107 protein-coding genes and 1 tRNA gene (2 of these 108 only partly in view) are annotated in these 115,343 nt (G+C 27.8%); 37 read left to right on the top strand and 71 right to left on the bottom strand.

The genetic code is table 11. The features are described 5' to 3' along the window. Nucleotides 1–641: the beginning of a SpiroCoCo family coiled-coil protein gene (locus BINT_RS07085; protein ID WP_014487880.1), read on the bottom strand. 22,960 nt of this gene lie to the left of the window's left edge; 641 of the gene's 23,601 nt are visible here — the first part of the coding sequence; it begins with the start codon at nucleotides 639–641; the stop codon falls past the left edge of the window. Nucleotides 642–1,192: 551 nt separating this feature from the next. On the opposite strand from BINT_RS07085, the gene BINT_RS07080 reads away from it, so the two are divergent. The 3 genes from BINT_RS07080 to mltG all read left to right on the top strand — a co-directional run bounded on the left by BINT_RS07080 (nucleotide 1,193) and on the right by mltG (nucleotide 5,637). Further along, a complete protein-coding gene (locus BINT_RS07080; RefSeq protein WP_014487879.1) occupies nucleotides 1,193–3,268 on the top strand; it encodes a hypothetical protein in 2,076 nt (691 codons plus the stop codon). A gap of 26 nt (nucleotides 3,269–3,294) precedes the next feature. Beyond that, nucleotides 3,295–4,545 carry a histidine--tRNA ligase gene (gene hisS / locus BINT_RS07075; protein WP_014487878.1) on the top strand — a complete coding sequence of 417 codons (1,251 nt, stop codon included), beginning with the start codon at nucleotides 3,295–3,297 and terminating at the stop codon, nucleotides 4,543–4,545. An 84-nt stretch (nucleotides 4,546–4,629) separates the two neighbouring features. Next, on the top strand, nucleotides 4,630–5,637 hold the full coding sequence (gene mltG / locus BINT_RS07070; RefSeq protein ID WP_014487877.1) for an endolytic transglycosylase MltG: 1,008 nt from the start codon (nucleotides 4,630–4,632) through the stop codon (nucleotides 5,635–5,637). A gap of 79 nt (nucleotides 5,638–5,716) precedes the next feature. On the opposite strand, the gene trpS is transcribed toward mltG, so the two are convergent. Then, nucleotides 5,717–6,730: a tryptophan--tRNA ligase gene (gene trpS / locus BINT_RS07065; protein WP_041177324.1), complete on the bottom strand. Its 1,014-nt coding sequence runs from the start codon at nucleotides 6,728–6,730 to the stop codon at nucleotides 5,717–5,719. A 123-nt stretch (nucleotides 6,731–6,853) separates the two neighbouring features. Continuing rightward, nucleotides 6,854–7,837 carry a PSP1 domain-containing protein gene (locus BINT_RS07060; protein WP_014487875.1) on the bottom strand — a complete coding sequence of 328 codons (984 nt, stop codon included), beginning with the start codon at nucleotides 7,835–7,837 and terminating at the stop codon, nucleotides 6,854–6,856. Between the two features lie 194 nt (nucleotides 7,838–8,031). Here BINT_RS07060 and BINT_RS07055 point away from each other — a divergent pair, with 194 nt between their 5' ends. From BINT_RS07055 to mnmH, 3 genes are all read left to right on the top strand, one after another. Beyond that, complete coding sequence (locus BINT_RS07055; protein ID WP_014487874.1) at nucleotides 8,032–8,640, top strand: hypothetical protein; 609 nt, start codon at nucleotides 8,032–8,034, stop codon at nucleotides 8,638–8,640. Nucleotides 8,641–8,779: 139 nt separating this feature from the next. Continuing rightward, the gene (trhA, locus tag BINT_RS07050) at nucleotides 8,780–9,454 is read left to right on the top strand and encodes a PAQR family membrane homeostasis protein TrhA (protein WP_014487873.1); all 675 of its coding nucleotides are present in this window, start codon (nucleotides 8,780–8,782) and stop codon (nucleotides 9,452–9,454) included. Nucleotides 9,455–9,513: 59 nt separating this feature from the next. Continuing rightward, nucleotides 9,514–10,542 (top strand): tRNA 2-selenouridine(34) synthase MnmH, encoded by a 1,029-nt coding sequence (gene mnmH / locus BINT_RS07045; protein ID WP_014487872.1) that lies wholly within the window; start codon nucleotides 9,514–9,516, stop codon nucleotides 10,540–10,542. Nucleotides 10,543–10,611: 69 nt separating this feature from the next. Here mnmH and BINT_RS07040 read toward each other — a convergent pair whose 3' ends face one another. The 3 genes from BINT_RS07040 to BINT_RS07030 form a co-directional block, all read right to left on the bottom strand. Then, nucleotides 10,612–12,738 carry a methyl-accepting chemotaxis protein gene (locus BINT_RS07040; RefSeq protein WP_041177323.1) on the bottom strand — a complete coding sequence of 709 codons (2,127 nt, stop codon included), beginning with the start codon at nucleotides 12,736–12,738 and terminating at the stop codon, nucleotides 10,612–10,614. A 144-nt stretch (nucleotides 12,739–12,882) separates the two neighbouring features. Beyond that, on the bottom strand, nucleotides 12,883–13,584 hold the full coding sequence (tsaB, locus tag BINT_RS07035) for a tRNA (adenosine(37)-N6)-threonylcarbamoyltransferase complex dimerization subunit type 1 TsaB (RefSeq protein WP_014487870.1): 702 nt from the start codon (nucleotides 13,582–13,584) through the stop codon (nucleotides 12,883–12,885). Further along, a complete protein-coding gene (locus tag BINT_RS07030) occupies nucleotides 13,581–14,036 on the bottom strand; it encodes a YaaR family protein (RefSeq protein WP_012669990.1) in 456 nt (151 codons plus the stop codon). Before BINT_RS07030 ends, tsaB begins: the two co-directional genes overlap by 4 nt. A gap of 194 nt (nucleotides 14,037–14,230) precedes the next feature. Between BINT_RS07030 and BINT_RS07025 the strand changes: the two genes are divergently transcribed. After that, the gene (locus BINT_RS07025) at nucleotides 14,231–14,926 is read left to right on the top strand and encodes a YggS family pyridoxal phosphate-dependent enzyme (RefSeq protein WP_041177322.1); all 696 of its coding nucleotides are present in this window, start codon (nucleotides 14,231–14,233) and stop codon (nucleotides 14,924–14,926) included. A 272-nt stretch (nucleotides 14,927–15,198) separates the two neighbouring features. Here BINT_RS07025 and BINT_RS07020 read toward each other — a convergent pair whose 3' ends face one another. The 3 genes from BINT_RS07020 to BINT_RS15285 form a co-directional block, all read right to left on the bottom strand. Further along, nucleotides 15,199–15,729: a hypothetical protein gene (locus BINT_RS07020; RefSeq protein ID WP_014487867.1), complete on the bottom strand. Its 531-nt coding sequence runs from the start codon at nucleotides 15,727–15,729 to the stop codon at nucleotides 15,199–15,201. A 760-nt stretch (nucleotides 15,730–16,489) separates the two neighbouring features. Then, entirely contained in the window at nucleotides 16,490–16,552 is a 63-nt protein-coding gene (locus tag BINT_RS15365; protein WP_321162740.1) for a hypothetical protein, read from the bottom strand. A gap of 45 nt (nucleotides 16,553–16,597) precedes the next feature. After that, nucleotides 16,598–16,726: a hypothetical protein gene (locus tag BINT_RS15285; protein ID WP_014487866.1), complete on the bottom strand. Its 129-nt coding sequence runs from the start codon at nucleotides 16,724–16,726 to the stop codon at nucleotides 16,598–16,600. 306 nt (nucleotides 16,727–17,032) lie between these two features. Here BINT_RS15285 and BINT_RS07015 point away from each other — a divergent pair, with 306 nt between their 5' ends. Beyond that, nucleotides 17,033–18,067, top strand: coding sequence for a LacI family DNA-binding transcriptional regulator (locus BINT_RS07015; RefSeq protein ID WP_014487865.1), 1,035 nt, complete (start codon nucleotides 17,033–17,035; stop codon nucleotides 18,065–18,067). Between the two features lie 62 nt (nucleotides 18,068–18,129). Here the strand turns inward: BINT_RS07015 and BINT_RS07010 are convergent, their stop codons facing one another. The 17 genes from BINT_RS07010 to BINT_RS06945 all read right to left on the bottom strand — a co-directional run bounded on the left by BINT_RS07010 (nucleotide 18,130) and on the right by BINT_RS06945 (nucleotide 35,020). Next, nucleotides 18,130–18,882: an ABC transporter ATP-binding protein gene (locus tag BINT_RS07010; protein WP_014487864.1), complete on the bottom strand. Its 753-nt coding sequence runs from the start codon at nucleotides 18,880–18,882 to the stop codon at nucleotides 18,130–18,132. A gap of 18 nt (nucleotides 18,883–18,900) precedes the next feature. After that, entirely contained in the window at nucleotides 18,901–19,659 is a 759-nt protein-coding gene (locus tag BINT_RS07005) for an ABC transporter ATP-binding protein (RefSeq protein ID WP_014487863.1), read from the bottom strand. 21 nt (nucleotides 19,660–19,680) lie between these two features. Next, nucleotides 19,681–20,481: an ABC transporter permease gene (locus BINT_RS07000; protein WP_014487862.1), complete on the bottom strand. Its 801-nt coding sequence runs from the start codon at nucleotides 20,479–20,481 to the stop codon at nucleotides 19,681–19,683. 13 nt (nucleotides 20,482–20,494) lie between these two features. Then, the gene (locus BINT_RS06995) at nucleotides 20,495–21,325 is read right to left on the bottom strand and encodes an ABC transporter permease (RefSeq protein WP_014487861.1); all 831 of its coding nucleotides are present in this window, start codon (nucleotides 21,323–21,325) and stop codon (nucleotides 20,495–20,497) included. A 37-nt stretch (nucleotides 21,326–21,362) separates the two neighbouring features. Beyond that, nucleotides 21,363–22,403 (bottom strand): ABC transporter substrate-binding protein, encoded by a 1,041-nt coding sequence (locus BINT_RS06990; protein WP_041177321.1) that lies wholly within the window; start codon nucleotides 22,401–22,403, stop codon nucleotides 21,363–21,365. A 41-nt stretch (nucleotides 22,404–22,444) separates the two neighbouring features. After that, nucleotides 22,445–23,869 carry a sulfatase family protein gene (locus BINT_RS06985; protein ID WP_014487859.1) on the bottom strand — a complete coding sequence of 475 codons (1,425 nt, stop codon included), beginning with the start codon at nucleotides 23,867–23,869 and terminating at the stop codon, nucleotides 22,445–22,447. A 236-nt stretch (nucleotides 23,870–24,105) separates the two neighbouring features. Continuing rightward, nucleotides 24,106–24,933, bottom strand: coding sequence for a carbohydrate ABC transporter permease (locus BINT_RS06980; protein ID WP_014487858.1), 828 nt, complete (start codon nucleotides 24,931–24,933; stop codon nucleotides 24,106–24,108). Next, nucleotides 24,933–25,553, bottom strand: a complete 621-nt coding sequence (locus tag BINT_RS06975) for a carbohydrate ABC transporter permease (protein WP_014487857.1) — start codon at nucleotides 25,551–25,553, stop codon at nucleotides 24,933–24,935. The genes BINT_RS06980 and BINT_RS06975 overlap by 1 nt, the downstream gene beginning before the upstream one ends. A gap of 38 nt (nucleotides 25,554–25,591) precedes the next feature. Beyond that, entirely contained in the window at nucleotides 25,592–25,786 is a 195-nt protein-coding gene (locus BINT_RS15115) for a hypothetical protein (RefSeq protein WP_083818244.1), read from the bottom strand. Nucleotides 25,787–26,138: 352 nt separating this feature from the next. Further along, nucleotides 26,139–27,458 carry an extracellular solute-binding protein gene (locus BINT_RS06970; protein WP_014487856.1) on the bottom strand — a complete coding sequence of 440 codons (1,320 nt, stop codon included), beginning with the start codon at nucleotides 27,456–27,458 and terminating at the stop codon, nucleotides 26,139–26,141. A gap of 72 nt (nucleotides 27,459–27,530) precedes the next feature. After that, complete coding sequence (locus BINT_RS06965) at nucleotides 27,531–28,817, bottom strand: ABC transporter substrate-binding protein (protein ID WP_014487855.1); 1,287 nt, start codon at nucleotides 28,815–28,817, stop codon at nucleotides 27,531–27,533. A 202-nt stretch (nucleotides 28,818–29,019) separates the two neighbouring features. Then, nucleotides 29,020–30,363, bottom strand: a complete 1,344-nt coding sequence (locus tag BINT_RS06960; RefSeq protein ID WP_014487854.1) for a sulfatase-like hydrolase/transferase — start codon at nucleotides 30,361–30,363, stop codon at nucleotides 29,020–29,022. Nucleotides 30,364–30,582: 219 nt separating this feature from the next. After that, nucleotides 30,583–31,062 carry a hypothetical protein gene (locus BINT_RS15110; protein WP_014487853.1) on the bottom strand — a complete coding sequence of 160 codons (480 nt, stop codon included), beginning with the start codon at nucleotides 31,060–31,062 and terminating at the stop codon, nucleotides 30,583–30,585. A 75-nt stretch (nucleotides 31,063–31,137) separates the two neighbouring features. Further along, nucleotides 31,138–31,689: a hypothetical protein gene (locus BINT_RS15105; protein WP_014487852.1), complete on the bottom strand. Its 552-nt coding sequence runs from the start codon at nucleotides 31,687–31,689 to the stop codon at nucleotides 31,138–31,140. A 46-nt stretch (nucleotides 31,690–31,735) separates the two neighbouring features. Beyond that, on the bottom strand, nucleotides 31,736–31,945 hold the full coding sequence (locus BINT_RS15100) for a hypothetical protein (RefSeq protein WP_014487851.1): 210 nt from the start codon (nucleotides 31,943–31,945) through the stop codon (nucleotides 31,736–31,738). 313 nt (nucleotides 31,946–32,258) lie between these two features. Beyond that, nucleotides 32,259–33,494 carry a hypothetical protein gene (locus BINT_RS06950; protein WP_014487850.1) on the bottom strand — a complete coding sequence of 412 codons (1,236 nt, stop codon included), beginning with the start codon at nucleotides 33,492–33,494 and terminating at the stop codon, nucleotides 32,259–32,261. 314 nt (nucleotides 33,495–33,808) lie between these two features. Continuing rightward, a complete protein-coding gene (locus tag BINT_RS06945) occupies nucleotides 33,809–35,020 on the bottom strand; it encodes a hypothetical protein (RefSeq protein ID WP_014487849.1) in 1,212 nt (403 codons plus the stop codon). Nucleotides 35,021–35,283: 263 nt separating this feature from the next. Between BINT_RS06945 and BINT_RS06940 the strand changes: the two genes are divergently transcribed. The 5 genes from BINT_RS06940 to BINT_RS06920 all read left to right on the top strand — a co-directional run bounded on the left by BINT_RS06940 (nucleotide 35,284) and on the right by BINT_RS06920 (nucleotide 41,758). Next, nucleotides 35,284–37,431: an ATP-grasp domain-containing protein gene (locus tag BINT_RS06940; protein WP_014487848.1), complete on the top strand. Its 2,148-nt coding sequence runs from the start codon at nucleotides 35,284–35,286 to the stop codon at nucleotides 37,429–37,431. Nucleotides 37,432–37,455: 24 nt separating this feature from the next. Then, nucleotides 37,456–38,496, top strand: coding sequence for a hypothetical protein (locus tag BINT_RS06935; protein ID WP_014487847.1), 1,041 nt, complete (start codon nucleotides 37,456–37,458; stop codon nucleotides 38,494–38,496). Between the two features lie 14 nt (nucleotides 38,497–38,510). Then, entirely contained in the window at nucleotides 38,511–39,872 is a 1,362-nt protein-coding gene (locus tag BINT_RS06930; protein ID WP_014487846.1) for a tetratricopeptide repeat protein, read from the top strand. A 437-nt stretch (nucleotides 39,873–40,309) separates the two neighbouring features. Further along, nucleotides 40,310–41,182: a hypothetical protein gene (locus BINT_RS06925; protein WP_041177319.1), complete on the top strand. Its 873-nt coding sequence runs from the start codon at nucleotides 40,310–40,312 to the stop codon at nucleotides 41,180–41,182. 9 nt (nucleotides 41,183–41,191) lie between these two features. Beyond that, nucleotides 41,192–41,758: a hypothetical protein gene (locus BINT_RS06920; protein WP_014487844.1), complete on the top strand. Its 567-nt coding sequence runs from the start codon at nucleotides 41,192–41,194 to the stop codon at nucleotides 41,756–41,758. A 97-nt stretch (nucleotides 41,759–41,855) separates the two neighbouring features. On the opposite strand, the gene tsf is transcribed toward BINT_RS06920, so the two are convergent. The 8 genes from tsf to BINT_RS06880 form a co-directional block, all read right to left on the bottom strand. Beyond that, a complete protein-coding gene (gene tsf / locus BINT_RS06915; RefSeq protein WP_014487843.1) occupies nucleotides 41,856–42,710 on the bottom strand; it encodes a translation elongation factor Ts in 855 nt (284 codons plus the stop codon). A 46-nt stretch (nucleotides 42,711–42,756) separates the two neighbouring features. Next, nucleotides 42,757–43,572 carry a 30S ribosomal protein S2 gene (gene rpsB, locus BINT_RS06910; protein ID WP_041177318.1) on the bottom strand — a complete coding sequence of 272 codons (816 nt, stop codon included), beginning with the start codon at nucleotides 43,570–43,572 and terminating at the stop codon, nucleotides 42,757–42,759. 236 nt (nucleotides 43,573–43,808) lie between these two features. Beyond that, complete coding sequence (locus BINT_RS06905) at nucleotides 43,809–44,765, bottom strand: ROK family protein (protein WP_014487841.1); 957 nt, start codon at nucleotides 44,763–44,765, stop codon at nucleotides 43,809–43,811. 85 nt (nucleotides 44,766–44,850) lie between these two features. Continuing rightward, nucleotides 44,851–45,873: a sugar kinase gene (locus BINT_RS06900; RefSeq protein ID WP_014487840.1), complete on the bottom strand. Its 1,023-nt coding sequence runs from the start codon at nucleotides 45,871–45,873 to the stop codon at nucleotides 44,851–44,853. A 454-nt stretch (nucleotides 45,874–46,327) separates the two neighbouring features. Further along, complete coding sequence (gene epsC / locus BINT_RS06895) at nucleotides 46,328–47,056, bottom strand: serine O-acetyltransferase EpsC (RefSeq protein ID WP_041177597.1); 729 nt, start codon at nucleotides 47,054–47,056, stop codon at nucleotides 46,328–46,330. 11 nt (nucleotides 47,057–47,067) lie between these two features. Next, entirely contained in the window at nucleotides 47,068–47,982 is a 915-nt protein-coding gene (locus BINT_RS06890) for a PLP-dependent cysteine synthase family protein (protein WP_014487838.1), read from the bottom strand. A gap of 92 nt (nucleotides 47,983–48,074) precedes the next feature. Then, nucleotides 48,075–49,514 carry an aminoacyl-histidine dipeptidase gene (locus BINT_RS06885; RefSeq protein WP_014487837.1) on the bottom strand — a complete coding sequence of 480 codons (1,440 nt, stop codon included), beginning with the start codon at nucleotides 49,512–49,514 and terminating at the stop codon, nucleotides 48,075–48,077. Nucleotides 49,515–49,645: 131 nt separating this feature from the next. Then, nucleotides 49,646–51,268, bottom strand: a complete 1,623-nt coding sequence (locus BINT_RS06880; RefSeq protein WP_041177317.1) for a peptide ABC transporter substrate-binding protein — start codon at nucleotides 51,266–51,268, stop codon at nucleotides 49,646–49,648. Between the two features lie 227 nt (nucleotides 51,269–51,495). Between BINT_RS06880 and BINT_RS06875 the strand changes: the two genes are divergently transcribed. Continuing rightward, entirely contained in the window at nucleotides 51,496–53,328 is a 1,833-nt protein-coding gene (locus BINT_RS06875; protein ID WP_014487835.1) for a methyl-accepting chemotaxis protein, read from the top strand. A 166-nt stretch (nucleotides 53,329–53,494) separates the two neighbouring features. Beyond that, complete coding sequence (locus tag BINT_RS06870; RefSeq protein ID WP_014487834.1) at nucleotides 53,495–54,181, top strand: hypothetical protein; 687 nt, start codon at nucleotides 53,495–53,497, stop codon at nucleotides 54,179–54,181. 78 nt (nucleotides 54,182–54,259) lie between these two features. Here BINT_RS06870 and moaC read toward each other — a convergent pair whose 3' ends face one another. The 4 genes from moaC to BINT_RS06850 form a co-directional block, all read right to left on the bottom strand. Beyond that, a complete protein-coding gene (moaC, locus tag BINT_RS06865) occupies nucleotides 54,260–54,709 on the bottom strand; it encodes a cyclic pyranopterin monophosphate synthase MoaC (RefSeq protein WP_014487833.1) in 450 nt (149 codons plus the stop codon). Nucleotides 54,710–54,734: 25 nt separating this feature from the next. Beyond that, entirely contained in the window at nucleotides 54,735–55,532 is a 798-nt protein-coding gene (locus BINT_RS06860) for a GTP 3',8-cyclase MoaA (protein WP_014487832.1), read from the bottom strand. Further along, nucleotides 55,516–56,736, bottom strand: a complete 1,221-nt coding sequence (locus BINT_RS06855) for a molybdopterin molybdotransferase MoeA (protein WP_014487831.1) — start codon at nucleotides 56,734–56,736, stop codon at nucleotides 55,516–55,518. Before BINT_RS06855 ends, BINT_RS06860 begins: the two co-directional genes overlap by 17 nt. A 347-nt stretch (nucleotides 56,737–57,083) precedes the next feature. Beyond that, the gene (locus BINT_RS06850) at nucleotides 57,084–57,953 is read right to left on the bottom strand and encodes an XdhC family protein (protein WP_014487830.1); all 870 of its coding nucleotides are present in this window, start codon (nucleotides 57,951–57,953) and stop codon (nucleotides 57,084–57,086) included. A gap of 161 nt (nucleotides 57,954–58,114) precedes the next feature. On the opposite strand from BINT_RS06850, the gene BINT_RS06845 reads away from it, so the two are divergent. Genes BINT_RS06845 through BINT_RS06825 form a run of 5 tightly spaced genes read left to right on the top strand, consistent with a single transcriptional unit; the run spans nucleotide 58,115 to nucleotide 61,599 of the window. Further along, entirely contained in the window at nucleotides 58,115–58,564 is a 450-nt protein-coding gene (locus tag BINT_RS06845) for an MOSC domain-containing protein (RefSeq protein WP_014487829.1), read from the top strand. Then, nucleotides 58,536–59,012: a MogA/MoaB family molybdenum cofactor biosynthesis protein gene (locus BINT_RS06840; protein ID WP_014487828.1), complete on the top strand. Its 477-nt coding sequence runs from the start codon at nucleotides 58,536–58,538 to the stop codon at nucleotides 59,010–59,012. The genes BINT_RS06845 and BINT_RS06840 overlap by 29 nt, the downstream gene beginning before the upstream one ends. Before the next feature lie 51 nt (nucleotides 59,013–59,063). Then, nucleotides 59,064–59,855 (top strand): molybdate ABC transporter substrate-binding protein, encoded by a 792-nt coding sequence (modA, locus tag BINT_RS06835; RefSeq protein ID WP_014487827.1) that lies wholly within the window; start codon nucleotides 59,064–59,066, stop codon nucleotides 59,853–59,855. 4 nt (nucleotides 59,856–59,859) lie between these two features. Beyond that, a complete protein-coding gene (gene modB, locus BINT_RS06830) occupies nucleotides 59,860–60,528 on the top strand; it encodes a molybdate ABC transporter permease subunit (protein WP_014487826.1) in 669 nt (222 codons plus the stop codon). Nucleotides 60,529–60,546: 18 nt separating this feature from the next. Then, nucleotides 60,547–61,599 carry a sulfate/molybdate ABC transporter ATP-binding protein gene (locus BINT_RS06825; RefSeq protein ID WP_014487825.1) on the top strand — a complete coding sequence of 351 codons (1,053 nt, stop codon included), beginning with the start codon at nucleotides 60,547–60,549 and terminating at the stop codon, nucleotides 61,597–61,599. 66 nt (nucleotides 61,600–61,665) lie between these two features. On the opposite strand, the gene BINT_RS06820 is transcribed toward BINT_RS06825, so the two are convergent. The 3 genes from BINT_RS06820 to BINT_RS06810 form a co-directional block, all read right to left on the bottom strand. After that, nucleotides 61,666–62,094 carry a PepSY-like domain-containing protein gene (locus tag BINT_RS06820; protein WP_014487824.1) on the bottom strand — a complete coding sequence of 143 codons (429 nt, stop codon included), beginning with the start codon at nucleotides 62,092–62,094 and terminating at the stop codon, nucleotides 61,666–61,668. Between the two features lie 95 nt (nucleotides 62,095–62,189). Next, nucleotides 62,190–63,230: an RluA family pseudouridine synthase gene (locus BINT_RS06815; protein WP_041177316.1), complete on the bottom strand. Its 1,041-nt coding sequence runs from the start codon at nucleotides 63,228–63,230 to the stop codon at nucleotides 62,190–62,192. A 77-nt stretch (nucleotides 63,231–63,307) separates the two neighbouring features. Next, nucleotides 63,308–63,646, bottom strand: coding sequence for a winged helix-turn-helix transcriptional regulator (locus BINT_RS06810; RefSeq protein ID WP_014487822.1), 339 nt, complete (start codon nucleotides 63,644–63,646; stop codon nucleotides 63,308–63,310). A 131-nt stretch (nucleotides 63,647–63,777) separates the two neighbouring features. Between BINT_RS06810 and BINT_RS06805 the strand changes: the two genes are divergently transcribed. Both BINT_RS06805 and BINT_RS06800 read left to right on the top strand, forming a co-directional pair. After that, on the top strand, nucleotides 63,778–64,335 hold the full coding sequence (locus BINT_RS06805; RefSeq protein ID WP_014487821.1) for a flavodoxin family protein: 558 nt from the start codon (nucleotides 63,778–63,780) through the stop codon (nucleotides 64,333–64,335). A gap of 71 nt (nucleotides 64,336–64,406) precedes the next feature. After that, entirely contained in the window at nucleotides 64,407–65,369 is a 963-nt protein-coding gene (locus BINT_RS06800) for a DUF2156 domain-containing protein (RefSeq protein WP_014487820.1), read from the top strand. Between the two features lie 163 nt (nucleotides 65,370–65,532). Here the strand turns inward: BINT_RS06800 and BINT_RS06795 are convergent, their stop codons facing one another. The 5 genes from BINT_RS06795 to BINT_RS06775 form a co-directional block, all read right to left on the bottom strand. After that, nucleotides 65,533–66,966 (bottom strand): glycosyltransferase family 39 protein, encoded by a 1,434-nt coding sequence (locus BINT_RS06795; RefSeq protein ID WP_014487819.1) that lies wholly within the window; start codon nucleotides 66,964–66,966, stop codon nucleotides 65,533–65,535. Beyond that, complete coding sequence (locus tag BINT_RS06790; protein ID WP_014487818.1) at nucleotides 66,956–67,894, bottom strand: glycosyltransferase family 2 protein; 939 nt, start codon at nucleotides 67,892–67,894, stop codon at nucleotides 66,956–66,958. Before BINT_RS06790 ends, BINT_RS06795 begins: the two co-directional genes overlap by 11 nt. Before the next feature lie 315 nt (nucleotides 67,895–68,209). Further along, complete coding sequence (locus tag BINT_RS06785) at nucleotides 68,210–69,586, bottom strand: sodium ion-translocating decarboxylase subunit beta (RefSeq protein WP_014487817.1); 1,377 nt, start codon at nucleotides 69,584–69,586, stop codon at nucleotides 68,210–68,212. A 33-nt stretch (nucleotides 69,587–69,619) separates the two neighbouring features. After that, nucleotides 69,620–71,422 carry a biotin/lipoyl-containing protein gene (locus BINT_RS06780; RefSeq protein WP_014487816.1) on the bottom strand — a complete coding sequence of 601 codons (1,803 nt, stop codon included), beginning with the start codon at nucleotides 71,420–71,422 and terminating at the stop codon, nucleotides 69,620–69,622. A 39-nt stretch (nucleotides 71,423–71,461) separates the two neighbouring features. After that, complete coding sequence (locus BINT_RS06775) at nucleotides 71,462–71,707, bottom strand: OadG family protein (RefSeq protein ID WP_020063515.1); 246 nt, start codon at nucleotides 71,705–71,707, stop codon at nucleotides 71,462–71,464. Nucleotides 71,708–71,877: 170 nt separating this feature from the next. On the opposite strand from BINT_RS06775, the gene murI reads away from it, so the two are divergent. Next, nucleotides 71,878–72,705 (top strand): glutamate racemase, encoded by an 828-nt coding sequence (murI, locus tag BINT_RS06770; RefSeq protein ID WP_014487814.1) that lies wholly within the window; start codon nucleotides 71,878–71,880, stop codon nucleotides 72,703–72,705. 1 nt (nucleotide 72,706) lies between these two features. On the opposite strand, the gene BINT_RS06765 is transcribed toward murI, so the two are convergent. Together BINT_RS06765 and BINT_RS06760 are read right to left on the bottom strand one after the other, a co-directional pair. Next, on the bottom strand, nucleotides 72,707–74,104 hold the full coding sequence (locus BINT_RS06765; RefSeq protein WP_014487813.1) for a VWA domain-containing protein: 1,398 nt from the start codon (nucleotides 74,102–74,104) through the stop codon (nucleotides 72,707–72,709). Then, nucleotides 74,091–75,677 (bottom strand): AAA family ATPase, encoded by a 1,587-nt coding sequence (locus tag BINT_RS06760; protein WP_014487812.1) that lies wholly within the window; start codon nucleotides 75,675–75,677, stop codon nucleotides 74,091–74,093. The genes BINT_RS06765 and BINT_RS06760 overlap by 14 nt, the downstream gene beginning before the upstream one ends. 138 nt (nucleotides 75,678–75,815) lie before the next feature. On the opposite strand from BINT_RS06760, the gene BINT_RS06755 reads away from it, so the two are divergent. Beyond that, nucleotides 75,816–76,430, top strand: a complete 615-nt coding sequence (locus tag BINT_RS06755) for an HAD family hydrolase (RefSeq protein ID WP_014487811.1) — start codon at nucleotides 75,816–75,818, stop codon at nucleotides 76,428–76,430. 53 nt (nucleotides 76,431–76,483) lie between these two features. On the opposite strand, the gene BINT_RS06750 is transcribed toward BINT_RS06755, so the two are convergent. Further along, nucleotides 76,484–77,434 (bottom strand): alpha/beta hydrolase, encoded by a 951-nt coding sequence (locus BINT_RS06750; RefSeq protein WP_014487810.1) that lies wholly within the window; start codon nucleotides 77,432–77,434, stop codon nucleotides 76,484–76,486. A gap of 163 nt (nucleotides 77,435–77,597) precedes the next feature. Between BINT_RS06750 and BINT_RS06745 the strand changes: the two genes are divergently transcribed. From BINT_RS06745 to uvrB, 8 genes are all read left to right on the top strand, one after another. Next, nucleotides 77,598–79,091, top strand: coding sequence for a tetratricopeptide repeat protein (locus BINT_RS06745; protein WP_014487809.1), 1,494 nt, complete (start codon nucleotides 77,598–77,600; stop codon nucleotides 79,089–79,091). A 21-nt stretch (nucleotides 79,092–79,112) separates the two neighbouring features. Next, entirely contained in the window at nucleotides 79,113–80,009 is an 897-nt protein-coding gene (locus tag BINT_RS06740) for a patatin-like phospholipase family protein (RefSeq protein ID WP_014487808.1), read from the top strand. A 319-nt stretch (nucleotides 80,010–80,328) separates the two neighbouring features. Beyond that, nucleotides 80,329–80,829 (top strand): imm68 putative immunity domain-containing protein, encoded by a 501-nt coding sequence (locus BINT_RS06735; protein ID WP_014487807.1) that lies wholly within the window; start codon nucleotides 80,329–80,331, stop codon nucleotides 80,827–80,829. 122 nt (nucleotides 80,830–80,951) lie between these two features. Beyond that, a complete protein-coding gene (locus tag BINT_RS06730) occupies nucleotides 80,952–81,641 on the top strand; it encodes a tetratricopeptide repeat protein (RefSeq protein WP_014487806.1) in 690 nt (229 codons plus the stop codon). A gap of 48 nt (nucleotides 81,642–81,689) precedes the next feature. Further along, the gene (locus BINT_RS06725; protein WP_014487805.1) at nucleotides 81,690–82,871 is read left to right on the top strand and encodes a M23 family metallopeptidase; all 1,182 of its coding nucleotides are present in this window, start codon (nucleotides 81,690–81,692) and stop codon (nucleotides 82,869–82,871) included. Between the two features lie 36 nt (nucleotides 82,872–82,907). Continuing rightward, complete coding sequence (locus tag BINT_RS06720) at nucleotides 82,908–84,083, top strand: hypothetical protein (protein WP_014487804.1); 1,176 nt, start codon at nucleotides 82,908–82,910, stop codon at nucleotides 84,081–84,083. Next, a complete protein-coding gene (locus tag BINT_RS06715) occupies nucleotides 84,080–84,934 on the top strand; it encodes a M23 family metallopeptidase (protein WP_014487803.1) in 855 nt (284 codons plus the stop codon). Before BINT_RS06720 ends, BINT_RS06715 begins: the two co-directional genes overlap by 4 nt. 2 nt (nucleotides 84,935–84,936) lie before the next feature. Then, on the top strand, nucleotides 84,937–86,985 hold the full coding sequence (gene uvrB / locus BINT_RS06710) for an excinuclease ABC subunit UvrB (protein WP_014487802.1): 2,049 nt from the start codon (nucleotides 84,937–84,939) through the stop codon (nucleotides 86,983–86,985). 171 nt (nucleotides 86,986–87,156) lie between these two features. Here uvrB and BINT_RS06705 read toward each other — a convergent pair whose 3' ends face one another. From BINT_RS06705 to BINT_RS06685, 6 genes are all read right to left on the bottom strand, one after another. Continuing rightward, entirely contained in the window at nucleotides 87,157–88,761 is a 1,605-nt protein-coding gene (locus tag BINT_RS06705) for a tetratricopeptide repeat protein (RefSeq protein WP_014487801.1), read from the bottom strand. 34 nt (nucleotides 88,762–88,795) lie between these two features. Next, complete coding sequence (locus BINT_RS06700; protein WP_014487800.1) at nucleotides 88,796–89,152, bottom strand: tRNA-binding protein; 357 nt, start codon at nucleotides 89,150–89,152, stop codon at nucleotides 88,796–88,798. Nucleotides 89,153–89,251: 99 nt separating this feature from the next. Further along, entirely contained in the window at nucleotides 89,252–91,054 is a 1,803-nt protein-coding gene (gene selB, locus BINT_RS06695; protein ID WP_014487799.1) for a selenocysteine-specific translation elongation factor, read from the bottom strand. Nucleotides 91,055–91,092: 38 nt separating this feature from the next. Beyond that, complete coding sequence (gene selA, locus BINT_RS06690) at nucleotides 91,093–92,439, bottom strand: L-seryl-tRNA(Sec) selenium transferase (RefSeq protein ID WP_014487798.1); 1,347 nt, start codon at nucleotides 92,437–92,439, stop codon at nucleotides 91,093–91,095. 28 nt (nucleotides 92,440–92,467) lie between these two features. Beyond that, nucleotides 92,468–92,557, bottom strand: a tRNA-Sec gene (locus tag BINT_RS14675). Nucleotides 92,558–93,072: 515 nt separating this feature from the next. Then, on the bottom strand, nucleotides 93,073–94,326 hold the full coding sequence (locus BINT_RS06685) for a homoserine dehydrogenase (protein ID WP_014487797.1): 1,254 nt from the start codon (nucleotides 94,324–94,326) through the stop codon (nucleotides 93,073–93,075). Nucleotides 94,327–94,630: 304 nt separating this feature from the next. On the opposite strand from BINT_RS06685, the gene BINT_RS06680 reads away from it, so the two are divergent. Together BINT_RS06680 and recO are read left to right on the top strand one after the other, a co-directional pair. Further along, complete coding sequence (locus BINT_RS06680; RefSeq protein WP_014487796.1) at nucleotides 94,631–94,798, top strand: DUF362 domain-containing protein; 168 nt, start codon at nucleotides 94,631–94,633, stop codon at nucleotides 94,796–94,798. Nucleotides 94,799–94,875: 77 nt separating this feature from the next. Further along, entirely contained in the window at nucleotides 94,876–95,658 is a 783-nt protein-coding gene (gene recO / locus BINT_RS06675; protein WP_041177315.1) for a DNA repair protein RecO, read from the top strand. On the opposite strand, the gene BINT_RS06670 is transcribed toward recO, so the two are convergent. The 16 genes from BINT_RS06670 to BINT_RS06600 all read right to left on the bottom strand — a co-directional run bounded on the left by BINT_RS06670 (nucleotide 95,647) and on the right by BINT_RS06600 (nucleotide 110,635). Next, on the bottom strand, nucleotides 95,647–96,312 hold the full coding sequence (locus BINT_RS06670) for an HAD-IA family hydrolase (protein WP_014487793.1): 666 nt from the start codon (nucleotides 96,310–96,312) through the stop codon (nucleotides 95,647–95,649). The two genes, recO and BINT_RS06670, sit on opposite strands and share 12 nt — an antisense overlap. Nucleotides 96,313–96,346: 34 nt before the next feature. Beyond that, nucleotides 96,347–97,312 (bottom strand): hypothetical protein, encoded by a 966-nt coding sequence (locus BINT_RS06665; protein ID WP_014487792.1) that lies wholly within the window; start codon nucleotides 97,310–97,312, stop codon nucleotides 96,347–96,349. A gap of 8 nt (nucleotides 97,313–97,320) precedes the next feature. Further along, nucleotides 97,321–99,306 (bottom strand): FapA family protein, encoded by a 1,986-nt coding sequence (locus tag BINT_RS06660; protein WP_014487791.1) that lies wholly within the window; start codon nucleotides 99,304–99,306, stop codon nucleotides 97,321–97,323. Nucleotides 99,307–99,353: 47 nt separating this feature from the next. Continuing rightward, the gene (locus BINT_RS06655; protein ID WP_014487790.1) at nucleotides 99,354–99,539 is read right to left on the bottom strand and encodes a sigma-70 family RNA polymerase sigma factor; all 186 of its coding nucleotides are present in this window, start codon (nucleotides 99,537–99,539) and stop codon (nucleotides 99,354–99,356) included. 15 nt (nucleotides 99,540–99,554) lie between these two features. Next, nucleotides 99,555–100,373, bottom strand: coding sequence for an RNA polymerase sigma factor WhiG (whiG, locus tag BINT_RS06650; RefSeq protein ID WP_041177314.1), 819 nt, complete (start codon nucleotides 100,371–100,373; stop codon nucleotides 99,555–99,557). A 56-nt stretch (nucleotides 100,374–100,429) separates the two neighbouring features. Then, nucleotides 100,430–100,753 (bottom strand): sigma factor, encoded by a 324-nt coding sequence (locus BINT_RS06645; protein ID WP_014487788.1) that lies wholly within the window; start codon nucleotides 100,751–100,753, stop codon nucleotides 100,430–100,432. Between the two features lie 36 nt (nucleotides 100,754–100,789). Next, nucleotides 100,790–101,422, bottom strand: coding sequence for a hypothetical protein (locus BINT_RS06640; RefSeq protein ID WP_014487787.1), 633 nt, complete (start codon nucleotides 101,420–101,422; stop codon nucleotides 100,790–100,792). Nucleotides 101,423–101,444: 22 nt separating this feature from the next. Further along, entirely contained in the window at nucleotides 101,445–102,308 is an 864-nt protein-coding gene (locus tag BINT_RS06635; RefSeq protein ID WP_014487786.1) for a MinD/ParA family protein, read from the bottom strand. A 52-nt stretch (nucleotides 102,309–102,360) separates the two neighbouring features. Beyond that, on the bottom strand, nucleotides 102,361–104,358 hold the full coding sequence (locus BINT_RS06630) for a flagellar biosynthesis regulator FlhF (RefSeq protein ID WP_014487785.1): 1,998 nt from the start codon (nucleotides 104,356–104,358) through the stop codon (nucleotides 102,361–102,363). Nucleotides 104,359–104,393: 35 nt separating this feature from the next. Next, the gene (locus BINT_RS14865) at nucleotides 104,394–104,567 is read right to left on the bottom strand and encodes a hypothetical protein (RefSeq protein WP_008725115.1); all 174 of its coding nucleotides are present in this window, start codon (nucleotides 104,565–104,567) and stop codon (nucleotides 104,394–104,396) included. A gap of 63 nt (nucleotides 104,568–104,630) precedes the next feature. After that, nucleotides 104,631–106,742, bottom strand: coding sequence for a flagellar biosynthesis protein FlhA (locus tag BINT_RS06625; RefSeq protein ID WP_014487784.1), 2,112 nt, complete (start codon nucleotides 106,740–106,742; stop codon nucleotides 104,631–104,633). A gap of 21 nt (nucleotides 106,743–106,763) precedes the next feature. After that, complete coding sequence (gene flhB / locus BINT_RS06620) at nucleotides 106,764–107,966, bottom strand: flagellar biosynthesis protein FlhB (RefSeq protein WP_014487783.1); 1,203 nt, start codon at nucleotides 107,964–107,966, stop codon at nucleotides 106,764–106,766. After that, a complete protein-coding gene (fliR, locus tag BINT_RS06615; RefSeq protein WP_041177313.1) occupies nucleotides 107,963–108,766 on the bottom strand; it encodes a flagellar biosynthetic protein FliR in 804 nt (267 codons plus the stop codon). The genes flhB and fliR overlap by 4 nt, the downstream gene beginning before the upstream one ends. Nucleotides 108,767–108,814: 48 nt before the next feature. Then, nucleotides 108,815–109,084, bottom strand: a complete 270-nt coding sequence (gene fliQ / locus BINT_RS06610) for a flagellar biosynthesis protein FliQ (RefSeq protein WP_012669897.1) — start codon at nucleotides 109,082–109,084, stop codon at nucleotides 108,815–108,817. Nucleotides 109,085–109,140: 56 nt separating this feature from the next. Beyond that, complete coding sequence (fliP, locus tag BINT_RS06605; protein WP_041177312.1) at nucleotides 109,141–109,929, bottom strand: flagellar type III secretion system pore protein FliP; 789 nt, start codon at nucleotides 109,927–109,929, stop codon at nucleotides 109,141–109,143. Between the two features lie 205 nt (nucleotides 109,930–110,134). Then, the gene (locus BINT_RS06600) at nucleotides 110,135–110,635 is read right to left on the bottom strand and encodes a GNAT family N-acetyltransferase (RefSeq protein WP_014487779.1); all 501 of its coding nucleotides are present in this window, start codon (nucleotides 110,633–110,635) and stop codon (nucleotides 110,135–110,137) included. 408 nt (nucleotides 110,636–111,043) lie between these two features. On the opposite strand from BINT_RS06600, the gene BINT_RS06595 reads away from it, so the two are divergent. From BINT_RS06595 to BINT_RS06585, 3 genes are all read left to right on the top strand, one after another. Beyond that, complete coding sequence (locus BINT_RS06595; RefSeq protein WP_014487778.1) at nucleotides 111,044–112,423, top strand: META domain-containing protein; 1,380 nt, start codon at nucleotides 111,044–111,046, stop codon at nucleotides 112,421–112,423. A 338-nt stretch (nucleotides 112,424–112,761) separates the two neighbouring features. Next, nucleotides 112,762–115,041, top strand: a complete 2,280-nt coding sequence (locus tag BINT_RS06590; RefSeq protein WP_014487777.1) for a penicillin-binding protein 1A — start codon at nucleotides 112,762–112,764, stop codon at nucleotides 115,039–115,041. Nucleotides 115,042–115,051: 10 nt separating this feature from the next. Further along, nucleotides 115,052–115,343, top strand: partial view of a TraB/GumN family protein gene (locus BINT_RS06585; RefSeq protein WP_014487776.1) — the 5' portion only. The gene runs 1,607 nt beyond the window's last position; only the first 292 of its 1,899 coding nucleotides appear in the window; the start codon lies at nucleotides 115,052–115,054; the stop codon falls past the right edge of the window.

Genomic DNA, 115,343 nt, shown 5'->3' with positions numbered 1-115,343 from the left:
ATAAGTTCATCTCTGCCTTTCTCAAATAATTCAGCTAATTGTTCTATATTATGACGGGCTGTTCTTTCAGCAAGCTGAGTAAGCTGATTAGTAAATAATTCTTCTTTTTTAGCAACATGAAGTTTGAATTCCTCTGTAAGAGCTGATATTTTCTCTTTCTCCTGTTCTGCCATAGTGCTGTAATGAGCATCACGAGCTAAAAGATTAGTTGTAAGAGCATCAAATCTCTTATAAAGTTCACTTTCAAACTCATTTAATTTAGAATTATAAGATTCTATCAATTTATCCTGTATAGATCCGACATTCTTTTCTAATTCTGTCATTTTAGCCTTAACATCGGATATTCTTTTATAAGTCTTTTCTATAGTATTACGTTCTTTTAATACAGTATCTACTTTATTCAATATCTCCAAATAAGCTTCTTCAAGAGAATCAACCTGCTCCTGATATTGGGATACTGCAGCTTTATAGTCTTTATATGACTCAATCCTTTTATTTAATTTAGCTAGATCCTCTTCCATAGATTTGCTTATAAAACCAGCTTTTTTAACTGCTATTTCCAGATCTATAGCATTATCTCTAACTTCAGATATTTTTTCTTCTACAATACCTTCCAAAACAGCTTTTTCTTCAGCAAACATTTCATTAAAATCATTATTGCCGTAATTTTTTTTCTATTGATTATGCTGTATATACCGATAAATAATAGAGGAACGACGAATGTTAGTATTAATTGAAGAACAGGGGTCATAATAAAAAAACTCCGTAAATATAGTATATTAACATAATTCTATATTATGTTAATGTATATGTCAATAGTATTTAAATGTTTTAGTTTCTTATGATGGTAAAATTCGCTTAAAATTCCGATTTTTTCTATATTATCATAATATTTTCTTATGTAAACTATAAATTTTACTATTATATATAAAAAAATATTTAACATGTTATTATCCTATAAATCTAAACAATATATTGCAAATTATACTATAAAACATTAAAATATATAATATATTATTATAATACTAAAATCACAAGTTTATATTTTACTACACAAATTAATATTTAGTTTAATTATACACAAAAATATTTTATCATACTTGATATTATATTTTTTTATAGTAAAATAACTTAAGTTTTTTAACAGATGTCGATATTTTAAAGAATAGTTAAAAAATATTCGGAGATAACAATGAAAAAAGTTATTGCATTTATATTGCTACTATATTTCCCATTATTTTCTCAAAATAGCATAACATTTCCAGATTATATAGAAGATTTACAAACTAAATCTCCTAAAAAATCTATAGATTGGTTTAAGAAAAATTCATATTCCGATCAATATGGTGTAAATGAATATGTATTTGACTTTTACAGAGGTGTAAGCAGATATTTATCATTTGTGAAATTTGGAAGTGCTAGAACAGAAGTTAATAGGGCAGCTAGTGATTTTAGAAAGGCTTTGGAACTGCCTAACGACCCTGTATATTCTTACAATGATAGGGCTTTCCTATATTTAGGCGGAATACTTACAATACTACCCGGAGATAAAGAATTACCTGCTAGGATATTTAAATACTATGCTGATAATTGCAAAACTTCTAATCCTCACTATCCTACAGCAATATATTGGAGTATGTATTTAAGCTATATTACTCCTATGGTTTATGAAAGTTATTATGAAACTTTGAATATACTGTCAAAAAATCCTAATAATAAAATATATGATTATTTTTCAGGTGAGAATAAACCTATAAGTGAAATGATGAAAAAATTAAAATCTCCTCAAGACATGACTCAGAAGGTTTATGAATGGACTACTTCCAATATGGACGTTTATACATTAATAAAGAATTCTATTCCTATACTTCCAGAAGAAGAAGGACTTTCTGTATTTACAGCACAAAAATTTGATACTTTTGAAAGATATTCTCCTTCTAAAGATATTGATGAAATAGAGAAAGAAATAGAAGAAAATGAAGCGTCTGAAGAAGATTTAGTAAAAACAGAAATAGCACCAGAAGAAAAAGAAGAACTAGATGAACTTCAGGATATAGCTAAAAAAGAAAAAACTCCTGAAAATGCTTCCAATAGAAAAATACCTTCTATAGAAAAAGAAATAGTTGATGAAATAGTTATAGATGACCCTAAAACTATTGAATATAAAACAAATATACTAAGAGGTACAAAAGAACAAAAAGATGTTCCTGAACCTACAAATATAGAAACAGAAATTGAAGATAAACCTTTATATCCATTAACTATATTGATAGATAAAAGCCCTAATAATGGTCCTATAGGTGTTGATATAGAAGATTATTCATTCAATACAGAAGTTTCTACAAACTTTGTTATAGAGGTTTCTGAAGGAATGTATGAGGCTTATATATCTTTCGGAGATAAACTGTATACTAATGCAGTAAAAGTTGAAAAAGATAAATATAATCTATTCTCTATAATAATAAAAGATCATACTAGCACTGCTACAAATGATATAGATAGCCTAAAAGAAGAGATAAAAGAAGAATTAATTGATGTAGATGGAGAAGAAGAAAAAGAAGAAGTAGTAGAAGAAAAGAAAGAAGATGTTTCAGTAACAGTAGGAAAAGAAAATACACCTGTTAATAGATATGATGGAAATGCTGAAAATACTAGAAATATAATAAGAGAGGTATTATCAAGACCTGCAAAAGTAGCAACAGAATGGTTTAATACCAACCCTTATAATGAATATATGGGAATATCCGTAGAGGAATATACATATTACAGAGGAGTTGCCTACTATTCAAGATTCTTAAATGAAGGAAGAAGATCTGCAGAATTCGCTGCTCAGGCTAAATCAGATTTGACATTTGCTTACAATAAGAAAGATAATTCTAATCTTTTGATGAGAACAAGACTTTATTTAGGTGCTGTTAACTTATTCGCTTATAATGATTTATATGAAGCTGATAAGATGTTTGCAGAAGTTGGTTCTTCTTTATCTGAAGATCATAGATATTATCCTACTGTTCTTTATTGGAGAAGCAAAATAGGTGTTGCAGATGCTGCTAAATTGGAAGAGTTTTCAAAAATACTTTCATCTAAACCTAAAAATACACAAATATTAGATTATTCTTCTACAATGTTTAAAGATTTATCATCTATGCCTTCTTATGAAGAGAAAATAACAGGCATTAGAGCTGTTGGAAACTCAAAACCTATATATGAGCCTCCAAAAAATACATCTAAAGCTGGAAGCACTAAAACTCAGGAAGTTTTAAATTAAAAAATAAATAATTAGGACAAGTGAATATGTTAGATATAAAAAAACCTAGAGGTACAAACGATTTTTTCTATGATTCTTCTAAAAGACTCGAATATATAGAAAATAAAATAAAAAATATAGTAAAACTTTATGGCTATGGCAGAATAAGAACGCCTTTATTTGAGTATACAGACCTTTTCACTAGAGGAATAGGAGAGGGTACTGATATAGTAGGAAAAGAGATGTTTACCTTTGAAGATAGAGGTGGAAGATCGCTCACTTTAAGACCTGAAGGTACTGCTTCTGTGGCTCGTGCCTATGTTGAAAACTCTATGCAAAATGAGTTTGCTATAAACAAATTATTTTATTTAGGTACTATGTATAGGGCAGAACGTCCTCAAAAGGGAAGATACAGAGAATTTAATCAGTTCGGAGTTGAGTGTATAGGAAATTCTTCTCCTCTGATAGATGCTGAAATCATACTTCTAAATATAAATGTATTAAAAGAATTTGGCATTGATGATGTTAATCTTCTAATAAATACTGTAGGATGTTCTAAATGTAAGCCTTCTTATAATAATGCTTTAAAAGAGGCTATTGGAAGCAGAAAAGAAGAACTCTGTGAAACTTGTCAAAAAAGATATGAAGGCAATATATTAAGAATATTAGACTGCAAAAATGAAAAATGTAAAGAAACAATAAAAGATATACCAAAATTCTATGACTATGTATGCGATGAATGTAAGGAGCATTTTGATAAATTATGCGAAGAACTTACAAGAATAGGACAGAAATTCACTGTTGATCCTATGCTTGTTAGGGGATTAGATTATTATACAAAAACAGCTTTTGAAGTTCAGACAAATGCTTTAGGGGCTCAAAGTGCCATACTTGGAGGCGGAAGATATGATAATTTGATTGGTATTTTTAATAATGGAAAAGATGTTCCAGCTGTTGGAAGTGCTATGGGTATAGAAAGGCTTCTTCTTGTATTAGAAAATCAGAATAATATCATAACTGACAGACTTGATGCTTATATTGTGGCATTTAAAGAAACTGAAAATGAAGTTTTAAAAATCATGCAGGCTTTGAGAGCCAATAATATAAGCTGCGATTATGATTTTGCTGTAAAATCTATTAAAAGTCAATTCAAATCCGCTAATAAAAGAAATGCTAAATATGCTATTGTACTTGGAGAAGATGAATTCAAAAGAGGCATGTGCAAATTAAAAAATATGGACAGCGGCGAAGAAAAAGAAATATCTATAAATGATATACATAACAATATAGAAAAATAATTATGTCAAAAATTATTACATATTGTATTATCATTTGTTTTATCTAAAAACAATTACATAATAGAAATAGAAAATGAGAAAATTATGAAAAAATTATTCATTATATTAATTATACTTGTTGCTATAGTATCTGCTTCATCTGTGGCATTCATTCAGTATATGATTAGCCCTATTAGCAAAGATAGTGAAAAAGTATACTTTGAAATAAAACAGGGTGAAGGTGCTTCAACCATAGCTAATAAATTGGAATTGCAGGGACTTATTAGAAATTCTAAAGTATTCCTATTATTTGCTAAATATCTTAAATATGACAGAAAACTTTTAAGCGGCTATTATGAAGTTAGCAGAAATATGAACATGATAGAAATCATGAAGCATCTTAATAGCGGAAAACAAGCTATGGTAAGGCTTACTATACCTGAAGGAAAAAATATTTATGAGATAGGAACTTATTTAGAATCTCAAGGCTTTACTACTAAAAAAGAGTTTTTGGAAGTTTGCCATGATAAAGAAATATTAAAAAAATATAATATTCCTTCTGATAGCGTTGAGGGTTATATATTTCCTTCTACTTACTATATAGTTAAAGGAAATCCAACTAAAGTATTAGTTATGTATATGATAGACTCACTTTTTAAGCAATTTCCTGATTTAGAGGAAAGAGCCAAGAAAATGGGAAGAAATGTTCATGAAATACTAACTATGGCTTCAATAGTAGAAAAAGAGATGGGACCTCTTGATGACCCTAAATTAATATCATCTGCTTATTATAATCGTTTGAAAATAGATAAAAGATTAGAGGCTGATCCTACAACAATATATGCTATGACTTTGGTAAAAGGTGATTATATAGAAAAGCCAAATCTCAAATATGCTGATTTACGTATGGAACACCCTTATAATACATATAAAAATACAGGACTTCCTCCTGGACCTATATGTTCATCTGGTGCTAAAGCTATAGAAGCAGCATTAGATCCAGCAGATACCGATTATATATTCTTTGTAGCAGACGGAACAGGAAAACATGCATTCTCTGTTACTTATGAAGAACATGTGGAGAACATTAACAGATATATTTTCAAAAAATAATTAATTACAATTAGATAATACAAAAAATTAATAATTAACTTTATAAAAAAGGGGCTTGTATAAAGCCCCTTTTTTTTACTTATTTTCTTTTATTATCAACTAAACCCATTAAATTTCTTACTTCATACAATGTTTTTTCAGCTACTTCCGAAGCGTTTTTAGCTCCTTCTTTAAGTACATCATAAACATAATCTTTATCATTAGAATATTTATTGATATTTTCTCTTATAGGTGCCAATTCATTATTAATATTTTTAGCAAGCATTCTTTTACATTGTACGCAGCCTATAGAAGCATTTTTACAGCCCTCACAAACTTCCTTCTGCTCATCTTCACTTGAAAATATTTTATGATAGCTATAAACATTACATATATCAGGATTGCCTGGATCTGTTTTGAGTTTTCTGTTAGTATCAGTCATTGCTTTTTGCATTATTAATTTTTCTGTTTCTTCTGCAGTTAAAGACAATGCTATATGGTTGTTCAAAGACTTACTCATTTTATTTTGTCCGTCTAGTCCCAATATTCTCAATACTTTTCCATGATAAGTATCTGGTTCTTTAAAATATTCACCATATCTATTATTAAACTTTCTTACTATCATTCTTGTAAGCTCTACATGCTGTTCCTGATCTTCTCCAACAGGCACTATATCAGGGTGATAAAGTAAAATATCTGCGGCCATTAAAGAAGGGTAGGTTAAAAGGGCAGCATTAATATTCTCAACGTTCTTTCTAGATTTATCTTTATACTGAGTCATTCTTTCAAGCTCTGCCACAGGTATAATAGAATTAAATATCCAAGCTAATTCTGTATGTGCTCTTACATCTGACTGCACAAATATAGAACATTTATTAGGATCAAGACCGCATGCTAAATATTCAACAGCTGCATCCATTATTCTTTTTTGCATTTGAGAAACATCATATTCAACAGTTATAGCATGATAATCAACAATACAAAAAAATCCATAATAATCATTAAGTATATCAGCCCAATTCTTCAAAGCTCCAAGATAGTTCCCAATATGAAGAGAACCTGTCGGCTGTATTCCGCTTAACATAATTTTTTTTTGACATATTTTCAGCTCCATTTAATTTTTTTCATTATTGCTATGTTCACTAACTAATAACTAAAAGTTAACTAATAAATTAAGCTCATATTTTAGTTATATAATTATCTATTATTACTAATAAAATTCTAAATACTATAATATTTATTCTGCTTTAATATTAGCTATTAAAAAACCTTCCTCATTTGTTTTTAAATCGCTTACACTAATATATATAAGCCTTTTATCTTCTGTTTCTATTAATAATTTTTTATTTAAAGGGTTCAATTCTTTTATAACAGCCGGTACATTATTGAATACTAATTTAGTACCAACTTTAGGCAAATCTTTTTTAAGAGCACAATAAGCCTTATATTCATGTGCCAAACAACACATAAGCCTTCCGCATTGTCCGGATATTTTCATTGTATTCAAAAGCATACCCTGTTCTTTTGCCATTTTTATAGTTATAGTTTCAAATTTACCCTTTATCACTTTACAGCATAATTCTCTTCCGCATATTCCGCATCCGCCTATAGATCTAGCCTCATCTCTTACACCTATTTGTCTTAATTCTATTCTAGTTTTGAAATGTGCCGCTAAGTCTTTTACTAGTTCCCTAAAATCTATTCTCTCTTCAGCTATAAATTCAAATAAAAGTTTAGCTCTGTCCAAAAAATAATAAGAACTTATTAATTTCAAATCCAAATTATGATTATTTACCTTTTCTTTGCATATTTTAAAAGCTTCAGCTGCATCTTCCATATTAATTCTATACTGCTCTAAATCTTTCTCATCTGCTATTCTTAGAATATTAAATATTTTATTTTTATTATTCTTAACTTTTACACTATTATTTTCTTCTTCAGCAGCAATATCTTTTAATTCCTCTGATATTTCTTCTTCATTGATAGTTTCATTATCTTCATGTATTTCATCATTATTTTCTATGTTATCAGAATTTATATTATTCTCTTCTTCTAATAAATCTACATCTATATCTTCAAAATTTAGCACATGTCCTATCTCTACACCTTCATCTGTTTCTATAACACAGGCATCTTTTACCTTTATATTTTCTATATGTAAGTGTTCAAATTTACCTATATTAGATCCCCTGAACTTTATATGAGCTATATTTTTTATCATTATAAACTCTCCGCTTCATTGCTATAAATTATAATATTTAAAGTTACTATATTTTATTTTTAAGTTGATATTATTGCAAGTATTATTTTCAATAATAATATAAAAAATATCCATTATTAAATAATAAAATTAGTTGATAAAAATTTCATATAGTATATGATATAATATCTTAATAATATAATATGCAGTTTATTATGAAATTATTTTTATTGTTTCCATTATTTTTTTTTATGCTGTCATGTGTAACTGCACCGGAAATTTATTTAAATAATAATGTAATACATTGGAAAGAATATGTAGCCAATAAATCATCATCAGATATTTATCAAAATATTTATAGATTTGATAAAAATGCTGATATGGATTTTATTGTATATGGCTACAAATCTAAAATAAAATATAAATTATTCTTAATGAAAGAGTCAGATGAAGCATTTTATTATAAAAATACTACATTAAAAAGTTATATAATAGAAAGTCTTCCGTCACTTAATTTATATGAAGATGCTTTAAAAAACAATGATAATTCTAGGTTATATATTAATGATTATTTTAATAGAACATTTTCAGACAGAAGTATTTATTTACCTATAGGTTTAGCATTCAAAGATGGTGATTTATACATAGCAAAAACATATGGAAAAGATTATCAAGATAGATTATCACACTGGCTTAGAAAAAATGGTTATGGTACAGGTAAAGAATGGATACCAGCTATAAATGTTGATTGGAATTCATACCCTGTGCCTATTGAACATGAAATTGATTGGAATGATTTAGAAATCATAGGAAAGCTATTCTAATATACGTATTAAATGTATTGTAATTTTCATTATATAGTTATAATATGCTAGTAATAATATAATAATATAGTTATTTTTTCCATTCCTATTTTTAATTTATGCATTAAAATTATAAATATATAAATGTAGGAGGGTATAGATGGAAAAAAGTGCTTTTTATATTGATGTGCAAAATAGATATCATAAATCAAAAAAAATAGGGGAGCTATACTCTGCAATATCTCATGGTATAGGTGCTTTACTTGGCATTGCGGGACTTGTTCTTATGCTTGTAAAGACAAAAGTTAATCCTATACCTATAATTATTTATGGTACAGGAATAATATTTTTATACTCATTTAGTTCTCTATATCATTTCTTTCCTGATGGTAAAGTAAAACAGTTATTTAGAAAATTTGATCATATAGGAATATATGTATTTATAGCGGCAACTTATACTCCAGTTTGTATATTTTCACTTCCTAGAAATGTAGGCATATTAATATTATCTGTTATATGGTCTTGTGCTTTGATAGGAATATTGTCAAATACAGTGATAAAATACAAAAACATTGTTCTAAGGCTAGTTTTATATATATTAATGGGTTGGATAATTATATTTGCATTCAAACCTTTGATGAATAGATTTGATATAATGCATTTAAATTGGCTTATATGGGGCGGAATATTCTATACTATAGGGGCTTTTTTATATGCTTTGGGTAAAAAATGTAATGATAAAACTAAGCAATTTACCCATGATATTTTCCATATATTTGTATTAATGGGTTCTTTTGCTCATTATTGGTTTTTATATAGTTATGTTATAAATTAATGTCTTTACTTTTTTAATTTTTTCTATATTATATTTGCATAATAATATAAGAGGTTATTATGGTTAAAGTTATTGATATAGAAGAATTTTTGAAATTAGCAAATAATGATGAATTGCCTATAATAGATGTACGTTCACCAATAGAATATAATCATGCCCATATTCCAAATGCTCACAATGTATATTTATTCAATGATGAAGAGAGAAAAGATGTAGGTACTATATACAAGCAAATAGGAAGGAAAGAAGCTATATTAAAGGGATTGGAATATGTATCTGTTAGAATGACTGCTATATTAAAATCCATTGATGAAATAGCTAAGAAATATAATTCTACTAATAAAATACTTATGCATTGTTTTAGAGGCGGAATGCGTAGTGAATCCACTGCTTGGCTTTGTTCAAGTTATGGATACGATGTTTATATGCTTAAAGGTGGATATAAGAGATATAGAAACTATGTACTAGACTCATTTGAAAGGGATTATAAAATATATTTGCTTACGGGAAGAACTGGAAGCGGAAAAACATTGATATTAAATAAATTAAAATCTATAGGCTATAATGTAATAGATCTGGAGAAAATAGCAAAACATAAAGGTTCTGCTTTTGGCTGGATAAATGAAGGAGAACAGCCATCTCAGGAACAATTTGAAAATAATCTTTCTTATGAACTATTAAAATACGATATTAATTCCACACTTTGGTTTGAAGATGAAAGTTTACTTATAGGAAGAAGAGCAATACCTAAATCATTATTCAATAAAATGAGAGAAGCTCAAAAAATCATATATTTAGACATACCAAAAGAATGCAGAGCTGAATATATAGTTAATACTTATGGAAAATATAATATTGATGATTTAAAAGAATCTATTCTAAAAATAAAAAAACGTTTGGGCGGAGAAAGATTAAAAGAATCATTAGAATTGCTTGATAATGGAAATATATATGAATGCGTACTTAATATGCTTTATTATTATGATAAGGCATATAAACTTAGTATAAACGAAAATAAATTAGTATCAATAAAATGTGAAAATAATAATTTTGACAATATAGTAGAGTCTATTGTGAAGGCAATATAAAATTAACTGTTAAACTAAAAAGCGATAGAGAGTAACTCTATCGCTTTTTTATTTATTATTTAATAAAGATTAAAATGATTCAAAACCATCTGAAGTATCTTTAGAAGTATCAAATGTATTACCAAACTCATTATCTTTTACTGTTCTAGCTGGAGTTGGAGCAGGCATTTTTTCTTCATGATGTTTTTTAATAGGACTCTTTAACTCTGGCTTTTTAGTAACAGGTTTTTGAGGTTCAGATTTTGGAGCAGGCTTATTTTCTTGTACTGCTTTTGTATCTGTAGTAGGTGTAGCTTTTTTTCTTTCAACTTTAGATATATTCTTTTTATAGTTAGAGCCTCTTAATTTGAAGAATTCCATAGCAGATAACAATTCTTCAGCTTGAGAGAATAAAGCTTCAGAAGCAGCTGTAGCTTCTTCTACTAAAGCAGCATTTTGCTGAGTAGTCATATCCATTTGAGTAATAGCAATATTAACTTGATCAACACCTGCTTGCTGTTCCATAGCAGTAGAACTTAAATCCTGCATAATTTTTGCTGTTTCTTCTATTTGAACTCTTAAGTTTTGGAATATCTCTTTAGATTCTCTTGCAGTTTCTGTAGCAGCAGCTATTTTTTCTTCAGAATCAGCAACTAAAGTAGTAATATCTTTAACTGATGTTTGAGTTGTTTGAGCCAAGTTTCTAACTTCAGAAGCAACAACAGCAAAACCTCTTCCTTGTTCTCCAGCACGTGCAGCTTCAACTGCAGCATTAAGAGCAAGTATATTAGTTTGGAATGCTATATCTTCAATTATTTTAGTAATAGCACTAATTTTAGAACTTGATTCATATACTGCCTCAATATTTTGAGTACTTTCTTCTATGATTCTTCCAGCTTCCTCAATAGCTTTTTTAGAATTAATCATCATATTATTACCTTCTAAAGTATGTTCAGCAGATGATTTAATTGTAGAAGCAATCTCTTCCATAGAAGAAGCAGTTTCTTCAAGTCCTGAAGCCTGATTTTCTGTTCTATTTGATAAGTCTATATTACCTTGTGCTACTTCATTAGCAGATGCTTTTACTGTATAAGCACCATCATATACTATTCTTACTTTTTCATTTAACTGATCTAGAATATTTATTAAAGCAACAGCAATCTCACCGAATTCATCTTTTCTCTTTTCAAATCCAGGAGGAGTAGACCAACTAAGATCACCTTTAGACAAACTAGTTAAGTCTATAGCTAAAAGGTGTAATATAGTAGTTATTTTGTTTATATAGAATACTATTACCAAAGAAGCGATTACAAGTATTATAATAGTACCAATAATAGCATATCTTTTCATTGAAGTAATATGAGAGAATAATTCTGCCGATTCTATACTCATAACAACAGACCAACCAGATATAGGTTCTCTGTAAAAAGTAGCTATTGAGTCTTTATCATTAAAAGGAGATTTGAACTCATAATATCCTGATTCATTTTCTACAGCATATTTGATGTAATCTGCATTTCTTAAAACTTCACTTCTAACATGTGAAGGAATAGGGTCAGCAATTACCCATCTGTCTTTATCTACGATAAATGGGTGACCTGTATTACCAAATTTAACAAGAGTTAATTCTTTATCTATAAATCCTAACCAATCAATCATAGTTGATATTGCACCAACTATATTACCTGTACTATCTTTTATTGGTGAAAAAATCTTAACTACATATTTGTTATTGTCTGCAGGAGAAGGGTCAACAGTGTAATGCATTGATGATTGTCCTGTCATAATTTTTTGCCATAATTCTGTTCCGCTGAAATTTCTAGCAGTATTAACTACTTTACCATCTAAATTATCAGCTATCACATTTCCAGCACCATCAAGTATAACAATACCTTCAACATTATGGTTATTAGCCACAATATTTTTTAAGGTAGCTTCAACAGCAGCTTTTGATTCTGGTGTTCTAGTTGTAATATAAGTTATAAATTCAGGATAACCGCTACTTATAGCTTCAGACGTAAATATTGCCTGACCTAGCCATACATTAATCATTCTTGAATAAACTTTCGTAGTAGATTCAAAACCAAATATGGCTGAACTTCTTATTCCTTGAGAGCCTATATTAATTATTAATGTTACTAATATTATTGTCATAACAGTAACAAGCAGCATTACAAAGAACGGGATTTTAACCTTCAAGGATTGCAATTTTCTCACTTTCAAACTCCAACAATTATTTTAGAAAAATATTATAATTCTTATATATAATAACAATATTTTTTATGAAGTCAAGATATATTTTTCATATATCGTAATAATTATCGGATATTTTTTATATATTTTTAATAATTGGAGGGTTTTCTATTGTTTTTCATTCATTTTTTTATTTTCAGCTTCACTATTTCTCAAATAAAGAGGCAATAAATTGAAAATATTATCAAAATTATTTGATTTTATCCTTGGTATAGATAGTCTTATACTATTAGAAGCTTTTATTATATTGAATGATTTATCTATGTCATTTATTTTATAATTTTTTAATTTTTCTTTAAAATAATCTTGATTCTTATAAAATCCGTCTCCACATAGAGTAAGTGTTTTATCATTATTTTCTATAGAATTAATGATATTTATAAACTCTTCATAAGTTATATCTAAATTTTCTTTTATTTTATTATTTCCGGAATATATATCAGTATAAATACTTCCTTTCCTAGCATCTATCATACTTGCTTTTATTCCTTCATAACTCTTGATATTTTCATACAATGTTTCTAAACTTGAAATACCTATAATAGGTATATTTTTAGCATAGCAAATTGTTTTTACTGTGGCAAATGCTATTCTTAATGCGGTAAAAGATCCGGGACCAATTCCCAATACTATATAATCTATTTTATCAAGCGAAATATTATTTTCTTTTAGAAAGTTATTTAAAACAGGAAGTATTTCCTCGTTATGATTTCTTACATCTTCCTTATTATATTCAAGGATAGAATCATCATATTTTTGCAAAGCTATAGAAAAACTGCTGGATACTGTATCAAATGCTAATATATTCATGACATTAAATCTAATACTAAACCTTTAAGTCTCATAACCTTATTTGCAATAGCTATATGATTCTTCTGTTCTGACATTATTAATCTGTATAATGAATCAAGTTCTTCGTTTATTTTTGAAACTACTTGATATTCACGTCCTCTTCTCATATATGAAGATACGATTCTTATTCTATAGGCATCTTTTACTAATTTATCTGTTAATGATCTTATTAAATCTCTAAATTTTTGAAAGTCTTTCATATTAGCGCTTTTTTCAAGCATATTTCCTGCATCATATATTTGTCTTTTTAATTCATCTAATTCATAAGAATATCTTTTAATTTCCTTTTCTTCTTCGAGCATTGCAGCAAATGGAGAAGATGAAACAGCTACTTTCATAGAAGCATCTTGCGATGTCATTAATAGACTATTTAAATTCATTTCTCTATTTCTTCTTTCCTGAACTCTCATTATTTTTCTCCATAATTTATTTTCATTAAAATATTATGTTAACTTAACATGAATCAGATAAAATTTCAATATATACAACATATAATAAATCGTATTTTTACTATTTTACTTTATCACTTTATTTTTATATTTAATTAAATAATTGAAAAAAATACTAAAAGTTTTATAATATGATAAAGCCTAAGGAAGTAACTATGAATAGAAATGAAATATTAGAAAGATATAATCAAATATTAAATAATATTAATGCTGCAAAACAAAAATACAATATAGAATATGATATAAATGTAGTAGCAGTTAGTAAATATTCTTCTATTGAAACTATAAAAGAATTTCTATCATTAGATATAGATTTACCGCTTGGAGAAAGTAAGGCGCAAAGCTTAAGAGATAGAGCAGGGGAGATTGCTCAATTAAAAAATAATGTCAAATGGCATTTTATAGGAAGAATACAATCAAACAAAGTAAAATACATAGTTAGATATGCTGACTTAATACAGAGTGTAGATTCTGTTGAAATAGCTGAATATATAAATAAAGAGGCGATAAAAAACAATAAAGTTCAGAATATATTATTACAATTCAATATAAGTGATGAGGATCAAAAGGGCGGATTTAATATAAATAATTATATAGATATATATGAAAACATCATAAAAATGTCTAATATATCTGTTAAAGGATTAATGGGAATAGGAAAAGATAGTGAAAATTTACTACTCATTGAAGAAGAATTTGAGAAACTTAATACTATATATAAATCTATTAATTTAAAATATAATAATCCTTTATCAATACTTTCTATGGGAATGTCTTCAGATTATGAGCTTGCAATAAAACATGGTTCAAATATGATAAGAATAGGAAGCAGTTTTTTGGGTAATTCTTAATTTTATATATTTTATAAAAATAGGCTAGGGTAGAGAAAAGAAAATTCTAGAATTTTAAATTGTGTCTAATAGAAATTGTAACTCCTATTATAAAATTATTCCAATATAAATATTAATACGATTATAAAACATAATATAAAATTATTATGTTTAGTTAAAAATTATTTTAGATTAAAAAATAAAGTAAGTATGCAGACTAATATAAATACTATATATTATAGAAGAAAATCAAAAATATCTTCTATAATAAGAACAAAATTAAATGATTATAATCACTGGAAACGTCTTGGTCTTTCTATTGTTATTAAATAATTCCAAACATAATAAAATATAGTATCTTCTGTTGTGAAATTTTCTACAGCTTCATATTTTTTTAATTTAATCATAGAATTAGAGAAAGCCTCATCTTTTTGCAATTCATCTATTTTCAATGATAATTGATCTGTATGAACTTTTACTTTAGCCATAAGATCTACAGGCAAGTTTCTTTCATAGTCTTTACTAGTTAAAGTTTCAAGAGCATATTCTATTTTATCAGGTGTTATTCTTGCTGATATTTCTTGTTCTCTTTTGTTTTCTTCATTAAGTATATTATCAGTCCAAGTATTGAACTCATTAATCCATTCTTTATACATATTACCGTATTTATCAGAGTTTAAAGTATAATCATTCTTTACATCATCTGGAAGTATATTCAAAAAATTTCTATATCTTTGTTCCATAGCGTATATAGAACCGCCGTCATTTTTACATGCAACAAGTATTATAAATAAAGTTAATATTAAAAGTATTATTTTCTTCATTATTTTGTATCCAATTATATTTAAAATTATTATTTTTTATTATTACTAATAAAAATTGTTCGCTCGCTTTGTATGCTTACGGCAAATGCTCTGTCAATTAAACTTGCCAGAATATAACAATTTTTATAATTAATGCTAGATTATACTATAAATTATAAAAAAGTTCAAATTATTGCTAATAAAAATTGCATCTGCTTTATGTATAAAATTCTATATAATATCTGCCATAAGTAAACTTCTATATAATTTAATATAACTTACAGATAATAAAATATGACTAAACTATATATATTTAAGCCCAAACATATATAAAAAATAATATGTATAAGTTAACATAATACACATTATCGGAATATAAATTTATTGTTTTTCTGGAGTATTTATTATTGCATATATAACTCCTTGATTATTTTAATAAGTTATACTATTACATTATATAATATATAACCCTTTATTACTATTCTCTATAACTATTATTAGTATCTATAATAATAGTTATAACTATATTACAACTAAACTATTTAAACCATGCATATAAAAACTCTATCAAAAAATAATACCAATAATATTCATATACTTATAAGTTTTAATTTATAATCAAAATCATATAATAATTATATATATTATAGTTCTTATATATTATCGCTTGTAAATTAAGTGTATTTTTAGTATTTTTGGATACATTTATATATATGCTTTAATTATTGAAATTTACCCATAATACTATAACTTATTAGCTATACTTTAATATCTCGTAATTTTATGCCTGTCTTAATATATTACCCAAGGCTGTATTTTCAAACTCCTTAGGATATTTATGCATTTTCAAAAATCTCTTTATATCCATTTTCATTTTGGATCTTGTGGATTACTTGCTTTGCCAATCTATATATTCAGAGTTCTTTTCTATTATAACAGCCAATTTTTTAGACATTGTTTTAATTTTTTCTTTTTTATTATAGTCTGTATTTATAGGACTAAGCATAGCATCATACATAGCCTTTTGCTCATTCGTAAGCCATAAATCATCTGCCTCTTTTTATATATTATCCAAATCAAAAGCTCTTCTATTAACTAAATTACATCAATATCATCTATAGCATTATTATTGTATCTTTCCATTATCTTTTTAATTCTGTCAAAAAATATTTCGGATTGTATTATGTTTACTTATATTTAAGTATTGATAATATATCATAACAATAAAAATATCATAGTTACAACACTTATTTTTTTAATAAAATATTTGACATATAAAATAAAAATATTTATTATGTTTATTAGACAATCAAAAGGAATTTATATGGCTACCATAAGAGAAATAGCAAAATTAGCAGGAGTTTCAATAGGAACAGTTGACAGAGCTTTAAATAACAGAGGAAGAATAGATCCTGATGTAGAACAAAAAATATTGGATATTGCAAAGTCATTAAATTATAAACCTGATAAAATAGCCAAATCATTAGCCATTAGAAAAAAGAAATTCAAAATAGCTGCAGTTCTTAATACTTATAACAATTTATTTTTTGAAGATGTTATAAAAGGAATAGAAATAGCCGGAAAAGAAATAGAAGAATTTGGAATGTCTGTTATTATAAAAAGATGTAAAGACTTTGATGCTGATAATCAATTAGAACTCATTGAAGAAGCTATTAATGAAGGAGCTAATGCTATGGCTATAGTTGCTATAAATGATGAGAGAGTCATAAATAAGATATCTCAACTTCATAATAATAATTTTCCTATAGTGCTTTTAAATTCTTTTGTAAACAGTAAAGATTGTATAGCTTATGTCGGATGCAATTATGATTTGGCTGGAGAGATAGCTGCTTCTCTTTTGAATATCATATCAAATGGAAATAATATTAATTTATTAGTTTTTTCAAATAACTTTAATAAAATGCTTGGAAACAAAAAACGTGTTGACAGTTTAGTTAGCAGACTTAATTCTGATTATAAAAATGTAAATGTACAATCAATAATAGAAATGGAAAAAGATAATAATCTTAATTTTGATAAAAGTAAAGATAACTTATTAAAACATATGGATACTGATGTTGTTATATGTCCGGGTGCAGAAACCAGTAAATATGTTATAAACGCTATTAAAGAATTAGGACTATACAATAAAATAAAAATCATCACTTATGACTTTTCAGAAGTTGTAAAAGAAGGACTTTTAGACAGAGGCATAATAGCTTCAATAACTCAAAATCCTCAAGAGCAAGGATACAGAGCAATAAAAGTTCTATTTGAATATTTGCTTACAAAAACTATACCTGATAAAAGATATACTTATATAGAAACACAAGTGATATTCAGAGAAAATTTATTGTAACTCTACCCTACTCTATATTTATAATTTTAAATATAATAACAGCTTAAAATTGTAATAATAATTTACCACCATTTTATAAGTTCTGTTATTTCTTCTCTATATTCAACAAATTTAGGATCAGCTATGTTTCTAGGATGTTCCAAATCTATATGTATTTCTTTTTTTATAGAAGTTGGTTTATTGGTTAATACTAAAACTCTTTCACCTAAATAAACAGCTTCCTCTATGTTATGAGTAATAAATATAATTGTAGTACCCAAAGTTTTCCATATATTCAAAAGCTCATCTTCTAATTTGAATCTCAAAGAAACATCTAATTGTCCGTAAGGTTCATCCATCAAAAGTAATTCAGGCTCTACAGCAAATGCTCTGGCTATAACAACCCTTTGAAGCATACTAGCAGAAAGCTCGCTTGGATTAAAAGTTTTTAAACTCTCAAGCCCAACCATTTTTATTACTCTGTCTGCCCTCTCTTCAATAACATCTTGAGGGAGTTTTTTTATTTTCAATCCGAACTTAACATTCTCCTCTACTTTAAGCCAAGGCATAGTAGAATATTCCTGAAATATATATGCTATATCATGTTTTTTTAAGTCAACATGTTCGCCGTCTATCTGTATGGCTCCGTAAGTTGGTTTGTATAACTTTGTAAGGCTATTTAAAAATGTAGTTTTACCGCAGCCAGTAGGCCCTACTATACATAAAAACTCACCTTTCATAACATTAAATGATATATCATTTAAAACCAATAAATCACCGAATTTTTTTGTTAATCTTGAAACTTTTACTTTTACTTCTCTAGTATCATTTGTCATAAATATATCCTTTTTATGTTATAAAGTTATATCCATATTATCATTTATTTCATTTCTAATTTTAAGGAAATTAGGATCAGTTAATCTTCTAGGTCTAGGCAAATCTATAATATATTCTTTTTTTACAACTGTAGGACAGTTTGTAAGAAGTATTATTCTGTCACCCAAATAAACAGCTTCTTCTATATTATTAGTAACAAATACAACAGTTCTTTTTTCTTTCTGCCAAATCTTTTCAACTTCTTCTTCCATCATATATCTAGTCTGTGCATCCAAATGTCCGAAAGGCTCATCAAGAAGCATAACAACAGGTTCATTACAATATGCCCTAGCTATACCTACCCTCTGCCTCATACCTCCAGATAATTGATTCGGATAACTATTTTCAAATCCATTTAATCCCACCAAATCTATATAATATTTTGCTTTTTCTCTTCTCTCTTTCTTTGGTATTCCTCTTGCTCTAGGTCCGAACTCTACATTTTCCATAACAGTCAAAAAAGGAAATAAAGCAGTAGTTTGATATACAACACCTCTTTCAGGATGAGGCTCAGTTACCTTTTTACCATTAACTTCTATATCAGAATTTTCTGCTGTTTCAAGTCCTGCTATCAAATTTATCAATGTTGTTTTTCCGCATTGACCTGGTCCGAATAATACAACAAATTCATTTTCTTTCACTTCAAGACTTATATCTTTTATAACTTCTTTATATCCATGCTCGCTGAAAAACACTTTATTAACATGATTCATTTTTATAATAGTTTTATTTTCCATATTAACGCCTCAAATTAATTATTATATACCAGTAGAATTCCAAATGGTTAATCTCTTTTCTATATATCTCATTAAAGAAGATAATAATAAACCAACTATACCTATAGCTATCATACCAGCTAAAACTTGAGGTATATTTGCAGTATCAGAACCTCTTATTATAACCCAACCTACACCGGCAAAAGAACTAACCATTTCAGCTGCTAATACACCCATCCAGCTTACTGAAAAACCTACCTGCATACCATTGAATATTTGAGGTACAGAAGCCGGAAGTATAACGTGCAAAAATATATCTCTATCATTAGAGCCAAGCATCTTAGCTGCCCCTATTAAAGTAGGATTAACCTGAGAACTTCCAGCATAAGCATTCAAAGTAACATTAACAAAAGTACCAATAAATATTATAAATACTTTAGGTACTTCGCCTATTCCAAACCAAAGTATAGCCATAGGTATCCAAGCTATAGGAGGAATTTGTCTGAATACTTCAAAGAATGGTCTTATTATTGCTCTTGCATATTTATTAACTCCCATAGATATTCCTAATATAACACCTGTTACAGCACCTATAGCAAAACCTGTTAATACTCTAAATATACTTATTACTATATGTCCTAATATAGTTTGCTGACCTATATTATGAGTTAAACTCCATACTAAAAACTTGAATACTTCTAATGGTTTAGGTGTGGTAATTTTTATAGGAGTATAAGTTGTTAATAATTGCCATACAATTAAAAATCCTATTATAGATATAACAGCCCAAATAGGTTTTTCAAAATCAGATAATTTTAATCTTGTTTTTTCTTTATTTTTCATAAATTACCCCTAATTATCTTTTAACATATTTCTTTTCTAAATAACCTAATCCAACAGATAAAATTGCTCCTACAGCTCCTATTGTAAGCATACCTACTATTATTAAATCTGCTCTTGCTAATTGTCTGTTTAACTGTATCATAAATCCTAAACCTCTGCTTGCTGCTAACATTTCAGCGGCACATAAAGAAGTCCAAGAAGAACCTAGAGATACTCTAAGTCCTGTAAATATATAAGGTAAAGCTGTTGGTATAGCAACTTCTTTAAGCATTTGTCTTCTTGAAGCACCAAAAGTTTGTGCTACCCATAAATGCACTTGAGTGGTTGCTTTTATTCCGCTATAAGTATTAATTACACAAGGTACAAATGCAGACATAAATACTATTGCTGATTTTGCTCCTAATCCTATTCCAAACCATAATATCATCATAGGTATCCATGCTATAGTAGGTATTGGTCTTATAAGGTCAAATAATGGAGTTGCAACTAAATTGAATTTTTTGAACCAAGCCATACATATTCCAAGAGGTATTCCTATAGCAGCACCTAAAAAATAACCTGTCAATGCTACCTGCAAAGATGCTAATATATGTTGAAACAATGTACCATTATCAGGTGCTTTATTTGTGAGTTTATAAATAAAAGATTTAAAAACTGTATAAGGACTTGGAAGAGAATATGAAGGAAACAATTTAAATACATCTGTTATTAATTGCCATATTATAAGAAATACTACAACTGATATTACAGATATAATAAAAAATTTACTCTTCTCTTTCTTTTTATTGGCTATGACGATTTTTTCTTTTTCTTTTAATGAAATATTTTCTATATTCTCTTCCATATAGATGTCCTCTTTATTAATTAATTTAAGTTATTTTTTAATTTAATGCTTTACCTAATAATTCAGTATCTACATTTTGGTCAACAACAGTTAATTTATCCTCTGTTATTAAAGATTGACTTGCAAAGAAGTCAGCTGTTATTCTTACAGAATCACCTATTTTTATATTTTTAATTTCTTCTGTTGTAACAAAAGGACGAGTTTTAACTTCAGACTGACAAGCTTCTAAAGTAGAAGTAGAACCGTTTTTTGTATACCAATTCAATAATTCTTGAGCAGCCATATTAGGATCAGCTTGTAAAGCATCACATGCTTCTAAGAATGCTTTAATATATAAAACGATAGTGTCTTTTTTATTTTTAAAAGCTTCATCGGATACTATTATTGAATCGTACTGAGGTATATTTAATGTAGTTAAACTTGAAACTATTTTCATTCCATCAGCTTCAGCAGAGAAAGAAGTTGGAGGATTCAAAGCAGCAGCATCTATTTTTTTAGCTTTTAAAGCCTGATATGCTTGAGGGAATTCCATATGAACTATATTAACTGTATTAGGATCAACATTTATAGCTCTAAGCCAATGTATAACATTCAAATGTGATATTGTTCCAGTAGGTACAGCTATAGTTTTACCTTTTAAAGTAGCAGCATCTCCATAAACTTCTGGAAAATCTTTATTAACACCTTTAACTGTTAATATATCAGAATCAGGATTAACTAATACTTCTATACCGCCTTCAGAGTGTCCTATATCAGCTACAACATGAGCATTATAATTAGCCAAAGAATATACAGAAGCAGCACTTAATGTACCAACTTCCCATAAACCAGCACCTAATGCCTCATTCATAGGGCCTCCTGATGGGAAATATACAGTTTCAATTTTAAAACCATATTTTTCATCTAATTTGTTATTAATCATGTACTCAATAGGTACAGAGTTTAAAAAAGGCATTACAGCCACTTTTAATGTTTTTGCATCTCCAGAAGATGATGCACCTTTATTAGCACATGAAGCTAATAAGAACAAACATGTAATTAAAACTAATGAAGTAATAATTTTCACTGTTTTTTTCATTTTGATATCTCCTTAAAATTATTTATTTATTATAAAAATAATTACCAGCTAGCATATCTCTTGTTCAGAGGATCACTACATTCTATCATTTTATGACACATCTCTAATAATAATTTATTTTTTATTTCATCATATTCTTTATTAAAAAACAAATTATTTTCCTCATTAGGATCTTTTTCTAAATCATAAAACTCTCCATATTCTTCATCTAAAAATATTGAAAGTTTATATTGTTTAGTTCTGTATGTTTTTATAAATATTCCTCTGTCATGAGCATCATAAGTAATTACTGCACCTTTTTTATATTTTTTATTTTTATCTTCACCTGTTAAAATATTTTTTAAACTATGTCCCTGTATTCCATAAGGAATTTCTTTTCCTAGCATATCTAAAAGCGTTGGAACTATATCTACATTTTCTATAATTTCATCACTTCTATTTTTTACTATGCCTTTACCATAAAATAATAATGGAACTTTTATCAAACAATCATACATAAAAGGACCTTTTTTTAAAAGTCCGTAATCTCCTAAATATTCACCATGATCACTTGTAAATACTATTATTGTATTATCAAATTCATTTTTCTCTTTTAGTTTATCAATGATTCTGCCGATTTGTGAATCTATAAAACTTATCATTCCATAATAAAGTCTTTTTATTTCTTTTATTTCTTCTTCACTATAATTATGTTCTTCTCCGCCACCAGGCCAATATCCTCTTTCACCTTGTTTAGTTAAATGTTCAGGTCTTTTCTTATCCAACTTCAATTTACTATTAAGTTCTTTAGGATTAATATCTTTATAAATATCATAATATTTTTTTATAGGATCAAATGGATGATGAGGATCTACAAAACTTACCCACATAAATAATGGATTATCAAAATTATAATTATCTATCTCATCTATAGCTTTCTGTGCTGTCCAATAAGTTTGATGTAATTCTTCTTTTATAGGATTTACTCCGTCATATCCTTTACCTATTTCTAAATTGCCTCCATGACTATTAGCAAAATCTAAATACTCTCCCTGTTTATCATCTTCTGTTATATGTGTTATATCGAATCCATAATATGTCTTATCTCTTTCTCTTACTCTATCTCTTTTTGGTACATCTTCAAATTCCCAATTTAGGTTTTTAAGCTGAGGTCTAAAATGCATTTTACCTGAAGCAACATTGAAATAGTTTTCTTCTTTCAAATAATCTGCTAGAGTTATTTCATCTTCATTTAATTCTGTACCTATATTCCAAGCTCCTATATTCATAGGATATCTTCCTGTAAAAATAGAAGCTCTTGAAGGAGTACATACTGGGCTTGTACAGAAAGAATTTGTAAATACTGTTCCATTTTCTGCTAATTCATTTAATACTGGAGTTTTCACTTCCTCATTCATATACTCTACAGAATCAGCTCTCATCTGATCTGCTGTTATTAATATAATATTTGGTTTTTTATTATTCATATTTAAATCTCTTTTATATTTTGCGTGTACTGTAACATATTATAATTATAGTATAGTAAATAAATAATTCATTGTCAATTTTTTTATCAAATATTTTTTATTTTATTATTTTTATTGAACAAATTTTAGTAAAAATTGATGATATTATTATAATTGCCTATACTTATAGAAATAAATCTACAAATATAGGCAACTAATTCATTATATAATAAGAGTGTTTTTGTTATATATTATATTTACTCTTTCACAGCTCCGCCCATAAGTCCTGATATAAAGTATTTACTTGAGAATAAAAATGCTACCAAAACAGGAAGTACGGCAAAAATTGCACCAACCATAATTTGTCCATAATCTATACGAGTATCACCTTTTAATACAGAAAGTGCTACAGGTAATGTATACATATCTTCAGTATTTAATATTATAAGAGGCCAAGTAAAATCACTCCATTGTCCCATAAAAATATATATTCCTAAAGCAGCAAGAGAAGGTACCATTAAAGGCATAACTATTTTAAAGAATATATATATTTCGCTTGCTCCATCTAATCTTGCAGCTTCTATTAATGCATCAGGTATACTTAAAAAATTCTGTCTCATCAAAAATACACCAAATGCTCCAGCTAGTCCAGGAAGTATAAGAGCAATATGAGTATTTTGTAAATTAGCAAATGTCATCATTCTATATAAAGGTATTAATCTGCTGTAAACAGGAATCATCATAGAAAGCAGTACGCAAGTAAATAAAAAATTCTTACCCTTAAAATCAAATTTAGCAAAAGCATAACCTGATAATGAACATAAAAGAAGATTAACAACTGTAAATATTATTGATACCTTCAATGAATTAAATAGTGCCACCCATATAGGAATTCTATTGCTAAGTGAATTCAAATTTTCAAAGAAATAATTACCAAAAAATACAGGAGGAGTATTCATAAATATTTCTCCTGAACTTTTTGTTGCAGCTACAAACATAAAATAAATAGGATATATACTAAAAAAAGCTCCTATAGATAAAAATACATATAGTATTATAGTGATTATTTTATTCTTTTTATCCATTATTTTTTATCTCCTAATTTCAATTGTATGAAAGTTAAAGCACCTACTATTAACAATATTATTACAGATATTGTTGCAGCATAAGTCATATTTAAAGATACAAATGCCTGATTATATATATAAAGCCCCAGAGTCATGGTACCATTATTAGGACCTCCATTTGTAAGCAGGAATGGTTCTGTAAATAAATTCAATGTTCCTATAGTAGACATTATAGAAGTAAATAAAATTATTGGTTTTAAAGATGGCAAAGTTACATATAAAAATTTCTGCCAAGAATTAGCACCATCTATAGTTGCAGCTTCATAATAATCTTCTGGTATATTCTGCATAGCAGCAAGGAATAAAATCATATTATAACCAGTCCAACGCCAAGTAACAACAATAACTATAAGAAGTTTCGCTGGTATAGATTGTTTAAGCCAAGGTATAGCATCTATTCCAAATTTAGATAATATAAAATTGATTATTCCTCTGTCCTGAAATATCAATAAAAATATCATACTATAAGCTACAGCATCAACTAAAACAGGTATAAAATATGAAGCCTCAAAAAAAGATTTTAATTTCTTTACACCTCTATGAATAATGCTTCCCAATAATGTAGAAGTAATAAGCATTATAGGAAGTCTTATTACATAAAATATAAGAGAGTTAATTATTGCTGTTCTAAATATTGTATCACCGAAAAGCCTTTGATAATTTTTATTCCATTAAATACAAACTCCCCTCTTCTTTGCGTCATAAAACTCAATACAATCGTTTCAACAAAAGGCCAAAAATTGAACAATACCAAAGTAATAATGACAGGAATTGATAAATAGAATCCGAATCTCCTAGAATATTTCTTCATTATTCCTCCAATCAGAATTTAATATTTAATTTTAATGATAGTATTCAACTATTTTTAAATTAAATTGCTTTTTTAATTAATAATTTTTTATTGTTGCTAGCGTAAACTTGCTAAAATATAGCTGCTCATTTATAGTTTTAAAAGCTAATAACATAATTAATATATATACAATATAGTAAAAAAGATTTTAAAACTCAAAAATAATTTTACCGCATTAATACGGAAATTAAGTTTTATATTTTCAAGTTATTTATCATAATGAAACATATTTAATAAAAAATAAACAGTTAGTTCACATATGAATAAAGCAAACTAACTGTTATAAAACTTTTATAATAAATTTATATTTTTATTATTTAGCCATTTCTACACCTGTAGAATTTTGTAACTGTTCAGCTGTACTTTGAAGAGTTTTTTCTACATCTGCTTTATCATTTACTATAGCTTGATATGCTGATTCCATAAGAGTTTGTGCCTCTGGGAATGATTCTGTATATTTAGCTGATAAAGGCATAGCTTTTACTAACTCAGCTAGTAATTCATTGAAAGATGCTCCAAAATAAGGATCAGCCTCTAAAAATTTAGCATCTTCATAAGTAGGTAAGTATGTAGGAATCAATCCGTACTGCTTATATGCTATTAATTGTCCTTCTATTGTCATCATAGCATTTTTTACAAATTCTACAGAAGCTGTTTGTTTTGTAGGATCACCTACATTAACTATTGCGCCTGAAGCTCCTCCCCATATAGAAGTTCTTGGCTGTCCTTCTACTAATACAGGCAAATAAGTAACCTGCCATTTACCTTTCATCTCTGGTGCTTGATCTTTCAAAGTTCCGCCCCACCATATTCCATAAGGTATTGCTGCTATATCATCTGTTTTTGAAGCTCTTATAGTTCCTGTCCAATCTGTTGTATCAAAAGCTATACCTTCATTTACAAATCTCTGCATCAATTTTGCAGCTTCTATTCCTTCTTTTGAATATATAGCTATTTTTCCATCTTTATCAAAATAGTCTTTTCCTTGCTGAAGCATAGTAGCTCTTATAAAATGTGAAAATCCTTGAGGATAAGGAAAACCTATCATCTTAGTGTTAGGCAAAGCAGCCTGCAATTTCTTTCCTGCCTCAATAAAGTCATCCCAAGTTACTATAGTATTAACATCTATTCCAGCCTTTTCAAATAAATCCGCTCTATAAAATAAAGCTGCCGGAGCTATACCAAAAGGCATTGTAACTTGTTTGCCTGTAGAATCAAAACTAGTAGGTATCTTTGAAGCAACTACAACATTACTCCAATTTTCAGGCATTTGATCTTTTAAATCTAAAAAATATTCATGATACTGTTCTGTAATGAGAGGAGTATCTATATCTTCCATTTGAACAACATTTGGTAAATCGCCATTACCGCCAAGACTAACAAATAATTTTTGTTTCAAAGCTGGAGGTCCTCCAAACTCAGTAACATTAACTTTAACTTTTGGATATTTAGCATTAAAAGAAGGAATAGTATCTTCTAAATGATTAGCAGCTACATTCCAAGCCCATACTTCTATTGTAGTCTCAGTTTCGGGTGTTATTTCTATCCAAGCATCAACATTATCAGATGACTTTTTAGAACATGAAACAACAAATAAAATACTAAATACAATGATAAGTAATTTTTTTGACATAATACCATCTCCATTTATTAATTAAAAAGCAGTTAGCTTACTATAAATAAACTAACTGCTTATTAAATAATTTTATTGAGCTATCTCTATGCCGGTAGAATTATTCAATTCTTTAGCTACATTTTCCATAGTTTTTACAGGATCTGCATTATTATTAACTAAATCCTGATAAGCTGATTCCATCATAGTTTGTGCATCTGGGAATGCTTCAGTATATTTAGCTACCAAAGGCATTTCCTTACTTAATTGAGGTATTAACTCATTAAATCCTTTACCAAAATATGGATCCTCTTCATAAAATTCTTCTTCATCATAAACAGGAGTATATGCTGGTAATAAACCATATTTTTTGAAAGCCATCATCTGATTTTCTACACTTAATATTGCATTTTTAGCAAACTCTAAAGTAGCTGTCTGTTTTACAGGATCACCACAATTTATTATACTTCCTGAAGCTCCTCCCCATATAGAAGTTCTTGGCTGTCCTTCTACTAATACAGGTAAGAATGTAGCTTTCCATTTACCTTTCATTTCAGGAGCCTGATCTTTCAAAGTTCCGCCCCACCATATTCCATAAGGTATTGTAGCTATATCATCTGTTTTTGAAGCTCTTATTGTACCTGTCCAATCTGTTGTATCAAAAGCTATACCTTCACTTATCAATCTTTGTAGAAGTTTAGCTGCCTCTACACCCTCTTTTGAAGAAATAGAAATCTTTCCATCTTTATCAAAATAATCTTTTCCTTGCTGAAGCATAGTAGCTCTTATAAAATGTGAATAACCTGTAGGATGAGGGAAGCCTATCATCTTAGTATTAGGTAAAGCGGCTTGCAATTTTTTTCCTGCCTCAATAAAGTCATCCCAAGTTACTATACTATTAACATCTATGCCAGCTTTTTCAAATAAATCTGCTCTATAGAATAATACTGCTGGAGCTATTCCCCAAGGCATAACTACCTGTTTACCTGCAGAATCAAAACTTGTAGGTATTTTTGATGGTTCTACTACATTGCTCCAATTTTCAGGCATTTGATCTTTTAAATCTAAAAAGTATTGATGATATTGTTCTGTTATCAATGCTATATCAGGATCTTCTATTTGTACATAGTTAGGTAATTCAGAATTTCCACCCAAAGTAACAAATAATTTTTGTTTCAAAGCTGGAGGTCCTCCAAACTCAGTAACATTAACTTTAATTTTTGGGTATTTAGCATTAAAAGAAGGAATAGTATCTTCTAAATGATTAGCTCCTATATTCCAAGCCCATACCTCAATAGTAGTTTCTGTGTCTGGTGTTATCTCTGTCCAAGCATCAGCATTACTATCAGATGTCTTTTTAGAACATGAAATAATAGCCAAAATACTAAATGTGATTACAAGTATTTTTTTAACATAATAGCATTCTCCTTTTTACTATTTTATTATATAAAATTTACAGAATATTAACTTCATCAATAAAATTACTGATTCTACTATTATAGTATATGCATAAAAAGACTAAACTCAAAAAACTATTTTACCGTATTAATACGGTAATTAAATACTACAATTTATTATCAAATCAATCTATTTTTACATCTAATTTTTCTATACTCATAATCTTTTCTTTTATAATACTTTTCAATTTCATTTTAACATCATTATAACTCTCATCATCAACTACATTATTTAATTGATATGGATCTTTTTTCAAATCATATAATGAATAACTTTTATATGTTAAGCTGTCTTTATCTTCAAGAGGATTTTTATCAGGATCATATATACAATATGAATAATCTTCTGTCCTTATTGCTCTTCCCACAAAACTTTCACTTATCTGTAAAAATACTACATTTTGATAATTTTTATCTTCTATAATATCTTGTATAGATTTTTCATCCATATTTTGATATTTTATATTAGCCATTTTTAATAAAGTAGGAGGAAGATTTATCAAACTTACAAATTTCTCTTCTCTTTTTCCTGTATCAAATTCTCCTCCTTTTATAATCAAAGGTACATGTATTGCGGCATCTTCTGAAGTTCTTTTATAATCATCTTGTCCATTTTTAGGCATATTTTTATTTCTAGTTCTAAAATGCGAACCATGATCACTTGTATATACTATATAAGTATCATCCCAAATATTTAATTTTTCTAACTTCTCTCTTATTCTTCCAAAATTATAATCTATAGAATGACATGCTCCCAAATAATCAGCATAATTTTCTTTAGCATCTCCGCATCCAAGTGCCTCAATATCTTTAGGAAGTTCAAAATTTGAAAACTTTTCTTTAGAATATTCAGGACCCTCATATCTTCTCTTATCATTCTGATGATGAGGTTCTAAATATGAAATAAATAAAAAGAATGGTTTATCTTTTTCTCTATTATCCAAGAAATCAAGTGCATAATCTGTAACAGCATCAACTCTATATTTATTGAATTCTACTTTTTTCATATCTTTATCAAATAAATATCCGCCGAATCCATGAGATGTTAATTCTAATGCATCTGAAACAACCCAATAATCTTTATAACCTCCCCTTTTATCTTCAGGTATAGGATTGTATATATAATCTTCACTAGAGCCATCATTTCCTACACCTGTTGAAGCCAAATGCCATTTCCCAACATAAGCAGTTTGATAACCATTCTCAGAAAAATATGATGCAATCGTTTTTATATTTTTATTCAAAGGAATAGCATTTACAAAAACATCTGTCTTGCTAGAATATAAACCAGTTTGTAATGAAGCCCTTGCAGGTCCGCATACAGGCTGACAAGTAAAGGCATTGTTAAATATAGTAGATTCTTTACCTAATTTATCTAAATTTGGAGTGGTATCCAATTTTTGTCCGTAAATACCCATTGTATCCCATCTCTGCTGATCAGAAAAAATAAATATTATATTTTTATTCATAAGAATTCTCTCTATTTTGTTATTTTAACTATTTATTATAATACAAATATAATATAACAAACTCTTTAATTGTCAATATTAATATATAATCTTATTATTTTATATTCTTTATATTAATTTTTTACATGTAAAAATATAAAAAAGTATCAACAATATAAAATTAGGCCGCCATTTAATAAAAATAGCAGCCTAACTTAATTAAATATTTAATTAATATTTTTATTTTCTAGATTTAGCTTCTATAACTTCTTCAGGTGTTAATACTTTATCTATAGGCATTCTACTAAATTTTGAATAATCAAAATTAAGCATTTCGCTTTTTGATGATGATGGTGTAGTAGAAATCTTTATTGGGGCAATCCATATAACATCATTAGCATTAATTTTACCTTCAACATCAACAGAATCAAAATTTCCATTCCATGCTAAATAAATATTATTTGCTGCATCCAAAGGTTCTGTTTTGATACTTTGATTATTCAAATTATATTTATTAGCATCATAAATTATAAATCCGCCAGGTGCTAAAGGCAATCTTTGACTAGAATCCATTAACTTACTATCATAAGTATTATCCATAAAATCCATAACACCAAATTTAACATCAGCAATTTTACCATTATACATGTCTTTTATCCAAGATTTAAATATTTCTTCTACACTATTACCAATATTTAACCCTTGAACAGAATTAACCAATCTAGTTCCTGTATCTAATGAAGGACTTGAATGTGCTATAGTTTTAATAGTTTCTTTATCGCCTTTCTCTAAAATCTATCTCATAAATACTGATGAAGAAGAATAACTAATATAAATATTAGGTATTTGAACTCCATTAATAATTATAGGGTAATTAATTGTTCCATCAATATACCAAGAATAAAAAGAATAATAATGAAATAATGAAAAAATTTTTTTTCTATCATCAGCAGTAAAAGGGGAAAATAAAACGGATGTTGATTCTGAAAGTGCTTCATTAAGCCATAAATCCATAGCTTTTCCACCATTAATAAGATTAACACTAGCATTAATCAAATGCTGAAATTCATGAAACATTGTGCCAACTATCTCATCAGTATATGATATAGTTGTAATATTTATATACATATACTTACCTTTATTAAGGGTATCAGGTTTATCATCGTAGAAATCAGACGGATTAAAAAATCCTGCAAAGTATCCCTCAGATTTAGGATAAAAATTATATATCAAGAATACCAATTTATCATTATTAATAGTTGGAAAAGAGATTGGCTCTCCGTATATTCTTACTTCCTCATCATAATTTGCTTCAAATTTAGTAAACAACTCCTTTACAGTATTCATATCAAATGATTTACCGCTTTGAATATAAACTATAGCATGAGAAGATTCAGCAATTTTTTTTAAATTCTGAACTAGCTATACTATCAATACCATTATTTTCATTAAAATTTGCAATATTAAATTTGGCTGTTTCTGTATTATTAACATCATAATAAGTTATACCATCAACACTCTCTGTTGGATTCATAACTTTGTTACCGCATGATACTATAAATACAGTAAAAATACTTAAGTAAATAAATAATAATTTTTTCATCTTACTCCCCATTAAATAATAAAAGCAATATTATTTATATATAATATTTAAATAAATTGTAACACACATTCAATAATATTCAATAATATTTACAAACTATATAATTAAAATTTCTTTACTATTATATAAAAAATATATAGACTAATATAAAATTAGGCCGCCATTTAATAAGCAGCAGCCTAACTTAATTAAATATTTAATTATTATTTTCTAGATTTAACTCTCATAACTTCTTCAGTTGTTACTACTTTATCTATAGGCATTCTACTAAATTTTGAAGAATCAAAGTTAAGCATTTGCCTTTTAATAATGATTATTTAGGAGTTGCATTAATCCATATAACATCATTCTCACTAACATGCCCCTCAGCATCAACAGAATCAAATTTTGGATTCCATACTAAATAAAGATTCTTTTCTGCATCCAAAACTTGTTTCTTAAGACCTTGAATATTATCTAAATTATATTTATTAGCATCATAAATTATAAATCCTCCAGGTACCAAAGCCAATCCTTTATTAGGATCCATTAACAAATTAGAATAAGTATCATCCCAAAAATCAAAAGGACGAACTGTAAACTGATTAAGCCTGCCGTAATAAATATCTTTTATCCAAGAAATGAATATTTCTTCTATATCATTACCAATATTTAAATCTTTTACGGAGTTAACCAATCTAGCTCTTGTCTCTAATGAAGGATCTGAATTTGCTATAGCTCTAATAGCTTCTTTACCGCCTTTCTCTAAAATCCATTCCATAAATACTGATGAAGAAGAATAACTTACATTAATAGCATCAAAAGAACTTCGTGTAGGTATTATATCATTAATATACCAAGAATAAAAAGAATAGTATGGTAATAAATTAAATATTTTGTTTCTACCTCCACTTATAGCAGGGGCAAATAAAACAGATGTTGATTCTGAAAGTGCTTCATTAAGCCATAAATTCATAGTTTGTTTTTCATTAACTCTATTGACACTAACATTAATCAAATGCTGAAATTCATGAAGCATTACACCAAAGACTATATTAACTTCTTTTACAAATTTGATATCTATATACATATACTTACCTTTATTAAGAACAGGATCTTTTTTATTATCATATAAATCAGAGATATTAAAAAATCCTCCCCCAGCTAGAGGATATTTAGGAAAGAAATTATATATTAAAAATACCAATTTATCATTATTAATATTTGGCAAAGATATTGGTTCTCCGTATATTCTTACTTCTTCATCATAATTTTCTTCAAATTTATTAAAAAAACTCTTTACATTATTCATATCAAATGATTGACCGCTTTCAATATAAACTATGGCATTATCAGATTCAGCAACTTTTTTAAACTCTATATCATTTAATACCTCTGGCTTATTAAGATCCTCATAAAAAACAGAAATATTAAATTTAGCTGTTTCTGTATTATTAACATCATAGTAAACTATACCATCAACACTCTCTGTTGGATTCATAACTTTGTTACCGCATGATAATATAAATACAGTAAAAATACTTAAGTAAATAAATAATAATTTTTTCATCTTACTCCCCATTAAATAATAAAAATAATATTATTCATATATGTACAATTTTTTAATAAACTATAACATACATTCAATAACATTTACAAACTATATAATTAACATTTCCCTGCTCTGATATAAAAAATACATATACCAATATAAAATTAGGCCGCCATTTAATAAACAGCAGCCTAACTTCATTAAATATTTAATTATTATTTTTATTTTCTATATTTAGCTCTCATAACTTCTTCAAGTGTTAATACTTTATCTATAGGCATTCTACTAAATTTTGAAGAATCAAAGTTAAGCATTTCGCTTTTTAATAATGATTATTTAGGAGTTGCGTTAATCCACATAACAGCACTAGGATCAATTGTACCTTCAACATCAACAGAATCAAAGTTTGGATTCCATGCCAAATAAATATTTTTTTCTGCATCCAAAAGTTCTGTTTTGATACTTGTATTATTCAAATTATATTTATTAGCATTATAAATTATAAATGCTCCAGGTACCAAAGGGAACCCTTGACCAGGTATTATTAATGGATTATTATTAGGGTCAAGAGGTATTTCTGTAACTTGAACCCCAGGAAGATTACCTTTATATATATCTTTTATCCAAGAAATAAATATTTCCTCTACACTATTACCAATATTTAAACCTTTAACGGAATTCACCAATCTAGTTCTTGTATCTAATAAAGGACTTGAATGTGCTATTTTATTAATAGTTTCTATACCGCCTACATGTTCAATCCATTTCATAAATATTGATGAAGAGCAATAACTAATTTGAATAAGACCATTAATAGGTATTATTCCCTGAATATACCAAGAATAAAAAGAATAATAAGGAAAACTATTAAAACCAGATGCTCTATTATCATACATAGCAGGGGCAAATAAAACAGATGTTGATTCTGAAAGTGCTTCATTTAGCCATAAATCCATAGCTTTTTTGCCATTCATAAGATTAACACTAGCATTAATCAAATGCTGAAATTCATGCATCATTGTGGCAGCTACATTATCAGGGTCTTCTAGATATTTGCTATGTATATACAGATACTTACCATGATTGATAGTTTTAGCATTATTTTGTAAATCATCCGAATTAGAGAATCCTGTCCCAGATAGATCAGATTTAGGATAAAAATCATATATCAAGAATACCACTTTATCATTATTAATATTTGGAAAAGATATTGGCTCTCCATATATTTTTACTTCTTCATCATAATTTGCTTCAAATTTATTGAAACACTTCTTTACATTATTAATATCAAATGATTGACCGCTTTGAATATAAACTATAGCATTACCAGATTCAGCAATTTTTTTAAACTCTATATCATTTAATACCTCTGGCTTATTAGGGTCATCATAAAAAACAGAAATATTAAATTTAGCTGTTTCTGCATTATTAACATCATAATAAGTTATACCATCAACACTCTCTGATGGATTCAGCACTTTATTACCGCATGATACTATAAATACTGTAAAAATACTTAAGTAAATAAATAATAATTTTTTCATTTTACTCCCCATTAAATAATAAAAGCGATATCATTTATATATAATATTTAAATAAATTGTAACACACATTCAATAATATTCAATAATATTCAATAATATTCAATAATATTCAATAATATTCAATAATATTCAATAATATTCAATAATATTCAATAATATTTACAAACTATATAATTAAAATTTCTCTAGTTTGGTATTAAAATTTCGATATTAATAACACTATATAGGAATATTTTAAATTAATTATAAAAGGCAATATTGATATGAAAGGCAAACGTATAATAATAATAGGTGCAGGACTTCTTCAAGTACCAGCAATACAAATAGCTCAGGAAATGGGACTTTATACAATAGTTTTTGATTATAATAAAGATGCTCCAGGTATGAAGATAGCCGATTATCCTATGATAGTATCAACTAGAGATGTTGATGGAAGTGTAAGGGCAGCAAGAGATTTAAGCCAGAAAATGGAAATACATGGAGTTATTACTGTAGGTACTGATGCTTCTACTACCGTTGCTGCTGTGGCTAATGCTTTAGGACTTCCTGGAAATAGATTTGAAGATGCTTATGCTGCTTCAAATAAGATAAGAATGCGTGAAAGATTTAAGAAAAATAATGTACCTCAGCCGAATTTCTTTCCTGTATGGAATTATGAAGAAGCAATGGATGCATATAAACATTTGAATACACCTGTTGTTGTTAAACCTGCTGATAATATGGGGGCTCGAGGTGTAATGAAAGTATCAAGTGAAAGCGATGTATTAGCAGCATTTAACAGGGCTAAAAGTGCTTCGCCTTCAGGAGAAGTAATAATGGAAGAGTTTATGGACGGTCCTGAACTTTCTATTGATATGCTTATATATAATGATGAAATATATGTTACAGGTGTTGCAGACAGAATAATAGAATTTCCTCCATTTTTTATAGAAACAGGTCATATACTGCCTTCTGCATTAGAAAAGGAAAAGCTGGATGATGCTATTAATGTTATGAAAGCTGGTATAAAAGCATTAAATTTAAAAATCGGAGCTGCCAAAGGTGATATAAAAGTAACTAAAAATGGTGCTATGGTTGGAGAAATAGCTGCAAGATTATCCGGTGGTTTTATGAGTGCTTATACCTACCCTTTTGCTACAGGCGTAAATTTAATAAAAAATGCAATAGAAATAGCTTTAGGAAATCCTCCAAGCGATTTAAAACCTAAATGGGATAAAGTTTCTGTTGAAAAAGCATTTCTTCCCGGTACAGGAATAATAGAATCTATTGACGGCATTGAAAATGCTAAAAAAATAGAAGGTATTAAAGAAATATTTATTAAAACAAAACCTGGTGATATATTAGTTACTCCTACAAACAATTTAGAGAAAGCCGGTAATATAATAGCTGTAGGAAATACAAGAGATGAAGCTATAGCTATGGCAAATAAAGCTATGAGCTGCGTACATTTCAAATTAACAGATGAAAAAAGTATCACTATAGATGAAATCAAAAAGATAGCTAAAGAAAAATTATCATCTAATTCAAATGCTTCATATTTATTTGTTGAAGATAGTGAAGATAAAACAGGACTTTCTGAATATAATTTCAGCCCTAGCATAATTCATAAAGAACCAGAGGCAAATATAGAAATAAATCTATTTAATATGCATCTATCTCAGCCTACTATAATAGATACAATTCATAATTTAAGAGAAGCAATAAACGGAATTATGGATATAAAAGAATATTATGAAACAGTTATAGATGTAGCTTCTAATTGTGAAGTACTTGCCATATTCAATGATTTTAATGATGATGAAATATTTGAATTATCATTAAAAACTATAAAAGGAAGGAAAAGAGGTATTATTATGATAGACGGTAATAATACCCAAGAAATAATAACACAGAAATTACAATCAGCAGAAAAAAATGGTGCTTGTGCTGTTGGTATAGATTTTACTTACTGCTATAATATAAATGAATTAAATAAGATACATTTTAAAACTGAAAAAGATTTAGCAAAAATAGCCAAGCAATTAGATATACCTTTAATCATAAAAGGGATATCAAGCAATAGAGATTTGGATAATATGAAAATATCTCATATAAATAATGTTTATTTTTCAAATAATAATAAGTATGCATTAAAAGGTATGGAAAAAGTTGCCGATACTGTAAATAAAGTAGATTTTAATTCAAATCACCACTTTAATATACTTGCAGAATCTCCTAGATATGGAGTTGATGTATTTAAATATTTAGTATTGGGAGCAAATGCTGTTTGTGTTACTGAAGAAAGTTTTATCTCTATTATAGGAAAAGGAAGAAAGGGACTTGAATATTTATTATATTCAAATAGAGATAAACTAGAAAAGATGATAAAGCTATTTGGACAAACAGGTGATGTTAATTATATTAAATATTAATTAGTACAAAATTAGGTAGCTATTATGGAAGATAAACAAATAAACTTATCTAAATCATATATATACGGCTTTTTTGCTGCTATGATATGCACTTTGATATATAGTGCTGTAATTATACCTATATACATATTGCTAATATCACCTAATACTCAAAATTTCTTTGTGTATTTATTATATGCACTTGATGTTTGGGTTTGGATATGGATTGGAATTTCTATATTATATGCTTTTATTATAGTATTAATGCAGCCTACAAAAAGTTATACAGGTGTTTCTAGAACAATAGAAAATTTACTTTTTTTTGTTGTTACTTCCGTAATATTGATATTATCTTTAAGTTATGTTCCTGAAGTACAAAAGTTATTATATAAAAGAGATTATACATTCTATAGCAGTATATTGGCTATAGGATTATTCTTCATATCTATACAGTTATCATATAATTTGAAAAAACTTATGATATTTATGTATAAAACTATATTATACAATTTGGGATATAATATAGGAGATGATACTGTAGAAGAAGATAATGAAAATTACTATGAAAACAATGAATATGAAATAGTTAGAATAGATAAATCAGAATATGAAATATTTTCAAGCACTATAAAAAATATAATAGCATTTTCACAGAGATATAAGCATGCTATAGGAATAATAGCTTTCAAAATATCAAATGCAAGCTCTATAAGAGAAGAATATGGAAATGCTGCTTATAGAAAATTAGAAGATGAGCTTATAAAAGCTATAAAGAAAAATGCAAGAATTGGGGAAAATCAATGCCTACTTTATGAAGGTATTATATATTCTGTAATTTTTGCCAATGAAGAAGAGGCTTGGAAAGCTACAAAAAGATATTTTAAAGCATTGAAAAATTATAATTTTGAATACAATGATGAATCTGTAGATATTAATGTATCTATGGCTGTAAGCGGATTTGATTTTTCTCATAATATGTCAAACAAGATGTCTGTATTTGTTGTTAAAGACAATATGATGAAAAAAATCAAAGATGCTTTAAATGAATCAGAAGAAACTGGAAGTCCAGTTATATATTATGAATAAAAGGGATAAGAACCGTGGAAGCTTCATTAATTGTAATATTAGTCTTAATTGTTTTATTAGGTTTTGCCACTCAATATGTTATAAAGAGCGGCTCATACCCTATTAAACTTAAAAAAATTGTTCAGGCTTATAATGAACAAAACTATGATGTAGCCATGCGCGAGATTAATACTTTAGACCCTAAATATAAAAAAGATGCTAATATATTATGGATGACTGCTAATATGTATTATAAACAACAGCAATATATATTGGCTATGGCAGCATTGCAGAATATGATAGATGGGGCTTATTTTACAAAAGAATTAACAGAATTATCTGTAAGAGAATTCTTAGCAAAAATATATGAGCAAACAGGAAACAGTAAAAAAGCTATAGATGAATATGATATGATTACAAAAATAAGGGATCAGGATTATGATTCATTATATAAAGCAGGAGTTGTATGCTATAATTATGGTGAATGGGTACAAGCACAAAAATATTTCTCATTAGCCGTAGCTCAAAATGACAGCAATCCTCAGCTATTATATATGTTGGCTTTTTGTTTTTACAAAATTCGTTCATATCATGCTGCTCAGCAGCAAATAGAAAAAGCTATTGCTTTGGATAATTCAAACCCTGAATACCATTTACTTTTAGGTGAAATATTATCTTCAAGCAGAGACTTCCAAAATGCTATAAAAGAATTAGAAATAGCTTATGAAAGTAATGAAATATCAGATAAAGATGCAATATCTTTGAATCTTGCTAATTCTTATTATGAACTTGGCAACTTCTCTAAAGCTAGAGAATATTACGGACAGGTTTTAACTAAAGAAAATATAGCAAGCGAAAAAGTTGTAGATGAAAGATATAGATATGCTGAAACTTTGGTAAAAAATAAACAGTTTGAGGCTGCTGTTAAACAATGGGAAATAATTAAATCTATAAGAAATATATACTTAGATGTTGATCAAAAATTGAAAACTTATAGTTCTATTATTGCCAATAATGCATTCAGAACTGCATTGGAAATGGATATTATAGAATATCTTGAAAAATACTTCTATAGAATATTAACATTAAACGGATATGTAGTTACAGATCATACTAAAAAATCTGATACATTGGTATTCTTTGTAACTATTAAGAAATTTGGTTCTGAAGGTCAGTCATATAAGAGTACATTTGCATTAGATACTTCAGGATATCCTATGAGACAGGATACTGTTGATCAGTTTATGGAATATGCAAGACAGTACAAGAGTGCCCACTCTTTCTTAATAAGTATAGGTGATTTCGCTCCTAACTTGAAAGTAGATGATACAGTAATGATCATTGAACCTGAAAGATTTGAGGCTATTATTGAAGGTGTTATATCATTCAGCGATTAATGAACTAATAACTCATTTATTATACTCTATTAAAAAAGGTTATGATTTTTGTCATAACCTTTTTTATTATTAATATAAAAATATCATTTGACATAAATAATAAAAAAATATATACTATCATAATTATTAGTATTTAATGATTGGGTAAAAATATGCATCAAGCATCAAGCATCAAGCATCAAGCATCAAGCATCAAGCATCAAGCATCAAGCATCAAGCATCAAGCATCAAGCATCAAGCATCAAGCATCAAGCATCAAGCATCAGCAATAATATATTAATACTTTTCACAAATAATACATTCATAAAAAATTTATCAATAAAAAAATATTATGATAATATAAATACATTTTCATATTGTATTCCAAAACTTTTATTTTTCAAAATGATAAGAAAGCACTCTTTGCTTTATTATAAAATATTATACGGAGTTAAGTTATGAAAAGACTTTACAAACCTATTTTTTTAACGATTTTATTGCTTATATTTGTATTTTCCTGCAATAAAAAAACAACAGACCCTACTTCAAATAACGGAGGAAATGATAATGGTAATATAACCTCAAAATTTGATCCGTCAGAAGTAGAGATATTAATACCTGTTACATATTATTTAAATAGTAGAGTATCTGGAAATCTTACATCATTCAAAAGCGTACAGTCTGAAACCGGAAAAACAGTATATGAAATACCTATAACATTCAATGATGAAAGACTATTAGATGAAATTGACTATATAAGGGTATCATATAAAGGAGTTAATGTAAGAGATACTGCATTAACAGAATACAGAAAAGAAGATTTAGGCGATTATCTAAAAACTTATTTGGTATCATTAACTAATGAAAGCAGCGGAGAAGTAAACGAATTATATTTAGGGCTATATACAGAATTACAGTTCTCAAAATATATGGTAAAACGCTCAGCAATCGATCTTTGTACTTTTCATTATAATGATACATTAGGTTATTATACAAATAGCTATAGTCATAGAAGTCCGTCTTTAAAGAAATATGAACAGTATGATAAAATACAATTAAAAAATGATATTATAACAGCTTTCAATGAATCTGTTATAAGACCTGATTATAGTAGCATTTATTATCCAAGATATGATTATGAATTTATAGGAGATTTTCTTGTAGAAGATAATGTTGCAGATAATGAAATAAACGAATGGATGAGACCTGCTGCAAATTATAAAAGATTAACTTTCAAAGTAAAGCCTAGAGCATTTAAAGGCTACAGATTTACTGACAAAGAAAATCTTAAAGAATATTCTGTTTTAGTATATTTAAAAAAAGATGAATAGGAGTAAAGAATGTTAAAAAAATTAATGATTATAATATTTAGTTTATTATTTATAATATCATGTAATAATAATGTATCAAATCCGAATGACAGCTCTTCAAACGGCAATAACAACAATAACGACGGAAACGAAGATGTTTTTGATGTAAATAATTATACAAATGCTTATGACAGCAAATTCAATGAAACATTTAATCAAATAAGGGATTTTGAAGGATTAAGTTTTAGTTATGGTGCTCCTACTGCTAGTATTAATAAAACAGATAATATTTTAATCATTCCTTATGTAGGTATGAGCCATCCTACTACAATGAAATATTGTTTTATAGAAGCTATAGTAGATGATACAGGCACTCCTAAAATAATAGAAACTTCTGAAGTAAAAACTATAATTTATGGATCGCATCAAAGAGAAGACGGAAGCTATGCCTCTGATACGGGTGAAGCATATATAGATTTTCCTAATTATAAATATAATGATTATGGTAATTATAAACCTACTAGATATCTTATGATAATATCTAGTGAAAATGTTTCTGTTTCAGGCGGAAATTATCCTTCATATGCTAAATTTTAATATATTTTCTTATTAATAATTATTTTATAACGAGCATAAAAAAGCGGACTGCTAAAAATAGCAATCCGCTTAATTTTTATTTTAAGTAATTATTAAATTATAAACCTAATGAAACAATTACAAAGTTTTTAATAGTTGCAGTAGAACCTGCTTCTTTAGAAACTTCATCTATTAAACTTTTAATAGAGATTTTGTTGTCAGTAAATAATTTTTGGTCTATAAGAACGCTTTCAGAATACCAAGAACTCATTTTACCATCAACGATTTTTTCTATCATATTTTCAGGTTTTCCAGCATCTCTAACTTGTTTTTCAAATATTTCTTTTTGCTCTTTAACAGCATTAGGATCTATTCCTTCCCTATTCAAAGCTAAAGGTTTTTCACTAGCAACATGCATAGCTATTTGATCAGCTATTTCCTGACATTTACCTTTAGGCTTAACATCAAATTCTACTATAGCAACAAGTTTATTATTGAAGTGAGCATAAGTACCGAAGAAACCATCAGTTTTCATCACTTTAGCTTCAGCAAGTACAGTTTTTTCACCCCATTTCTGTATGCCTTCATTTATCATGCCTTGAATAGTGTCGCCATTAGAACCTTTAGCATTTAAAACTGTTTCTACTGATACATCATCTAATCCCATAGCAGTATTAGCAATTTCTTTAGCTAAATTGATGAATAATTCATTTTTAGCAACGAAGTCAGTTTCACACTGAAGTTCTATACAAGCAACTTTTGTTTTATCATCATTAACGCAAAAACCTATAGAACCTTCTTTAACAGTACGTTCATTCTTTTTAGCAGCAACAGCCGCACCTTTTTCTTTAAGAAGGCGAATAGCTTTATCCATATCGCCGTCAGTTTCTTGAAGAGCTTTTTTACAGTCCATTATACCTACGCCTGTACGTTCTCTAAGCTCTTTAATAGTATCCATACTAATATTTGCCATTAATTTTCCTTTATATTAAATATTTTATTATTAACAATTTATATTATTACTGATCATCTTCTTGAGAAACACCATATTTTTCAGCAACAGCTTCAGCAGCTTCTGTAGCACTATTATCATAAACTTCTTCAGCAGCTTCATCAGAAGAACTTTCATGTTTAGCTAATGTTTCTTTTCCTGCTTCATTTTGTCCTTCTATAACAGCAGAAGCAACAACACCTGCAAATAAGCTAATAGCTCTTATAGCATCATCGTTACCTGGTATTGGGTGATCAATAACTTCAGGGTTACAGTTAGTATCAACAACTGCTACAACAGGTATTCCTAATTTTCTAGCTTCGCTTACAGCAATAGCTTCCTGCATTGGGTCTATTACGAAAAGCATGTCAGGTAAATTTTCCATATCTTTAATACCTGCAAAGTTTTTCTCTAATCTTTCTTTTTCTTTAAGAAGAAGTATAACCTCTTTTTTAGGAAGTTTATCAAAAGTACCATCAACCTCTTCTTTTTCTATTTTTTTGAGTCTTGCAATACTTTTTTTGATAGTAGCAAAATTTGTAAGCATACCGCCTAACCAGCGATTATTAACATAGTACATATCGCATTTTTCAGCAGCTTCTTTAATGCTCTGAGAAGCTTGTTTTTTAGTACCAACGAAAAGAACATTTCCGCCGTTTCTAGCCATTTCTTTTACTGCTTCATGAGCTTTTTTAACATAAGTTAAAGTTTTCATAAGGTCAATGATATAGATATCATTTCTCTCTTGGAAAATAAAAGGTTTCATTCTAGGATCCCATTTTCTAGTTGGGTGTCCGAAATGTACGCCTGCCTCTAAAAGGTCTTTCATAACTGGTAATGACATAATCATATCCTTTAAAATAAAAATAGAGTACCGATTAAGGCACCCTATCCATAAATTTTATATATAAACATTAGTATTATAAAAATCATAATGCTTTGATTACTAAATTAGTAACAATGTCTTTTATGTATCCTAAAATAGAATAACTAAGAACATTTTGCTATTATGGAAAAGTTTACCAATATAATCGGTTTAATTTATAATACCATAATATAAAAAAAAGTCAATTACAAATATCAATTATTTCTAAAGAATAAAGCGGCACATCCTAAAACACCGGCATCATTTCCTAAAGAAGCAGGTTTTATTTCAAGATTGGCAACCATCATTCTAAGACCATAATTTCTCACGCCTCTATTAATATGCTCTATCATCATATCAAAGTCCTTACAAAGTCCGCCACCTATAAGAACCAAGTCCAAATCAAGCATATTCAAAGCCTGAGCTATAGACATACCCAAATAATAAGAACATTCTGCAATAGTTTCTTTAGCTAGTGCATCGCCTTTTTTGGCAGCATCAAATAAAGCCTTAGCCTTTCCTTTATCTAATTCTTCATAAGTTAAAGTAGTAGGAATAACCCCTTTATGAATTTTCTGCTTAGCCATAGCAATGAAGCCAGTAGCAGAAGCATAACGTTCAATACAGCCGCTTGATCCGCAATTACATTTATCACCATCAGGAACTACAAATACATGTCCGATCTCTCCTGCTCCGCCTAAAGAACCAGTAAATAATTTTCCATTAAGTACAAATCCGCCTCCAACACCTGTTCCAAGTGTAACAAACATTACAGACTGATAATCCTTTTCTTTACCGCTTCCATATTTTGCCTCGCCTAAAGCAGCCATACTTGCATCATTAGCTGTCTTTGTAGGTAAATTAAATTTATCACCTATATCAGAAAATTTTAATCCTTTAAGCCCCGGTATATTTTCAGCTCCTCCCATATGAACTGTTTCTCTATTCATAACTCCCGGACAGTCTATTCCTAAACCTACAGGTTTATAATCATTAGGTATATTGCTTTTTAATTTCTCAACAAATTCTGTAATAACTTTTTTATGTTCTTCTGTTGTATGACTAGGGTTTATATCAAAATTATCTTTATATAAAATATTGCCGTTTTCCTCTATAACAGCACCTTTCATAGATGTTCCGCCAATATCTATAGCTATAACTACTTCTTTCATAATTTAAAACTCCTAGTTATTTATTTTATATATATAATTGTAGTATCAAGAGTATAAATTGTCAAGAATAAAAAATAAATTATAATTATCTTTGAATACGTCCTGAAGCATCGCCATTATAAACTGTCATAACTTCATCAACAGTTACAACATTAAAATCACCTTCAATAGAATGTTTCAAACAACTAGCAGCAGAAGCAAACTCCAATGCCTCTCTATCATCTTTACCATTTAAAAGTGAATATATAAGTCCGGCAGCAAAACTATCTCCACCTCCTACTCTATCCACTATTTTTATTAAATACTCTTTTGAAAAGAAATATTCTTCTCCATTATAAAGCATACAAGACCATAGATTCTCACTTGCTGAAATTGAACCTCTTAAAGCAATTCCAACTTTTTTTACTTTGAATCTGTCTACTATTTCTTTAGCAACATCTTTATAACCTTCATGAGATAATTTACCTTCTATTATATTACTGTCTTTTGCTTTAATGCCGAATACTTTTTCAGCATCTTCTTCATTTGCAATACATATATCAACATAAGGCATTAATTTACTCATAGTTTCATTAGCTTCTTTTGATGTCCATAATTTCTTTCTATAATTTAAATCTAAACTAATAGTAATATTTTTTTCTTTAGCTTTTTTACAAGCCTCTATACAAACTTCAGCAACATTTTTTCCAAGTGCAGGCGTTATACCTGTAAGATGAAACCATTTAGCTCCGTCAAAAATTTTATCCCAATCAAAATCTTCTTTGGTGCATTGTGATATTGAAGAATTAGCTCTATCATATATTACTTTAGAGCCTCTTTGACTTGCACCTTTTTCAAGAAAATATATACCTATTCTATTACCGCCCAAAACTATATTAGATACATCTACACCATAACGTCTTAATTCATTAATACAAGCATGACCTATATCATTATTAGGAAGTTTAGTAACAAATGAAGCGTCAATACCGAAATTAGATAAAGCAAAAGCAACATTAGCCTCGCCTCCTCCGAATCTTACATCTAATGAATTAGCCTGTACAAATCTCAAATTTGAAGGAGGAGAAAGTCTAAGCATTATTTCTCCAAAAGTAACAACTGAAGCCATAGAAAAATCCTCTGTATTTATAAAAATAATAAATCACATAATTAACATAATTAACTTAACATAATAGTACATTATTTTAATAATTATTTCAATAAAATTATATGAATAAAATAAAAAAGAAATAAAATTCCTTTATTTTTATAATTTATATAGTAAAACTTCTTCCAATTTCACCTAAATATTAACAACTATATTCTTTATATAATGATTTGTATTTTTGAATAATCACCAAATTAAATTTTTATTCTTGTTCAATAGTATTAAATATAGAATAAAATTTAAAAAATTATTTACCTCAAACAAGCAGCTATTTAAATCTTGTAGAAAATTAAATATTTTGAAATTCAGATATAGACATACAATTTATATATATATGGTACAAAATTCTAATAATATAAAAAGCCTGAATTCTAATTGAATACAGGCTTTATTTTTTTATACTAAAAATATTTAATCATACAGACATATTATCATTTAGAGTTAACTTTCTATTTTCTTCAACTGACTCTAAAACTATGCAGTTAGCTCCTATCACAGCATTTGCACCTATAGTAGTATTTCCTCCAAATATAGAAGCATTAGCATATATTGTAACATTATCGCATACTGTAGGATGTCTTTTCTTACCTTCTAAAGCTCTTCCATTAGTTAATGATAAAGCACCCAATGTAACACCTTGATATATTTTTACATGATGTCCAATAACAGTAGTTTCACCTATAACAATTCCTGTGCCATGATCTATAAAGAAATAATCTCCTATTTCAGCTCCGGGGTGAATATCTATACCTGTTTTTGAATGAGCAAATTCAGATATAGTTCTAGCTATCAAAGATTCATTTTGTTTATAGAATATATGTGCTATCCTATAATGAAATATAGCTCTGAATCCAGGATATGTGAATATTATTTCATCATAAGACTTTGAAGCTGGATCTGATTGATAAAAAAATTCTAAATCATGTTCTAAACTTATAACAATATCATCAAGCTGTTCTATAAAATCCAATAAACGAGAATCATCAGTAACTATTTTCATATAAAGTTTAGCTATGCTTTTTTTAACTATATCCCTATTAGGGCTTTCTCTAAAAAAATTAGGAAATGTATAATCTCTTATAAGTTTAACTATATCCCTAATATCTTTTTGATTAGGAAGCTCATTAAAAGTTTTCAATTTCATAAAAGTACCCATTAATTCCAAGAATATCTTTCGCCTGTATCAGGCAGTATGCAAAGCATTTTTATTTTATAATCTTTTTTTCTTAAATTTCTATATAAATCTATTGCCGCATAAACATTTGCACCTGAAGATATTCCTACAAGCAAGCCTTCATTAAAACATATATCTCTTGCTGTATTTATGGCATTCTCATCGGATACATCCATTATTTTTGATATAACATTTAAATCTAAAATTTCCGGTACAAAATTAGGTCCTATACCCTGTATTTTATGAGCAGAAGCACGTCCTTTTGTAAGTAAAGGAGATGACTCAGGTTCTACACCTACAACTATAGTATTCTTATTTTTATCAACTACATACTTTCCTATTCCTGTTATAGTACCGCCTGTACCAATACCAGCAAATATATAATCAACATCTGGAATATCACTAAATATTTCAGGAGCAGTTGTAAGAAAATGAGAGTCTACATTAGAACCATTAACAAATTGACCAGGTATAACTGAATCAGGTATTTTTTTATTTAATTGTTCTGCTCTTTTTACAGCAGCATCCATTCCGCCATCTACTAGCTCCAATCTTGCTCCATAATTTCTTATAAGTTTTCTTCTTTCTTCAGACATAGATGAAGGCATAACTATTATAACATTTAATTTTAAATACTTTCCAATAGCTGCCATAGCAATTCCTGTATTTCCTGAAGTAGGTTCTATTATAGTGGCACCTTCTTTTAATTTACCTTCTTTAAATAAATCTAATATTATTTGTTTAACAGCTCTATCTTTTATTGAACCAGCTGGATTATTCTTTTCTACTTTACCATATAACTCTACATTTTCACCTAAATTAAATTTAGATTCTATATTTTTTAATCTCAAAATGGGAGTATTTCCTATCATATCAAGTATGCTATTATATATCATGATACCTCCAAAAAAATATATTGAATATTAATATATATTAATAAATAAATAAAAACAATAGTATATAAAAAACATTTTTAATATCAAATTAATTATTTAATATTTTTAATAATTTCTTTTAAAACTTTCCATAATCTATCAACTGAAGATATACTTAAATATTCTCTAGGAGTATGAACATTATAAATATTAGGCCCCATACTAATAATATCAACATCTTTTAAGGCTTGTTTTAATATTCCGCATTCTAAACCAACATGCACAGAAGATACATCAGCTTCTTTGCCTGTAACTGTTTTATATGCTTTTACTGCTATATCTCTTACTTTTGAATTAGGATCATATTCCCAAGCGGCATATCCATCTTGATCTATAAAAGAAGCATTTGTTAAAGAAGATAAAGCCTTAACCCTTGCAACTATTTCATTTGATGAACTTTCTACACAACTTCTTATAAATATAGTAAATATCAATTTATTATCTTTTTCTTTAAGCACACCATTATTAGCACTTGTCTGAACCAATCCCTCTATATCTTTACTCATATAAAGAACTCCGTCAGGCGATAGCATCATGAAATTTATAACATTATTGCTTAATTCTTTTTTATAACATTCTTTAACATTTTCAGCATTTGAAATAACTATTTCCATATCAGGATCAATGACTCTATATTCAAATTTTATTTTTTTATAAAGTTCTTCTATAATATTTTTAACCTTATTTGTATCTTCAGCAGTAATAACAGCATAGGCACTCTTAGCTATAGCATTATGAACAGAACCGCCCTCTATATAAGAAATATTTATATAATCTTTCACAGAATATAAAACTCTTCCTAGTATCTTTATAGAATTAGCTCTCTGTTTATCAATTTCCATACCAGAATGTCCGCCTTTGAGTCCTTTAATTTCTATTTTTAATGCAGGATTATTATTAACTTCTCTCTCTATATTAAATTCAACTACAGCATTAATACCACCTGCACTGCTTACCCAAAGTACACCTTCAGCCTCAGAATCCAAACTTATAAGTGTTTTACCATTTAAATGCTCATCAGTAACAGAAAATGCGCCTGACATACCGTCTTCTTCATCAGTTGTAATTAGAATTTCCAATGCCGGGTGAGGTATATCTTTAGAATCAAGCAAAGCAAGACCATAAGCAACAGCAATACCATCATCTGCCCCTAAAGTAGTATCATTAGCTCTTAAAACATCTCCTTCAACTATTAACTCTATAGGGTCTTTATCAAAATTATGCTTTGATTCGCTAGTTTTTTCACAAACCATATCCATATGTCCCTGTATAATAACAGGCGCTATATTCTCATAACCTTTTGTAGCTTCTTTCTTGATTATTACATTATTTACTTTATCTTGATATACTTCTAAATTTCTATCTTTAGCAAATTGAACTAAAAAATCACTAATCTGTTTTTCTTGTTTAGATCTTCTAGGTATTTTACTTATTTCAGCAAACCATCTGAAAACTTCTTTAGAATCAAGATTATCAAAATTATTTAAAAACATATAACTTTCCTCCCAAAACTGTTATAATAACTACAATAATAAGATATTATAACTATAATCGTATAATTTCAAAATAAAAAACAAGGGTTTTTACTCCCTTGTTTTATAAAATAATAAAATATAATCAATTTTTAATTTTCATTATTTTCTAAATAAGCATAGAAAAATTTATGTTTACCCAAAACATCATACTGTACATCTTTCAAATTAGGATTAACAAGTACAGGTAAAGTATAGAAATACAAAGGTATAATAGGCATTTCAGACATAAATAAATCTTCTGCTTTATGAAGTATAGGCATTCTTACATTATTATCACCTGTAGAAGAAGCTTGTGCTAGCAAAGCATCATACTGAGGATTATTATAACCTTCAGCATTTTGTGCACTATGACTTAAGAACATGCCTAAAAATGTCATAGGGTCATCATAATCTCCAACCCAAGCATTTCTAGCAATTACATAAGATTTATCCAAGCGAGTTTGTTGGAATACTGCCCATTCTTCACTTGATATTGTGCTGTCTATTCCTAAATTATTTTTCCACATCTGCTGTATAGCTTCAAATATAGAAGTATGTTCTCCTGGGTTAGTTTTAAAATCTAATACAGGGAAACCTTTGCCATCAGGGTATCCTGCTTCTGCTAATAATTTTTTAGCTTCTTCTATATTTTTTGTATAATCTTCTGGTTTTACGCTATAATAATCACCGCCATTAGTTCTGAAACTTCCGCTTACATCTGATATCAATGCTGGTACAACCGCAGCAGCTGGAATCTGTCCGCCTCTTGTAACCTGTTCTACTATATAATTTCTATCTATAGCCAAAGATAATGCTTTACGAACTCTTACATCTTTTAAAGTCTCATTAGTATTATTTAAACTATAATAATAAAGAGCTAAATAAGGTTTTATTTGTAAATATCCTTCCTCTTTTAAAACATTCATATCTTGAGTAGGAACCCTGTCAGAGAAATATATAGAACCTTCTTTAATACCTGCTACTACAGATGTTCCATTATCCATTAAAACAAATATCAATTTTTTAGGAACTATAGCTGAAACATTCCAATAATTAGTATTAACTTCCATTACTATTTGATTATCAATAGATCTTTCAGTCATTTTAAAAGGACCATTTCCTATATAAGTTTCAGGGCTCATAGTCCAACTATCAGGATTAGCTTCTATAATATCCTGTCTTAAAGGGAAATAAACAGGATAAGCCATTAGCTGATCAAAATATGGTATAGGTGCTTCTAATGTTACTTCTAATGTATTATCATCTAAAGCCTTAACTCCTAATGAATCCACAGGCATTTCACCTGCTGTAATTTTTTTGGCATTTTTTAAAGGTTCCATTTGATAGCTATAATTAGCAGCAGTTTTAGGATCAGTTGCCCTTCTCCAACTATAAACAAAATCATTTGCTGTTACAGGTTTTCCGTCTGACCATTTAGCATTGCTTCTTATATGAAATACATATTTAGTTCCATTATCACTAATATCCCAGCTTTCAGCAACTCCTCCAACTATTTTACCTTCCTTATCTTTTGTAGCAAGTCCTTCAAAAGCATGAATTATATACATACTTCCATCTATAGCCGAATTCAAAGTTGGGTCTATAGTTTGAGGCTCAGGACCAACATTAAGTCTTAATACTCCCTCCTCATATTTAGAGCTTCCTCCGCCACAAGAAATGAAAAATACAAATATAACCAAACAAAAAATTGCAGATTTTAACAGTTTAATCATAAATAAAACTCCAAAAAATAGTTAATATATTCTATCACAGCATAAAATTTCAGTCAACAATACATTAATTGAAAATTATTATAAATAAATATTCCTAATTTACATATATAATCAAATACTATTTTTTTAATATACTATTTGCTATTTTTATATAATAAGGTATATTAATATAGTTTTTAAAAAAATATTTTATTTGTTTTCAATTTAATTATAGAGAGGTTGTATTTATGTTGGGTAATAATAAAAGTGGTATTGGAAATAATAGTTTAATATTTAAATTTTTAATACCATATATGGCGGCATTATTTATAATTTGTGTAGCAATATATATTTTGTATTTTCCTCAGTATAAAACTAGATTTTTAAATTCAAATAAATATAATGCATATAATATTTCATCAGAAATAGAAAATAATATTTCTTCTTTATACGGAAAGATAAATATATTTTATTCTTATGTAGAAAAAGAAGTAAATAGAGATAACTTATTAAATGTGTTCAGAAATATTATAAAAAATGAAACTGATTTAATAAATATATTTTATGCTGATACAATACCATATAAAGACGGAGGAACGGTATTAAATACAATTGGAGAGCTGCCAAACGACTATGATCAAACATCAAGAGAATGGTATAAAAATGCTATAGCTTCAAGAGAAATAGTAGTATCAGAACCTTATGTAGATGTTGTCACTAAATCTATTGTAGTAACTTTTTCAAAAACCATATATGTTAATGGTCAAATTAATGGTGTAGTAGGAATAGATGTTGATTTTTCCAAAATTATATCTTCTGCATTAGAAGAGGCAAAAAAATATAACTATAATTTGAATATTATAAATAAAGATGGATTATATATATATAATCAAAACGAAAATTATATATTAAAAGAAAATATATTCAATAATAAAGAAATATCTCAATACAGAAATGATATTATAAATAATAATAATTATGGATGGATAGATAAAAAAATATCATATATATCATCAAAAATAAAAAACAGTAATTGGAATATAATTGTTAGTTTAGATAATAAAGAATTAAATTCATCATTATTAAAATTACTTATATTGATAATATCCGTATTTATAATATTATCAGCAATAGAGGCTACATTAGTTATAGTGATAGCAAAACCTATATCAAATACATTAGATAATACTATTTCTATAATAAAATCTATGTCAAAAGGTAATTTCAATACTCATTTTGATGAAAAAGAATTAAATAAAAAAGATCAAACTGGTGATGTAATAAGAGCTCTTAACGATATGCAAAATAAACTTGGTGATATTATTTACAGCATGAAAGATAATATAAACGGAATTAATAACTCTGTTAATATTATTACAAATGGAAATATAGATTTATCTGACAGATCTACATCTCAAGCAAGTTCTTTAGAAGAATTAACAAGATCTGTAGAATTTGTATTTTCATCATTGAAAGAGACTGCTGAAAATGCTGGAAATGCAAAAAATATGAGTGAAAAAGTATCAAATGCTACAAGAAACGGAGTAAACGCTATAAATGCCACATCGGAAAATATGGCTTTAATATCTGAGGCTAGTAAAAAGATTTCTGACATTACAAAAATAATAGAATCAATAGCATTCCAAACTAATATATTAGCTTTGAATGCATCTGTTGAAGCTGCAAGAGCTGGAGATCAAGGAAAAGGTTTTGCTGTTGTTGCAAGCGAAGTTAGAAACCTTGCAATTAATGTTGGAAATGCTGCTAAAGATATCACGGCAATAGCTAATGAAACTATTGAAAAAATACAAAATGGAAGTGCATCTGTTCAAGCTTCATCATATATACTTAATCAGATAGAGGCTTCCGTTAATGATGTACTTACATTATTAACAGAAATATCAAGTGCCATTATAGAAGAAGAAAATAGTCTTTCACAAATTAATTCTGCTGTTATAGAAATTAACAGAATAACTCAAGATACTTCTAAAATAGCAAATGATGGAGCAAATGCTAGTAAAGATGTACTGGATAAATCTAATAATATAGTTGATCAAGTCTCTTATTTCCATTTCAATTAATAAAAAATCTTATTTGTCTATTATATGTTTTTACTCTAATAAATACATATGATAGATAAATCATAAATAATATCAATAATTATTTTTTGTAAATAATTATTGATATTAAAAAAAATATTATTATACTAATATATAAACATCAAAAAAATAATAAAGGATTAATATTATGAAAAAATTTTTATTAATGTTATTAATGAGTGCATCTGCATTTGCTGCTAGCGGTTTTGAGTCAGCATTAAATATTCCACTGCTTATTTCTGTTGGCATACCTATTGGAAATAGTGGTGAAAGACGTAATGTGGATGTGGTTTTAAATAGCGGAATTACTGCCCAGCTTGGATACGGTCTATATTTAGATAATGGTATTGGTGTAAGTATATTAGGTGAAATAGGATATGCTTTTAATCAATTTGCAAACTATTATCCTGACAGACAATATAAAGAATCAGTTATTAACTCATTTCATAGTTTGCAATTAGGTTTGCTTCCTAAATTCAATATTAAAAATATTTCTATAGGATTAGGAGGAGGATTAAAAATTCCTTTTTCAGGAACTATAAAGACATACAATGAATATTCATCTTCAGAACGTAGTACTTATTATACAGATATGAATTTCCAATATATAAGAGATACTTATAATCAAATGTTTGTTATACCTTATATAAAACTAACATTTGATTTCTATACTCCAGAATTTGATGAGGATTCAGGTACTTTATCAGACAGTTCAGATGCTGGAATAGGATTATATTTAGGATATGATTTCGGACCTAAAGGTAAAAATAATGTAGGAAGCGACAGTTTTACTATTGGTGCTCAATTCAGCTTCAGAATAAAACCTGTTGATTAATATTAATTAAAATAGATAAAAATAATAAGCATTGATTAGATATATAAATTTAATCAATGCTTTTTTTATTTCAAAATTTTAACTTTTAGTTTTTGATAATAAAGTAATATCAGATATTCTCATATTCTTATCAACAGCCTTACACATATCCCATATTGTAAGAGCGGCAACACTAACAGCAGTTAAGGCTTCCATCTCTATACCTGTTTTATAACTGCATCGGCAATAAGATTTTATAACTATTCCATCTTCTTCTAAAGTAAAATCTAAAGATACTTTTTCTATATTGATATTATGACATAAAGGTATAAGTTCAGAAGTATGTTTCGCTCCCATAATACCTGCAATCCTAGCAACAGATATAACATCGCCTTTCTTTATATTGTTTTCTTCTATTAATTTTAGTGTTTCTTTTGATAAATATATTTTTCCTGTAGCTTCTGCTGTTCTTTTTACAATATTTTTATCTCCAACATCAACCATATTAGCATTACCGCTTTCATCTATATGTGTTAATTTATCACTCATTTTTATAACCTCAATTTTTATTTAATTAACCGCCTATCATACTTAATGATTCAGCATCGCTATAAGCACCATTTTCAGGCTTTCCTTCAATACATTTTATTATAGAGCCTCTTATATCATCAAAATCAACTTTAAACTTTATATTGCTATGCAAACAACTGAGTAAATATCCGTCAGATAATAATCTTATCCTATTGCAGTATTTACATCTTGCAGGTCTGTCATAATCTATAGAATCAAGTTTTTGACTGTTAAGATTATAATACTGAATAGTTTGAAGTTTAGCATTTATACTCTCAGCATATTTTTTTAACAATGGCAATTCTTCTTTACTCTTTTCATCATAAACAACAACATTAATCTTTAATTGAAAGCCTAATTCAGAAGCTTTTTTTATTCCCTTCATAGCATCGTATAAATTTCCGCCTCTGGTAATATACTTATATCTTTCACTGTCTAAAGTATCAAGAGATATATTTATTGAATCAAGCCCTGCATTTTTTAATTTCTCAGCAATACCATCAAGCAAAACCGCATTAGTAGTCATAGCTATTATATCTACTTTATCTATAGTTCTAATCATAGCTACAAGCTCATCAATATTTTTTCTTACTAAAGGCTCGCCTCCTGTTATTCTAACCTTTTTTACTCCTAATTCAGAAGCCTCTTTAACTACATTATATATTTGTTCATAAGTTAAAATTTGACTATGTGTTTTTTTCATAATACCTTCTTCAGGCATACAATATACACATCTTAAATTGCATCTGTCAGTAACAGAAACTCGTATATAATTTATTTCTCTATTAAAGGAATCTAACATCAACTATACTTCCATTGACAATATCAGAAATTCCAATATCTATTTTTAATATACCATTAGCTTCAGAAAATGATGATATCATAGAAGAATTATTATACTTTATAAGTTTGACTAATAATTTTGTATCATCAAAAAATAAATGAACAGGTATATATTCAAGTCTTTCTGTGTCTTTTCTTTTAAAGTCTTCACTAATTACAGCCTTTATATAATTAGTATCATAATTTATACCTAAACAATTTAATATATAAGGCTTAACCATTATTTCAAAAGTCATAAAAGAAGAAACAGTATTACCGGGTAATGCAAACACAGCTTTTTTACCTAATTTACCAAAGAACAAAGGCTTTCCGGGCTTCATAGCAACACCATGAAATATTTGATTAACTCCAAGCTCTAATAACTCTTTATGAACATAATCAAAATCTCCCATAGATACTCCGCCACTTATAAGAACAATATCATTTTCTTCTAATGCTTTAGATAATATTTCTTTTATCTCTTTTTCATCATCATTTACTTTTCCATAAAATTTGCTGTTACAAGATAAAGCTGAAGTTCTAGCAACAAGCATAGGAGCATTAGCATCATATATCTGTCCTTCTTTTAAACTTTCTCCTATATTTGCTATTTCATTACCTGTAGATATTACAGCAGTATTTATTTTCTTCTTTACTTCTACATTATTATAACCAAATCCTGCGAGTATAGCAACATCTTTAGGTAAAAGCATTTTTTTATCTAATATTTTATCCCCGGATTTTTTATTATTGCCTTTTTTTATTACATTATTAGTTATTTCTTTTTTAGTGAAATTAATAATTGTTTTACCATTTTCTTTTTTTTCTTTTTTTTCTTCTACCCACTCTACTCTCTGAACTGCATCGCAATTTTCAGGAATCATAGCACCTGTCATTATTTTTATACATTCTCCGCTTTTGACTTCAATTTTATCACAAAGTCCTGCATATATAATTTTATCTTCAATTAAAACATAACTATTTTTATTTTCATCTTCTTTTTTATAAGCATATCCGTCCATAGAAGATTTACTAAAAGGAGGATCATCATTCAAAGCATAAACATCATCAACCAAAACTCTGTTATAAGAATCAAGTACTGATATTTTTTCATTACCATAATCTTCAGAATTTTTTAATACCAATTCCAAAGCTTCATTCGGATGTAAAAAAGTTCTAGCCATATAAACTCCTATTATTGCTAATAAAATTACTTATTATAAATAAAAATTGTCCGCTATAATTTTCTAGCAACTAAAGTTACTAGAAGCTCACAATTTTCATACTAAAGTATCTAGTAAATAAATTAATATATACCTAAACAAATATACTTTGTAAAAAATAAAGTTGTATTCTTATTTTTACATCTGGGGCTTTACCCCAAACCCCAGTTCTTTTATTGGTATAAAAGAACCAAAAAAACTGCATTTTATAAAGCCATATTTAGGTGTATAAAATTCTAATAACTAAGATATAAATTATTAAATACTTCCATTTTTTAAAGTTTATACTTTCCGAATAATATTGTAATTTATAATAAATTAATTTTTATCTTTCTTCTATTTTCTGCTTTTGCCCTTACAAGTATAAGTTCCGCTGCTATACTTATTGCTATTTCTTCTGTACTCTCTGCACCTATTGCTATTCCTATTGGGGCATGAACTCTTGTTATCATTTCATCAGTATAATTTTCTTCACTTTTTAATCTGTCATGCAATGTCTTTATTTTGTTTTTACTTCCTATCATTCCAATATATAATGCATTAGTTTTCAAAGCATTTTTTTCAACTATATAATCATGAGAATGCCCTCTTGTAACTATTACTATATAATCTTTATCAGTAATACTTATTTTATCAAAAACATTTTCATAATTTTCCACTATTATTTTACTAGCATTAGGAAATCTGTCTTTATTTGCAAACTCTTCTCTATCATCTATAACAATGCAATTAAAACCTATTTTATACAAAACTTCAACCAAATCATAAGATACATGTCCGCCGCCGAATATATAAACATTGCTTTCTTTATCCTCAATTTCTTTTTTCAAATTACTTATCATATCTTTATTATCATTTAAATATACAAATGATATCTCAGCACTTCCTCCGCATACCATACCGATTCCGCCTGCTTCCTGAGGAGTTAAATTATATTTTTTAATAGAACTTTCTTTATTATCTAAAAGCACATAAGCATCTTTTAAAGCTTCAAATTCTAATAATCCGCCTCCTATAGTACCAATATTTTTTTGTTTATCATCTTCTTTATAAACTATCATAAAGGCATCTAATGTTCTTGGAGCAGAGCCTGATATTTTAAGTATTTTTATTAGTTCTGCTTCTATATTATTATTTATAAGTTCCAAAGCTTTATCTAATATTTGCTTATTATTCATTTTACTTTCCCATTAAAAAATAATTTCAAATAATATTATAATAAATTTTTTTAATTTTTAAATAAAATTCTAAAAAAATTTATATTTATATTGAATATTTTATTTTTTGTATAAACTTCTAAATAATAATAGTTTGTTAATTATAAAATTAGAATTGCATTATGGAAAAGAAATATTTCAAATTAATCTCATTAAACATATCAAAAGATACAGGCACAGTAAAAACTCCTGTAGAAAGTATCACTTTAGTAGAAGATAAAGGCGTTCTTAATGATGCCCATTTCGATAAATTAAAAGACAGACAAGTTTCTTTACTTGCTATTGAAGATATAGAATATACTAATGATAAAATGAAAGCCAATCTAAAACCGGGTGATTTTGCTGAAAATATCACAACCAAAGATGTTGAGCTTTATAAACTGCCTATAGGAACAAAAATGTATATAGGAAATACTATAGTAGAAGTTTCTAAAATAGGAAAAGCATGCCATCATGGATGCGATATAAAGCAATTAGTAGGAGACTGCATTATGCCTAAGAAAGGTATATTTGTAAGAGTTATTAAAGGCGGGGAAATAAAACTTGAAGATACTTGTTATTACTGTATCTGACAGAGCTTTTAAAGGCATTTATGAAGATAAATCAGGTGCTGTTATAGTAAAAACTCTTGAAGATAACTTAAAAGAAAAAATTACAAATATTGAAAAAGTCATAGTTCCAGACGAATATGATACTATATTAAACACTTTAAATGAAAATAAAAATAACTTTGATATTATAATAACCACAGGAGGAACAGGCTTATCTCAAAGAGATGTAACTCCTGAAGCTACAGAGGCATTTTGTAAAAAAGAAGTTAGAGGAATATCAGATTATATAAGACAAGAGTCAATAAAAGACACAATATTTGCCACTCTTTCAAGAGGATATGCTGGAATTAATGATAATGTATTTGTAGTAAACTTTCCGGGAAGTAAAAAAGGTGCTGAATATTGTACTAATTTAATTATTCCTTTACTAGAACATATTATTAGTATGATGAAAGGTGAAGGACATTAAAATATTAGCATATACAAAAAATAAAAACAAAATAAATTAAAAGGTGTTACTATGAAAAAAATCATATTTATAACTCTATTAATATCTTATTTATTTATATCATGCGGTTCTTCAAATACTGCAGATAATACATCAAAAACTAATACAGAAAATAAAGAGATATTAGTATTAGCTGCTGCAAGCTTAACAGATGTACTTACTGAATTAGCTAATAACTATAAAACAGAAACAGGAACAACTGTTACATTCTCTTTTGCTTCATCCGGAGCATTACAAACACAAATAGAAGCTGGATCACCTGCTGATATTTTCTTTTCTGCTGCTCAAAAACAAATGGATGCATTACAGGAAAAAGATTTAATTGATACCGATACAAGAAAAGATTTGCTTGAAAATAAAGTTGTGTTAATATCTCCAACAAATTCAAATTTAAATATAAAATCATTCACAGATATGACAAATGCCAATGTTACTAAAATAGGATTAGGAGAGCCAAAAAGCGTACCTGTAGGACAGTATTCTGAAGAAATATTAAGTAATTTATCTATATTAGATACAGTTAAACAAAAAGCTGTTTATGGTTCTGATGTTAGAAATGTACTTTCTTGGGTTCGCACTGGAGAAGTTGACTGCGGTATAGTTTATGCTACAGATGCTCAAATAGCAAATGACATTAATATAATAGCGGAAGCTCCTGAAGGTACTCATAAAAAAGTTATTTATCCTATAGCTATAGTAAAATCTTCAGCAAATAAAGAAGAAGCTAAAAAGTTTATAGATTATATATCTAATGATAAAGCTGCTGAAGCATTTAAAAATTATGGATTTACTGTAATAAAATAAGATTATGGAATATTCTCCATTAATTTTATCTATAAAAACGGCATTATATTCTACAATAATAACTTTTTTTGTAGGAATATATGCCGCTATTATAGTGGTAAAAATCAAAAAATTTTCATCTCTATTTGATATAATATTCACGCTTCCTCTTGTACTTCCTCCTACAGTAGTTGGATTTTTTCTTTTATTATTTTTTGGAAGAAACTCTTTTATAGGAGGCATAGTTGATAAATTAGGATTTCCTTTCGTATTTACATTAAGAGGTGCAGTATTAGCTTCATTTATAGTATCATTTCCATTGATGTATAGAACTTCAAAAGGAGCATTCGAGCAAATAGATAAAAATATAATCAATGCAGCAAGAACATTAGGAAAATCAGAAAATTGGATATTTTGGAGAGTAATACTTCCAAACACTTGGCATTCTATACTAGGAGGAACTATACTATCATTTACTAGAGCTTTGGGAGAGTTTGGTGCAACTATAATGATAGCAGGAAACATACCAAATAAAACTCAAACAATGTCATTAGCCGTATATACAGCTGTTCAAGCTGGGGATAGAGAATTAGCTTTTAAATGGGTTATGGTAATTGTATTAATATCATTTGTAAGTATAATGATGATGAATGTTATACTTCCTCTTTCTGATACTATAAAAAAGAGATTATAAAATATATGAGGTTTAATATTGGGTTTAATAGTTGATATAAAAAAGAAGCTGTCTAATTTTGATTTAGATTTGCAGTTTGAAGTGAAAAGCGGAGTATTTTCTATTTTGGGAGCTTCAGGCAGCGGTAAAAGTATGGCTTTAAAATGCATTGCTGGAATAGAAAAACCAGACAGCGGATATATAGAATGCAATGGGAACGTTTTTTATGATTCTAAGAAACATATTAATATAAAGCCTCAAAAAAGAAATGTAGGTTTTTTATTTCAAAATTATGCCTTATTTCCAAATATGACTGTTGAAGAAAATATTAAATGCGGTATAAGAGATAAAAAAAATAATATTGATATTGAATATATCATGAAAAAATTTTTTATACATCATATAAAAAATAAAAGACCAAGAGAAATATCAGGAGGAGAACAGCAAAGAACAGCATTAGCAAGAATATTTGTATCATCTCCAAATATATTAATGCTTGATGAACCTTTGAGTGCTTTGGACTATCATATAAAATGGGAACTAGAAAAATTTATACTATCAACTATAAAAGAATTTAATGGCACTACTCTATTCGTATCACATAACAGAGATGAAGTATATAGATTATCAGATAATATAGGAATAATTAATAAAGGTAAATTCGATATAATAGATTCTAAATATAATCTTTTTGAAAATCCTAAAACATATTTCTCAGCACTTCTTACAGGATATAAAAATTTTTCAAAAATAAAAATATTAGAAAATACAAAAATAGAATGCATTGATTGGAATATTATTTTAGAAATAAAAAATAATAATTTAGAAAATATAGAAAATGCAAACTATATTGGAATGCGTCCTTATTCTTTTTTTGATTATGATGATAATAAACAAAATAATATATATATAAAATCAAAAATAACAAATATCACAGAAGATATGTTTTCTTATATTATTACTTTAGTTCCTAATAACAGTGAAAATCAAATAACTTGGAGATTAGATAAAAATAAATATAAAAATGATTATGAACTTGGAAAAGAAATAAATTTATCATTTAATACTGATGATATAATATTTTTAAAATAAATAAAAGCGGCAAGATTAGTAAAAATCCAACCGCTTTTATTTAAATACATCATTAATTATCAAAAATTAGTCATCGAATTTTTGTCTCATAATCTGTCCGTTTCCTGTTACCATAAGCTCCATCATATTATTTAATTTTAACTTATAGTTGCCCCACTCTTTTTCTGCATCTATAACAGCAGCTTGAGGATATGCATTTTTTACTGCCTGTATAACAGCAGCAGGGAAAGCAGCATCTGGTATAGGAGCATATTCACTGTCTATATTTTCCCAATCACCATTAGCTAAAAAGTCTATAGATACTCCATTTGATAATTGAACATCGAATTTTCTTCCGTCTCTTTCAACTTTCCAAATTTGAGTACCAGGGAAAACTCTCTGTATAAATGAAGTTGCTTGCTGAGGCAATGCTGAAGGCGGAACTACCATGTCGGCAAAAAGGCTTGAAGCTGATAAAATAAATAATGATGCTAAAAAGATAGATAATTTTTTCATGATTCACTCTCCTTAAATATCGATATATGTAAATTATCTTTACAATTATAAGTATAGCACTTTTACAATATTTGTCAAGTTTATTTACAATATTTTTACTTATTTTTTACATTATTTTTTATTTTTTTAATTAATTCTTTTAAATCTTTGGGTAAAGGAGCTTTTACTTTGATTATTTCATCAGTAATTGGATGATTAAATTTTAAACTATAGGCATGTAATGCCTGTCTATTGAAAAAATTTTCTGGAATAATACCTTTTTCTATAAAATCATCGAAAACTTTAGGGCCGTATTTACCGTATATTTTATCACCTACCATAAAAAAGCCTTTGGAATATAAATGCACCCTTATCTGATGCATTCTTCCAGTATAGAGCCTAGCCATAACAACAGCATAATCTCCTATTCTTTTTATAGTTTTAAAAGAAGTTTTTGAATATTTTGAACCTTCTATATTTTCTTTATGGAGTGTTTGAAATCTTCTGTAATATTCATGTCCGCTTTCAAGCATATAGCCTTCAACAGTGAATTTATCCTCTATATCTTTGGCATTTTCTATTATGGCGATATATGTCTTTTTTATTGAATTTCTTTTATACTGCTTCCCATTTACTTTTCTTCCTGCAAGCATAGCACAAAAATTCGATGCTGATTTACTGCTTCTTGATAGAACTACGCATCCGCTGGTTTCTCTGTCTATCCTATTTAGCATATTTATATTGCTATTAAGCATATTTTTAACAATAGTATGAAGTGTGTTATGATAATATTTTCCAGATGGTATAACAGGTAAATTAGCAGGTTTATTCGCTACAATTAAATCACCGTCATCATACACTATAGAAACATTTTTATCTACTTCAGGCTCTTTCATTCCTATGATATGATAGGCTATCTCATCGCCTTTTTTTACTACTCTTGTATATTTTACTTTACTATTATTAAGAAGAACTAAACCCTGACCTATTAAATCCTGCCATTTATTTCTTGAATAATAAGAAAATCTATCTCCCATATATTTATCTAATCTGGTATTTTCTTCAACATCTTCTTCTATACGGCATTTTCTTATTACAGATTTTTTATATAATTCTTCTATATTTTCATTTAATTTATTTTTTTCTTTCTCATGAATATGATTATACTAATAGTAGAAAAAATTGTCAAAATATTTATTATTATTGCTAATAAAAATTAAATATTAATTAATTATTATTTTCTGTTCTTCTCGCCCCACACACATATAGCATCCAATATTGGTATTAATGATTTACCTCTTTTAGATAAGCTATACTCTACTTTTGGAGGTATTTGAGGATATTCTTTCCTAGCAACTAAATCATCTTTTTCTAATTCTTTCAAAGTTAAACTCAATGTTTTATGAGATATATTAGATATTATTCTTTTTAATTCATTATATCTCACTACATTTAATTCTGACAATATATATAATATTATCATTTTATATTTACCTGATATTAATGACATAGTATAAGCAAAACCTGTATCTTCCATATATTTTTCTTTCAATTTGCTATTATCTTTTTTCATATATTATCCTTTATGGTTATTTTACACTTTACTTTTAGTTAGTATATAACATTTTTGTTAGTACTTGATAATTATAATATATAATAATAAAATAGCAATATAAATAACAATTTAGTATATAGGAGTAAAAAATGAAAAAAATATTAATTTTAAATGGAAGCCCTAGATTAAATGGTAATACTTCTGCATTGATAGAAGAATTTACTAAAGGAGCCAAACTAAATGGAAATGATATAATAAAATTCGATTTGGACAGAATGAATATACATTGCTGTAAAGGCTGTTTAAAAGGAGGTAAAAATCCTGATAGTCCTTGTTCTCAAAAAGATGATATGGATAAAATATACCCGCATTATAAAGAAGCTGATATATTAGTACTAGCTTCACCTATGTATTATTGGTCTTTCTCAGCTCAATTAAAAATATTTATAGACAGAATATTCGCTGTTACTGAAATAGACCCTAATTATAAAACACCATATAAAGAATGTTTTATGCTTATGGCAGCAGAAGGAAATGATGATAACAATTCTAAACCAGTTATAGAATATTATCAATCTTTATTAAATTACTTGGGCTGGAAAGATTTAGGTTATTTAATTGCAGGAGGAGTATTTAATATAGGAGATATAAAAGGAAAAGATGAATTTTTAAATAAAGCATTTGAAATGGGAAAAGCTATAATTTAAATCATTTACATTAATTCATTTTAATATATAATTTATAGTCAATAAATTTAAAAAATAAGGATTTTTAATACATGATTAATTTTGAACCTATTTCATTAGAAAAACAGGAACTTTATCATAAATATTTTTCTATGACTCCGGAGCAATCTGCTGATTATACATTTATGAATTTGCTTGGATTAAAAGATATATATATGCTTGAATGGGCATTTACTGAAAAGCTAGTTTGGATAAGACAAAAATCACCATACACTATATATTGGGCTCCAGTCGGCGATTGGTTTAATACTAACTTCTGCACTGATTTTAGCCCTTGTGAAATTTCAGGTGAAACTATAATAAGAATACCTAAAGAACTCGCTTTATTTTGGGAGAAAACAACTAAAATAAAAGTAAAAGAAACTAGAGATGAATGGGAATACTTATACGATTTTAATGAATTAGTAACATTACCCGGTAAAAAATTTCATAATAAGAAAAATTTATATAATCAATTTCTTAAAAACGAATTTAAATATGTTCCAATAAATGATAAAACTGTAATAAATGATATACTTGATTTCGAGGCTAAATGGGAAGAGGAAGAGAAAAAAAACAATGCTGCTTTAAATGAAAATAATGCAGAAGAATGTGAAACTTTTGACAGTACTAAACTATTAACCCATGAAGTAAGAGCCGAAGCAGATACTATAATGATAAAAACTTTGCTTGGTAATTGGGATATAATAAATAATATAATAGGTGGAGCTATTTATATAGACAATAAAATAGTAGCATACACAATAGCTGATTTAAGTATGAGAGATACTATTGTAGTTCACTCTGAAAGAGGAGATAGGAATTACAAAGGAACATATCAAGCTATAAACAGAATGTTTTTAGAGAATTTAAAAAATTATGTAAGTGATTATGAAAGATTTAAATTCGTTAATAGAGAGCAGGACGTTGGAGATTTAGGACTTAGAAAAGCAAAAATGTCATATAATCCTGTAGGATATATAGAGAAATATAAAGGTTTCTGTACAGATTTCTAATAAAATAAAAAATCTGCTCATTTTATTAGAAAAATAATATAATGAGCAGATATAAAATATTAAAATTGTATTTTTTCACTTTTATAAATATAGTCTATACCTTTACCATGATAATTCCTACATAAAAACAAATAAAAATTATCTAAATATATAACCTCTCCGTTTATTTTTTTCTGTATGATTGGAAGTTTGTAATATATTCAACATTATCAAAATATTTAGAAATAAAATTTGTATCAGATGATGTAGTTATATGATACAAATCATTTCCTAAAAAATCTTTATCATTATACCAAAAATCAAATACAGTAGGATGATATGTACCCCAATTTAAACATACAGATTCTTTTTCAGGATGTATATAAAAATTAATCATTGAAGGTATTTGATAATTTAAACCAAAAATTCTTATATCTTTATTCATATAAGAATCATAATAGTCTTTTAAATCATATCTTATAGCATTGTATTTATAATATCTATCAGTAGGATCACCTTTTATTGGTATGATTGCAAAAAAATACTGACATATTATTATTAATACAGCTATATTACAAAATAATATATTAGCTAAAAATAAATTCCTAATATATTTTTTATTCCAATTTTTAGATATATAATATGATACTAAAAATATACCTCCTCCATATATAAATAAAGCCCAATTTGCTTCTAATTTATTTTTGAAAGATTTCTGCAGTATATAAATGAATGGCAATAGTGATATGAGAGCAAAATAGAAATTATTTTCTATTTCTTTTTTCTTAAAAAAATCTATATACACTTTTACTATTAAATAACAAAATAATATAAAAAATAATGGACTATATAATCCTATTTGTGCTCCCCAAAAATCTAAAGTTCTATTAATACTTCCTGGTTTTTGAAGCTGTCTGTCTAATGCATATTTTATAAATGTAAAATCAGTTTGAAAATTATATATAATAAAAGGACTGTAAACTATAGCAGCAACGATAAATGATAAATAAAATTCTTTAGATGAAAATATAGATTTTCTATTTTTTGAAATTAGTGTAAAAAAAGATATAGAAGCACCTACAAATATAGCACCCTCTTTAGAAAGTAAGCTAAAACCAAATAAAAAACCAGCCAAATAAAAATAATTTTTGTTAGAATAAATTGCTTTATAATAAGCCATTATAGCTAATAATAAAAAATAAAACATAGGGGTATCTATGGTTACAATCAAAGAAAGTCCAGCAAAGAATGGTATAGTATTAAAAAGTATAACAGAAATAATAGCAGTATTTTCATCTTTTTCTTTTCTCAAAAATAAATATAATAAAACAGAAACTAATATGCTTATAATAATACTGCCAAATCTTACACCAAATCCAGTATTTCCAAATATAATCATACTTGACTTCATAAAAAAAGCTATACCAGCACCATGGTCAAAAAAGCCAAATGGTAAATGTTTTGTCCATAATGCATAATATGCTTCATCATCTATTAAAGTAGTGAAAATTAATAATATAGTTCTTAGTATATATGATAATATTATCAAAATAAATGAAATTAAAAAAATTTTATTACTTATTATTGTATTTGTAAATCTTTTAATATTATTTTTCATAATTTGTCTCCCTATTACTTTTTATAATAAACTCAGGTCTATTTTTTATTTGTTCATATATTTTTGATAAATATTCAGAAATTACAGATAAACTTAAAAGTTGAACTCCTCCCATAAAAATAACAGTTATCATTATAGAAGCCCAGCCTTTTATAATATCTGCATTAAAAAAGAAATATTTTATAAATACATATAGAGATAATATAACACCACAAAGTATAGATAAAATGCCTAAAATTAAAGATATTCTCAAAGGTTTTGTTGAAAATGATATTATACCTGTTAAAGCTAGATTAAACATTTTTTTATAAGTATATTTAGTTTTACCTGCTTCTCTAGGTTTTCTATTATATAAAAATGGCTGTTGTTTAAATCCCATCCAGCTAATTAATCCTCTGATATATTTTGGATTTTCTTTAAACTGTTTATAGGCATCAATTATATTTTTATCTATTAGTCTAAAATCTCCTGTATCTATAGGAAATTTAATATCCGATAATAAATTAACTAATCTATAAAATAGATTGGCAGTTACTTTTTTGAAAAAATTTTCACCTTCTCTAGAAATTCTTTTTGCATATATAACGTTAGATTTTGATTTTATATATTCATCTATCATAGAAGGTATAAGTTCTGGAGGATCTTGTAAATCAGCATCTATTATTATAGCTATATCACCAGAAGAATTTAGAATACCACAACTTACAGCAGCCTGATGACCGAAATTTCTTGAAAAAGAAAAAAGTTTTATATTATTATTTTCTTTTCTATATTTATCTATTATATATTCTGTATTATCATTACTTCCATCATTTATAAAAATTATTTCATAATCATTATAATTAGAAAGTACATTAATCAATCTTTTATATAATATTTCTATAACAAGCTCTTCATTATAACAAGGTACTATTATGGTTATTTTCATAATGCCGCACCTATAAAAAAATATTATATAAATAAAAATGCAACGAAAAAATAAAACGAATTTGTGCTAAAGTAAGAGAGAAATTATTATTGATTAATTTAGAATTTTGCTGTTTGCTGTTTGCTGTTTGCTGTTTGCTGTTTGCTGTTTGCTGTTTGCTGTTTGCTGTTTGCTGTTTGCTGACATCAAATTATTCCTTAAATTATATTTGTAGAGTATAATATATATTAAAAAAAAATCAATATAAAATGAATAAAAAAGGTGCAAATCATCATAAGATTTACACCTTTTAATATTTAATTCAAGTCTAAACTATTAACCTAATATAGCTAAAAGTACACCAGCAGCAACTGCAGAACCAATTACTCCTGAAACGTTTGGACCCATAGCATGCATAAGTAAGAAGTTATGAGGGTTAGATTCCTGTCCAACTTTGTTAGCAACTCTTGCAGCCATAGGAACAGCTGATACTCCAGCAGCTCCGATAAGAGGATTGATTTTGTCTTTGCTGAATAAGTTCATAAATTTAGCAAGAAGTACTCCGCCTGCTGTACCCATTGAGAATGCTACTAAACCTAATACTAATATACCCAATGTTTCAAAACGTAAGAATTTATCAGCAGCCAATTTACTACCAACAGATAAACCTAACATTATTGTAACTATGTTAATTAACTCATTTTGGGCAGTTTTAGAAAGTCTTTCAGTAACACCAGATTCTTTAATTAAATTACCAAACATTAAAGCACCAATTAAAGGAGCAGCATCTGGTAATAATAAAGCAACAAGTATTATAACAGTAAGAGGGAAAATGATTTTTTCTCTTTTACTAACAGGACGAAGCTGTTTCATTTCGATTTTTCTTTCATTTTCAGTAGTTAACCATTTCATAATAGGAGGCTGTATTATAGGTACTAAAGCCATATATGAATAAGCAGCAACAGCAATAGCACCCAATAAATGAGGTGAAAGTCTTGAAGCTGTAAATATAGCTGTAGGGCCGTCAGCACCTCCAATAATACCTATTGAAGCGGCATCTTTCAATGAGAAAGAAATTACTGGTATGTATGTAGATATTATCATAGCACCTAATAAAGTACCGAATATACCTATTTGAGCAGCAGCACCTAATAAAGCAGTTTTAGGGTTAGCAATAAGCGGACCGAAGTCTGTCATAGCACCAACACCAATGAATATGAATAATGGGAATAAACCTGATTCAATACCAAAAGTATATATCTGACCTAAAAAACCGCCGCTGCTTATAGTAACAGGTATACCATTCATAATCTCTACTACTGGTAAAGCCGCAATATTGGCAATAGGAATATTAGCCAAAATTCCTCCCATACCTATAGGGATAAGAAGAAGCGGTTCAAAGCCTTTAGCTATAGCAAGATAAACCAAAAGCAAACCAACACAAATCATTATAGCATTCTGCCATAATGGAGCGGATTTTACTTTTATATCATTTAATTTAGTTTGATATTTTTCTTGTTTACTCTTTTCTGCTTTAACCTGAGCATCTGCTATTTCTTTTTCGCTTCTAGGAAATAAACCTCCGAAAGCAGTATTTCTCACCAAAGAAATAAGCGAATCTTTTATATTAAGAGGTTCTTGAGCACTTTCTTGAGGCAACACAACAGATGCTGTCATAAAGATAAGTGCAAATACTAAAAATATTTTTCTCATTATTTTTATCTCCTTAAAATCAGCATCTATCTATTAGCCAACTATAGCCAATTCCTGACCTGCAACTACAGCATCACCCGGTTTAACTTTTACTTCTTTAACTACTCCGCTTGCAGAAGATTTTATTTCAACTTCCATTTTCATAGCTTCTACTATTAATATAGTAGTTCCGTCTTGAACTTGTGTTCCAACAGGAGCAACTATTTTTAATACTGTACCAGGTAAGCCAGCAGTAACAGGAGTAGCAGCACCGCTAGAAGCAGGAGCAGCAGATTGAGCAGCACCAGCAACTATACCATCTTTAATAGTATAATCATAGCTTACTCCATCAACTATAGCTTTTCCATTTTCTATTTTTATACCATAGCTTGATCCGCCAACTGTAACAGTAACTTCATTGCTTGTTGCTTTAACACCTTCAGAAGCACCGCCTGCATTCTTTCTAATACCAAGTTTAGCTTCGCCTTTAAGGAATTGAATACCTTTTTCTTTACAAGCAGCTGCAATGAATACATTCTCATCAGAAAGATCTGTAATACCTGCATCTTTTAAAGCCTGTTCAGCAGCTTTTCTACCTTTTTTAGGGTTTTTATCATCTATATCCATAGCAAGTTCAGTAGTAGGCTGTAAACCTAATTGCTCGCTAGCTATTTTTACGATTTCTGGGTCTGGAGTAGAAGGAGTTTTACCAAAATAACCTAATACCATTTTTCCATAACCGTCAGCAATCTTTTTCCATTCACCTTGCATTACATTATTGAATGCTTGTTGGAAATAGAACTGAGATACAGGAGTTACTGAAGTACCAAAACCGCCTTTCTTAACTACTTCTGTCATAGCTTTAATAACTTCAGGGAATCTGTTCATAACATTAATATCTCTCATCATTTGAGTATTAGCTGTTAAAGCACCACCAGGCATTGGAGCGAATGGAATCATTGGCTCTACTGTTCTACTTTCAGGTGGTAAGAAATAATCTTTCATACATTCTTTGAATACTTCTTCAGCTTCTCTGATTTTATCTATATCTACATTAAGAGTATATTCAGTGCCTCTTAAAGCATGCCACATAACTATTAAGTCTGTTTGACAAGTACCGCCTGATACAGGAGCAGCTGAAAGGTCTATACAATCAGCACCAGCATCTAAAGCAGCTCTGTACTGAACAGCACCTATACCTGCAGTTTCATGGCTATGCATTTGTATATGTACATCTTTACCTAATATTCTTCTAGCTTCTTTAATAGTATCATAAACTACTTGAGGAGTTGTAGTACCTGAAGCATCTTTGAAACATACTGAATCAAAATCTACTTTATCTTTGATTTGAGTTAATACTTTTCCATAGAAAGCAGCATCATGTGCACCTTCACATCCTGGAGGAAGTGCCATCATACTAACACATACTTGGTGTTTTAATCCTGCTTCTTTAATACATTTACCGCTGAAAATAAGGTTATTAACATCATTTAAAGCGTCAAAATTTCTAATAGTTGTAATACCATGTTTTTTGAATAAATCAGCATGAAGCTTAATCATTTCTCTAGGCTGAGATTCCAAACCTACAACGTTAACACCTCTTGCTAAAGTTTGTAAGTTTACATCAGGACCTACAGTTTTTCTGAAAGTATCCATTACATCAAAAGCATTTTCATTATTATAGAAAAATGCACTTTGGAATGTTGCACCGCCGCCTGATTCAAAATATGTAACTCCGGCTTTAACGAATGCTTCTACAGCCGGCATAAAATCTTTAGATAATACTCTAGCACCATAAACAGATTGGAAACCGTCTCTGAATGCTGTTAGCATAAATTTTATTTCTTTTTTAGCCATTATTATTTCTCCTTATTACTTGATAAAAAATTAGAATAATTATTTAGATTTACTGCTATGAACATGTGCTAAAGCAATGGCAATAGCTACCATTTTATCATTACTTGATGATATAACTGGTGGAGCTGCAGATATTTCTTCCTTAGGAGGAGGCATTAATTTATCTACTTGTGCTACTATACCAGCTACAAATTTCATAACGAAAACTAATATAATTAAAAACAATACAACAACGCCCATACCTATAAGCATTATTTGTAGAGCTTCTATAATACTACTATTCATTAAAAACACTCCTATTATTCAAAAATTTTAATTGCTTAATTATACATTATTTCCTGCTTATATACAAGTAAATTTACTACAAAATATAGCTTTAATATCACAATATATTTGACTTTATAAAAATACTTAATATAATAATAAAAGCTAGTTAATATAATAGGATAAAAAATATGAACATTCACTCTTTTTCATCAGATATGCCGATAGCTGTTTTTGATTCCGGATTTGGTGGATTAACTGTTTTAAAACAATTATTAAAAATATTGCCAGATGAAAATTATATATATCTTGGGGATAATGCTAATATACCTTATGGTGATAAATCAAAAGAAAAAATTATAGAACTAACATTAAAAATGGCAGACTTCTTAATAAAACAAAAATGCAAAATGATTATCATTGCATGCAATACTATATCAGCATGTACATACCATATTTTAAAACAAAAATATGAAGTACCAATAATAGAAGTTATATCAAATGGTGCAATAGATGCTTTAAATAACACAAAAAATAATAATATATCAATAATGGGTACAGAATTCACTGTTCATTCAAATGCATATAAAGAAATGATAAACAAATACAAAAAAGAAATAAAAGTTACACAAGTAGCATGCAGAGATTTATGCCCCATGATAGAAAATGATTGGTATAGTTATGATAATAGATTAGAAGTTCTAACAAACTATTTAGAAAGTATAGATAAAAACTCTGATACTTTAATATTAGCATGCACTCATTACCCTCATATAACAAATGATATAAAAAACTTACTTCAAAATAATATAAAAAATTCTATAAAAAATATAATAGACCCTTCATATCATACTGCAATATCAGTAAAAAAATATTTGGAAGAAAATAATTTACTTAATAATATCAATGATAAATATATAAAAATATACACAACTGAAGATATAGAAAAAGAAAATAAAATAATAGATATATTCATGCCTAAAAATTCAAAATATAGTTTAGAAGAAATAAAATTATAATTTAATAAATTTCTTTTAATCCATTATCTATATCAAATATCCAATGTTTGTTAAATACTCTTCTATATGAATATCCGAATGGAAATCGTCCTATAGATACAGCAAAATATTTATTGCCGTTATTTTTTTGTTTGCTGCACATAGTTACTAAATTATTAGGCATATCCTCCATTATAAAATCGGATAAAACTAGCACATCAGCATTTTTGAAACTAGACGTATTCATCATTCTATTTGCCTCATAAAGAGCTTTGTATATATCAGAACCGCCATGATAACTAAGCTTCAAAAATTTTATTAAATCTTCAATGCCATTTTCTTTAGTAAATTTGCATGTATATATCTCTGTGCTAAAATTAATAAGATAAGCATTTCTATTTTCAGCCAAAGCACGAATAACCATTTTAAACATAGTAGCTTTTGCAATATATTCATTAATACCCTTCATAGAACCGCTTGTGTCTATGCATATAATCATATCGCCTCTGCCTTCTTTATATCCTGCTCTAACCAAATGCTCCATATCATCATTAAATACATAAGCACTCTTATCAAAGCACATAAGCCTATTTTCTATATATTTTAATTTGAATAATTTTTCACTTTCTTCATTGCATAATAAAGAAAGCTCTTCAGGTATAACATTTTCTAAATCTTTAGCAAAATATATTCCAACTATCTCTTCTTTAGAACTTATTTTTTTATTGGTATTGCTGTAAGTATTTTTAAACTCAACATTCTTCAATGATTTTTCTATATCAATTCTTCTGCCTATACTATCGCAAATGATTTCTATATCTTTATATTCATTTATAAAATCAACCCATCTTTTAAGTAAAGATATATCTTCTTCTTCCAACTCCCCTACTCTAAAATCCCATAATACGCCTGTCTTTATTCTTAATATATTTGACATATACTTTAATTTTTTTAACAAATTAATCCAAGATTCTATATCGGAAATAAATTTGTCTCTTCTCTCTTTTACTGTAGAAACAAGCCAATCATTATTTTTTTTATTATAAGTTTTTTCCCATACTGAAATTATATTCTTTTTTAAGATATTTAAATCATCTGAATTTGATAATTTTTCTCTCCAAAATTTAGTATCAACAGATAAAGCATTCAAACTGTTTAAATCATTAAATATATCTTCTTTACTAGTATTTTTTAATTTTTTTAATGCTATATCCAATTCGGTTTTATTATCCTGATACGGATTATTATCATTTAAAAATATATTTAAATCTTTTTTCCATTTAGTGATTTTTATTTCTAATTCCTGTGTTAATCTTTCATCATTATAAAGATTATTAAAAGCACTATTAAAGACTCCTTTAGCCATTGCTTCTGTTTTTTTTATTTCATCTTTATAAGAATCATTATTAAATTGTTTCATGCTCTTCTATTTCACTTTTTAATCTTTCTGCATCCAATTTTTCACTCTCAAGATTTTCTATATAAGAATTAAACATCTCTGTGAAAAAATTGAAATTTTCATCTGATATAAATATACTTTTGTTTGTATATTTATTTTTATTAAAGTCATTTTTAAAATTAGCTATAATATTTTCAATACTAGATATTAAAGACTTTATTAATTTCAAATAAGCATCTTTTTTTTCTTTTTCAAGTTTTTTAGGGCTAACCTTTTTCATATAAAAATCAGGCTCTACCTCACAAAGAAACTCATAATTTTTTGAAAGCATACCGGAAACAAAACCATTTGCCAGAGTTGCAGAATTTATTTCAACAGTGCATTTTTCAGTGCCGTTAAAATTGCATCTAAATTTTCTTGTCTGATTTCTTCCTATGTCTAAAGGATAAAAATAACCTTTTTTGCCTAATTGTTTTATCGGTATATAGATGATAGTTTCACCTTTATTACCGTATTCATCAATATTAATAGATAAAGTTTTAGCTATATGAGGCTTATCATCAATATTTTCTGTATCATAAGTTTTTTCTAAATTATAAAACTCATCATCTATATTTTTCTGAACGCTCTTAAAACTCTCTCTCCATTCACTAATATTCTGATTATTCAAATCATAGCATAAACTTATAGCATTCTCCACTATCTTTTTGACTACATCAATATGCTCTTCTATACTCCATAAACAATTATAAATTAAAATAGTTTCATAAATATCAACTTCATTTTTATCATTCAAATATGCTGCAGTTTTAAGTAAATATGAAATATGCTGCCATCTTCTATCCGATACATATATTGCTATATCTCTATTATCTTCATTAAACTTTTCTATAGAAAGTTTTATATTATGAATTATATCAATAACAGATTTTGAAAGTTTTATATTATTTGCTTCTTTTCTTATATTTACCCATTCATCAGTTGAAATTCTTAATTCATCATCTATATTTATATAGGAATCTAATTGAGTATTTTCAAGTATCTTTTCAAAATTATCTCTATTTTTTATATTATTAACTATTAAGCGAACTATAAATCTATCATATAATGCTTCAAGTCCCTGTCCTTCAGGAGGAGTTTCATTACTTGCTGAAATTAAAGCTTTTAACGGGACTTTTACTTCTTCGCTTCCATTTTTAAAAACTCTTTCATTGATTATAGTTAAAAGAGTATTAAGTATTGCCGGCGTACTTTTCCATATTTCATCTAAAAATGCAAAATCAGCATCAGGCAAATATCCGTCAATCTTTCTTATATATTTATCATTCTTTAATTCTTCCAAACTAATAGGACCGAATATATCCTCTGGTGTAGAAAATCTCTGCATTAAATATCCGAAATACTTTGAATCTTTAAATGCAGATGACACTCTTTTTGCTATGAAACTTTTTGCAGTTCCGGGAGGGCCGTATAAAAATATAGGCTTTCCTGCTATAGCACTAAGAAGAGTTAAAGATACAATTTCTTCCCTTTCATAAAGTCCTTCAGAAAGAAGTTTAATAATTTTTTCGATTCTAGATTTTGTATTTCTCATAAATGTATATTACTCTTAAAATTACTTTATCCTTACTTTTAGTAGTAAACTCATAAAAATATTATATCATTTTTAGTATAAATTGGAATTCCTTATTTTATATGTTATAATAAAAAATATTTATAAAGAGGTTTAGAAATGTTAAACAATAATATAAAACTACTCATATTCGATATGGACGGCACTATAATAGACAGTGCATATTTAAATTATTATTCCTATTACAATGCTCTTAAAGAATTCAATATAGAATTAGATAAAGATTATTATTATAATAAATGCTTTGGACTTCATTATAAAGTATTTACAAAAAACGTTTTAGAATTAAATAATAAAATTACATCTGATGAAAATAAAAATAATGAATTAATAGAATCAGTACATAATTTAAAAGAAAAGATATATTTAGAAAATCTCAATCTTATACAAATTCACCCATTCATATTAGAAACTTTAATTGATAACTATAATAAAAAAGAAAATAAAAAATACACAGCATTAGCAACGACAGCATCTCCAAAAGGAGTATATGGAATATTAAAAGAATTCCAGCTTGAAAAATTATTTGATTTAGTTATCACAGGCAATGATGTAGAAAAAAAGAAACCTCACCCTGAGATATTCTTAAAATGCTTTAATCATTTCAATGTAGAAGAAAAAGAAAGCATTATATTTGAAGACAGCGAAGTTGGTCTTGAAGCTGCCAATCAAACTAATGCTTGGGTTATAAAAATAGAAAAATGGGCTAAATAAAATATAAAAAGTGCTGATATTTATTTTTATCAACACTTTTAATTAATTATATTTTACTTTTTATACTTATTTATAAAATTTTCAACTAAATCAAACATATCTTTAGTCCAAAACTGCCAATCGCCATGATCAGCATCTTTTATAGCATAGAATTCATAAACTCTGTTCTCTTCTTTTAATTTATCAGCTAAAATTTTACTTTGATTAAAAGGTACTAATCCATCAGACGTACCATGTGCCAAAAATATAGGAGGTAAGTTTTTAGCTTTTGAAATCTCATAATAAGGGCTTATCTTTTTAGCTTCCTCAGGATAATCATAAACATTTTTTCTGCCTATAAAAATTCCTTCAGGACTGTTTGCATCTCCTGTAGTAGAGCCTAGAGGATCATTTCTCATTTCAAGTAAGTCTGTAGGAGGATAATAAGAAATTATTGCATTTATATTTGGTATTGTATTATCATTATCATTCAATGGTATTGCTGTAAATAATGAAGTATGTCCTCCGGAAGAATCGCCCCAAACAAATAAATTATTAGTATCAGCATTATATTTATCAGAATTATAAAGCATGAATTTAATTGCATCTCTTGTATCCTCTATTTGTGCCGGAAAAACTGCTGTATCGCTTGGCCTGTATTCCACTATAGCAACAACATATCCCCTTCTAGCAAAATCACCAAGAGCAACCAAATTTCTATATACATTCTGCTTTCTCCATGCCGAACCTTGTATATAAACTACTAAAGGATATTTTGCATTAGTATCAACATTAAGAGTTCTAGGAATCATTATTTGAAGTGTTAAATCTGTATTATCTTTATTAGCATAAACAACATTAGGTTTATAGTCAATATTATAAACAACATCCTTTTGCTCAAAAACTATGCTTCCATCTTCATTTGTAGAGATTATAACATTAGTATTATTTGTATTGGCAATATTAGTATTACTGCATGAAACAAATAAAATTAAAAAACACAACATTATAAATATATTTTTCATTTTTACTCCTTAAAATTTTGATATATTAAAATACCATTAAAATACAAAAAATCAATAATAAAATAATATAGAACTAATATATAAAACTTCATAATTTAAAATATTTGTGATAAAATCAAATAAACTGTATAATATATAATGATACTATATAGTCGGAGATATTATGGATTTTACTATACCTTATGAAAATGAAATTGATGAAAAAGATAAAACTATAATACAAGAATATATACTCAATAATATAAAAGATTATGAAAACAATTCAACTAAATTAACAGAACTTATTATAGAAGCTGTATCATCTTTAAGTGCAGGAAAATCCAGAACTGAATATTTAGCAAAACAAGGTTTTTTAGAAAATATAATTAATTCCATAACAGGACAAAATAGAAAGATAAGAGGCGAAATTGATTATAATTATGCTGTAGTAAAAAATGCCTCATTGAAAATGATAGAATATTTAGCAAATCAAAACAAAATCACTTATGAAGGGCTTATATATTTAAATAATAAATTAAATAATATAGAAAGAAATATTGAAGAAGAATTAATTACAATATGCAATAATGTAAGAGAATCATTTAATGTAATACTAAATAAAATTAATAAAGAATCAAACAGAATAGATTCATTAGAAAAAAAAGTTCAATTATTAGAGTTCAAAGCTGCATCTAATATTCTTGAATTTGATAATATAAAATACATCGATATGGATAATATAGAAAAAATTATATGCTTGAGCAATGATCTATTTACAAAAATATCAAGTGTCAATAATTCAGATAATAATATACCAAAAGAAAATATTTATATGATAAAATCTATATTATTTGATTTCAATGTTGATATGAATCAAAAAATAAAAGTAAATGATATATACTGCAAATTGATAGAAAAACCTAATTTCATAAATAAACTCTTTTTGAATACTCAAAATAATATTAATACTTATGAATATATTATACCAATATTAAGCGGCATAAAAAAGATAGAAAAATTGGATAAAGAAGAAAGTTATATAATCAACTCAATAATGAAAATAAATCCTAATATAAATATAAAAGATATAAAAATTGACTTAGTAAATGAATACGGAATAAATATATCAAATTTTGATTATAATACTGAGATTACAAATTATGATATTATAATACTAATTATAAATGAACTTAAAATGATATCAAAAAATTTCAATCCTCCAATAAAATATTCAGACTCCAAAAAATCCATAGAATTAGCTAGAGAATATTTTGAAAATAAAAAATATAAAAAGGCAATGGCAGAATGTGATTCTATACTATTTCAAGATAAAGATAATAAAGAAGCAAGACATATCAAAATAGAAAGTTTATATAAACTTTTAATAAAAGAAGTAAGAAATTTTGAATCGCCCTTATGCTATAAAGAGATAGCTAAAATATATTTAATAAAAAAAGACTATGAGAACACATTGAAATATTTAAATAAATACTTTGATTCATATTCCTCAAATAAAGAAATATTTAAATACAAAGAAAAACTTCAATTTCAATATAAAAAAATAATGGAATATGAAGAAAAAACTAATAAGAAACTTGAAAAAACTACGGATCAAAACAAGAGGGATTATTTAGAGTTTATAAATGATTTTTGGGGAGTATATTTAAATAAAATTTAATTTTTATATTTTGGAGATTATATGAAAAAATTAGGTTTAGTTTTAGGCGGAGGCGGTGGACTTGGAAGCTATCAAATAGGAGTATGGAAGGCTTTAAGAGAATATGAAGTAGATAAAATGATTAAAGCAATATCCGGTACTTCTGTAGGCGTTCTTAATGCATGTTTGATAGCACAGAATAATTATGATATAGCGGAATATATTTGGACTAATGAAATAGAAGATAAAATACTCTCAAAAAAGAAAATGGACAAAAATAATAATTATATATCTTCAAACGGAATTTTCAGCAGAAAAGGCTTAATAGAAATAATAGAAAAATATTTAAATATTGACATCATTATCAATTATGAATATCCAATATATGCCACTGCAGTAAATTTAAAAAACATTGATGCTGAATATTTCAAATTAAACAACAAATCAGCAAAAGAAATAAAAGAAATAATGATGGCAACAAGTGCAATACCGGTGATATTTGGAAGACAGACAATAGAAGGGGTTGATTATATAGATGGCGGCGTTGAAATATTAAAAGGAAATAACTTGCCTTTAAAGCCTCTTTATGAAGAAAACTGCGATGAAATAATAGCCATTAATTTATACAAAGAAAGCACCAGAGAAAAATTCAATAATTGCAAAGTTTATGAGATAGTACCAAGCAATGATATAGGAAACTTCTTTAATGGGGCTATGGATTTTTCACTTGAAGGTGCTAAAATGCGTATTAAAGAAGGCTACAATGATGCCAAAAATATGCTTAAAGAAATATTTAAAATGGGTAAAACACAATTAGAAAATTTAGAAAACAATAATATGCTTTATATGTATGAAAATGATAATGCCGCAGAAAGAAAAAAATTAAAAAATAAACTTAATAAAGCAATAGATAGTCTAAAAATAGATGATAATAAATAATACAAAATGAATTTTACTTCAAAATAAAAATATTCAGCACGCGCAGAGTAAAGTTTAAAAACAAAGATTAATCATATTATAAAAATATCCGTAAAAATAATGCCAATTCAACGCGTGTTAATTAGTCTCTAGCCCTATAAAAAGTAAGGGCGGGTATTAACAATTCTACTAAAAGCTTTAAGAAATAAAAGAATTAAAATCCACATTAAAGCTATAAAGAAAAAGGGCGGGAAAATGTAATGGATTTTTTAAACTTTACAAATAAAATATTTCTAATATAATACTTCGCATAAAATTAATTTAATATTAAAGGAATAATATGTATATAGATAAATTATGGGGAGAATATTTTGGTGATTGTGATGACTCATTAGTATTATTAGAGTATTTTGATGAGAATGATAATACTCAATATAGCGTTAAAAAAATATTTACTGACTTTAATGTATACAATGAATATTCTACAATAAAAGTTGATTCATTTAGAAAAAGTAAAGATATAAAATATGTTTGTAATGGTATTGAACATAATATAGATATAGTAATAGATTTAATATTAGATTTATCAGTATTAATTTTAGAATGTCTTCATAACAAAAAAATATATTTAAAAGATTTATATAGTAATTCTGAAAAAGATAAATATATATCAATAAATGCTGATAAGGAAGATATAGAATTATTTATAAATATATTAAATGACTTTTCTGTTAATGGTTCTAAGTATGATTTAGCCGATATGTGTGATGATGAAACTATTAATAATATTGCTGAAAAGACAAAATATATAGCAAATGAAATGTCAAAATTTATATATTAATAAATAAAAAAATATTAATAACTTTACATAATTTTTTTATTAAAGTTTTAGTTAAAATATATTGAGATTTTTACATTATAAATATACAATATAGCAACAATCAAATATATGAGGGATTATATATGAGTATAGGCTCTAGCAGAAGTAAATTAGAAGACGGAATAAAATTTTTTAGAAATGAAAACTACAAAGAAGCAATAGACTCTTTAGAAAAAATATTCTCAGAAAAAAATGACGTTGAATCCGGATATCATCTAGCATTAGCCTATGCACAAATTCAGGATTATGATAATACTCTTCAGGTATTTGATAAAATAATGAGAAGACTTGATAATCCTCTTAGACTTATGCAGGCTCATATAATAGTAGGATACATATACGCAGTAAAAGAGATGTATGATTTAGCCGAATTTGAACTTCTAGATGCTTTATCCTCTGGAGTTGAAAATACTCAGATACATGCGGCTTTGGGTTATGTTTATTATAAAAAAGGCAATATCAGAAAAGCTATAGAGCATTTGAGAAAAGCTGTTAATCTCGATCCAAAAAGTGCAAATGCTAGAAATTCTTTAGGATTTATTTTGGCAGATACAGAAACTAATATAGAAGAAGGAATAGAAGAAATTAGAAAAGCATTATCAATAGATCCTAATAATCCGGCTTATTTAGATTCATTAGGCTGGGCTTTCCTTAAGAAAAATGATTTTGAAAGAGCCAAAGAGTTTTTAACAAAGGCTTTTGAGCTTGCTCCTACAAACAGAGATATAAAAGAACATTTATTAAAATTAGATAAGTCTTCATATAAAAAATAACTATATAAAATAAATAACTTAATATATAATAATAATCTTGGAGGTTTTATGAAATATATTATCAGTATTATATTTTTAATTTCATTATCTTTATATTCTCAAAATAACATTCAATATTTAGGCAATACTTCTCTAAACAGAGGCGGAAAAAATATTGATATAAAAACTTCTAATGAAATATTGGCAAATGATATTATAGAAACTGAAAAAAATGCTTTTGCTGAAATAAAAATAGGAAATAAATATTATTATCTTGCTCCAAATACAAAAATAAAAGTAAGCAATAATAATGCTGTTTTAATAACTGGAGCTATGTATACTAGAAATAAAGCCTTTAATTCTTTAGAAGACTTCAAAAAATATGATAATGATATAAAAATATATGCAGATCCTTTTCCATTTTATGCCGGTAAAGTATCAACTATATTCATAGCTTCCAAAGATGAAGTAAAAATAGAAAACTCAAAACTTATGGGAAGTGCAAGACCTATAGTAAAATTTTTTGAAGTAAAAAATGCTGACAGAAACATGAAAGTTTATAAAAGCGTATTCGGTATATATGTAGGTGCTCAGGATAAAAAATATCAATTTATATCTGATATCAAATTAAAAGATAACACATTATTAAATGTGGCAATAGATATAAAATTAGACTTCACTCCTCCCCCACCAAAACCAAAACAAATACCGGGGGTAACTGCTACTATGAAAAATATTATAAGCAATCCTCAAAAATCAAAAGAAGAAAAAGAATTATTAAATGGAAAAGTTTATATAAGTTATACTCCTACTAATTATGCAGATAAAGTTTATATAATGCCTTCTCAAGGAAGATACTCATCAGGATTTGGTGCTTTCAGAGGATATACTAAAGATTACGCAAGATATCATCAGGGATTCGATATAGCCAACACAAACGGCACTCCTATAATAGCAGCAAATAATGGAGTTGTAAGAGTATCAAGAGAATTATTTGTTAGAGGAAACTGCGTAGTTATAGATCATGGCGAAGGAGTATACAGCTCATATTTCCATATGTCCAAATTAATAGCAAAAGAAGGACAGTATGTTAAAAAAGGCGAAGTAATAGGATTAATAGGTTCTACAGGAATGTCTACAGGTCCTCACTGTCATTGGGAAATGAGAGCAGGAAATATGACATTTGACCCTTTAAGTATTTTAGAAAAGCCCGTTTCATTTAATACTAAAATGCTTACTCAAATAAAATAAAAATAGTAATTTATAATTAGAGAGCTGATGCAGTAAATGAGAATAAAAGAGAAATCCATAATAGAATCAGAAAATATACATAAAATAGAACCTTTACTCATTAGGTATTTAACTATAATAACAGCTTTAGTTTTGATAGTTTTGTTTATATTTTTCTTCGGTACTAATAGGCTTAATGAAGAATATAATACTGTAAATGTTTGGAGTAAAAAAACAGATTCATTAGATCCACCATCTCATGATGAAAACTTTTATATAAATGGTATATTCAAACATAACTTTTTTACAAAGCCTGAAGGTATAATACACTATTTTGATTTTAATGGAGATACAATATACAGCACAAATCTATCAAGAGGCGAATTAGCAACTTTAAACAATCAGAATTTTATCATATATAAAAGATATGGAAATTATATAGATGCCTATAATAATATGGGAGGAATTATATGGCGTACTAACACATCTATTTATCCAGAAATAGCTCCTTATGCAGAAAGAATAGTATACCATTCAAGCGACAATTCAAAAATACAAATGTTTGACTTTAATAATAACCCTTTAAGCAAACATGTACAATATGGTGAAATAATCACAGACGGAGCTTTTGCTTTATATACAGGTGATTATATTGCAGGTTTTTCAAGCGGAGATATAGCATATATAAATAGAAATGGTGAATTATCTTTTGCCATATCAACTATTCTAAGCGAAATAAATATAGTAAAATCTGTAGCAATAAGCGAATACGGCAGTTTTGCATTAGCCGTAAGTGGAATAAGACCTGAATATATTACGCTTTATGATGCTAATGGAAATACTATGTGGTATTCAGATACAGGACTTAACAGAAGAAGACATGTATCTAGTTATATAAGCGAAAAATCAATGACAGCATTTATGCTAGCTGACAGAGATATTATATTATACTCCTTAAATAAAGGTAATGAAATAAAAAGAATCAATTTAGAAAAATATAATATGCAAAATGCTATCAATATGAAATTAAATGGCGAAACTAATACTACAATTATGAGTGTTTCAAAAGATGCTCAAAGCGTAGTCTTAATATATGATAATCATACAAGAGAAATTATATTTGAAAAATATTTAGATGGTTGGGTATACAATCTTGATATATCAAATTTAGAAAATGAATATATGATTGTAACAGACAAGATGATTTATACGTATAAGAGGGTTAAACTATGAAAAAATATATATTATTATTATTTGTAATATCTTCATTCTTATTTGCAAGAGTTCCTATTGATCCAAACAGAATAAGAGTAACAAGCACATTCGGAGAGTTTAGAACAGACCATTTTCATAACGGAGTTGATTTCGGCGGGCATAAAATGGAAATATATCCTGTAAAAGATGGTGAAATAGTTTATTATGTTGATGAAGATGAAGACCCTACTAGACCTCTTTATGGTGTAGGAAATGTACTTATGATAGAACACCCTGATAATTTAAGAAGTTATTATTATCATATAGAACCGGGCACTATAGAAAAATCATATGCTAAAGTTACGGAAAAAGATGTGGTAGCTCTTACAGGAAACAGCGGAAGATCCGGAGGAGCACATTTACATTTAACTATAGAAAATATGAAAGAGGGATTAGTTGTAGACCCATTAGAATATTTAAGTATAGATAAAGGCTCAACTCAAGCACCATTGATTCATGGTATATATTTAAGAACAGAAAACAGACTCATACAAATAAAAGATAAAATGCCTATGAGTTATAATGGAGAAATAAAATTATTCGTTAAAGCTTATGACTTATTAGGCGGAATACCTATGGGGCTTAAAAGAGTAAAAATATTTATGAATGATGATTTAGTGAGAGATTATGATTTCACATACTTCATCAAAAGAGATAATGTATACTATATATCTCCGAATTATACTTTTGAAGAAGTATACGGAGTAGATTCGCATTTCTACAGAGGCGGTGTATTCGTTCCTAAAAGAGGAAAATACACATTTAAAGCAGAAGTTACAGATTTTGATAATAAAAGCGTAGTGTTAACAAGAACCGTTAATTTTTATTAAATATGAATTTCAAATTAGAATCAAATTTCAAGCCTTCAGGGGATCAAGTAACTGCAATAGACTCTTTGGTAAAAGGACTTGAAAATAAAAATAAATATCAAACTCTTCTTGGAGTTACAGCAAGCGGAAAAACTTTTACTATAGCAAATGTTATAGAAAAAGCCAATCGCCCTACTTTAGTAATGTCGCATAACAAAACTTTAGCGGCACAGCTTTATAGAGAATTAAAAGATTTTTTTCCAAATAATGCTGTTGAATATTTCGTTTCATATTATGATTATTATCAGCCTGAAGCCTATGTTCCTGCAAAAGATTTATATATAGACAAAGATGCTTCTGTTAATGATGAAATCGACAGATTAAGACTTAAAGCAACTACATCGCTTCTTGAAAGGAGAGATGTTATAATAGTAGCTTCTGTTTCTTGTATATACGGTTTGGGTTCTCCTGAAGATTACAGAAAATTATATATTGCTATAGAAAAAGACGGAGAATATGACAGAGATGAAATAATTGAAAAATTAGTTTCTATACAATATGAGCGTGTTAAAGATGTACTTGAAAGAGCAAGATTCAAAGTTATAGGCGATACTATAGAAATAATGAGTGCCTATTCTGATGAGGTTATCAGAGTAGAATTTTTCGGTGATACAGTTGAGCGTATAATAAAAATTAATCCTATAACAAGACAAAAATTAGCAGAACAAGACAGAGTTGTAATATATCCGGCAAAGCACTTCGTTACAGGAGGCGATAAATTAGCTACGGGTATAAAATTAATAGAAGAAGAGCTTGAAGAGCAATATAATAAATTTAAATCCGAAGGAAAATTAGTAGAAGCAGAAAGAATATACGGAAGAACTAAATATGATTTAGAAATGCTTAGAGAGGTTGGATACTGTGCAGGAATAGAAAATTATTCTCGTCCATTATCAGGAAGAAAAGAAGGAGACAGACCTGCTTGTTTAATAGACTATTTTCCTGATGATTTTCTCACTATAATAGATGAGTCCCATGTGAGTGTGCCTCAAATTAGAGGAATGTTTTTTGGAGACAGAAGCAGAAAAGAGACTTTAGTAAAGTACGGTTTCAGACTTCCTTCAGCTCTTGATAACAGACCTTTATACTTTGAAGAATTTGAAAAACTTACTCATGATACAATATATATTAGTGCCACACCTGCAGAATATGAATTAAAGAAAAGCTCTCAGGTTGTAGAGCAGATAATTCGTCCTACAGGATTGCTTGATCCTATCATCGAAGTATATCCTATCGACGGACAGATAGACAGAATACTTGAAGAAATAAAAAAGACTGTATCAAACAATGAAAGAATATTCATAACAACACTTACAAAAAAAATGGCTGAAGACCTTACAAAATATTTAAATGAAAATGGAGTGAGAACTCGTTATCTTCATTCAGACATTCAAACTGTAGAACGTGTTGAAATAATAAGAGATTTAAGGCTCGGTGCTTTCGATGTACTTGTGGGGATTAACCTTTTAAGAGAAGGGCTTGATGTACCTGAAGTATCACTCATATTAATACTTGATGCCGATAAAACAGGATTTTTAAGAAATACCACTACCCTAATACAGACTATAGGAAGAGCTGCAAGAAATGCAAATGGTAGAGTTATAATGTTTGCTGACTCTATAAGCGATGCTATGAAAGTAGCCATTGATGAAACAGAAAGAAGAAGAAAAATACAGATGGAGTACAACAAAGAGCATAATATCACTCCTAAAACGATAATCAAAAAAATACAAGATATCATTGAACGTGAGGAGAAGGTTGAAACATCTTATGAGCTTCATTTCGATTTCAGACGATTCAATGAAAGAGTGAAAATTGATCCTGAACAGAAAAGTGATGATTATATAAAAGAGCTTGAAAAAGAGATGAAAAAAGCATCAGACAGTTTAGAATTTGAAAAGGCTATTGAGATAAGAGAAAAAATAAATCAGCTTAAACAATTAAAGCCTCAAAAGAAAAATGTACATAAAAATGTAACTTCAAAAAATCCAAATGGCAAAACTAACAAATAATTTTTATACATAGTATAATACAAGTAAATTCAATTAATTTAAAATATATTTAGTATTATTTAAGACTAATTTTATAAAGTATATAGAAAGTAAAAAATAATAATAAAAAGTATAAAATTTTTCATCATAATAGTAAAAAATTTTATACTTAATTTTTATTAAAAATTCAAATCAAATAGAAAAATCTGTGCTTTCATCTGATGAATATATTAAAGTAAAGTTTTCTCCATTGTCTATATATGGAACATAAGCCATCTTTATATGATCGCAATTTATATCATCTTTAATTTCTTCTACAACTTCATTTAATATGAGTCTGAATGCAATATCAACATCTACAACTACAGAAAAGAAATTAATAACATATTTTCCTTTTATATTTTCAGTTTCGCCGGCATTCCAAGAATCTAAAGAACCAAGACCATTCCAACTCAAAACTGAATTTAAAACATTACCTATTTTATTTAAAACATCAGCATATTTTTCAGGTAATTCATTTTCAAAAGGTTCTATTTCAAATTGCAAAATTAAATAAGATAAATCTTCATTATCAATTACTTTATAATCATTATACTCTTTATAAAAATCATCTAAAAAATTTTTATATTCCCTAGGATTACTGCATTCATATTCTTTAACATCTCCGCTGCTTCCAACTATTCCAGTATGCTTTACTATATTATCTTCATTTATCCAGCATTCAGCATAATATAAAAATCCATATTCTTTTTTATACAAAGTAACAATATTAGGAAGCTCTTCTAAATAAGGTTCTAAAGGCATACCATAAGAATCAAAAATTTCATCAGCAACTTTTTTATATTCTGAATCTTTATTAAACATTTTTCTAATTGAAAAACTTTTATCTGTTTCTTCGTTTTTAAATCCTGCCTCAATAGTATAATCAATATTAAATTTTACAAATGTTAATTTTGAATTTTCTTCATTATTTATTTTATTTTTCACATCTTTTAATTCTTCTATGGATTCTTTTATCAACTCTTTATCCAATTTTGATATAGCAGCTTCATTCATTAAAAATACGCCATCAACCAAATCATCAGCAACATAAAACTTAAAAGTACAATAAGGATGATCAGCTTCCCAATCTATAGGATTAATAATATCTTTAATAGCCTGCAATTTTTCTTCATCGCATAATATATAGGCTATAGCATTTAATTTGTCTTCGCCGTAATCAAGACCTCTAAGTAAATTTTTATCACTCTCTTCATTAATGTAATGATATTCTAATGCTTCTATAGAATAATAATTTTCTATTTCTTCAGCCTGTCTTAAAAACTCATAATCACCCGGTACAAGCTCCAATCCCTTATTATTAGCTTCGACAGCACCTTCTTTATTCCCGAAATGAAGTCTTAATTTAGCAAGCTCAAGCCATCCCCAAGGATAATCAGGCTCTTCAATAACACCCTGTTCAGAATATTTTAACGCTTCTTCTAATTTTCCGCAGTAAATTAATGCCACAGCATGCCTATAATACCAAGTTCCGCATCCTTTAGCATTTTTCTCAGAGTATTTCATAAACTCTTTAGACATATAATAATGCTCATAATCACCTATATTATTACAGGCATAAGAATACCATAAAGCAATATCTAAATCTTCCCTAGCCTCTTCTAATGTGAACTTATTTTCTTTTATACCATTTTCAATAAACTCTTGCAAATAATTCAGCATTTTATAAAAATATCCGCCGCCGTCTATATTAAATGATTGTAATGTTTCAATATCTTCTCTATTAAGCAAGCCCATATATATTCTCCGTATTATAATTTATATAACAATATTATCCTATAACTGTACCGTTTTCACATTCTTCTTTTGTAGTTAATAATACAACTTCTCCATTATCTTTTACAGCACCTAAAACTAAACACTCCGAAAAAAAATTAGCTATCTGTTTTTTTGGAAAATTAACTACAGCAATTATGCGTCTTCCTATCAAATCTTCTTTTTTATATAATTTAGTTATTTGTGCTGATGAAACCTTTATACCCAATTTACCAAAATCAATTTTTAATTTGTATGCCGGTCTTTTAGCTTTTGGAAAATCTTCCGCTTCTATTATAGTACCTGTTCTAATATCTAATGCCAAAAAATTATCAAAACTAGATTCAGACTTTATTTCTTCTTTAATATCCATTTTAATCTCCGAAATATTTTTATATATTTTATGTCATTAGAAAAAATTTTGAAAGTACATTTCAATAACTTTTAATATAAAGCATTAGTAAAATAAATATCAAAGTACTATTCTTTCGCTGCCTTCTCTTCTAACTAATTTTTCTCTTTCAAATGCATTTAATATAGGAAGTACATATTTTCTGGAAAGTCCTGTTTTATCACGAACAAAAGCTATTGTTATTATATCATTAGTTTTTGTATTTTGCAAAATAAGTTTTTTTATTCTATTATAAACATCTATATGATAATATATACCCTCATCAAGATACACAGCCTTTTTTGATGCTGATAATACTTTTATATCTTTCATTCCATTAGTAAATGTTTTTATAGTTTTTTCATCTAATCCGTTTAAATCTTCTTTTTTTAATTTTTCTAATAATATTTTTTGAGAATTATTTAAAGTAATTTCTTCATTATATTTTTTGTATATATTATTAAAGGGCATTAATATTTGATTTTCAACTGAATAATCTATAAATACTTTTGTAAATGCATTATTAATATTTAAATAATTTCTTATGTCTTCAAAACTTATGCCTTCTTTTTTATTTTCTATTAGATTTTTTAATCTTTCTAATAAAGTATTTAAATAATCTTTTTTAACAAAGAAATTTGCAACTTTAATAGCATAATCAGGAATCTCTCCGCTTGCTTCGGTATAACCATTCACTGACATAAATAAATCATTATATTTTTCTCTTTTTACTTCTCCCAAAAACTCGTTGGCATTATCAATTATTCTTTTTCTTATGAAAGGATTAGTTTTTTCTCCCCAAAATACATTGCCTGCTGCTATTATACTGCTTCCGCCATGGCTTATTAATATACCGCGTTCTTTCCAAAACACTGATATAGGCTCATCAAATTTTAATCTTATGAATCTATTATCTATTTCTTTATTATTTTTATTATCTTTATCAGAATATGTTTTGTTTTTGTAAATAGGAAGTATTTGAGCAATCAAGCATTCTGTACCTGCAGCAAATTCAGCATTCTTTATTTTTTTAAGATATTCAGCATCATTTGTATTTATAAGCTCTAATATTATTTCATCTGTTGAAAATACTTTTTCTTCCTTACAGCATAATAAATGCCCTCTTCTTATTTCTTCTTTTTTAATATTTTTTATATTAATAGCTATTCTTGAAGCGGAGTAAACAATTTCTTTATCTTCATGGTACGACTGAATATTTCTTATTGAAATTTCTTTTCTGCTTGGATAATGTATCAAAGTATCATCTTTTTTTATTATGCCTCCTCTAAGACTTCCTGTAATAGTGAGTCCTGCCCCTTTTATAGAAAATACTCTGTCTACATAAATATGAGTTTTTATATCATCTTCATATTTTTCATTTAATAATATATCAGTTATTCTATCTTTTAAAAAGTCTATATTAGTACCATTTAAGGCTGATACTTTTACTATTTCTATATCTTTATTGAATATTCTATATAGATTTTTTTTAATATCTTCTTCGCTTTCTTTTAATTTATCATCATCAACCAAATCAATTTTATTAATTACGCACACTACATTTCTTATGCCAAGAGATAAAGCTACTTTAGCATGCTCTTCAGTCATATTCATCCAGCCTTCATTACCACAAACTACAAGCATAACTAAATCCAAGCTCCACATACCGGCAACCATATTTCTTATAAATCTTTCATGTCCGGGTACATCTATTACACCTATTGTAATATCATCATTAGGCTTGAAAAAACCGAATCCTAAATCAATAGTCATTTCTCTTTTCTGTTCTTCAGGAAGCCTCATCATAGAAATGCCTGTTAATGCTTTTATTAATTCTGATTTACCATGATCAACATGACCTGCTGTTCCTATGATTCTATTCATATTATGAAACTCCTATTATTACTATTGATAAACTATATTTAAAAATCACTATCTTTTATTTTTATTAACACTTCTTTTATGTAATTTATATCATCATCATTTATAGTTATTACATATATAAGCACTGAATCCTTTTTTACTTTTGGTATAATAGGTACATCTAAATTATGCATAAACTTAATTATAGACTTTATATTTTTAGGCTTAAAACTTATTGCATAAGACGGATAAAAAGTATCGGGCATAGCACCGCCTCCTGTTTCTATATCTTCTTCAATCACTTCAAATCCTTCAATATTTTCTATAATTTTTAAAGCCTTTTGTTTTATTATTTCCTTATCTATACTCAATAAAGTTTCACAGTATCCTTTGAAATTGCCTTCAGTATTCAATCTTTTTATAATACTTTTTTCTAATATTGACAGTACTGTTTTTCCGCATCTGAAAGCTCTCATTAAAGGATGTTTGTATATTTTTTCTATATATTTTTTCTTTCCTACTATTATTCCAGCCTGCACACTTGAAAACATTTTATCACCCGAAAAACACACTAAATCAGCACCGCTTTTTAATGCAGATTTTATATGTTCCTCTTCGCTCATACTTTCATCAAATATTCCTGCTCCCTCATCATAAACTAATGCTATATTATCAGGTATAGTTTCTCTTAACTTTTTTAATGAAGGAGATTTAACAAAGCCTCTTATTTTAAAATTGGAAGTATGCACTTTAAGTATCATAGCAGTATTTTCTGTTATAGATTCTTCATAATCTTTAATATCAAGTATATTAGTAGTTCCAACTTCTATAAGTTTCGCTGATGCTTCCTTTAATATATCAGGTATTCTAAAGCCTCCGCCTATTTGTACCTGTTCACCTCTTGATACTATTACTTCTTTATTACTTGCTAAAGTTTTTAATATTAAAAATACAGCAGCAGCATTATTATTAACTACCAAAGCATCTTCTGCACCTGTTAATTTACTTAAAAGAGAGTATACAAATTCTCCTCTTATTCCTCTTGCTTCATTATTAATATTATATTCAAGATTATTGCTGTTTATATTCAATTCTCTTACGCTATCCCAAACTTCCGCATCTATTGGGGATCTTCCCAAATTTGTATGCATTATAGTTCCAGTAGCATTTATAACTTTTTTTATTGGCAGATTTGCTTTCTTTTTTATTTCAATTTCACATAACTTAATTATATCTTTCTTATCATATTGTAATTCAGGATTATTTTTTAATTGAGTTCTTAATTTTTCTAGTGTTTCTCTTATAATATCTGCAGCAATGGGACGAGAAATAATTTTATGATATGGTTTTATAGATTCATCTTCTAATACTGCATTAGTTTGTATTAGATTAAATTTATTATTCATAATTATTCCGAAATGCTTTGTAATTTTATCGGAAGAGGCAGGAGTTGAACCTGCCGACGTTGTTATAACGTCCAACGCTTTTGAAGAGCGCGGAGCCCACCGGGACTCATCTACCTCCATATGTTTTGATATGATATATTAGTTTTTACTTTATGTCAATAATTTTAAACACCCTATACAAGTATATACAAATAAACTAAAAACTTTCCTTATTGAATTATTCTATAATCCCACCCTATAGGCTTTCTACTATACTATATCATTTTAACATTATTTTTCTTGTAAATTTCAAACTCATATTTTAGCTGCCCACCCAATTTTTTTTAACTTCATCACTTTTATCACCGCACGGTAAGCAAAATTATAAATATAAATCAATCAATAATTGCAATTTAAATTATAAATAAGGATTCACTAAACGTGCGTTAAAAAAGGCAGAAATACAATAAGAATTTGGGCGGGTATTCTTTTTTAAATAAAGTAAAAAAACAATAAAAAATTCTATATTCTGTTAACAACAAAAAACTATAAAGGGCGGGATTTTAAAAAGAATCTTTAAAACAAAAAACAAATAATGCATATATAAAGAATAATTATATATTACATTATTTGTTTATTAATATTATTTTTTAATTATTTTATTTTCGCTATAAATATATCGTCTATCTTTTCTACTTTATTTATTGCTTCAATTATAGAATTGATATTAACATCTTTAAGTACAAACATAAAATTTCCATTTCTCTCTACACTTTTCTCAATACTAATATCATAGAAAGCCTCATTAAATGCAAGCAAATTATTTTTATTTGATTTAAATCTTACATAGAAAGTTTCATGCTTTTCTTTGAAATCTTTTACTTGAAGATCCTTATTTTCTTCTACAAATCCAAGTATAGGTATTCTAAGCTCATCTGTAATTAAACTATTTCTAGCCAGAGTAACAGCATCAGAAACTATAGCACTGCTTGTAGGTCTTCCGCCGGCACCTGAACCATAGAAAACTGTATCACCAGAGCGATCTCCTACTACAGTTATGGCATTAAAAGCATAATCAACTTTAGAAAGCATATTATCATCATTAAGCAATGTAGGTATAACGTATATATATGCATTGTTATTTTCATCCAAAGCAGCTTCAGCTATTAATTTTATAGTAAGCCCCATCTCTGAAGCAAATACAATATCATCTAATATAATATTTCTTATACCTCTTATAAATATCTTATCAAAACTTATAACATTGCAGAAAGCTATAGATGAAAGTATGCATAATTTATGAGCAGTATCTATTCCGTCAATATCAAATGTAGGATCAGCCTCAGCATATCCTTTATCCTGGGCATCTTTAAGAACATCTTTAAAATCTAAATTGTTCTTAGTCATATTAGTTAAAATATAATTACAAGTTCCATTTAATATTCCGTAAACATTTTCCATTCTATCAGAAACTAAACTCTCTTTCATAGCCTTTATTATAGGTATAGCACCTGCAACAGAAGCCTCGAAAGCTATATCAGTTTTTCTGTCCTTTATAAGTTCACCAAAACAATTAGCAAGTAATGCTTTATTAGCAGTAACTACTGGCTTTTTTACTTTCATAAGAAGTTCTTTTGCTGTATCCATTCCGCCAAGTACTTCTATAACTATATCAAGATCATCATCATTCAAAATATCATTTAAATCTTTAGTTTTTATTTCTACTTTATCTAAAAATTTATCATCTTTTACTTTATCAATATTTCTGCTGAAAATGGTTTTAATGGTTAATTTTATTCCGGTTCTTTTTTCCATTATAGCATTATTCTCTATAATAGTTTTTACTGTGTCTTTACCTACATGTCCATAACCGGCAACTGCAACTTTAAATTCTTTTTTCTTAACCATAACTTTTCTCCTAAATATAAATTTGTTTTAATAAAATTAACCTTAAAATTATTACAAAAGCTAGTAATATTGTAGTTTTATTTTATATGAATTTCTAAATACGATATTACTGTATTAAGTTATATTATAACATCTATTGAAAATTTTTACAATACATACTAAGAATTTTAATTAATATAAAAAAACAGTATAAATAATAGAAAAATATAGTATTTTTTATAACTTTTTAGTAAATAATAGATATTGATTTCATTATTCATTTATGTTATAATAATAAAACAGTTTAATTTTTTGGAGGTAAATTATGCCACGTGTTATAAATAACGATTGTGTAGCTTGCGGATCATGCGTTCCTGAGTGTGCATTCGATGCTATTAGTGAAGGAAATATCTATGTGATTGATCCAAACAAATGCACTGATTGTGCTGCTTGTGAAGCTGTTTGTCCAAGCAATGCTATAAATCCAGCTTAATTGCTGCTGATGGCATAGCAGTGGGCGGGTTTTAATTATATTAAAGCCTGCCCTATTTTTATATATAAGGAATAATATTGATAAAAAATACTGAAGCATTTATACTATCATATAATGCATACAAAACTTCATCTATCATAGCATCTTTTCTTACCAATAATTCTATAATGCAGGCAATATGCCATAAAGCAAAAAATAACTCGAAAGCATTCGGTTCAGATTTGGAAAGTATATCAAAGCTGAATATAAACATATACGAGAAAAAAGAAAATCAGCTGTCAATATTAAAAGAATCTTCTATTGTAAAAAATTATAAAATATTAGAAAAATCTATATACTCATCTTTAGCTGTGTTCTATATAAGAGAAGTATTATTATACTGTGCCAAAGATTTTGATAATAGATATTTTATTCTAATGGAAAAAACATTAGATGCTTTAGAAAGTTTGGAAGGAAATAATAATAATAATAAAATAAAAAAGATGTATATCAATATTTTAATGAGAGCATTTGAAATGAAAACTTTGCATATAGCAGGAATATCACCTCATTTGGATAAATGTACAATATGCGAAAAAAATAATGATTTATTATATTATTCTATATTAGAAGGCGGATTAATATGCCAAAAATGCAGAAATCTAGTTAAGGACTCTATAAATATAACAGAATATGATATAGCTTTTATGAGAATTATAAAGCATACATCTCTTATAGAAATAATAAAAAATGAAAATCTAAAACAAATATATAATGAGTCTTTAGACAATGTAAAATACATTATGAATAAATCAATATTCAATCATATAAACAAAACAATAAAAAGTCAGAAAGTATTAGAAGAAATTTTACTTACTTAATATATCAAATATTTCTTTTGTATTATTAACTATATAAGTAGCATTTTTGAACTCTTCTTCATTTCCAAAACCATATTTAACAGCGATAGAATCAATTCCTATATTTTTTGCTGCATCTATATCATCTATCCTATCACCTATCATTATAGTTTTCTCTTTATCGAAATTCTCTTTTTCTAAAGCTTCTTTTAATACATCTAATTTACTTTTAATTTTTCCTCCAAGTATAGGAGCATAGAAATTAGTAAAAAATTTTGTCATATAAAAATGCTCTATTATTCTTAAAGCGGATTCTTTAGGTTTAGCAGTGGCTAAAAAAACTTTATAATTATTTTCAGAAAGAGTTTTAATCAAATCATATATACCATCATAAATTGTACAGTTAAACAAACCATCATTACCATTATAATCTTCTCTATAAAACTTTATAAAATCAAGAGATAATTTTTCATCATCTAAACAATATTTTCTGAAACTAGTGTCAAGAGGAGGGCCAATAAACTTTCTTAAAGTATCATTATCAGGAATAGATATATTTAAATTATATACATCATTTATTTTTTTTATTCCATATAAAGCACCATTTATTATACCAGGTGCTGAATCAGTTATAGTTCCATCAAGATCAAATAATACATTAATATATTTTGGCATAACAACTCTCTTTTATATATACACTTTATAAGCTTTATTTCTCTACAAAAATATATCCTGAAGCAGGTATAATCTCAAAATCTTCTTTAGTTTTTTCTTTTATAGCTTTAAATAATAAATTTATTCCCAAACTATCACTTGATATATGACCAGCACATACAATATTCATATAATATTTTTTGCATTCATCTAAAAGTCTGTCTGATATATTCATCATAACAATAGTATTTACTCCAGCCTTTGATAAAGCTTCAATCATACCAACATCGAAAGAAGCACCACCTGTCATATCAACGATAAACTTTCCAACCTTAGATTTATTAGAACCATTGAATATTTTAGGAGGATTAAGTCTTTTAGCAGATATTTTATATTCATCTATTGTATATAAAAAATCAATAATATCTGATAATGTATATGGATTTTCTTTTTTTATATTTTCAGTTAAAAAAGATTCAACAAAATTATCAGCAACTGTATGCATACACATATAATTTAATTTTAGAAGTTTAGCAGTATCAACATCTCTATAATGATTAGAAGAATATACTGAACGGCTTACCTCATTAAGTCTTTTATTAGTTAAAGCTTCAGAAACGTTTATAGCTACATCATGCAAAGCATTTTTATCGGCCTGCATAGATATAACATCGTAAAAATTAACAAATCCATATCCATTTGGATGATGTGTTATTACCAAATCTATATTATAATTTTTTTCGTTTAATCTATCAGCCAAAAGCAACTCAGATGTCTGCATATCTATACCGCAGAGAATTTTTTTTATATCTTTATCCTCTGCAATATTTAAAATTCTAGTGTCTGAATAAGGATTGAAAAGAGTATCTTTATCAAAATATTCTTTCTTTTTATCATCTAATTTATCATAAGATTTTTTTATGCTATTAAGTTCTTTTTCTACAGTTTTCCTTCCTCTAGGATCAGCATCCATTGCACAATCTATAGCGGTTCTGTAAAAATCATTTATTTTTAAAGCCATATTATATCCTATTCATTAATCATCGTTATCAATTTTTTTTCGTTTTTAGGTTCGCCTCTATATTTCTCAGTTTGAATCATACCATCTTGCTCAAAGAATGTAATAGCTTTATAACTTTGTCTTATAGAAAACTCTGCACTGCCTATCGTAAGCTCTACACCAGGAAGCATTTCTTTACCGGCACTTACTGTAGATTCAACTTTTTCTATTTCCATTTCTTGAATTAATGCCTCTCTATTTAATACTATTTCTTCTCTTCTAGTATTAGCTTGCTCCAACTGTTCTTTATAACTTTGTAGCTGTTCTTTTTTCTCATCATCAAGTTTTTTGAGTTTTCCAGCCTGTTCAAGAGATTTTATATTTCTTTCTGTTTCTTCTATAGAAATATCTAATTCTTCTTTTTCTCTATCCAAATCATCTATTGCACGTCTTTTTGCTGGGCTTATTCCTGTTTCTATGAATGTTTTAGCTCCAGCTTGAGAACCTAATACTTTACCATTAACTTCTCTTAAAGCTCTTAATCTTCCTCCGCTTGCTGAAGCTCTCTTACCTATAAGTATTATTCTATTGTCAGCATCGATATTAGAGTTAAGTATTGCCTCAGTAACTACAACATTGTTTCCAGCCTCAATATTTGAGAACTGTATAAATTTAGCAATAACATCTCCTCCCGCTTTTACATGGCTATTTTCATTTCCTTGAATACCAAGTTTAACCATAATATCTCCCTTAGCTTCAAGATCACATTTTCCAACAGTTCCATGTACATCAATATTACCTTCTGCTTTAATAGAGTAATTATCGTTTACACTTCCTTTAACAACAACGCTTCCAATAAAGTTAATATTTCCTGTTTCAGGGCCTACATCTCCTGATACCTCGAATATTGGTTCTACACTTAAAAGTTTGCCTTTAAGTACAACCTGTCCGCTTATAGAAGCTATTATATATTCACCATCATCTGACATCTCAACATTATCACCAACTATCTCTTTTATTTCGATGTCTTTTCCGCTTTTAGTTTCTATTTTAACACCTAATACTGTTCTTCCCACTTCTCCATCTGTAGCAGGAGTTTTTCTAGCCAATTTCTGACCTTTCTCTACATTCTCAACTATAGTTAAATCTTTATAGTCAATACTCTGATCTTCACCTATAAATTTAGGTATAACTTTTTTATTCACATTTACTAAATATTCTATTTTAGCATTCTCTCCATTTACAGGCTGACGGCCTTCAGCAGCAAGTATAGGGATATTAAAAGTACCTTCTTCTAAACATTTTGTAACATTTTCTTCTTGAAAGCCAAATGTTACACCGCTGTTCTCAAGTAGTTCTTTAACATCTTGTAAATCCATTTCTCTTCCGCCCTTGTTAGGCTTAGTAACAGTAACATAGGCACGCATTTTATCTTCTGTAATTGTATAACTAATTTTAGCATTATTAGCAGATTTACCTATATCCCATTCAGCTATTTTTACATACTGTCCTGTCTGTTCATGAAGCATTTTTTTAGCTAAATGAGAATCATATTCTTTTATACCTGCATCTATTAATTTTTCCTCTAATACAGTTATATCTTCTATTCTTTTACCATCCCCAACAGGAGGTTTAACTTTCAAAAATACTCCATCTCTCTTTACTCTTACAATTACTTCTGTATCTTTATTAAATACGATCTTTTGCTGAACACTTCCTTCTGAGTATATATCTTCATAAGTATTAGCAGCTGCAACTCCCATATTAGACTTATCATAAGTGATATGAGTATATCTCACCAAAAAAGGTTTAGCTCCTATATTAAAAAATCCTTTATTTCCTTCCTCAAGAACTTTATAACTTAGTTCATAAATAGGACATTGAAATATAGCAGCAGCTTCCTGCATTCCTCTCTCCAAAGAAGCAACTGATAATTCCACTGAACGAGTATTTTTATTATTATAAATCTTTTTATAAAAATCACTTTGCAATATTTTTTTCTTTAATTCATTCATAAAAATCACCTATTTTTATAATAATTGCTTTTTTATTAATATATATTTTATAAGATATATCTTAATTGCTGTATAGCTTTTGTATGAAGCTGAGATATTCTGCTTTCTGAAACATCTAATACATTGGCTATCTCTTTTAAAGTAAGATCATCACAATAATATAATATTAGAACTTGCTTCTCTTTTTCTGACATTTTTTTAGTTTCTAATATTTTTTTCTTTAATTCATTCATAAAAATCACCTATTCTTATAATAATTGTTTTTTTATCTCAGAAAGACTATATCTTAACTGCTGTATTGCCTTCGTATGAAGCTGAGATATTCTGCTTTCTGAAACATCTAATACCTTGCCTATCTCTTTTAAAGTAAGGTCATCATAATAATATAATATAAGAACTTGCTGCTCTTTTTCAGGAAGTTTTTTCAAAGCAGCTATTATTTTATTTTTAACATCTTCTCTCTCTGCTAAATATTCCGGATTGGTTTTATCATTTGATTTCAATGTATCTATTACAGATATTTCATCGGAATCATCGCCTACATACCAAACATCGCTTAAAGAGGTAGGAGAAGCCTCTATATATCTTTTCATAGTTTCATTATATTTACTTATAGGTATTCCAAGCATATCTGCTATTTCCTGAGGCTTTATGTTTCTGCTTAATCTAGCTTCTAATATTTCTCTTGCCTTTTCTATTTCCTTAACATCTTTACGAATAGATCTAGGAAGATAATCTAATTTTCTAAGCTCATCATATATTGCCCCTCTGATTCTAGTAACAGCATAAGTTTTAAACTTAATATCTCTATTAGGGTTATATTTATCAATAGCATCCATAAGTCCGAAAGAACCAAATCCAACTAAATCTTGAAATTCAATATGCTTATGAGAACCCATATTCACAGATATCTTGCTTGCCACATATTTTACTAAAGGAGAATATTTAATAATTAGAGCTTCTCTTATATAAGGCGAAAGAGTCTTTTTAAACTCAAGCCAATATTCCTGCTCATTCTCATTAGTAATATTTGGTATTTTATCTTTGTCTTTTTTATTCATCTTCATAATATTCACTCTAACTATTAAATTTTTTATTTTTATTTACTTATTATCTTATATTTTTAATCTAATCTTCTAAGCTCTTCTCTTATTACATCCTTGATTCTAGCAATCGCATAAGTTTTAAACTTAATGTCTCTATTAGGATTATATTTATCAATAGCATCAGTAAGTGCAAAAGAAGCAAATCCTATTAAATCTTGAAATTCAATACGTTTATGAAATTCCATATTAACATATATCTTACTTGCCACATATTTAACTAAAGGAGAATACTTAATAATAAAAGCAGTTTTTATATTAGTTGAAAGAGTCTTTTTAAACTCAAGCCAATATTCCTGCTCATTCTCATTAGTAATATTTGGTATTTTATCTTTGTCTTTCATAAATATTCACTCTAACATTAAATTTTTTAATATATTTTATTTATCATCTTTTTCATCTTTAGCCATCATAGTTCTAACAGCTTTAGCAACTTTTTCAGGATCCTCTTGAACTTCTTTTATCATTTCATTATCAGAAACCTTTTTATCAGGAAACATACTGCTGCTTGAAGTACTGTAACTTGTATTGTTGCTTGAAGGAGATTTTCCAAATACTATATCACCTATATCACCACCTGAACTAGCAGGGCTTGGTTTAGAATTAGGTTTTCTATCAAGATTTATAGAATCAGGAGATATTGTTATATTATCTGGATTAAAATCATTAGTAGTATTGTTAGTATTATCTATATTGTTAACAGAATCATCACTAATATTATTAGCTATAGAATGATCATCTAATGAATTATAATCCATATCCATATTTGTACTTACATTACTGCTTTCTATAATATCACCTAAATATCTTTTCAATAATAATCCTATTAAAAACAATATTGCAAAAGTTATTATTCCTGACAATAAAGCTTTAAATAAAGATATATCTATTCTATTTTTATAGAGTACAGACATAACAAGAGTTACAACAAATGATAAAATAGATATTATACCATCTAATTTTCCAAAATTAGATGAAAAATACTGTTTTACTTTTTCTACTATATTATTCATAAATTCCCTCTGCAAACATTTATCATTTTTTACTTACAAAAGATAATAAGGACTCCATAAATCCTCCAAAACCTTTTACCTCTCTGCCGTCATCATATTCCATATCAATTATTCTTTTAGCTATATTATGTATTGACATAGAAGCCTGACATTTATTATCATATTGATAGAATGGAAGCTGCTGAGAAACTGCATAAGGAATTGTTTTATCTTCCATAACATGTCCCAAATATTTAACATCCATATCTAAATACTTTTTACTTGTCATAATAATCTTGTCGCTTACTTCTTTACCTTCAGAAGCCTTAATAACTCTATTAACTAATATTTTTATATCAGCATTAGCATTCTCAGGAGCTATAGATTTTATTACACCATAAGCATCTAATATAGCTGTAAGTTCTGGAGTTGTAACTACTATACTTTCATCTGAGGAAAGAAGAAAATATAAAACATTATCAGAAATTCCAGCACCAGTATCAACTATTATTATATCAGCATCATTCAAAGAATCCATGCTATTAACTAATTTAGTCAAAGCTCTTCCAGATAAATTAGCTAAAGAAGAAAATCCAGAAGCTCCTGCTATATATCTTATACCATAATCTGTTTCAAGTATGATTTCATGTATTTTTTTCACACCTTTAATAACATGATACAAATTATATTCAGGCATATTTCCAAGTATAACATTAACATTACCAAGTCCAAGATCTGCATCAACTAAAATCACATTTTGTCCAAGCTGCTGCAATGCTATGGATAAATTAATTGCTATATTAGTTTTACCTACTCCGCCCTTACCGCTTGCTATGCTTATAATACGCTGAGGACGTTTATCTTTCATACTCATCATTTTTCTTAATTCATCAGCTTGATCTTTCATAATATTTTATAAATTTCCTAAATTATTTTTTATTTATTTGTAAAACTTTATTTTAATGTCCGAATAACCCTTCCATTATTTTATAACCATATTTTTTAGCAGTAGATATATCCTTAGGAACACCCTGTCCATGAGTTATATAAGTAATAGGAAGTTTTTTCTTTGTAATAGCACAAATTGAAGAAGCCAAATAATCTGTTTCATCAACCTTTGTAAGTATTACACCTTTATAATTTGTAGGTTTAAATCCATTTAATATCTTCAAAGCATCTTTATACTTTGCAGTGGCACTCATAACAAGCTGAATATCCATATCAAATCTTCCAACTGTAGTGAAATATTTTGACATAGCAACTATATCTTCAGCACCTTTAGGAGAACGTCCCATAGTATCTATAAATAACAATGAAGAATTATCCATCTTTCTAATCTCTGCTCTCAAAGCTTCAGGAGTACTAGCACTTGTAAATGGTACCTTCATTATGCTTGCATATCTTTGAAGCTGATCAACTGCGGCTATTCTGTAATTATCTATAGTTACAAAAGAAACTTTTTTACCAGATTTCATATACTGTGCTGCTATTTTAGGTATTGTAGTTGTTTTTCCTACACCAGTAGGTCCTACAAATACTATAATTTTTTTCTTAGCACCTATTTCTATACCATTGGAAAGTATTAATCTTTCAGCAAAATATTTTTCTACTTCCTCTCTTATGACATCTTTAGATTGAAAGAATCTTGCATTACTTGATGTAAGTAAATATTCTCTTAACTCAAGTAATATTTCTTCAGGAAACTCTCTGTCTCTTAAATAACTGAAACTTTCTTCCATTCCATCTGCAATATTTGCTTCAGCATTATCTTCAATATCATTTTCTTCATTATCATAATCTTCTTCTTTTGTATCATCATTGAAATAATCTCTGATATTATTTTTACTTTCTCTTACATTATTTTCTTCTTTAGATTCTCTCTGCTCTCTTATTATTCTTTGTTCTCTTCTTGATTCTTTAATCTCTTCTATAGCATTTTTTATTTCATCTTCATCAGAAGAAGTATCTGAATGAGAAATTTTATTTTGATGTTTTGAATCTTCATTTATATTAGAATTATTGGAGTTATTTTTATTTAAATTTATATTAGGAATATTATTCTCTAAATATTCTTTTATTATATCTCTTATTTGTTCCTGAACTATTTTTTTTACATTATCATCTACAGAATTACTACTATTATTTTGATTAATATTATTCTGATTATTATTAGAACTATTAGTATGATTATACATAACATTATTGTTAAGATTATTCATAAAACTATTATTAGGAATATTGTTATTAGAAATATTATTAGTAGCAAAATTGCTGTAATTACTAATAGGAGAAAAAGCATTATTACTAGAATAATCTGAAAGCATGGGATTTCTCATATTAGCAAATGTAGAACCTTGAAAATTAGAATATTGATTATTACTAAAATTAGGTAATGGTATAAAATTGTCAACGCTTTTTTCTCTTGTATTATTATCTTCTATTTTTTCTTCAATAATATTTGCCTTTGTACTATTATTATTAGTAGTAGTATCATTTAAAAGTTCTTCAGGTATATCTTCATTTTCAGTACTATAAGAATTTTCATGAAAATTAGAACGGGATGCATTATTATTAGAAAAGCTATTATTTCTACTAGCACTTTTTTCTTTCAATGCTTTAGTTATAGAAACTATTCTATCTGCCATTTCACTTGCATCTATAGTTTCAGATGAATGCTTTTTCATTTCTATTCTATCGCTTAAAAGTTTGCTTCTATACATTTCATCTTCATCATCCGAATAAGATTTATCTTCATTCATAGAATTATTTTTTCTATCGTAAATAGAATTATTAAGCATTATTCTAAGTTCATGTTCTGTTTTCGTTCCAAGCCCTAAAAATCCGCCCACTTTTATATCTTTACTAGTTAAAATAACAAAGTTGACACCAAATTCAACTCTGGCTTTAACTAATGCATCTTTTTTATCCTTCCCTCTAATAGTGCGTATATCTACCATTTTATAACTCCTCTCTTCTTCTATTTAGCCCACTATTAATATTGCTCTAATATACCGATAGAAACTTCAAACTCTTTTTTAATCATTCCGAATATGTTTTTTCTTTTGCTCTCTCTTACACTAATAATAAAATAGCTTTCACCATACTTATCTCTAGCCTGTTTCTCAATTTCTTCTCTGTTTTTTCCAAAAATTTTTATAGTTTTCATCTTGTAACTCCAAGTAATATATTTATTTATATCTTAATCGCCCAATAAGGCATTCATCATTCATTATTTTATACTAGCAATACCCTGTACATTATATCCCTGTGCTATTTCGGTAGTAGCTATAACCTTGTACTTACCAACATTTTTAGCTATAAACTGATACAAAGGTCTTCTTATAATAGGAGAAGTTAAAAATACTATATCATCAACTCCTGAATCACTTACAAGTTTAACTGCATCTTTTATATTCTTAATTAAGTTCTGCATACTTTCAAAACTCATAGCTATCATCTGCGAACCTTGTAAATTACCTGTATTAGCAAGGTTTTGAGCTATATTATTTTGAAGCTGCTGACTTAAAGTAATAACTCTTATATTTCTATCCTGATCAGCAACCATCTGAGATATTTGAGATGCCAATCTGCTTCTTACAAGTTCAGTAGCCTGTTCGCTTCCCATAATTGATATAGCATCAGCAACACCCTCTAATATAGCAACACTGTTTCTGATAGGCACTTCCTCTTGAAGAAGATTCTGCAATACTTTCTGTATATATCCAAGAGGACTTTCATTATGAGGCTTGGCTGCAAGTACTTCAGATACAAGAGCTTTATGATCATCTTTAATAAGATCAAGCATATTCTGTACTTCTTCACGTCCGATAAGAAGATTAGCATTTCTCTTAATAGTTTCGCTGAAGTGAGTAGCAATAACTGAAGTAGGCTGAAACAACATAAAGCCTTTTTTCTCTGCCATATCTTTTTCATCAACTTTAATCCAATAAGCAGGAAGTCCGAATGCCGGCTCTCTTACTTTCTCACAGTCTGGGCTAGGCCCATCTGGGGAATTAGCATTCAAAGCTAAAAGCATATTAGGACGAACAAATCCTTTAGCCATTTCAGTACCATTTATACTCACTGTATATTCATCAGGTTCTATTACACTGTTATCCACAATACGAACAGGAGGAACTACAAGCCCAACCTCTAAAGCAAGTTCTCTACGAATCTGACTTATTCTATTGATTAAATCCCCGCCTTCCGATTCTAATGCCAAAGGTATAAGAGAAGCACCAACAGAAAGCTCTATCTTCTCTACTTTCAAGAAAGGCGTAACATCTAAAGGACCTTGATGCACCTGTTCCCCTGCATCTGTTTTTGTACCATCTTCATTAAGTCCAAGCTCCTGCTGTTCTTTCTTCAAAGCATATCCTGCTAAGAATAAAGCCAAAGCTATTACGAATAATGCAATTTTTGGGAATCCAGGTAAAAGCATTAGGAAGAATGCGAAACCTGCACCTATAAATAAGTTCTTAGGTTTAGCAAAAACTTGTACCGCTATTTGAGTAGACAAATTATCTTCGCTACTACTTCTAGTTACTAATAAACCAGTAGCAAAACTCATAAAGAATGAAGGGATCTGGCTTACTAAACCATCACCAACAGTAAAACGAGTATAAGCATTAACTGCCTGAGTAAAAGGCTCTCCTCTCATTGTCATACCAATGATGAGTCCGCCTACTATATTTATAACAGTGATTATGATACCGGCTATAACGTCCCCTTGTACGAACTTAGAAGCACCGTCCATAGTACCGTAAAAATCACTTTCACCTCTGATTTTCTTTCTCTTTTCTTCTGCCTCTTTATCTGTGATAGCTCCTGCCTGAAGTTCGCTTTCAACAGCCATCATCTTTGAAGGCATACTATCTAATGCGAATCTTGCTGCTACTTCTGATACTCTTGTAGCACCTTTAGTGATTACAACAAATTGTACTATTATAAGAATAATAAATATTACAACACCTACAACAATATTACCGCCAACTACGAAGTCAGCAAATGAAGTTATTACCTTACCATTAAAGTTAGCACCTTCAGTAAGAATCGCTCTAGTTGTAGATACGTTCAAAGCAAGTCTGAATGCTGTCATAACAAGAAGCACAGAAGGAAATACACTGAAATCATTAGCACTTCTTATACTAAGCACCATAAGCAATATCAATAATGATACTATAATATTTATTATAAGTAAGAAATCCAATATTATTGACGGTAATGGTATGATAAGCATCATAATTACCATAACTGCACCTATAGCAAACATTATATCGCTATGTCTGCTTAAATTGGAAGGCAGTTTTATATTATCTAAAATTGATTTAGCACCATTCATTGTTGCCACTTTTTATTCCTCCTATATAGCCCTTGCCATTTTTTCATTACGTAATCTATATACCTCGCCAAGTATCCTTGACACAACATGAAATAGCTTTTCAGGTATATACTGTCCTAGCTCAACATTGTAATATAATTCACGGGCTAAAGGTTTATTCTCAACTATTTGAACATCATTTTCTTTAGCTATTTCTTTTATTTTTAAAGCTATGTGATCTGCTCCCTTAGCTGTTACTACAGGGGCATAATCTCCATTCTCATATTTCAAAGCAACTGCAAAGTGAGTTGGGTTTGTAATAACTACATCTGCTTCAGGTACCGATTTAAGCATTGTTCTGCTTACAATCTTTCTAGCCATCTCCTGCAATTGACTTTTTACCAATGGGTCCCCTTCCATCTCTTTAAACTCTTCTTTCATCTCATGCTTTGTCATTTTCAAACTATTAATGTATTGTCTTTTTTGGAAGAAATAGTCAAAAGCAGAAACTATTATCATAAATATAATTACTTTAGCAAGCATTTCTAAAACTATAAAGAAAAACAAATTCATAGCCTGACTCAAACCCATATTAACCATATTAAATAATTCAGTATGTTTTCCATATATAGTAGTAAAAGTAAGAATTGATATCATTACCATTTTAAAAAGTATTTTTGCCAAATTCATCAAGTTTTGAGATGATATAAATACTCTTTCTTTGAAGTTAGACCAAGTAGGTGCTATTCTTTTAAAATTAGGTTTTAATTTCTTTGTGGTAAATAAGAACTGAGTCTGTGCCAAATTAACGCCGACACCAACTACCAAAGCAACCGCCATAATTATTCCGGCAGTTTTTGCTAGAAGAACAAATATCTCTAATAACATATCTGTATAAGCTGCATTATTTATTGAAGCATCAGCATTAGAAATTTTATTCATTACGCTAATAAAGAATTGTGCTACTGTATGAGTAAAATATGTAGTTAAAAGAGCTATAACAGCTATTGAAACTGCTAAAACTAGAGTCTGATTTATTTCAGCCGAGTTAACAACACGTCCCTCTTCTTCTCTAGCCTTTCTCTTCTTTCTTTCAGTAGGAAGTTCAGTTCTGCCTTCATCTTCAGGAGCAGCAAATAATGTTAATACATATCCTTTTCCTGTAAGACGCAAATATTTTCTGTATAGCTTAGCTTTGAATATAATGAACAATTCAAATATAGAAGAAAGTATTTTTTTAATCATACTGTTCCTCCGGATAAGAAAGTTATTATATTATTAACATCTGCTATAGTAGTTTCTAATACTTTCATAAAATTAGAAACAAGAACTGGTATCAAAATATAATAAGCAGCCACACCAACAGCTATCTGCATAGGAAAACCAAGCATTAAAATATTCATCTGAGGTGCTGCTTTAGCTAATAATCCTAAACTTAATGATAATAAAAACAGAGTAAGCATTATAGGCAAAGCTAATGAAAGAGCTACAGAAAACAAAGAACTCATATAATATATCATTCTGTCTATAACGCCGTTAAACGATGAAGTGAATACCGCCTTTGAAGCATCACTTAATACAGGCATAGCCTTAAAGCTGTAAAATAAAGTTCTTATAACCCAGCTAGGTCCGTCTATAGCTATAAATAATAATATAACTACTAAAGACTGTAATTGTCCTAATACTGGCACTGTAACTTGAGATATAGGGTCAACTGTTTCTGATATACCGAATCCCATTTGTATTTCAAAGAAATTCGCCATAACCTGATAAGCAGTAAATATGATTGACATTAAGAATCCTATCAATATTCCTATTAATGCTTCATTTACCAATGTTAAAAAGTATTCAACAAAAGTAGGAGCTGCCTGAACATTGATATTAGCAACTAATGGAAATATGGCTGCTGTAGCAATAAAAGCTAATGCCATTTTTATAGTATTAGGAATAACATTAGAAGAAAATAATGGAGCTACCATAAGTATAGCTACAAATCTTACCATAATGAGCAGGTAAATTTGAAAGAAATTCACGAAATTATCCATTATTAATTCCCTAATTGATTCTCTAAACTATTTTTACACCCAACAAAATTATCTAGCTATACTTGGAAGTATGCTGAACAATCTAACAGTAAACGCACTAGTATAATTCAACATCCAAGAAGCTAACATATATATCACTGCCAACATAGCTATCATTTTAGGAACAAATGTTAAAGTCTGCTCCTGAATACTTGTAGTAGCTTGAAGTATTGAGATTATCAATCCAACAATAATTGATACTCCCAAAACCGGAGCTGATAACAACATGAATACCCATAAAGTTTCTTGTACTAAAACAATAATTGAAGTATCACTCATAAAATTTCCCTTAAAAAATTATTAACTATATAAAGCAGCCAAATATATATCTATATTTATTGGAAACTCTGTACTATCTGAAGTATTAAAAGTTTCCATCCGTCTACCGCAACAAACAAAATTATTTTAAGCGGTAAAGATATCATAATAGGCGGAAGCATTATCATACCCATTGCCATAAGTATGGAAGCAACTACCAAATCTATAACTATAAATGGAATAAACAAATATATTCCCATCTTGAATGCTATTGTAAGTTCATTAATAATGAATGCGGGAACAACAACAATTGTAGGAATTCTGTTTAAATCCTCAACTGTCTGAATCTCTCTAAGTCTTATATCTGTATTACTTATACTCAAAAATAAATCCAAACTCTTCATACCATTTTCACCACGTAAAGAGTTAAACATAAACATTCTTATAGGCTGTATGCCTCTACTGTATAATTCATTGACACCTATAGTGCCATTTAAATATGGTTGAAGTGCCTCATTATTTACCTGCGTTAATGTGGGCATCATTATAAAAAACGTTAAAAACAAAGAAAGCCCCATTATCAATGCTCTTGGGGGAGTTTCCTGTAAAGACAATGCCCTTTGAACAAAACTTAATACTATTGAAACTCTTATAAAACTTGTTGTCATTATTATTATAGATGGAGATAATGACAATATTGTTAAAAGAAATAATATCTGAAGTCCCAAACTAACCTGCTGAGGTGTTTGAGCCTGAGTAACATTTAATCCTATCGTAGGTATTGGTATTTGAGTATTCTCTTGAGCGTAAGCTACTACCGGTACAAGTAAACATAATACCAAAAACACCATTAGAAACTTTCGCATCTTAAGAACTCCAATTTTATAAATTTTTTCTAATCTTTTTTCTTCTGAAATCGATAATATTTACGGTTTCCATAAAGTTAACATATTATCATAAAATAGTCAAGTATTATGTTAACTAATTTACAATCCATTATAATAAATTTTATCGCTCATATACTATTTACAGTATCAATACAGTGTACAAAATTTTTTATACAGTATCAAACTAAATAAATAAACCCATTATATAGCAATTATAATAAATATCATCAATACAAAAAAAGCTCTTTATCTCACCTTCTATGAAAAAACCAAGCGATTTATACAGTTTTAACGCCCTTTCATTATCAGTTCTGACAGTTAATTCTATCTTTTTTATAGAATTTTCTTTAGCATAGGCCACAGCATAATTGATAAGTCTTTTGGCTATACCATTACCCCAATACTTTTTCAATACGCTTATTCCTAAATTTACTCTATGCTTTACTCTTTTCCTATCAATACCTTTCAAATTACATATTCCGATAATTTCACCGTCTATTTCACATAAAAACATCTTAGTTGTTATGCTTTTTTGTATGCTTTGTAAAAATTCCTCCTCTTTTTTCACATCTAATTCCCTTTCATTAGAATCAGACATCATAAAATTAGTTTCATCAGACACTTTCACTATATAATTTACAACATTTTCAGCATCTTCTATATGTGCTTCTCTTATATTACACATAAACACCTGCAATATTTATTATCGGATTTTATTATGTAAACTATAATATGATAACTTATTTTTTCTTATTTTTCAATTGATTTTTTAGAATTTTATATTATTTTTAATATATAGAGATTATACATATGTATACTTTTTTTCTAATAATTAATATTATTAATTTTACTAAAAAGTTTATATTTGGTTATAATAGTTGTATATGTATTTTTATTATGAACTTATTTTACTAAAGGAGAGAAAATAAGTTATTATATTTAACAAAGCAATTATTCATTATTATCAGACTCCTAACACTATTATTGATGGGCTTATGGTTTTCCTTAATCATAAGCCCATTGTTTTATTGACAATACTATTTTTTTAAAATAGAATATAAAAACTAAAATATAATTATATTGGGGTAAAAAAATGAAAAAAACACTATTATTACTATCATCTCTAATTTTACTACTATCATCATGCTCTCAAAAAAACAATGAAAACACAAACATATTTGAAGCATTAAATGGCAGTGAATTCTATCTTACAAGTAATCCTAAAATAACAATAGGATTTGAAAACAGCAATGTTTATGGAAATGCAAGCATAAACAGATATTTTACATCATTCAGCATTAGCAATGATCAAATAATTTTAGGTACAAATATAGGAGCAACATTAATGGCCGGAAACGAAGAAGATATGAAAGCAGAACAGGAATTTTTAACTGATTTAGGCAAAGCTAACTCTGTTTCATTAGAAAATGATAAATTAATAATAAAAACTTCTGAAAACAAAGAATTATCTTTCACAAAAAGAAGTTTAAATTACAATGATTTATATGGCAGAGAATTCATTCTTGAAAATAAATACCCTGAAATCGGTATAACAATAGGATTTGACACTAATAAAGTTTATGGTTTTTCTGGAGTTAATAGATACTTCGCAGGATATACTTTGACTAATAATAATGTAATATCAATAGGAGCATTAGGATCTACTATGATGGCAGGTCCTGAAGAAAATATGAAAGCAGAACAGGATTTTACAACATTACTTTCAGAAGCTTCTAATATAACATTATCAATGACTAATTTAGAAATAACTACAAAATCAGGTGAAAAATTAATATTTAAAGATGATTCCATATCAAGCAATAAATTATTAGGAAGAACATTTTTATTGAAAAATTTCTATAAATATCCTAATGTAGAAATAACTATGTCTTTTTATGGTAAAGAGAATCAAGTAAATGGTTTCTCTGGTGTCAATACTTACAAAACTTCATATACTAATATAAATGGCAATGAAGTTAAATTTAATGGTTTAGCTATGACTAAAATGGCTGGTCCTGAAGAAAATATGAATGCTGAATCAGATTTCTCAAAATATATGGAAAATGCTAAATATATGTACTTAAAAGGAAAAGAATTAATTATAATAGCTAATGATGCTACAATATTAAGATTCGTAGAAGACTATTTTGATGTTAATGAGCATTCAGGAAAAGAATTCAAATTATCAAATATGCTTGAAGGTACAGAAATAACTTTATCTATAACTAATAATTCATTTGTAGGAAAATCTGGAGTTAATAACTATAATATACCATTTGAAATAAAAGATGGTAAAATAACAATGAGTAAAACAGGAATATCAACTTTAATGGCAGGACCTGAAGCTGATATGCAAGCTGAAGATGAATATTTAAAACTTCTTAATAAAGCCAATTATATATCTTACAACAATAATACTTTATGCATAAAAACATCTGATGATGATATACTACTTTTTAACATGGTAAATTAAATATATTTTTACTGTTTCTTATTTATTATGTTATATATAGTATAGCTACAAACGTCATTTGTTGCGCTCTTAAGATATATATACAAACCCATTACTTTCACTCTATGAACTCAAATTTCATAGAGTGTTTTTTTTATGAAAATATGATAAAAAAATATGTTGATTAATTAAACAATTATTTGTATAATATCAAAAATATATATTAGGATAACTAAATTGAAAGAACTATTAAAAAAAATATCAGATAAATACAATAGTATAAATATAGAACAATTCAAAAATTTTATATAGTTTCTATTACATTAATATTTTTAGTAATAACTGTAATATTCTCTATTTTGGTTGCGGACATAGTTCTGCAGCCTGATGTTCAAGCCGTAGAATTATACAAACCTACAATACCTACAAAAATATATGATATAAAAGGTGAAGTAATATCTGAATTTTTCACAGAGCAAAGAGCATTAGTTGAATATAAAGATTTACCTCCTCAATTAATAGAAGCAATAATATCTATGGAAGATAATAATTTTATGTCGCATTTTGGAATAGATATTATAGGAATATTCAGAGGTACAATAGGAAACATATTAACCGGAAGAAGAGCAAGAGGTGCAAGTACATTAACTCAGCAGGTTGCTAGAAACATAGTATTAAAATCTACAGAAAGAACAATAACAAGAAAATTAAAAGAGATATGGGTTACTTTCCAAATAGAAAAAAGACTTACTAAAGAAGAAATAGTTACTTTATATTTCAATCAAATATATTTCGGACACTCTGTATACGGAGTTCAGGCAGCAAGCAGATTTTATTTTAACAAAGATGTACAAAATTTAGATTTAGCAGAATGTGCAATGCTTGCTACACTTCCGCCAGCTCCTAATGCATACTCCCCTATCAATAATCCTAATATATCAATAGCAAGACATAAAGTTGTTCTTAATAGAATGGCTGATTTAAATTTCATAACTAGAGACGAAGCTAAACAAGCACATAAAGAATTTTGGGAATCATATACAGGAAAGATAGGAAGAAGAGGATCTACTGCTTATAGTGCATCAATAGACAGAGCTCCTTATGTTACTGAATATGTTAGAAGACAATTAGTAAATAGATATGGTGAAAAAGCATTAAAAGAAGACGGATTAAAAATATACACTACTATAGATATAGAAAAACAGGAAGCTGCTCAAAAATTATTAACAGAAGCACTTACAGAATATAACAATAAATATGAAGGCGGTTCTATGGATATAGTTAATCTATATAATAGAGAAACTATAGATAAAATGAAAATGCTTTCCATATTATTTAATCTTCCTGAAAATACAGCTTATAATAAATTTAACATTGCTGTAAGAGATACTTTAAATAAATATACTACTTTGCCTTTGGCTTTAATGTCTGATATATTCGGAATGGAAGAAGTTAATGATATAACTATGGAAGTAATGAAAGCCGATGAGGCAGAACTTTCAAGACAGATTGAAGGTGCTTTGGTTTCAATAGACCCTAGAAACGGATATATTGTTTCAATGGTTGGAGGTTCAGGATTTACAGCTAGAAACCAATTCAACAGAGCTACTCAGGCAAGAAGACAGGCTGGAAGTGCTTTCAAACCTTTCGTATATGCCGCTTCAATGGATGTTACTAACTACAGTCCTTCAACTATCGTTAGTGATGCTCCTATAGGTTTTGTACCTGAAGAAGGAGAAGACGGAGAAGTTTGGATACCTAAAAACTATTCAGGTAATTTCAAAGGTGATGTAAGTTTAAGATATGCATTATCCGCATCATTAAATATAGCTACTGTTAATGTACTCAATTATGTAGGAATTACAAACACTATAAGATATGTAGAACCTATATTTAAAGCTGAACCTGATTCTGATAAATCTAAAAGAATGTTTAACCATGATTTAACATTGAGTTTAGGTACAGGATTATTTACACCATTAGAACTTACAACAGGTTTTGCTGAATTTGCCAACGAAGGAAAAGAAGTTAATCCTATACTTATAAGATATGTTACTGACAGATATGGAATAGTAATGGATAATTTTGAAGATGATTTAAAGAAAAAAATAACATTAAGAGGCGGTCCTAAACAAGTTATAAGCAAGGAAGTTGCCTACATGATAAGCGACATATTAATGGGAGTATTAAGAGGCGGTACTGCTACAAGTGCTATGTATGAAGCTAAATTCACAAGAAGAGGTGCTGGAAAAACAGGTACTTCTAATGACTGGAAAGATGCTTGGTTTGTAGGATATACTCCTGAACTTGCTACAGGTATATGGATTGGATTTGACTCATTCAAATATTCTTTAGGAAATAATCAGGTTGGAGGTAGAGTTGCTGCTCCTATATGGGGTAAATATATGGTAGAAGCATTAAAAGAAGTTAAACCTACTTGGTATAAAAAACCTGAAAATGTTGTTAGTATGCAGGTTTGTGCTATAAGCGGAAAATTACCAGGTCCTTCATGCTATTCTTTCCAAACGGACTTATTTGTACAGGATAAAGTACCTACAGACACTTGTAATGTATGTTCTCATTATTTGGAAGATTCTAATGAACTTGATAATATAATAGATTCATTCCTTAATTATTAAAGGAATATGAATGGATACAAAAATAATAGATAATATAGATTCTAAAGTCTTAAGGTATAAAAATATATTTGCAATACCTTCAATACATTCTAGAGTTTATTTTTCATTAGCTGTAAGAGAGGCTTTTGAAAAATTTAAACCGGATATTGTAGCGGTAGAACATCCTGCTAATTTTGCTGATTCTTTAAGAGAGGCTGTAAGCAGACTTCCATTTGTAAGTTTGATAATAAGAGAAATTGAAGATGAAGCTGTTTATATACCTATAGACCCTTGTGATTCTATAATAGAAGCTGTTCGTCTTG

The sequence above is a fragment of the Brachyspira intermedia PWS/A genome, from assembly GCF_000223215.1.
In the GTDB taxonomy this organism is placed as follows: Bacteria; Spirochaetota; Brachyspiria; order Brachyspirales; family Brachyspiraceae; genus Brachyspira; species Brachyspira intermedia.
The sequence above is the reverse complement of the archived record's forward strand: the minus strand, read 5'-3'. Positions and strand labels throughout refer to the sequence as shown.

Bases quoted from the DNA above. Each gene is read 5' to 3' on its own strand.
- BINT_RS07080 (WP_014487879.1), top strand. From the start codon at position 1,193: ATGAAAAAAGTTATTGCATTTATATTGCTACTATATTTCCCATTATTT.
- hisS (WP_014487878.1), top strand. From the start codon at position 3,295: ATGTTAGATATAAAAAAACCTAGAGGTACAAACGATTTTTTCTATGAT.
- mltG (WP_014487877.1), top strand. From the start codon at position 4,630: ATGAAAAAATTATTCATTATATTAATTATACTTGTTGCTATAGTATCT.
- trpS (WP_041177324.1), bottom strand. From the start codon at position 6,730: ATGGAGCTGAAAATATGTCAAAAAAAAATTATGTTAAGCGGAATACAG.
- BINT_RS07060 (WP_014487875.1), bottom strand. From the start codon at position 7,837: ATGATAAAAAATATAGCTCATATAAAGTTCAGGGGATCTAATATAGGT.
- BINT_RS07055 (WP_014487874.1), top strand. From the start codon at position 8,032: ATGAAATTATTTTTATTGTTTCCATTATTTTTTTTTATGCTGTCATGT.
- trhA (WP_014487873.1), top strand. From the start codon at position 8,780: ATGGAAAAAAGTGCTTTTTATATTGATGTGCAAAATAGATATCATAAA.
- mnmH (WP_014487872.1), top strand. From the start codon at position 9,514: ATGGTTAAAGTTATTGATATAGAAGAATTTTTGAAATTAGCAAATAAT.
- tsaB (WP_014487870.1), bottom strand. From the start codon at position 13,584: ATGAATATATTAGCATTTGATACAGTATCCAGCAGTTTTTCTATAGCT.
- BINT_RS07030 (WP_012669990.1), bottom strand. From the start codon at position 14,036: ATGAGAGTTCAGGAAAGAAGAAATAGAGAAATGAATTTAAATAGTCTA.
- BINT_RS07025 (WP_041177322.1), top strand. From the start codon at position 14,231: ATGAATAGAAATGAAATATTAGAAAGATATAATCAAATATTAAATAAT.
- BINT_RS07020 (WP_014487867.1), bottom strand. From the start codon at position 15,729: ATGAAGAAAATAATACTTTTAATATTAACTTTATTTATAATACTTGTT.
- BINT_RS15285 (WP_014487866.1), bottom strand. From the start codon at position 16,726: ATGTATGATGCTATGCTTAGTCCTATAAATACAGACTATAATAAAAAA.
- BINT_RS07015 (WP_014487865.1), top strand. From the start codon at position 17,033: ATGGCTACCATAAGAGAAATAGCAAAATTAGCAGGAGTTTCAATAGGA.
- BINT_RS07010 (WP_014487864.1), bottom strand. From the start codon at position 18,882: ATGACAAATGATACTAGAGAAGTAAAAGTAAAAGTTTCAAGATTAACA.
- BINT_RS07005 (WP_014487863.1), bottom strand. From the start codon at position 19,659: ATGGAAAATAAAACTATTATAAAAATGAATCATGTTAATAAAGTGTTT.
- BINT_RS07000 (WP_014487862.1), bottom strand. From the start codon at position 20,481: ATGAAAAATAAAGAAAAAACAAGATTAAAATTATCTGATTTTGAAAAA.
- BINT_RS06995 (WP_014487861.1), bottom strand. From the start codon at position 21,325: ATGGAAGAGAATATAGAAAATATTTCATTAAAAGAAAAAGAAAAAATC.
- BINT_RS06990 (WP_041177321.1), bottom strand. From the start codon at position 22,403: ATGAAAAAAACAGTGAAAATTATTACTTCATTAGTTTTAATTACATGT.
- BINT_RS06985 (WP_014487859.1), bottom strand. From the start codon at position 23,869: ATGAATAATAAAAAACCAAATATTATATTAATAACAGCAGATCAGATG.
- BINT_RS06980 (WP_014487858.1), bottom strand. From the start codon at position 24,933: ATGGATAAAAAGAATAAAATAATCACTATAATACTATATGTATTTTTA.
- BINT_RS06975 (WP_014487857.1), bottom strand. From the start codon at position 25,553: ATGCTTATTACTTCTACATTATTGGGAAGCATTATTCATAGAGGTGTA.
- BINT_RS15115 (WP_083818244.1), bottom strand. From the start codon at position 25,786: ATGAAGAAATATTCTAGGAGATTCGGATTCTATTTATCAATTCCTGTC.
- BINT_RS06970 (WP_014487856.1), bottom strand. From the start codon at position 27,458: ATGTCAAAAAAATTACTTATCATTGTATTTAGTATTTTATTTGTTGTT.
- BINT_RS06960 (WP_014487854.1), bottom strand. From the start codon at position 30,363: ATGAATAAAAATATAATATTTATTTTTTCTGATCAGCAGAGATGGGAT.
- BINT_RS15105 (WP_014487852.1), bottom strand. From the start codon at position 31,689: ATGAATACTGTAAAGGAGTTGTTTACTAAATTTGAAGCAAATTATGAT.
- BINT_RS15100 (WP_014487851.1), bottom strand. From the start codon at position 31,945: ATGAAAAAATTATTATTTATTTACTTAAGTATTTTTACTGTATTTATA.
- BINT_RS06950 (WP_014487850.1), bottom strand. From the start codon at position 33,494: ATGAAAAAATTATTATTTATTTACTTAAGTATTTTTACTGTATTTATA.
- BINT_RS06945 (WP_014487849.1), bottom strand. From the start codon at position 35,020: ATGAAAAAATTATTATTTATTTACTTAAGTATTTTTACAGTATTTATA.
- BINT_RS06940 (WP_014487848.1), top strand. From the start codon at position 35,284: ATGAAAGGCAAACGTATAATAATAATAGGTGCAGGACTTCTTCAAGTA.
- BINT_RS06935 (WP_014487847.1), top strand. From the start codon at position 37,456: ATGGAAGATAAACAAATAAACTTATCTAAATCATATATATACGGCTTT.
- BINT_RS06925 (WP_041177319.1), top strand. From the start codon at position 40,310: ATGAAAAGACTTTACAAACCTATTTTTTTAACGATTTTATTGCTTATA.
- BINT_RS06920 (WP_014487844.1), top strand. From the start codon at position 41,192: ATGTTAAAAAAATTAATGATTATAATATTTAGTTTATTATTTATAATA.
- tsf (WP_014487843.1), bottom strand. From the start codon at position 42,710: ATGGCAAATATTAGTATGGATACTATTAAAGAGCTTAGAGAACGTACA.
- rpsB (WP_041177318.1), bottom strand. From the start codon at position 43,572: ATGTCATTACCAGTTATGAAAGACCTTTTAGAGGCAGGCGTACATTTC.
- BINT_RS06905 (WP_014487841.1), bottom strand. From the start codon at position 44,765: ATGAAAGAAGTAGTTATAGCTATAGATATTGGCGGAACATCTATGAAA.
- BINT_RS06900 (WP_014487840.1), bottom strand. From the start codon at position 45,873: ATGGCTTCAGTTGTTACTTTTGGAGAAATAATGCTTAGACTTTCTCCT.
- epsC (WP_041177597.1), bottom strand. From the start codon at position 47,056: ATGAAATTGAAAACTTTTAATGAGCTTCCTAATCAAAAAGATATTAGG.
- BINT_RS06890 (WP_014487838.1), bottom strand. From the start codon at position 47,982: ATGATATATAATAGCATACTTGATATGATAGGAAATACTCCCATTTTG.
- BINT_RS06885 (WP_014487837.1), bottom strand. From the start codon at position 49,514: ATGTTTTTAAATAATTTTGATAATCTTGATTCTAAAGAAGTTTTCAGA.
- BINT_RS06880 (WP_041177317.1), bottom strand. From the start codon at position 51,268: ATGATTAAACTGTTAAAATCTGCAATTTTTTGTTTGGTTATATTTGTA.
- BINT_RS06875 (WP_014487835.1), top strand. From the start codon at position 51,496: ATGTTGGGTAATAATAAAAGTGGTATTGGAAATAATAGTTTAATATTT.
- BINT_RS06870 (WP_014487834.1), top strand. From the start codon at position 53,495: ATGAAAAAATTTTTATTAATGTTATTAATGAGTGCATCTGCATTTGCT.
- moaC (WP_014487833.1), bottom strand. From the start codon at position 54,709: ATGAGTGATAAATTAACACATATAGATGAAAGCGGTAATGCTAATATG.
- BINT_RS06860 (WP_014487832.1), bottom strand. From the start codon at position 55,532: ATGTTAGATTCCTTTAATAGAGAAATAAATTATATACGAGTTTCTGTT.
- BINT_RS06855 (WP_014487831.1), bottom strand. From the start codon at position 56,736: ATGGCTAGAACTTTTTTACATCCGAATGAAGCTTTGGAATTGGTATTA.
- BINT_RS06850 (WP_014487830.1), bottom strand. From the start codon at position 57,953: ATGAATAATAAGCAAATATTAGATAAAGCTTTGGAACTTATAAATAAT.
- BINT_RS06845 (WP_014487829.1), top strand. From the start codon at position 58,115: ATGGAAAAGAAATATTTCAAATTAATCTCATTAAACATATCAAAAGAT.
- modA (WP_014487827.1), top strand. From the start codon at position 59,064: ATGAAAAAAATCATATTTATAACTCTATTAATATCTTATTTATTTATA.
- modB (WP_014487826.1), top strand. From the start codon at position 59,860: ATGGAATATTCTCCATTAATTTTATCTATAAAAACGGCATTATATTCT.
- BINT_RS06820 (WP_014487824.1), bottom strand. From the start codon at position 62,094: ATGAAAAAATTATCTATCTTTTTAGCATCATTATTTATTTTATCAGCT.
- BINT_RS06810 (WP_014487822.1), bottom strand. From the start codon at position 63,646: ATGAAAAAAGATAATAGCAAATTGAAAGAAAAATATATGGAAGATACA.
- BINT_RS06805 (WP_014487821.1), top strand. From the start codon at position 63,778: ATGAAAAAAATATTAATTTTAAATGGAAGCCCTAGATTAAATGGTAAT.
- BINT_RS06800 (WP_014487820.1), top strand. From the start codon at position 64,407: ATGATTAATTTTGAACCTATTTCATTAGAAAAACAGGAACTTTATCAT.
- BINT_RS06795 (WP_014487819.1), bottom strand. From the start codon at position 66,966: ATGAAAAATAATATTAAAAGATTTACAAATACAATAATAAGTAATAAA.
- BINT_RS06790 (WP_014487818.1), bottom strand. From the start codon at position 67,894: ATGAAAATAACCATAATAGTACCTTGTTATAATGAAGAGCTTGTTATA.
- BINT_RS06785 (WP_014487817.1), bottom strand. From the start codon at position 69,586: ATGAGAAAAATATTTTTAGTATTTGCACTTATCTTTATGACAGCATCT.
- BINT_RS06780 (WP_014487816.1), bottom strand. From the start codon at position 71,422: ATGGCTAAAAAAGAAATAAAATTTATGCTAACAGCATTCAGAGACGGT.
- BINT_RS06775 (WP_020063515.1), bottom strand. From the start codon at position 71,707: ATGAATAGTAGTATTATAGAAGCTCTACAAATAATGCTTATAGGTATG.
- murI (WP_014487814.1), top strand. From the start codon at position 71,878: ATGAACATTCACTCTTTTTCATCAGATATGCCGATAGCTGTTTTTGAT.
- BINT_RS06765 (WP_014487813.1), bottom strand. From the start codon at position 74,104: ATGAAACAATTTAATAATGATTCTTATAAAGATGAAATAAAAAAAACA.
- BINT_RS06760 (WP_014487812.1), bottom strand. From the start codon at position 75,677: ATGAGAAATACAAAATCTAGAATCGAAAAAATTATTAAACTTCTTTCT.
- BINT_RS06755 (WP_014487811.1), top strand. From the start codon at position 75,816: ATGTTAAACAATAATATAAAACTACTCATATTCGATATGGACGGCACT.
- BINT_RS06750 (WP_014487810.1), bottom strand. From the start codon at position 77,434: ATGAAAAATATATTTATAATGTTGTGTTTTTTAATTTTATTTGTTTCA.
- BINT_RS06745 (WP_014487809.1), top strand. From the start codon at position 77,598: ATGGATTTTACTATACCTTATGAAAATGAAATTGATGAAAAAGATAAA.
- BINT_RS06740 (WP_014487808.1), top strand. From the start codon at position 79,113: ATGAAAAAATTAGGTTTAGTTTTAGGCGGAGGCGGTGGACTTGGAAGC.
- BINT_RS06735 (WP_014487807.1), top strand. From the start codon at position 80,329: ATGTATATAGATAAATTATGGGGAGAATATTTTGGTGATTGTGATGAC.
- BINT_RS06730 (WP_014487806.1), top strand. From the start codon at position 80,952: ATGAGTATAGGCTCTAGCAGAAGTAAATTAGAAGACGGAATAAAATTT.
- BINT_RS06725 (WP_014487805.1), top strand. From the start codon at position 81,690: ATGAAATATATTATCAGTATTATATTTTTAATTTCATTATCTTTATAT.
- BINT_RS06720 (WP_014487804.1), top strand. From the start codon at position 82,908: ATGAGAATAAAAGAGAAATCCATAATAGAATCAGAAAATATACATAAA.
- BINT_RS06715 (WP_014487803.1), top strand. From the start codon at position 84,080: ATGAAAAAATATATATTATTATTATTTGTAATATCTTCATTCTTATTT.
- uvrB (WP_014487802.1), top strand. From the start codon at position 84,937: ATGAATTTCAAATTAGAATCAAATTTCAAGCCTTCAGGGGATCAAGTA.
- BINT_RS06705 (WP_014487801.1), bottom strand. From the start codon at position 88,761: ATGGGCTTGCTTAATAGAGAAGATATTGAAACATTACAATCATTTAAT.
- BINT_RS06700 (WP_014487800.1), bottom strand. From the start codon at position 89,152: ATGGATATTAAAGAAGAAATAAAGTCTGAATCTAGTTTTGATAATTTT.
- selB (WP_014487799.1), bottom strand. From the start codon at position 91,054: ATGAATAGAATCATAGGAACAGCAGGTCATGTTGATCATGGTAAATCA.
- selA (WP_014487798.1), bottom strand. From the start codon at position 92,439: ATGAATAATAAATTTAATCTAATACAAACTAATGCAGTATTAGAAGAT.
- BINT_RS06685 (WP_014487797.1), bottom strand. From the start codon at position 94,326: ATGGTTAAGAAAAAAGAATTTAAAGTTGCAGTTGCCGGTTATGGACAT.
- BINT_RS06680 (WP_014487796.1), top strand. From the start codon at position 94,631: ATGCCACGTGTTATAAATAACGATTGTGTAGCTTGCGGATCATGCGTT.
- BINT_RS06670 (WP_014487793.1), bottom strand. From the start codon at position 96,312: ATGCCAAAATATATTAATGTATTATTTGATCTTGATGGAACTATAACT.
- BINT_RS06665 (WP_014487792.1), bottom strand. From the start codon at position 97,312: ATGGCTTTAAAAATAAATGATTTTTACAGAACCGCTATAGATTGTGCA.
- BINT_RS06660 (WP_014487791.1), bottom strand. From the start codon at position 99,306: ATGAATGAATTAAAGAAAAAAATATTGCAAAGTGATTTTTATAAAAAG.
- BINT_RS06655 (WP_014487790.1), bottom strand. From the start codon at position 99,539: ATGAATGAATTAAAGAAAAAAATATTAGAAACTAAAAAAATGTCAGAA.
- whiG (WP_041177314.1), bottom strand. From the start codon at position 100,373: ATGAAGATGAATAAAAAAGACAAAGATAAAATACCAAATATTACTAAT.
- BINT_RS06645 (WP_014487788.1), bottom strand. From the start codon at position 100,753: ATGAAAGACAAAGATAAAATACCAAATATTACTAATGAGAATGAGCAG.
- BINT_RS06640 (WP_014487787.1), bottom strand. From the start codon at position 101,422: ATGAATAATATAGTAGAAAAAGTAAAACAGTATTTTTCATCTAATTTT.
- BINT_RS06635 (WP_014487786.1), bottom strand. From the start codon at position 102,308: ATGAAAGATCAAGCTGATGAATTAAGAAAAATGATGAGTATGAAAGAT.
- BINT_RS06630 (WP_014487785.1), bottom strand. From the start codon at position 104,358: ATGGTAGATATACGCACTATTAGAGGGAAGGATAAAAAAGATGCATTA.
- BINT_RS14865 (WP_008725115.1), bottom strand. From the start codon at position 104,567: ATGAAAACTATAAAAATTTTTGGAAAAAACAGAGAAGAAATTGAGAAA.
- BINT_RS06625 (WP_014487784.1), bottom strand. From the start codon at position 106,742: ATGAATGGTGCTAAATCAATTTTAGATAATATAAAACTGCCTTCCAAT.
- flhB (WP_014487783.1), bottom strand. From the start codon at position 107,966: ATGATTAAAAAAATACTTTCTTCTATATTTGAATTGTTCATTATATTC.
- fliR (WP_041177313.1), bottom strand. From the start codon at position 108,766: ATGGATAATTTCGTGAATTTCTTTCAAATTTACCTGCTCATTATGGTA.
- fliQ (WP_012669897.1), bottom strand. From the start codon at position 109,084: ATGAGTGATACTTCAATTATTGTTTTAGTACAAGAAACTTTATGGGTA.
- fliP (WP_041177312.1), bottom strand. From the start codon at position 109,929: ATGCGAAAGTTTCTAATGGTGTTTTTGGTATTATGTTTACTTGTACCG.
- BINT_RS06600 (WP_014487779.1), bottom strand. From the start codon at position 110,635: ATGTGTAATATAAGAGAAGCACATATAGAAGATGCTGAAAATGTTGTA.
- BINT_RS06595 (WP_014487778.1), top strand. From the start codon at position 111,044: ATGAAAAAAACACTATTATTACTATCATCTCTAATTTTACTACTATCA.